Raw genomic sequence first — 115,343 nt, 5'->3', positions numbered from 1 at the left:
GGTTAAAGGAGCGGACCGCCGCAACGCGGTCGTCGAAAACAGGAACAGACATACACCCTCCGGATGACACATAGGCCGATTCTGCAACATATTGTTGACTGAGTCAACAATAAATCCCGCGGGTGCCGTAACGGTGCTAGAGTCACAACAACCCCACTCCCAGCCACCGACGCCCATGCAAGCAGCCCCGATCCCCGACAACGACGCGGAGCGCCTGGCGGCGCTACGCGAACTGCTGATACTGGACACGCCGCCGGAAGAGCGCTACGACAAGGTGGTGCGATTCGCCGCCGAAGAATTCGACGTGCCGATCGCGCTGCTGTCGCTGACCGACGAGAACCGCCAGTGGATCAAGGCCAAAGTGGGCATGGCCGTATGCGAAACCGCGCGCGACACGTCCTTCTGCGGCCATGCGATCCTGCAGCCGGATATCTTCGTCATCGCCGACGCCCGCGCCGACGCGCGCTTTGCCGACAATCCCATCGTCACCGGCGAACCGCATGTGATCTTTTACGCCGGCGCGCCGCTGGCCATGCCGTCCGGCTTCACCATCGGAACGCTATGCCTGATCGACCACAAGCCGCGCACGCTGGACGCGACCGAGCTGGCGATCCTGGCGACGCTGCGCGACCTGCTGCGGGAAGAGCTCTGCCAACATCCGGAGGCGACGCATGTCTGAGAAAGGGATCAAGGAACTGAACATGCTGCTGGTGGAGGAGCAAACGCTGTTGCGCCGAACCGTTGCACTGACGGCGCGCACCCTGGGACTGGGGACCATCCATGAAGCAGCCACCATGGAAGCGGCTGAGCGCTTGCTGCGCGAGCACAGCTTCCAGGGCGCGGTGATTTCAATCGACTGCGGCTCGCTGCCGGGGTGCGACTACAATCTGACCCTGCTGGACCGGATGCGCAACGGCATGTACGTCAGCGAGAGCAGCATCCCGATCGCGGTGATGGCGGAACACGCCACCGCCAAATTGCTCGACGATCTGCGCCAGCGCCACATCAGCCGCGTGATCCTCAAGCCATTCCGCGCCAAGGTGCTGCTGGACGCCTTCGCCAGTTTCGAGCAGCCGGCGTCGCACAAGCCTTAATACATCTCCTTGGCCACTTCGCGCACGGTCTTCAGCAGCAGGCTGGCGCCCGGCGACATGATGTGGCCGTCCACCGTGATGATGCCGTAGCCGTCCATGCGGCATGGCAGTTCGATCGGCAGGATGCTGAGCACATTCTGCGACTCGTAGTATTTGGCGACCGCGATCGGCATGACGTTGAGCGCGTCCGTCTGCTGCAACAGCGGCTTAATCAGCAGCATGGCGGTGGTATCGACCACGTTGACCGGCACTTCGAGGCCGGCGCGGCGGAACATCAACTCGCAGCGAGCGCGCAGGATGCTGCCTTGCGGCGGCAATATCCACGGCTGGTTGGCGATGTCGCGCAGCGACAGGCTGCGTGCCTTCAGCAGCGGATGGCCGGGACGCACCACCGCGCACGCCGGCTCGTCGCCCAGTTCCTCGTAGCTCAAGCCCTCCGCGCTCTGGCGCTCAGGGATACGGCCGATCATGAAGTCCAGCCGGCCGCGCTGCAACTGCTCCAGCAGGATGTTGGACTGTTCCATCTCCACACCGATGCGCAGCTTGGGCGCCAGCACCTTGGTGCGCGTGATCGCCTGCGGCAGCAGCGCGATCCCAGGCGTCATGATAGTGCCGATGTCCACCTGCCCCGACAGGCCGGCCTTGATGGCGACGATGTCCTCGTGCGCCAGCGAGAGGCTGGTCAGCGCCATGCGGGCGTGGCGTATCATGGTCTCGCCGTAGATGGTCGGCTCCATGCCGCGCGGCAGGCGGTCAAACAGCTGCACGCCCAGCATCTCCTCCAGGTCCTTGAGCTGCTTGGAGGCGGCCGGCTGCGTCATGTGCAGCTCTTCGGAGGCACGGTGGATATTGCGTTGTTCGTCGAGCGCGATCAGCAGCAGCAGCTGGCGCGTTTTCAGGCGCGCGCGCAAGAACCAGTTCGGGTTAGTTTCCATGGGAAAATGATATCACAATCGGTATAGATGTTGATGACATACCGACTGTTGCGGTATCACTTGCATGCGCCAGACGGATTGGCGGCCGGGCCTTCCCTGGTCTGCTTGATGAATGGGATGGTGCCGTCGGCGTTGTATTGGAACTCTTCGACCGCGACCGAGCGGCGGTACTCGCCACCGCCCGGCAGCTTGGCGTTGTGGTAGAAGATGTAGGACTTGCCGTTGAAGTCGACGATGGCCTGGTGGATGGTCTTGACCTTGGCGTTCTTCGACATGATCACGCCGCGATACTGCCATGGCCCGGTCGCGCTTGGACCGGTCATGTAGGCCGTCTCCTCCGGGAAGTTGCGGGAATAGGATAAATAGTATGTGCCGTTATGCTTGTGCAGGTAGGACGCTTCGGTGAACATGTCCATGCCGACGGTCTGGATCGGGCCGTCGAATTCGATCATGTTCGGTTTCAGCTTCGCATACTTCAGCACCGTGTTGCCCCAGTAGAGATAGGCCTGGCCGTCGTCGTCCTGGAAGATGGCCGGGTCGATGTCGTCCCAGGCGATCGGCGTTTGCAGCGTCATGTCGTTGCTGACCAGCGCCGAACCGCGCGCATCGACGAACGGGCCGGTCGGGCTGTCGGAGACGGCGACGCCGATGGCGTGGCCGGGTATGGTCGCGTGGTCGACGGTCGAGTAGAAGTAGTACTTGCCATCGCGCTTGGTGATGTCGGCGGCCCAGGCGTGGCCCTTGGCCCATTTAAAGGTGGATGCCTGCACAGGCGAACCACGGTCGGTCCAGTTCTTCATGTCGCAGCTGGTGTAGACGCGCCATTCGTTCATCACATAGTCCGGGCTTTTCGGCGTTGCCTCGTCGTGGCCGACGTAGAGGTAGACGGTGCCGTTTTCCACATAAGCCGAAGGATCGGCCGTGAACAGCTTGGGGAACAGCGGGTTGGCCGCCTGCGCGGCACTCATCGCCACGCCCGCCATCGCAATGGCAGCGAGTCGAATCAGCTTGGTCTTCAAAGGTCTCTCCGTTTATTTTTTATGTTTTGCGCCCAGCGCCATCAAGCGTTGCACCACGCAGAAGATGAACAGCAGGCCGCCGATCACGATCTTGGTCCACCACGAGCTGAGGGTGCCGTCGAAGGCGATCAGCGTCTGGATGGTGCCCAACACCAGCACGCCCGACAGCGAACCGGCCACGTAGCCGTAGCCGCCGCTGAGCAGCGTGCCGCCGATGACCACCGCCGCGATGGCGTCCAGCTCCGTGCCCTGCGCGTGCAGGCCGTAACCGGACAACATGTAGAACGAGAACAGCACGCCGGCCAGTGCCGCGCAGAAGCCGCTGAAGGCATAGATCAGCACCTTGGTGCGCCCTACCCTCAGGCCCATCATCAGCGCCGACTGCTCGTTGCCGCCGACCGCATAGATGGCGCGGCCGAACGGCGTGCAGTGCGCGACGTAGATCGCGGCGGCCAGGGTCAGCATCGCGATCAGCGCGCCGGGCGAAATGAAGCCGCCCAGCACCGGCAACTGCGTCTGCGACATGGCGACGTACAGCGGATCGTCAATGGTGATCGAGTTAATGCTGATCAGGTAGCACAGGCCGCGCGCCAGGAACATACCGGCCAGCGTGACGATGAACGGCTGCAGCTTGAAGTAATGGATCATCGCGCCCATGGCCGCGCCGAAGCCCGCGCCCAGCGCCAGCGCGATGGCGATCACCAGCAGCGGCGGCAGGTGCCAGGTTTGAAGCAGCCACGCGGAGATCATCGTGGTCAGCGCCAGCACCGAGCCCACCGACAGGTCGATGCCGCCGGAGAGGATGACGAAGCTCATGCCGACCGCGATCACCAGCAGGAAGGCGTTGTCGATCAGGAGATTGAACAGCACCTGCATGGACAGGAAACCGGGATAGGCCACGCCGCCCACCACCAGCAGGACGATCAGCAGCAGCACCGTGACCAGCGACGTGAAATACGGCGACGCCATCCAGGCGCGCCCGCGAAGAATCATGGTGCTCATGCTGCGCCACCTTTGCTCTTGGCGCGGAAGGCGCGCCACATGTTCTTGAATTCCGCCGACTGCGACAGGCATACCAGGAATACCACGACCGACTTGACGACCATGTTGATTTCCGGCGGCAGGCCGATGGAGTAGATAGTGTAGGTCAGCGTCTGGATGATCAGCGCACCGATCACGCTGCCGGCCAGGCTGAATTTACCGCCGGCCAGCGAAGTGCCGCCCAGCGTGACGGCCAGGATCGCGTCCAGCTCCAGCAGCAGGCCGGCGTTGTTGGCGTCCGCGCTCTTGATGTTCGCACTGATCATCAACCCGGCCAGGCCCGCGCAGGCGCTGCAAAACACGTAGACGAAGAAGATCAGTACCGCAGTCTTCAAGCCTGCCAGCCGCGCGGCGACCGGATTGATGCCTACCGCCTGAATGAACAGGCCCAGCGCTGTCTTGCGCATCAACAGCGCCGTGACCAGGAATACGGCGCCGACGATGTAGAGCGAGAACGGCAGGCCAAACAGGTAGCCGCTGCCGAGGAAGAAGAAGGGCTTGTAGTAGACCGTGACGATCTGCCCGTCCGTGAACAGCTGCGCCAGGCCGCGCCCCGCCACCATCAGGATCAGCGTGGCGACGATGGGTTGCAGGCCGAGGCCCGCCACCAGCAGGCCGTTCCAGGCGCCGCACAACAGCGCCGCGCCCATGGCCGCGCACAAGGCCCATGCCATCGGCGTGTTGGCGACGTATTCGGGCACGCCGTTCTGCATCACCATCGTGCCGCCGATGAGCATCGCGGCGACGGTGCCGCTGATCGCGACCACCGCACCGACCGAGATGTCGATGCCGCGCGTGGCGATCACCAGCGTCATGCCGAGGGCGGCCAGCACCAGCGGCGCGGCGCGGTTGGCGATGTCGATCAGGCTGCCGTACAGGTGGCCGTCCTTGATCTCAAGATGGAAGAAGCCGGGAACCAGCAGCAGGTCCACAAGCAGCAGCAGGAACAGCGCGGCCAGCGGACGGAATAAGGGATGGCGCACAAACATGGATACAGTCGATGGTGAGGTGGGCCCGGACGCGGCAGCAACAGCAGCGGCGCGCGGAGGGGCGATTTCGTTGAGCGGGCTATTCATGGACGTCTCCCGCGGCGATCACTTGCAGCACCGAGCTTTCGTCCAGCGCACCGCGCGGATACTCGTTTCCGGCCTTGCGGTCGCGCATGACGACGACGCGGTCGCTCACGCGCAGCACTTCCGGCAGCTCGGACGATATGAACAGGATGGCCATGCCCTTGCGGCACAGGGCCGTCACATAGTCCATGATCTCCTGCTTGGCGCGCACGTCGATGCCGCGCGTCGGCTCGTCCAGGATCAGCATCTTCGGCTCGGTGGCCAGCCAGCGTGCCAACAGCACCTTCTGCTGATTGCCGCCGGAGAGCGTGCCGATAGGCGTCTCGATGCTGGCCGTCTTGATGCCCAGCGCCTTGACGTATTCCTCCGCCAGCTGCTGCTGACGCTTGAGCGGAATCGCGCGCAGGATGCCGGTGCGGGCTTGCAGCGCCAGGATCAGGTTCTCGCGCACGGACAGCTCCAGCACCGCGCCTTCATGCTTGCGGTCTTCGGAGCAGAAGCCGATGCCGGCGGCGATGGCGTCTCGCGGCGAGGCGAAGCTGCATTCCTTGCCGTCGACGACGATGCTGCCGCTGTCCGCCTTGTCCGCGCCAAACAGCAAGCGTGCCGCCTCGGTGCGGCCGGAGCCCAGCAAGCCGGCCAGGCCTAGCAACTCGCCCTGTCGCAGTTCGATATCCATCGGCGACAGCGCGCCTTTGCGGCCCAAGCCGACCGCGCGCAGGAAGGTCGTCAGTTTCGATGGCGCCGAAGGGGCGGCCGGTGCGGCTGATGCAGCGGCACTCTCGCCAACCGAAGCCGCCGGAGCGCCGACCATCTTGTTGACCAGATCAAACCGCGACAGCTCGCTGCACGCGTACTCGCCTTCCCGCTCGCCGTTGCGCATCACGGTGATGCGATCCGAAATCGCATAGGTCTGGTCCAGGAAGTGCGTGACGAACAGGATCGCCATGCCCTGCTCGCGCAGGCCGCGCAATACGCTGAACAACAGCTCCACTTCCTTCTCATCGAGACTGGAAGTCGGCTCGTCGAGTATCAGCACTTTGGCCGATACCAGCAGGGCGCGCGAGATCGCCACCATCTGCTGGATCGCCAGCGGATAGCGCGCCAGCGGCAGCGAGACGTCGATCCGTATCTGCATCCGTTCCAGTAGCTCCACCGCCTGCCGCTGCATGCCGGCCCAGTCGATGCCGCCGCGTTTGCGCGGATAGCGGCCGATGAAGATATTCTCCGCCACCGACAAGTTCGGGCAAAGATTCACTTCCTGATAAACGGTGCTAATGCCCAGGTTCTGCGCCTCCAGCGTGGACGCGGGCTGTATCGCCCGGCCTTCCAGCAGGATCTGGCCCTGGTCCGGCGTGTACACGCCGGTCAGCACTTTGATCAAAGTTGATTTGCCGGCGCCGTTCTGGCCCATCAGCGTATGCACTTCGCCCGGATACAGGTTCAGCGCTACGCCGCTCAAGGCCTGCACACCAGGGAATGCCTTGCTGATGCCGCGCAGCTCCAGCACCGGAGCGGGCGCGGAAGTTAAGATGGTCATTGGATCAGTATTTACGGTTCGGGAATTCCTTGGCCGCGACTTCGGCCGGGAATACGCTCTCTTGAGTGACGACGCGCTTAGGCACCGGCTTGTTGGCGACGACATCGCGCGCCAGCTGCATCAGCTGTGGCCCCAGCAGCGGGCTGCATTCCACGGTCACGTTCAGCTTCCCGGCGATCATCGCCTCGAAAGCGCCTTTGACGCCGTCGATCGAAATCACGACGATGTCCTTGCCCGGTTTCAGGCCTGCTTCCTCGATGGCCTGGATCGCGCCGATCGCCATGTCGTCGTTATGCGCGTACAGCACATTGATCTTCTTGCCTTCGGCTTTAAGGAAAGCCTCCATCACTTCCTTGCCCTTGGCGCGGGTGAAGTCGCCAGTCTGCGAACGGATGATCTTCAGCTTCGGATTGCCGGCGACGACTTCCTCGAAGCCCTTCTTGCGGTCCAGCGCAGGTGCCGAGCCGACGGTGCCTTGGAGCTCAACGATATTGATAACGGTATCGGGCGTCTTCTTCGCGCGCTCCACCAGCCAGCGGCCGGCGCGGCGGCCTTCCTCGACGAAGTCCGAGCCGATGAAGGTGGCGTACAGCGAAGGATCGCTGACGTTGACGGCGCGGTCGGTCAGGATGACCGGGATCTTGGCCGCCTTGGCTTCGCGCAGCACGGTGTCCCAACCCGATTCCACCACCGGCGAGAACGCGATCAGGTCCACGCGCTGGGCGATGAAGGAGCGGATCGCCTTGACCTGGTTTTCCTGCTTCTGCTGGGCGTCGGCGAATTTGAGGGTGATGCCGTCCTTCTTGGCCGCTTCCTTGATCGACACGGTGTTAGCGGTGCGCCATTCGCTCTCGGCGCCGACCTGCGAAAAGCCGATCACCAACGGTTTGGCTGCGAAGGCCGAAGTATTGAGGGCAAAGGCGGCAACGAATGCGGCGGCCAGTACGGTTCTGCGATTACAAGTCATAGCAAGGTCTCCAGGTGGATTTTGTGTATTTTCTGGATCAGATACTATGAGAAACTCAAATATCTATCCAATGATATTTTGGCGCAGTTCGATACGATTTTTGATATTACCGTAGCAGCCGCAAGCCATACAAGCCGCCCGCCATCGAACCTTCGCGGGCGACGAACTTGACCACCAGCTTGCCGCCAGCCGCCGTGGCGGGCGGGATGACGTAGTCCCGGGTGTAGATCTCCTGCGGCGCCGTGGCATCCAGGGCCACCTCGGCCAGCAGCTGGCCATTGACAAAGATATCAAAGCGGCGGCCGGCATCCTGGGTCGAATAGGTCAGCCGCAGCGTACGCGCCTCGGCCTTTTTGTCGGTCAGGTCGTAGCTGAACCATCCGCTCGCGTGCCGCCAATGCCGGCCTTTGTTGACGCCTGCGTCGGCACCCTCGCCTTTGAAGAAGTGATCCGATTCAGGCTGCTGCTCGCCCGGCGCCACCTGGTCAATGGTCTGCGCGTCCAGCGCCAGACGGTCCGCCTCGTCCTGCGCGGCCTTGGACTGCATGGACGCCAGGTTGGCCGGCGTCGAATACGGCCAATAGACGACGTAGCGCGAATCGTGCAGGCGGAAGAACGGGATGAAGGTGACGTTGTCGACGTTCTTGCCCTGCACCAGCCCCGGCGCAGTGAACGTCAGCGGCTTGCCCGGCACCGGCTTGAAGCGGTCCATGAAGGCCTTGGTGTCGCTGACCAGCATGGGCGCGGACTCCAGCGGACAGACCTGGCCTTGCGCCACGTGGCCCATGCGCGAGTCGTCGGCGAAGAAGTTCAGCTTTTCACCGGCGAAGGGATTGGTTTTCGCCGCCAGCACAATCGGGCCATGCAGCACCGCGTAGTAGTTGGACTTGTCCGGCATCTGCTCCAGATGGGTTTTCATCGGCAGGCGGACCTCGACCTTGTCGCCGTCGCGCCATTCGCGGCGCAGGCCGACGTAACGGTCAGCGCCCGCGTCGGCCGCAACCGGCTTGCCGTTGACCGTGATGCGCAAGGCGCCACGCGCCACCCATTCGGGATAGCGGATCTTCATCGTGAAGGCCTTGTTGCCCTTGACCGTGATGGTGCTGTGGTCTTCGTCCGGGAAGTGGTTGGCCTGCGTAACGATCACGCCCTGCTCGCGCCAGTTCAGCGTCGAAGGGATGAACAGGTTCACGTACAGCTGGTCGCCGCGATGGGCATATATGAACTCGCCGTACTTGGCATGGCTCTCGATGCCCGAGCCTACGCAGCACCACATGGCCTTGTCCACCTGCGAATAGACGCGATAGTGATTGGGCCGCATCGGCGTGAAGTAGACGAAGCCGCCGCTGTCCGGCCGCTGCGAGGACAGGATATGGTTGTACAGCGCGCGCTCATAGTAGTCGGTGTAGCTGCCCTTGGCGTCGCCGAGGAACAGCAGCTCCGTGAGCTTGAGCATATTGTAGGTGTTGCAGGTCTCGGGACCTTCGACCTCCTCGACCATCGACGAATAATCCTTGTCGTCGTGGAAGTGCTCCTTGACGCTGTTGCCGCCGATGGCGACGGTACGGTGATCGTGCACGGTCTGCCAGAAGAATTGCGCGGCCTGCTGCCAGTCGCGGCGGCCGGTGATGTCGCCGATGCGCTTGAAGCCGATCACCTTGGGGATCTGCGTATTCGCGTGCAGGCCGGTAAGCTGGTCCTTGCCCTCCTCCAGCGGCCGCAGGATGGCCTGATGGGAGAAGCGGATCGCCAGGTCCATATACTTTTTCTGCCCCGTCATCTGGGCGACATCGGCCAGCACTTCATTCATGCCGCCATGCTCGCTGCGCAGCATGGACTGCATCTGCTCTTCGCTCAGGTGGGAGGTCAGTTCCAGCGCCCAGTTGGCCATGCCGATCAACATCGCGCGGGCATCCGCGTTGCCGGTATAGGTGTATGCATCGCGCAGGCCCGCGTACACCTTGTGCAGGTTGTACCACGGGACCCACTTGCCGTTGACGGAGAAATTGTCGGCATGGAGTTCGCCTTTGGCGATAGCCTGCCAGGCCGCGCTGCCGTCCGGGACGCCGCCGATGTAGCCATTGCCGTTGCGTTCCTGGCAGCGCTTGAGCTCCGCCACGAAGTAGTTCAGGCGACGTAGAATCTCCTGGTCGCCGGTGGACGCGTACATCAACGCCAGTGCGGACAGATAGTGACCGCCAAGGTGGCCATCCAGGCCGGAGGATTCCCAGTTGCCGTAACTGGGCTGCTTCAGCGGCAGGCCGGCTTCGCGCAGGAATGGCGCCAGCAGGCGGTCGGGTTCCATCTCAAGCAGGTAATGGAGATCCGTCCGCTGGGCTTCCAGGAAGGGGCTGTCGCCAAGGCGGACGTCGGCGAGCGGGAACAGCTGCAACGGTGCCGCCGCAGCCGATGCACACAGCATCGCAGCGGCGATCAGCGCCGCCGTGCGCAGCGCCGCCCTCATCGCGATGGCAGCTGGTTGCTGCGGTATCGGTTCAGGTCCGCCGGATCCACCTGCGGCCAGTTGTCGGCATCCCATTTCATTTCCATGATTTTCAGTTTTTGCAGGTAGTTGTCCGCGGTCTCATAGGCGTGCAGCACCATGTAATCCTTGCCGTCGAAGGTGTAGGCGCTGTTGTGGCCTAGGCCCTTCCAGTCCTTGTCGCCGGCGATGACGATGGAACCACCACCCTTCATCATGTCGACACCGTTCTTGTCCACGTAAGGACCGGTGACGTCCCTGGACCTGCCCACAACGACGTGGTAGGTGCTATCGCCCTTGCGACAGCAAAGACCGAACGACGCGAACAGATAGTAGTAGTCGCCCTTCTTGAACACAAACGGCGCCTCGATCTCGTCCGCCCCCGCCGACTTCCCGGCCACCGACGGTGCGTGCGACCGGCTGGCGATCGCATGCCATTCCTGCGGATCGGCGAGCCCGGTCCAATCCGCATTGAGCTTGACCAGCTTCAGGCCACTCCAGAAGGAACCGAACGCCATCCACGCGCCACCCTTGCCGTCTTCAACGATGTTCGGGTCGATGGCGTTCCAGTCGTCGCGCAGCGGCACGGATTGCAGCATCATGCCCTTGTCTTCCCAACGGTAGTCGGGCGAACGCGGGTTGAGCGTCTTGTTAACCGTAACGCCGATGCCCGACGTGTTCTTGCCGAAGCCGGAAACCGAATAATACAAATAGTATCGACCGTTATGGAAGTGCACGTCTGGCGCCCAGATATGGCCATCGAAGGTCGGTGCGGCACGCTTGGCCCACACCGGCTGGTCCTTGAAGATACGGCCTTCCGGCGTCCAGTCCTTCATGTTTTTGGAGCTGTAGAAGGTGATACCCGGCCCGGTACTGAATACGTACCAGGTATCGCCCTCCTTCGCCATCACCGGATCGTGGACGCTGACTTCCTTGGCTGCGCAAGGTAACAGCGCCAACAGGCCCAATGCAAATATCGCAGACCTCATCCTAACTCCCAGTACGCGCGCCCCAGATCGACACGCCATCCACCGACTGCGCCGTCCACGTCACCACGAAAGCGCTGGCGTTGGTATTCCACTGGCGCGACAGCACGCCGTTGAAAGTTCCGGTGGCGCCCAGCGAAATCGTGATCTTGTTGGCGCCATTATGCTTCCAGGTGCCGGTTGCGGCACCGGAAACCGTGCCGTCGGCGGCCAGCTTGATGTTCTGCGAAGCCTTGATCGCCGCCGTGATGTCCTTGCCGTGGTTGATCATCTTATACGTACCGGCGGCATCGGCGGCAGTCACCTCGGCCGACAGCGCCGTCGCGTTCTTGCTGAGCGGCGCGTAGCGGAACGGCGACACCACGATCCAGCCATCTTCGTTGATGAACATCTCGTGTACGCGGATCTGATGGAACTCACCGGTGCCGGGGAAGCGCGTGTGGAACACCAGGAAGTACTGGCCAGTCGCCGCCTCGTAGTAAGCGGAGTTGTGACCTGGCGATACGTAGCCCAGCGGCGTTCCGGTCTCGCCATCCGCCAGCGCGAACTGGTAGTTGCCCATGATCTTCTGGCCGAATGGAGCGATGCTGGCGTCGTCGAACAAGGGCAGCGCGGGATTGGCCTTGACGTTGGCCATGTCGTTGCCCTTGGCGTCGACGTACGGACCGTCCGGATTCAGCGAGCGTGCCACGCGCATATTGTAGGCGCCATTCGCATCCAGTCCGCCGAAGGACGTGAACAGGTAGTAGTACTTCGACTGTGGGCTGTACATCACATACGCGCCCTCGATGCGGCTGTGGTTCCCGCCCATCAGGTGCTTGCCGTAGCCCTGGCCCGGCTTCTGCAAACCAGTGACCGGGTCCATCGCCAGGATGAAGATGCCGCCGGAATAGGAGCCGTAGATCATCCACAGCTTGCCGTCCTTGTCGAAGAAGGTGTTCGGATCGACCACGTTCGGCATCGTCAGCGCATCGTAGACGTTGACGCCGTCCTCGCTGACCAGGCCCCACATGCCGGATTTGAGCATGATCTGCTTGTTGACGTACGGGCCTTCGATCTTGTCCGCCACGGCCACGCCCAGCGCGGAGCGGGGCGAATCGCCTTTGCAGGAGTTGTAGTAGAAGTAGAACTTGCCGTCGCCGAGCTTGACCACGTCCGGCGCCCACAGGTCCGTCACCTGCGCCCAGGCGAAAGTGTCCGCCAGGGCGGTGACGACGTTGTTGAACAGCGGATTGGCAGCGTTGACGCCGTCCGCGATCTTGGTCCAGTTCATCAGGTCCGTCGATTTTGCGGCGGCCAGGTGCGAGCCGAAGACGTAGTAGGTACCGTCCACCTTGATCAGCGCCGGATCGTGCACCGAAGCGTCGCCGAAGGTGATGGACGTTGGCGTTGGCGTCGGCGTTGGCGTTGGCGTCGGTGTCGGCGTTACCGTGCCGCCGCTGCTACCGCCGCCACCGCCGCCGCAACCGGCCAGCAGCAATGCTACGCCGCCGGCGATCGCTTTACGGCGCGATAGCGAAATATCGTGTTCGCTCATGGCGTCACTCCACCGCTACAACGACAACGGCCTTGGCCGGAATCTTCACCGTCAGCTTGCCGTCCACCGCGTTGGCGCTGTACGGCGCAGGCTTGATCGCCTGCGGGGCCTGGAAGGTGTTATGCGCGTCCATCGCGGCTGCGGTCAGCACGCGGCCCTTGACCGACTTGATCGCCTGCCCCGGAATGTTGATCGCCACATCCGCAGCCTGGCCCGGATTGGTATTGACCAGCGCCAGATACAGCTTGCCATCCGTGCCGCGTGCGGCCGATGCGCTGATCTCAGGGACGCTGGCGCCGTCCAGCGCATACTGCGGATTGTTCGACAACGTCAGCGGCAACGAGGTGGCGCCCTGGAACGGCACGTACATCTCGAAGGCATGATAGGTCGGCGTCAGCACCATCTTGTCCTTGTCGGTGATGATCATCGATTGCAGCACATTGACCATCTGCGCGATATTGGTCATGCGCACCCGGTCAGCATGGGCATGGAAGATGTTGAAGTTAAGCGCTGCAACAACCGCATCGCGCAGGGTGTTCTGCTGAAACAGGAAGCCGGCGTTGGTGCCCTTCTCCACGTCGTACCAGGTGCCCCATTCGTCGACGAACAGGCCCAGTTTTTTCTCAGGATCGTTCTTGTCCATCACGGCGGAGTTCTTGACGATGTGGTCCTCCATACGCAGCGTGTTGGTCAGCGTGGACATCCACTCCTTCTCGGGGAAGCCGGTGGCGGCGCCCTTCACATCCCACTGGCCGGTCGGGATGGTGTAGTAGTGGAGGCTGATGCCGTCGGTCTGGCGCTTCACCTGCTTGCTCAGCACATCGGACCAGGTCACGTCGCTGTCGTTGCCGCCGCTGGCGATCATCTTCGGACGGTATTGGGACGGCGCGCGCAGGAAGGTCTCGACGTTCTTGTACAGATCCGCATAGTGTTCCGGCGTCATATTGCCGCCGCAGCCCCAGGCCTCGTTACCGACAGCGAAATAGGCGACCTTGAACGGCTTCTCATGTCCATTCTTGCGGCGCAGGTTGGCCAGCGTGGACTGGCTGTCGGAGGTCATATACTCGACCCACTCCGACATCTCTTGCGCACTGCCGGTGCCCAGATTGCCGTTGACGTAGGCGTCCGCGCCCAGCAGGTCGATCAGGTCGAAGAACTCATGAGTGCCGACTGCGTTCGATTCCGCCACGCCGCCCCAGTTGGTGTTGACCTTGACCGGGCGCTTCTCGCGCGGGCCGATGCCGTCCTTCCAGTGGTATTCGTCAGCGAAGCAGCCGCCTGGCCAGCGCACCAGCGGCACATGCATGGCCTTCAAGGCACCGACGACGTCATTGCGCCAGCCCTTGGTGTTCGGGATCTTCGATTTCGGGCCGACCCACATACCTTCGTAAATGCCGGTACCCAGATGCTCGGCAAACTGGCCGTAGATGTCCTTGTTGATGACGGCGCCCGGTTTTCCGGCGTCGATGGTCAGGCCGATGGTATCGGCAGCGAATGCTGCGCCGGAGGCGAGCAGGCAAAAGGCGAGTACGCCTTGCTTGATGGTGTTCATAGCAATCTCCTTGGTTATAGTTTTATGACAAAGCCGCGCTGCGGCTTGATCGGTACAGCGACTTCTTTTCCTGCAGCGATACAAAATCCGGACTTATACCCAGCCGGCGTCGACGATGAATTCCTGGGCGGTGCACATCGCGCCGTCTTCGGCTGCGAGGAACAGCACCATCGAAGCCACGTGCTGCGGCAGCAACTTGGTCGGCATGCACTGGTTACGCTTGATGTCCTGCTCGCCCGCGTCGTCCAGCCACAGGTCGATCTGGCGCTGCGTCATCACCCAGCCTGGAGTGACGGTGTTGACGCGGATGCCGTGCGCGCCGAACTCGCGCGCCAGTCCTCGCGTCAAGCCGTGGACGGCCGCTTTGGACGTGGCATATACCGGATAGCCGGCGTTCTTGACGTGCCACGAAATCGAGCCGACGTTGATAATCGATCCGGCGCCCTTCTTCTTCATGCCTTCCAGGACCGCTTGGCAGGTGAAGAACATCGGGCGCTGGTTGATGGCGATGCGCTCGTTCCAGTAGTCCACCGTCACTTCGGCCGTCTCGTGACGCTGGTCGTTGGCGGCGTTGTTGACGAGGATGTCGAAATCGCCGATGGCGGCGGCCATCTCGGACATGGTGCTTTGCAGAGCTGGGATATCGGTGATGTCGCACTGGCGGAACAGCGGCTCAGGGTAGCCGGCTTCCTTCACCCGGCGGATCAGGGCCAGGCTGGCATCGCGGGCGATGTCGACGAACGCCACTTGCGCGCCCTGCTCGGCGAAGGAAATCACCATCGCTTCGCCGATGCCGGTTCCGCCGCCTGTGATGAATACGCGCTTGCCGCGCAGGCTGCCAAATTTGGCTAGTTGGGTCATGCTGTCTCCTGCTTTTTTATGTATTTTTTTGCTCAGCACGGATTCCGCGCCGGCGGACCGCCGCCGTCGCGGAACCGATGCTGACTTGAATCAGGCGCGCGTCAGTTCACCCTCGCGGCGGCGCCAGGTTGCGGTGCCGCTGTCGCGTAACACCTCGGGCAGCAGCGCCTGCGACAGGTTCTGGTACGACACCGGACGCAGGAAGCGCACGATGGCGCCCGTGCCCACGGAGGTGCTGCGACCATCGGAAGTCGACGGGAATGGACCACCGTGCACCATCGCGCTGCAGACTTCAACGCCGGTCGGGAAGCCATTGGCCAGGATGCGGCCTGCCTTACGCTCCAGCACCGGCAACAGCGCGTGAGCCAGATCCAGATCGCCATCGTCCAGTTCCAGCGTGGCGGTCAGCTGACCTTCCAGGCTCTCGGCGACTTGACGCAGTTCGGCGATATCCTTGCAGGCGACCAGCAACGAAGCCGGTCCGAATACTTCTTCCGACAGCGCATGCTGCGCCAGGAAGGCCGCACCGCTGGTGACGAACAGCGCGGGCGCGCCCTTGCCTTCGGACTGCGGCGCCAGCGCCAGCGTCTTCACATCCGCATGTCCCGCCAGTTGCGTGATCCCGCGCTGGAAGCTGCCGGCGATGCCCGGCGATAGCATGGCGCACGCGGCGCCGCCGGCCAGCGCTCGTGCGGCGGCGTTAGCGAAGCGGTCCAGATCGGCGCCAGCGATGCCGATCACCAGGCCGGGATTGGTGCACATCTGCCCCACGCCCAGCACCAGCGAGCCGGCGAAACCAGCGGCGATTTCCTCGGCGCGGGCAGCCAATGCACGCGGCATCAGGAACACAGGATTGATCGAGCTCATTTCCGCATACACGGGAATCGGCACCGGACGCGCAGCCGCCACGGCCATCAGCGCCGTACCGCCGCTGCGCGAGCCGGTGAAGCCGACCGCCTTGATCGCAGGATGACGCACCAGCTCCTGGCCGATGCCGTTGCCGCTACCGGTCAGCAGCGAGAACACGCCGGCAGGCAGGCCGCAAAGCTCAACCGCCTTGACCACGGCGCGGCCTACCAGCTCCGATGTGCCAGGATGCGCGGAGTGCGCCTTCAGCACCACCGGGCAGCCGGCAGCCAGCGCCGACGCGGTGTCGCCACCGGCCACAGAAAAAGCCAACGGGAAGTTACTGGCCGCGAAAACCGCTACCGGACCGAGACCGATCATGCGCATCCGCAGGTCCGGGCGCGGCGGCGCCCGATCCGGCAGCGCCTTGTCGATGCGGACGTCGTTCCACGAGCCTTCGCGCAGCAGGTTGGCAAACAGTTTCAGCTGGCCGACGGTGCGGCCACGCTCACCTTCGATGCGCGCGCGCGGCAGGCCGCTTTCGGCCATCACGCGCTCCACCAGCACGTCGCCCAGCGCCATGATCTGCTCCCCGATGGTCTCGAGGAAGACGGCGCGCTTCTCATCGCTCAGCGCGCGGAAGGTATCGAATGCGTCGTCGGCCAGGCGGCAGGCCTGATCGATCTGTTCGAAATCGACCGCATGAAATTCAGGCTCCATCGGCTGCTGCAGCGATGGGTTGTAGGCGCGGATGGCGCTGCCCGTGCCTTTGACGGCCACGCCGCCTATCAGTGCTTCACCAGTAATGATCATAATGCTTTCACTTTCGCGACTTCGGTTTTGTACACGGCCAGCTTGTTGCGCAGGGCTGGGCCAAATTGCGGCGCTTCGATTTCAAAGGTCTCGCCGGGCTTGACAACGATGTTGTCGGCCACGCTCAGCGTCGCCGTGCCGAAGAAGTGGATGTGCACATCGCCGGGACGCTTGAACAGCGGGTACTTGAAGTGGTGATGTTCCAGGTTGCCGATGGTGTGCGACATATTCTGCTCGCCGCTGAAGAACGCCTTCTCCCAACGCACTTTGCCTTCCACGTCGTAGATGCGCGAGGTGCCTTCGATATGGGCCGGCGCTTCGCCGACCAGCAGCGCCGGGCCCAGGCCGCAGGCGCGCAGCTTGGAGTGCGCGAGGTAGAGGTAGTTCTGGCGTTCGGTCACGTGGTCCGAGAACTCGTTGCCGATGGCGTAGCCGACGCGGTAAGGCTGGCCGTCGTCGCCGATCACGTACAGGCCGGCCACTTCAGGCTCTTCGCCGCCGTCCAGTGCGAAGTCGGGCATGTTCAGGGCCTGGCCGCTGGCGGCGACAACCGAGCCGTCGCCCTTGTAGAACCACTCCGGCTGTACGCCGGCCTCGCCCGCGGCAGGCTTACCGCCTTCAACGCCCATGCGGAACATCTTCATGGAGTCGCTCAGGGATTCGACGTCGCCGCCGATTTTCTTGTGCATGGCGTCGCGGGTATCGGCGCTGCCCAGATGGGTCAGGCCGGTGCCGGTGACGTAGCAGTGGGCGTCGTCGCTGTGGTCCAGCGGTGGCAGCAGGCGGCCGGCCGCTGCGACGGCGTCGAACGCCACCACGGCGGAGCCGGTGGCGTGCGCCGCCAGGTCGGCCAGCTTGATCGACCGGCGGATCGCGGCTTGCGCCAGCGCGTAGGTCGTGTCGTAGCCTTCGATGACGCGGATGGTGTTCTGTTCCAGCACGCCGATCTGGCGCGCGCCTTGTTCGTTCTTGAATTGTACGAGTAGCATATAGTCTCCTTTGCCCCCGTCATTCCCGCGCAGGCGGGAATCCATACTTCGCATGCCTTCAGGCGGTCTATGGATTCCCGCTTTCGCGGGAATGACGGCGGTGGTTATATTGATTAGTGCGAGTGGCGCGGTACGGCCGATCCGCGGTTCCCGACCAGGAAGTCGAAATCGCAGCCTTCGTCGGCTTGCAGCACGTGTTCGATGTAGAGTTTCTGGTAACCGGTCTTCGGTCCCGGCGCCGAGCCGATGACGCGCGCGGCCTGGCGCTCGGCCATCTCCGCATCCGAAATCTCCAGGTTCAACAGGCCGCCGGCGCAATCGAGCGTGATCCAGTCGCCGTCCTTGACGATGCCCAGCGGGCCGCCGGCCATCGCTTCCGGCGCCACGTGCAGCACCACGGTGCCGTAAGCGGTGCCGCTCATGCGCGCATCCGAGATGCGGACCATGTCCTTGACGCCGGCCGCCAGCAGTTTCGGCGGCAGGCCCATGTTCCCCACTTCAGCCATGCCCGGATAACCTTTCGGGCCGCAGTTCTTCATCACCAGCACCGAGTTGGCATCGACTTCCAGTTCAGGATCGACGATGCGGCTCTTGTAGTGTTCAAAGTCCTCGAACACCACGGCGCGGCCGCGATGCTGCATCAGCTCCGGCGTGGCGGCCGACGGTTTCAGCACGGCGCCGCGCGGCGCCAGGTTGCCGCGCAGGATGCAGATGCCGCCATCCTTCAACAGCGGCTTGTCCAGCGGGCGGATCACCTCATCGTCATAGATCGGCGCTTCCTTGCAGTTGTCCCACAGCGATTTGCCGTTGACGGTCAATGCGCCCGGATGCGGCACCAGGTCGCCCTCGCCCATGCGGCGGATGGCGCCCGGCAGGCCGCCGGCGTAGTAGAACTCTTCCATCAGGAAGCGGCCCGACGGCAGCAGGTCGACGATGGTCGGCGTGCCGCGGCCGACGCGGGTCCAGTCTTCCAGCTCCAGGTCGACGCCGATGCGGCCGGCGATGGCCTTCAGGTGGATCACGGCGTTGGTCGAACCGCCGATGGCGGCGTTGACACGGATCGCGTTCTCGAAGTTCTCGCGCTTGAGAATCTTCGACAACGTCAGGCCTTCCTTCACCATCTCGACGGCGCGGATGCCCGACATGTGCGCCAGGATGTAGCGGCGCGAATCGACGGCGGGAATGGCGGCATTGTGCGGCAGCGTGGTGCCCAGCGCTTCGGCCATGCAGGCCATGGTGGACGCGGTGCCCATGGTGTTGCAGGTGCCTGCGGAGCGGGAGTGGCCCGATTCCGCCGACATGAATTCATGCATGCTGATTTCGCCGGCCTTGACCTGCTCGTGCAGCTGCCATACGGCGGTGCCGGAGCCGATGTTCTTGCCGTTCAGCTTACCGTTCAGCATAGGACCGCCGCTGACGACGATGGTCGGAATGTCGACCGATGCTGCACCCATCAGCAGCGCCGGGGTGGTCTTGTCGCAGCCGACCAGCAGCACCACGCCGTCCATCGGATTGCCGCGGATCGATTCTTCGACGTCCATGCTGGCCAGGTTACGGGTCAGCATGGCGGTCGGACGCAGGTTCGATTCGCCGTTGGAGAAGACCGGGAATTCAACCGGGAAGCCGCCGGCCTCCAGGATGCCGCGCTTGACGTGCTCCGCCAGCTTGCGGAAGTGCGCATTGCAAGGAGTCAGCTCCGACCAGGTGTTGCAGATGCCGATGATAGGCTTGCCCTGGAATTCGTGATCGGGAATACCCTGATTCTTCATCCAGCTGCGATACATGAAACCGTTTTTGTCTTGGGTACCAAACCACTCGGCGGAGCGCAGCTTCACCTTTTTATCATTCTCGGACATGCATATCTCCTCAGTATGGGCTTGTACGGGGGCATGCTTGTCGTACCCCCGCATCGATAAGGCATACTAAGTTGTAGTGAGATATCTTTCCAATAAATTATTATTCGACTTCGATACCTGAATTGGTATCAGTCCTCGACGGTGAAGCGGTAGCTCATGACGGTGCTGTACTCCTCGCCCGGACGCAGTATCGTCGAGGGGAATTCAGGATGGTTCGGCGAGTCGGGATAGTGCTGAGGTTCGAGGCAAAAACCGCTGCGATGGCCGAAGATACGCCCTTTTCCGCTCATCCCGTCGTGCAGGAAGTTCCCGCTGTAGAACTGCACGCCCGGCTCCTGGGTCAGCACTTCCAGCACCCGGCCGGAGGACGGATCGCGCACGCGGGCCGCCAGTTCCAGCGCGCCGGGCGCGGATTTTTTCAGCACGAAGTTGTGGTCGTAACCGGCGCCGTGGCGCAGCTGCTCGTCGTCCTGGTCGATGCGCGCGCCGATCGCATGCGGCGCGCGGAAGTCGAATGGCGTGCCTTCCACCGCGGGCAGTTCGCCGGTGGGTATCAGGCCGCTGTCGACCGGCGTGTAGGCGTCGGCGACGATGGTCAGCTCGTGGGACAGGATGTCGCCCTTGCCGGCCAGGTTGAAATAGGCGTGGTTGGTCAGGTTGACCGGTGTCGCTTTGTCGGCGATGGCGTGGAAGGCGATACGCAATTCGTTATTGTTGCGCAGTTCGTAGATCACCGTCACCTCCAGCTTGCCCGGATAGCCTTGCTCGCCGTCGGCGCTCAGGTAGCTCAGGATCAGGCCTGCCGATTGCGGCGTGGCGAAAGTTTCGGCTTCCCACATGCGGCGGTGGAAGCCGTCCACGCCTCCGTGTAAATGGTTTATACCGTTATTCACGTCCAGCTGGTACGACTCGCCGTCCAGCGTGAAGCGGCCGTTGGCGATGCGGTTGCCGTAACGGCCGATCAATGCGCCGAGGTAGTGGGATTCGCCCAGATAGGCCGCCGCGTCGTCGAAGCCGAGGCAGACGTCGGCCAGCTGGCCGTTGCGGTCCGGCGTGTGGATTTCGGTGATGACGCCGCCAAGGTCGCTGATCTTGACGATCATGCCGTTGGCGTTGGTCAGGGTGTACAGGGTGGCTTCTGGGCCGAAGGCGGTTGTGGTGATGGTTGGCTGCATGGTTGTTTTCTACGGCAACGGCGGCCGACGGAATTGGTTCCGTGGCCGCCGCGAATGTTCTATAGATTCCCGCTTGCGCGGGAACGACGTGTGTTCAGGCTATTCAGGCCATCGAGGGCTTTCCGAATACCGGCATGCCCTGCTCGTCCCACTTCAATGGTTTGACGTAGGTGTGGCGGTCCGGATTCCACAGCGGATCGCCGATAATCTCGGTATAGGTGCGTGCATGATAAACCAACATGACGGTCTCGCCATCATCGCCGATGGTAAAACTGTTATGTCCCGGTCCGTACACACCGTGTTCGAAGCAGGTTTGCAGCACCGGCTGGCGCGACTTGGTCCACGAGGCCGGGTCCAGCAGGTCGCTCCTGTCATCCGCCCACAACAGGCCCATGGCGTAGTTCTCGTCGGTGGCGCTGGCCGAGTAGCTGATGAAGATCTTGCCGTTCTTCTTCAGCACCGACGGTCCTTCGTTGACCCAGAAGCCGCGGATCTCCCAGTCGAATTCCGGCTTGCTCAGCATGACCGGCGGCCCGCCCAGCTGCCACGGCGTTTTCATCGGCGCGATGTACAGGTTGGAATTGCCCTCGATGGCCACGTCCTTCTGCGCCCACAGGTAGTACAGCTGCCCCTTGTGGGTGAAGGTGGTGGCATCCAGGCAGAAGGTGTCGATGCCGGTGTCGATCTGGCCCATGAACTCCCACTCGCCGACCAAAGGATTCGGATTGGCGTTGCGGATCGCGTACATGCGGTGCTGGAACAGCTTGTCCTTGATCTCGCGGCTCGGCGCGGCCGCGAAGTAGACGTACCAGGCGCCGTCGTTGTAGTGCAGTTCCGGCGCCCAAACCAGTTCGCTATACGGGCCGCTATCCGGCTTGTGCCAGATGTCGACCTTGTCCGCGTCCGCCAGGCCGGCGATGGTTTTCGCGCGGCGCAGCTCGATGCGGTCGTACTGCGGCACCGAGGCGGTGAAGTAGTAATAACCGTCGCTGTGACGAATGATAAAAGGATCGGCGCGCTGCTCGATCAGCGGAGTCAGTACATCTTCCATTGCTTCGATTTCCCAATAATTAGACTGCCACATAGCCTTTGACTCCCAATTCCGCCTTAACCTCGGTGTAGTACTTGTCGTTGATACGATACTTGAACATCAAAACCCCCATTACGGTATGGAAGAAGCCTGGGATCAGCGTCATCATCAGGACGATGCCGTGCAGCGTGTAGGCGCTCTGCTCGACGTTGGGCACATACGCGAAAAGCGTCAGCAGCTTGCCGACCAGGATGCCGGCGATGCCCATGCCCGCCTTCTGGCAGACCGAAATGCCGCCGAAGGCGAAGCCCGATACGCGCTTGCCCGTCTTGACCATGCCGTAGTCGATGGTCTCGGCGATGGCCGACCAGAACACCGGCGCATGCAGGTCCACCACGAACGACAGCAGGAAGTACAGCACAAACGCCAGCACGGTGTCGCCCGGCCCGACGAAGAAGTACATCGCGGCGCTGATCAGGCCCACGCCGATCTGGGTCCAGCGGAACAGGTTGACCTTGCAATAGACCTTGGTGATCCAGGTCGAGGCGATCATCGACACGATGGCGGCCACCACGCCGGTGGACAGGAAGGCCGAGATGGTCGGGCCGTCCGCGCCGAGATAGTATTTTGCGTAGTAGATCGCCACCGAGCCGCGCACCACATAGCCGATGGTGCCGGTCACGCAGACGCCGCACAGGATCAGCCACTGGTCGTTCTTCACCAGCACCTTGACCTGCTCCCACAGCGACTGGCGCTGCACCACGTGTTGCACGCGCTCCCGGGTGGTGAAAAAGCAGAACAGGAACAGCAGCACGCCCATGCCGGCCATCACGGCCATGGCGAACTGGTAGCCGGCGGCCGCGTTGCCGGCGCCCCAGCGCTCCGACAGCAGCGGCACGATCACCGTCACCATGAAGGCGCCGATCTTGGCGAAGAACAGGCGGTAGCCGTTGGCGGACAAGGTCTCCTGCGGGTCCTTGGACAGCGCGCTGGGCAGCGAGATATACGGAATGCCGACGCCCGCCGTCATGATGGTCATGATGATGTAGGTCGAATAGGCCCAAACCAGCTTGGCGCTGTAGCCCCAGTCCGGCGTCGTGAAGACGAAGAACACGCTGAGGCCATACGGCACGGCCAGCAGCAGCAGCCACGGACGGTAACGCCCCCAGCGGCTGGTGACGCGGTCGGTGATCTGGCCCATCGTCAGGTCGGCCATCGCGCCGACAAACTTCACCACGCCGAACATCATCGCCAGGTCCATCGTCTTCAGGCCGTAGATATCGGTATAGAAGAAGGTAATGATCAACATCATCGATGAAATCACCACGTTCAGCGCCATGTCGCCGGCGCCAAAGCCTATTTTTTCCACCAACGATAATTTTTGATTCGACATCGGATACTCCACCAGGTTGTCGTTCCCGGCTGCGCGGGGACGACGTCAACACAACAAGACAGAAACGCTCTTAGATCTTCCAGTTCAGGGTCATGCCGACCGAACGGTCATAGCGGCGCGCAGCGCGTGGTTGCAGGGGCTTGTCGGTCCAGTGGTGTGACCGAGGTTGGGGACGCGACGATCCCGGGGGCAGGCTGTTTCATAGGTCTCCAGTATGTATTTATAGTTATGTGGTCCGGCTTAGGGCTAGTTGCGATACGACAGCTAACTTGAAACTCATCTTAGGGTCTGGATAGAAAACAAACCAATCAATTTTTTCGGATTTTCGATATCAAAAAAGATATCAACCACCACGCGGATGCAAAAATGTGGTTTCGCGCCAAGCCGTCGTCCGGCGCCCGGAAAAACAAGGGGCGCCGCCCGGAAAACCGGTGCGGCGCCCCTCTTCTTGACCGACAGGACTTACATCTGCCAGCGGAGGGCAGCCGAGACCGAGCGTCCGATCTGGAGCGTACCGAAATTGGTCAGCTGCGGGGTACCTGCAGTGCCGAAGTGGTAATACTGCTGCTGCATTTCGTTGGTCAAATTGACACCACTGATATCGACCGACATCCTGTCGTTGATTTTATAGGAGATCTGCATGTCCACACTCTTCTCCGGACTACGCCAGATACCAATCGGATTGGCAAACAAGGCGGCTTCGTTTTTGGCCAGGAAGGCGGAGCGCCAGACATAGGACAGGCGCGCGCTGATCGGACCCTTTTCGTAAGCCAGGGTGGCGTTGTAGGAGCTGTGCGACACGCCGAAGAACGGCGTCTCGAGCTGCGAGACGATGACGCCGGCATCATTGGCGTCAGGCACGTTCTGCGACGAGGTGAGCCGCGTATAGCTGCCCTGGATGCCCAGGCCGTCCAGCAGGCTCGGCAGCCCTTTCGGGAAATAGATCAAGCCGAGCTCGCCGCCTTTGATGTCGCCGTTGGAGGCGTTGACCGGCGAGTTGATGACATAGTCATAGCCGTTCGTATGGTCGCCGCCCGAGGTCGAGTTGCGGAACGGGTCGTTCGCCGGATCAACGTGTACCTTGTGACGCAAGCTCACGACCAAGCCGTCGATCTTGCGCTTGAACAGAGTGCCGTAGAGTGCGCTGTCCTTCTGGAAGTACCACTCAGCCGTCAGATCGAGGTTCTTGGAGTGCGTCGGTTTCAGGTCGGGATTGCCGCCGCTGCCCGAGCCATAGCCCACCTTGGAAACGTCGTCGCCGAGTTGCAGGACAGGATTCAGGTCACCGAAGCTCGGGCGGCGCAGGGTTTCGCCATAGTTGAAGCGCACCACGACGTCCTTGGATGGGTCGTAAATCAGGGTCATGCTGGGCAGGAACTTACTGGTCGACTTGCTGGCACCGGACGGCGTGACCGCCTTGGTGGTGGCATCGACCTTATAGAAGTTCATGTCGGTATCGACCTTAACGTAGCGCATGCCGAAATTGCCGCGCAGGCGATGGCCGAACAGCTCGTTCTGGGTATTCCCCATCACGAAGAGGTTCTTGGTCTTTTCATCGACGTCGAAGGTCTTCTGCAGGCTCAGTTTGTCCGTCGTCAGGAAGTTCGCATCGGCCGAGTTATACAGCTTGCGCCAGTCGTCGATATGGTCGCGGATGTAGTAGGCATTGGGTTCCACCCATGAGCGCGGAACGTCCGAGATGGCCGTGCCGAAGTTCGAGTTGGTGGAGGAATACGCCGGCCCCAGCGAGGCCAGGTTGCGGCCCAGGAAGGCCGATTGCGTGCGGTTGGCCTCCGACGCCTTGCGGTCGTCGAGGCGCATGCCGAACTGGACCGTCTGCAGCGGACCCCAGTCGGCATCGTAGACGCCCGCCAGACTGGCCGTCGCGGCGCTACCCTTGTTGCGGTTGGCGGTATCGTAGAACTGCGCAACATTCCACTTGGTCGGGTCGGTCAGATCGGCATTGTTATTGAAACGGAACGCCGTGTTGTTGCCGCCGGCATTGAAGTCGACGTCGATAGACGGTGCAACGCGATCAATCCGGGTGGCTGTGAATTCCGAGTGATAGGTGCTGGTCTGGTACGACAGATCACCTTCCAGCTTCAGCCTGTCGCCCAGGTCCCACTTGCCGTTCAGGGCATAAACATAGGAATCGGTCGCCGACGTGGTGTAGTCGCCGCTGTTGAAACCATAGACGCTACCGACGTTACGGCTCTTGATGATGTTCGTTCCCGGGAACGTCGTAATCGAGCCCGCAGGGTTGCTGCCGAGATCACCCCACCAGTCGACAAAGCTGAACAGCATCTGGTTGAAGGCCTTGTCACGATAACCGTTGTACATCGATTCGAAGGTGTAGACCGAATCACCGTTCGGTTTCCACTGCAAGGCGAGATTGGCGGCAGGACGCTCCCGCTCGCCCTTAAGGTCGCTCTGGAAAACGGCGTCACGGGCCAGGTAATACGGATAAGCCTTGCCGTTGAAATTCAGCGTTGAACCCGCTGCAGTCGGCAAGCCGGTATGGGTGCCAGGCGTCCAGATGTTGTTGTCGAAGATGCGCTGCAAGGGCGTGTAGCCTGCGGGATCTTCGGCGGCATTGGGGCTGGTGAACGGCACCATGGCACCCGGCGTCACGCTTTCATTGCGGTACTTCGTCTTGGCTTCCGACAGATTGACCAGGGCACCGACTTCGCCGATGCCGGTTTCCCAGCGGTTGCTGAACATGGCGCTGAGCTGAGGATTGGCCTTTTTGGCGGGTTCGAGATAGGTTTCACGCGCCGACAGCGAAATTTTCTGGCCCTTGAAATCGAACGGCCGCAGCGACTTCACGTCAACCTGGCCTGCAATGCCGGTTTCCAGCTGGCTGGCGTCGCGCGTCTTGTAGACGTCAATCTGGCGAACCAGGGTCGAGGGAATGTCCTGCAGCGCGACCTGGGTGCCGGACGCGGTAAAGATAGTGCGGCCGTTCCAGGTGGTCTGGACGTCGGGCAGGCCACGGATGGACAAGGTGCCGACTTCGCCGCCGGCGCGGTCGGTGACCTGGATCCCCGTCACGCGCTGCAGCGCTTCGACGACATTGTTATCGGGCAGCTTGCCGATGTCTTCGGCAACAATCGATTCCACCACCTGGTCGCTGGTGCGCTTGATTGCCAGGCTCTTGATCAGGGATGCTTTGACGCCCGTGACGACCACGGTCGGGGCGGCGTCAGTCGCGGTGTCATTCGGTGAGGTCTTTTCGGTGGCCGCTTGCGCCCATACCGAGGCGCTGCTGAGCAGGCCGGCTGCGGCCAGTACGGCGACGCCGGTTTTCAGGACAAGGCGATGCTTCGCCTGGGACTCGACAGTCCCGGTCATTTGCTTGTTCATATGTCTCCAGTGTTTTAGTTATGTTTTGCTGCTACGTCGGAATTCATCTTAGGGTCAGGCAAAAAAACAAACCAATCAATTTTTTCGGGTTTTTGATATCAAAAAAAGTATCGTCACGGGTAGTGGAAACGAAAAAAAAGCCCGCACCTGGCGGGCTTCATGCATTTTTTGCATGACCTTACTGGAACGCGACCTCCGTGAAGCTGCGTAACTTTCGACTATGAAGCTTGTCCACGCCAAGGGCGCGCAGCAGCTCCAGCGCGCGGATGCCGATCCGTAAATGTTGGTCGACACGCTCGCGGTAAAACTGGTTAGCCATGCCCGGCAATTTGATCTCGCCATGCATGGGCTTGTCGCTCACGCACAACAAAGTGCCGTATGGCACGCGGAAACGGAAACCGTTGGCGGCGATCGTGGCGCTTTCCATGTCCAGCGCAATCGCCCTGCTCTGGCTGAAACGGCGCTCCGGGGTGCGCTGCGGCAGCAGTTCCCAGTTGCGGTTGTCGGTGCTGGCGACGGTGCCGGTGCGCATCACGCGTTTCAAATCGTGGCCGGTGAGCTGCGTGACCTCGGCCACGGCGGCCTCGATCGCCACCTGCACCTCGGCCAGCGGCGGGATCGGCACCCACAGCGGCAGGTCCTCGTCGAGCACATGGTCCTCGCGCACATAGCCATGCGCCAGCACGTAGTCGCCCAGCTGCTGGGTGTTGCGCAGGCCGGCGCAATGGCCCAGCATCAGCCAGGCGTGCGGACGCAGCACGGCGATATGATCGGTGATGGTCTTGGCATTGGCCGGACCGACCCCAATATTGACCATGGAAATGCCGGTGCCGTCGGCGCGGATCAGGTGGTAGCCCGGCATCTGCGGCAGGCGCGGCAGCGGCGCGCCGTGGGCGTCGCTGGCCTGCACCGCCTGGCCGACGCGGCGCGTGACCAGGTTGCCCGGCTCGATGAAGGCGATGTAGTCGTCGCCGGGCGCGCTGCCCGCCTGCCCCATCAGCTCGTGGCCCAGCTTGACGAATTCGTCGATATAGAATTGGTAGTTGGTGAACAGCACAAACTTCTGGAAGTGCTCGCACGAGGTGCCGGTGTAATGGCGCAGCCGTTGCAGCGAGTAGTCCACGCGCGGCGCCGTGAACAGCGACAGCGGCTGCGCCTCGCCTGGCGGCGGCTCGTGGGTGCCGTTGGCGATGCCGTCGTCCATCGCGGCAAGGTTGGGCAGATCAAAAACGTCGCGCATCAGCAGGCGCCGTTCCGCGCTCATATTGCCTTCGATGTGCTCGTGCTCGGCAAACGAGAAGTGGATGGGGATCGGCTGCGAACTGGTGCCCACTTCGATGCGCAGATGGTGGCTGCCGTGGTTTTTCAGCAGCAGCTTGAACTGTTGCTGGTAGTAGCGTTCGAACAGATCGGGCCGGGTCAGCGTGGTCTCGTAGGTGCCAGGGCCGGCGACGAAACCGAACGCCAGCGTCGAATCGGCGCGGGCCACGGTGTCGGTATGGACCCGCACGAAGGGGTAGCAACCGCGCACGTGCTCGCCGACGTCCTCGCCGGCGACAAAGCGTTTCATGGCGTCGCGCAGGTGGGCGACGTTGGCCTCGTAGATGGCCAAAACCTGTTCATAAGCTGCAATCGGATCGTCAAATTGCATCGGGGCGATAAACGGACGGCTCGGTGACATGCGGCTCCTTGGCGACACAGGGGAAGATCCCTTATTTCTTATTGTAAAGGCTGACAGCGGAACTTGCATTCTTCCTCTATTGGAACGCACATCCGTACCGTACAATGACACCCGCCAACACAGAATAAAGTTTCAACATGAATGACCCAGTAACGCCGCACATCCCTCAATCGCATCCGGACATCCTTTACGGGAAACCGCAAAGCGAGTTGCTGCGCGAGGAAATCCTGGCGGATCTGCTGGAAGCAAGCGCCGCCCGCACCCCCGACCAGACCGCGCTGATCTTCGGCGCCCGCCGCCTCAGCTACCGCGAATTGAACGCCCAGGCCGACCTGGTCGCGGCCCGCCTGATCGACGCCGGCGTGCAGCCGGGCCAGATCGTCGGCCTGTGGCTGCCGCGCGGCATCGAGCTGCTGGTGCTGCAAGCTGGCATCGCCAAGGCCGGCGCGGCCTGGCTGCCGGTCGACGAGGACACCCCGGTCGAGCGTCTGCAAGTGTGCCTGGACGACGCCGACGGCGCCGGCGTGCTGACCTGCGCCGCCTTCGCGCCGCGTCTTGCGGACATCGGCCGTCCCGTGTGGACCGCCGAGGCGCTGCTGGCCGCCCCTGCCGCCGGCGCCACGCTGGTGCGCCGCGGTGCCGTCTCGCCGGACGTGCCGGCCTACGTCATCTACACCTCCGGCTCGACCGGCAAGCCGAAAGGCATCCTGATCACCCAGCGCAGCATCTGCCACTTCCTGCGCAGCGAAAACGCGGTGCTCGGCGTGACCGCGCAGGACAAGGTGTACCAGGGCTTCTCGGTGGCCTTCGACATGTCGTTCGAAGAGATCTGGATCGCCTACCTGGCCGGCGCCACGCTGTGGATAGGCCCCAAGGAAATCAGCGGCGATCCCGAAACGCTGCCGCGCATGCTGGACGAAAACCAGGTCACGGTGCTGCACGCCGTGCCCACCCTGCTGGCGTTGTTCAACCAGGAAGTGCCCAGCCTGCGCCTGATCAACCTGGGCGGCGAGATGTGCCCGGAATCGCTGGTGGAGCGCTGGTCGCGCCCCGGCCGGCAGATGTTCAACACCTACGGCCCGACCGAGGCGACAGTGTCGGCCAGCCTGGCGCGTTTGCAGCCCGGCCATCCGGTCACCATCGGCACGCCGCTGCCCAACTACGGCCTGCTGGTGATCGACACCAGCACCGAACCGGCCATCGCCGCCACCGCCGTCGCGCAGGGGCCGGATGCGCCGGCCGGCGTCGACGCCGACAACCCGCTGGCGCAAGCGGCCGTCGCGCCGCACGAACCGGCGCTGCGCCTGCTGCCGCGCGGCGAGATCGGTGAACTGTGCATCACCGGTCCGGGCCTGGCGGCCGGCTACCTGGGCCGCCCGGACCTGACGGCGGAAAAATTCCTGCTCAACCCGTGGTCCAGCGGCCTGCACGACGCCCGCCTGTACCGCACCGGCGACCTGGCCCGCATCGACGCCGACGGCGAGGTGCTGTGCCTGGGCCGCGCCGACGACCAGGTCAAGATACGCGGCTTCCGCGTGGAGCTGGGCGAGATCGAGGCCGTGCTGGCGCAGCAGGAAGGCGTGGGCACCGTGGCCGTCCTGCTGCGCAAGGACGATGGCATCGACCAGCTGGTGGCCTACATCGTGCCGGAAGCCGCCGCTGGAACTGCGCTTGATGTCAAAGCGCTGCGCGCCAGCCTGGCCGCCAAGCTGCCGCCGTACATGGTCCCCGGCCGCTACGAAATGCAGGAAGCCATGCCGCGCCTGACCTCCGGCAAGATCGACCGCAAGGCGCTCAAGGCCATGCCGCTGAGCGCACCACCGGCCGGCAGCAACGAAGAATCCGACCTGCCCGAGACCCCGGCCGAGGAAGCGCTGTTCGCCGCGCTGGCCACCCTGTTCCCAGGCCAGCCGGTGCTGCGCCAGGCCGACTTCTTCACCGACCTCGGTGGCCACTCCTTCTTTGCGGCGCGCCTGGCCTCGGCCCTGCGCGCCGATCCGCGCTTCGCCCACATCACCGTGCGCGACATCTACCAGCAGCGCCAGGTCGGCAAGATCGCGCTGGTGCTGGCCGATGCGCCCAAGGCCGCCGAAGCGGAAGCCGACTGGACGCCGCCCTCCACGCTCAAGCGCTGGACCTGCGGCATGGCGCAAGTGGCCGCGATGCCGGCGCTGGTGGCGCTGCGCATGGCGCAGTGGCTGGCGCCGTTCTTCACCTACCACTTCTTCACCGGCGATCCCGGCGACTCGGTGGCGCGCGCGATCACCGCCTCGGTCGGCGTGTTCCTGCTGGCGACCATCGGCGAATTCGCCATCGCCATCGCCGGCAAGTGGCTGATCGCCGGCCGCCTGAAAGCCGGCGACTATCCGCTGTGGGGCATCACCTACTACCGCTGGTGGCTGGCCGACCGGCTGGTGGAGGCGGCGCCGGCCTATCTGCTGAGCGGCTCCTCGCTCAGCGCCTGGTGGCTGCGCGCGCTGGGCGCCAAGGTGGGCAAGGACGTCATCATCGGCTCGATGACCCTGCGCTCGCCCGACCTGCTCGCCATCGGCGACAACGTCAGCATCGGCAACGCCGTCAATTTCGAGAACGCCCGCGTGCAGCGCGGCCGCCTGCTGCTCGGCCAGATCACGCTGGAAAACGACAGCTGCGTCAGTTCCTTCGCCGTCCTGGAGGGCAATACGCATATCGAAGCGCTGGGCCACCTGGAAGGCCAGTCGGCGCTGGGCGACGGCATGCGCGTGCCGGCCGGCCGCGTCTGGGCCGGTTCGCCGGCGCGCGACACCGGTGCCTTCGACACCCAGCGCCTGCCGCCGCGTCCCCAGGTCAGCGCCGCGCGCCGCATGGCCGAAGCCGCGTTCTTCGTCTTCGGCATCCTGCTGATCGTCACGCTGTTCTTCATGCCGGTGTTCCCCAGCTTTGTGCTGATCGACTGGTTCGACGAGCAGGGCTGGCTGCCGTGGATACAGGGCGACGACGTGCGCATCCAGCTGCTGCGCTACTTCCTGCTGGCCTTCCCCGCCAGCACGGTGCTGATCGTGCTGACGGCGCTGCTGTCGGCCGGCATCCGCTGGAGCGTGCTGCCACGCCTGCAGCCGGGCCGCTCGGCCATCCACAGCAATACCTACTGTGCCAAGTGGCTGGTGAGCCAGATCCAGGAATCGAGCCTCAACGTCCTGCACGGCATTTACGCCACCGTGTTCGCGCCCTACTGGTATCGCCTGCTGGGCGCCAAGGTCGGCAAGGACGCCGAGATCTCCACCGCGCTGGGCGTGGTGCCGGACATGCTGACCCTGGGCGACGAGACCTTCATCGCCGATGCCGTCATGCTGGGCGACGAGGAGATCGACGGCGGCTGGATGGTCATGAAGCCGACCGTGGTGTCGAACCGCAGCTTCGTCGGCAACGGCGCCTACATCCCGGACGGCACCATCCTGCCGGAGAATGTGCTGATCGGCGTGCACTCGTGCGCGCCGGCCAACGAGCAGATAAAGAACGGCGACACCTGGCTCGGCTCCCCGCCGATCAACCTGCCCGCGCGCGAGCAGACCAGCGGCTATCCGGAAAACCTGACCTTCCATCCGTCGCCGATGCGCCGCCTGGGCCGCGGCCTGATCGAAGCCTTCCGCATCGTCGCGCCGCACGCGCTGGTGATCGCGGTCGGCTACACGCTGGTGCTGGCGGTGATGCCGGCCGCCGGCGCCGGCCGCTGGGCCGAGGTGACCTGGGACCTGACGCTGGCTGGCCTGGGCTATGGCGTCGGCAATTACATCTTCGTGGTGCTGTTGAAATGGCTGCTGATCGGCCGCTATCGCAAACAGTCGGAGCCGATGTGGACGCCGTTCGTGTGGCTGTCCGAAGGCGTGACCAATCTGTACGAAGGCATCGCCGTGCCGAACTTCATGCGCTACCTGCGCGGCACGCCGTGGCTGCCGCTGGCGTTCAACATGCTGGGCTCCCGCATCGGCAAGGGCGTCTACCTGGACACCACCGACATCACGGAATTCGACTGCGTCCACATCGGCGACCACAGCGAGCTCAATGCGCTGACCTGCCCGCAGACCCACTTGTTCGAGGACCGCGTGATGAAGATCGACCGCGTCACCATCGGCCGGAACGTCTACATGGGACCGCGTAGTTCGGTGCTGTACAGCGCCGTGGTCGGCGACAACGCCCGCCTCGGCGCGCTGACGCTGGTGATGAAGGGCGAACAGATTCCCGCCAACGGTTACTGGGCCGGCTGTCCGGCCGCACCCGCAAGATGACGGCGCTGATCATCCACCCCTGGCCCGGCCCTGTGCCGGCGCCGCAGGACGGCCTGTTCGTGATTGGCGTCGCGACCAGCGTGGACCGGCTGGTCGCCCGCACGCAAATCCGCTCGGCGACGTGCGCCGCGCTGGCCGCGGTGCTGGGCATCGACGCCGGTGCTATCCTCATCGACAGCACGCCCGGCCAGGCGCCGCGCATCACGCTGGCCGGCGACGAACGCGCCATCGGCTGCTCATTCACCCACGAAGACGGTTATTCGCTGGCCGCCATCAACCTGCATGGCGCGGTCGGCGTCGATTTGATGCGTGCGCAGGAGGTCCACGACTGGCAGGCCGTGGCGCGCGACTATCTCGGACCTGAAGTCTGCGCCACGCTGGCGGCCACACCCACCGCCGAATGCACGCTCGCATTCACCTTCGCCTGGACCCGGCACGAGGCCGCGCTCAAATGCCTGGGCATGCAACTGGTCGAATGGTCGGAGGATGTGGCCACGCTGCAGACCAACACGCTATCCACCCTGCTGCCAGATAATCTGGTAGTCTCGTTGGCTTTCCAATCCGTGGACCCAAGCAAATGAAAATCGCAATGGCCGGCCTGCTGCTGGCGTTATCCGGGATAGCCCATGCCGCCGGCTGCGGCCCCGACAAGCTGGGCACCGCCCGCACCCTCACGCTCAAACGCGAGGGTGCGCTATACGGCGCCATGCAGCACGCGCCGCTGCCCCTGCAAAAAAACGAAATCGTACTGACCTTCGACGACGGCCCGGTGCCGGCAACCACGCCGATGGTCCTCAAGGCGCTGGCGGACCAATGCGCGCGAGCCACCTTCTTCATGGTCGGCACCAATATCGAGAAATCGCCTGAACTGGCGCGGCGTGTGGTGGCGGAAGGCCATTCGGCCGGAGTGCACGGCCAGACGCACACGAACCTGTCCACGCTGAGCGAGGCGGAGCAGCTGGCCGATCTCCATCAAGTGCAGGCGGCCTACCAGGCAGCCTTCGGCAAGCCCACGGCGGCCTATCGCTTCCCCTACCTGGGAGAGACGCCAACCATGCTGGCGGCGCTCAAGGAAGCCGGCATCACCGTGATGTCGATAGACCTCGGCATCAACGACTGGCTGCCGGAAGACACCACCGAGATCCTGGTCCAGCGCCTGGTCAAAAACCTGGGCGAAAGCGGCGGCGGCATCCTCCTCATGCACGACGCGAACCTGCCGACCGCGAAGGCGCTGCCGGAACTGCTCAAGCTACTCAAGCAGCGCGGCTACAGCATCGTGCATCTGGAGTGGAATTAAGCGGCAGCGTCGAGGAAGAAGATGGCGGTCATCCTGGCCGGCGTCTTCTCGGTGGGCTTGTCGATCTGGACCTGGGCACAGTCTTCGGCCACCAGGCTGCGCCAGTTGCCGATACCGGCGGCGGAAAACAGCGTATGCGCCTTGGAGCTCATGCTCATGTCGATCGCCAGGCGCGCATTGCGCTCGCCGGTCTTGGCGTAGTTCACGCCGCGCAGCTCGATACCGAAGGCCGCCAACCATGGCTCCCACAGGCCCGACTCCACGCCGCGCACGATGCGGTTCAACATCTCTTCCAGCGTCAGGCCCTTTTTCACGACCGCGCGCAGCAGCGCCAGCGACGGCGCATGGCGCGCATCGGTACTCTGCTTGCCGGCGCCGCTCTCGCCGATCGCCTTGGTTTCCTTGGAAAACGCCGCGTCGCGCTCGGTGTAGTCGCGCATGCGCGAGTAGAAATCGGCGTTCAGGAAAGGATTCGCTACCCGGCCCGCAGGCGCTTGTTGTTTTTGGTTCGTCATGATCAGGCCTTAATGTGTAAGGCCGTAGTTTAACCGACCCGGAACGCTTCGACGACTATCCTGGTCGCATCGGCGAGGATCTCGCTGCGCGCCTTGTCGTCCTTGCCGGGCTGGGTGAGGTAGACCACCAGCACCACCGGCGCCCGGCCCGGCTGCCAGATGACGCCGATAACGTTGGTGCTGCCATAGTCGCCGGTGCCGGTTTTATCGGCCACCAGCCAGCCGGACGGCACACCGGCGCGGATGCGGGTGTCGCCGGTGGTGTTCCCCAACATCCAGTCCTTGAGCTGCTTGCGCTGCGCCGCGCCCAGGCCGTCGCCCAGCACCAGCTTGTGCAACGACTCCGCCATGGCCGCCGGCGTCGTGGTGTCGCGCGGATCGCCGGGCAGCGCGGAGTTGAGCTCCGTCTCGATACGGTCCAAGCGGAACTCCATGTCGCCTATCGAGCGCGCGAACGCTGTCACCGCCGCCGGTCCGCCGATCTGCTTCATCAGCAGGTTGGCCGCTGTGTTGTCGCTGTACTGGATGGCCGCCTCGCACAGCGCCGCCACCGTCATGCCTTTGCCGACGTGTTTTCCGGTGATCGGCGAGTACGTCACGAGATCGCTTTTCGCATACCGCACGTGCTTCTTCAGCAGCGACGGCTCCCTGGCCAGCACGGCGGCGGACAGCATCATCTTGAACGTGCTGCAAAACGGGAAGCGCTCATCGGCGCGATGCAGCAGCCTGCGGCCGTCGGCCGTGTTCCACGCCGCCACGCCCAGCCGTCCACCCGATTCGGTCTCCAGCCTGGCCAGCAGCGCCGCCGCTGAAGGCGGCGTGGCGCCCGGCGCGCCATCGAGCAAATCCGCAGCGCGGGCGAAGGGAGCGGCGGCAAGCGCCAGCATCAGGACACGGCGTGTGGCGAAAACGGTCATGGTACACAGGTGTAAGGTTAGTAATGTTTTGCATATTACCAGCCGTTCCTTAAACCCGGATTCAATTGAACGCACCCCATTTGGCGCCGGATGTAGACTCTTCACATGGCCCCTCAAGTCCTCATCGTCGGCGCCGGTCCCACCGGCCTGGTACTCGCCGTTCGGCTGGCGCGGCATGGTGTTGCCGTGCGCATCATCGACAAAAACAGCGGTCCTGGCCAGGCCTCGCGCGCGATGGCGGTGCATGCCCGCACGCTGGAATTCTATCGGCAGCTGGGCTTTGCCGACGTCGTCGTCAACCTCGGCATCAGGATCGAAGCCATCCACTTGCGCGAAGGCGGCGAGGATGTCGTCGAACTGCCGCTCAAGGACATCGGCGCCGGCCTCAGTCCCTATCCCTTCGTGCTGGCCTTTCCGCAGGACGACCACGAGCGCTTCCTGGTCGAGCAGCTGAAGGCCCTGGGCGTGGAGGTCGAATGGAACACCGAACTCGAATCGTTCACGCAGGACGAATGGGGCGTGCGCACCGTATTGGAACGTGGCGGCGACCGCATCGCCTGCAGCAGCGCCTACCTGTGCGGCTGCGACGGCGCCCGCAGCCGCGTGCGCGATACGCTGAAGCTCGATTTCTCCGGCGGCACCTACGATCATCTGTACTACGTGGCCGACGTCAAGACCTCCGGGCCGGAGAACCGCGACCTGGTCGGCCACATCGGCGCCAACACCTTTGCGCTGATGCTGCCGGTGCGCTCGCGCGGCATGCAGCGGTTGATCGGCATCCTGCCGCCGCAGGCGGAAGCCCTGCCCGAGCCGGGCTTCGAAGACATCCGCCCGGTGCTGGAGCCGCTGCTCGGCATCCAGGTGGAACAGGTCAACTGGTTCTCCACCTATCGCGTGCACCACCGCGTGGCGACGCAATTCCACACCGGCCGCTGCTTCCTGGCAGGCGACGCGGCCCACATCCACAGCCCGGCCGGCGGCCAGGGCATGAACACCGGCATAGGCGACGCCGTCAACCTGTCGTGGAAACTGGCCCACGTGCTGCAAGCCCGCGCCGACCCCGCCCTGCTCGACACCTACCAGGCCGAACGCATCGTCTTCGCACGCAAGCTGGTGGCCACCACCGACCGCGCCTTCCAACTGATCGTCGCGCAGGGCGCCAGCGGCCAATTGCTGCGCAACTGGCTGGTGCCGCATGTGTTCCCAGTGCTGGCCGGCTTTGCGGCGGCGCGCCGCACGCTGTTCAAGACCTTGTCGCAGGTGCAGATCCACTATCCCGACAGCCATCTGAGCGGCGGCCGCGCCGGCGACGTCATCGGCGGCGACCGCCTGCCCTGGGTCCCACTGACCGACGGCGCGGACAATTTCAGCGCGCTGCAAACGCTGGACTGGCAACTGCATATCTACGGCCAGCCATCGGCCTTGCTGGGCGCCGCCGCGCACGAAGTATCGCTGCCGCTGCAGGTCTATCCATGGAGCGACGCCGCTGCGGAAGCCGGCCTGCTGCGCGACGCCGCCTACCTGATCCGTCCCGACATGCACGTGGCGCTGGCCCTGCCGCGCCAGGAGCTCGACTCCCTGCGCGCCCTGGTGGAACGCTATCGCCTGCGCTTCGCCCCTGCAGTAGCGACGGTCGCAGGGAGCCCGGTATAATTGTTTTTCCGTCACCATTGATACCAGCGCACATGACAGAGAAGACATTGAACGCCAAGGTGGATGCCTACGTCGGCAAGCCGGGCAAATGGCAGGACGCCTACCTCAAGCTGCGCGCCATCGCGCTCGGCTGCGAGCTGAACGAGGAGTTCAAATGGGGCCATCCCTGCTACACCCTCGACGGACAGAACATCGTGCTAATGCACGGCTTCAAGGAGTACTGTGCGCTGCTGTTTTTCAAAGGCGCCTTGATGCAGGATCCCAAGGGCATCCTGATCCAGCAAACGGAGAACGTGCAGGCCGGACGCCAGATCCGCTTCACCAGCGCCGAAGAAATCGCCAGGATGGCAGCGACCTTGAAGTCCTACATCCGCGAGGCCATCAAGGTGGAGCAGTCGGGCCAGCAGGTGGAATTCAAGAAGACGGCGGAATTCGCGATGCCGGAAGAATTCCTGAACAAGCTGGAGGAATCGCCCGCCCTGCAGGAAGCGTTCAACGCCCTGACGCCAGGCAGGCAACGCGGCTACCTGCTGCACTTCTCGTCAGCCAAGCAGGCCAAGACCCGCGAGTCGCGCGTGGAAAAATGCATCCCGCATATCCTCAAGGGCAAAGGGCTGGACGACTAGGACCTGTCGACCTCATCGAACCGCCAGTGCATAGCCGACGTTCTCCTTGGGGATGTTGTAGACGCCGAAGTCGCAGCTGAACACGCTCCATGCATCGCCGGGGCTGGCGGCGTTGGTGGTGGAAGTCCAATAATACTGAAACTGCGCAAATTTGGAAAAACTGGCGGGCTGCGAAGCGATGCCCGCCTGAGCGCTGTTGAACGACTCATTGAAATAGTCCGCCATATTGGCTTGCCCGCGATCCGCCAGGCTTTGCATTTCTTTCCGGTTCGGCATACGCCAGGCGCCCGCGACGGAACCGTCCGTCAGGCCGCACTGGCCGCTGGCGAGCATGCTGATGGCACCCAGCGCCGCCGTCCAGTTCTGCTGGATGCAATCGGCCTTCTTCAGCCAGATCAGGCCGGTGGCCGTGTCGGTGACCGTGCCGTTGCCATTGTCGCGCATCCGTGGCGCCGGCAGCGGTGCGCCTTTTTCCTGCGAGCCGTCGTCGCCGCTGGCGTAGAAAACATAGAAGCCCGTCGCCTGCAACTTGGCCGCGCCGGTGCTCGTGCCTTTGACCGCCCACACCGCATTCGTCGAGGTGGCCTTGATGTTGAGGTTGGAAGCAGAATTGTCGTTGATGTAGCGCCCATCCTGCATGCGGATCGCCCACGCGTTCGGCGAGCCGCCCTGTCCGCCATAGTAGCTGGTCGAGGTCCAGTAGATTCCGGACGAGACGGCGGTGAACGGGTGGCCGGCGGTGAGCGCGGGATTGCTGGCGGAGACGTCGACCAGGCTTTCGAGCTCCACCAGGTTGGGCAGGCGCCAGTCGCCGGGCCTGGAGCCGTCGGTCAATCCGCAGGCCCCGCTCGCCAACTGGTTGGCCTCGGTCAGCGCGTTCGCCCAGAGCGCCGGACTCAGGCACCCGGCATTTTTCAACCAGACCAGACCGGTCAGGTTGTCGGTGACTGTGCCGTCCTGGTTGTCGGTGTAACGCCTGCCCGGCCAGGCCACGCCTTTTTTCAGCGCGCCATCGTCGCCGGCGACGTAGCTGCCTGACTGTCCGGTCGAGGCGATGGTCGCCAGTGGATTGCTGCCGTCGTAGGCATTGAAGTTGGCGCCGGTGATGGAGTTATTAACTGCCGAAATCAAATTGACAACGTTGAACATGATGGGGGAACCGCCATCGGGATTTGAAAACGCCCCGTTGTATTCGGACCGCGTAACGGCGGCGCCGGTATTGACGTACCAATTCTTTGGCGACGGGTCCCACAGATAAGCGGAACGGTCGCCCGACACATTCGTCGCCATGAAAGGATTGAACGCGTAGCCAGCCTTGGAGGCAAAGAACTGGTAATTTTGCTTGCACGACAAGGTGCAGGAAGTCTGCAGGCCGCTTACGCTGTAATTCCCATTGGCGTCGGTGGTGGTGGTCGCGAAGACACGGTTGTTATTGGTGGAATAGACCGTCACGGTGGCGCCGGCCATCGGCGCGCCCTTGAACATAACCGTGCCGGAGGCGGTATTCGACGGCACAGGGACAAAGGGTTGGGTATTGCCATTGCCGCCCCCGTAGCCGCCGCCTCCGCCCCCACCGCAAGCGTTGATCAGGCTGACGCCAAGCACACCAAGCAGCAAACGGATGGGCCCCATGGTTTTCTCCCTAGTTTTTTGACAGTCTAGTCCCCTTCCCGGGCTGACGCTACTTAGATGTTAAACTCTCGCCTCTACGCGGGAAATTTTTACTACACACGGATGAAAACCATAGCCATCATCGGCGGCGGCGTCACCGGCGTCACCACTGCTTACGCGCTTGCCAGGCGTGGCTACGCCGTCACGCTGCTGGAGCGCCACCGCTACGCCGCGATGGAGACCTCGTTTGCCAACGGCGGCCAGCTGTCCGCCTCCAACGCCGAAGCATGGAACCACCGCGGCACCATCGTCAAAGGCCTGAAGTGGATGCTGAAGAACGATGCGCCGTTGCTGGTCAATCCGAAGCCGGGCTGGCATAAGCTGTCCTGGTTTGCCGAATTCATCGCCGCCATTCCCCGCTACCGCGACAACACCATCGCCACCACCAGGCTGGCCGTGGCCGCGCGCGAACACCTGTTCAGCTGGGCCGCGCAGGAAGGCATAGACTTCAACCACAAGCGCGCGGGCATCCTGCACATCCACCGCGACCGGGCCGACTTCGAACACGCAGCCGAGGTATCGAAACTGCTGGCGCAAGGCGGCCTGCCGCGCCGCGCCGTCACGCCCGAGGAAATGCGCGCCCTCGAGCCAACGCTGACGGGCCAGTTCTACGGCGGCCACTACACCGAAAGCGACAGCTCCGGCGACATTCACAAATTCACCACCGGCCTGGCGCAGGCGGCGCAGCGCCTGGGCGCGGACCTGCGCTTCGACCAGCAGGTGAGCCAGGTCCGCGCCGACGCCAGCGGCGCCTTCATCACCACCACGCACGGCGGCGCCGCCGATACCCGGCGCTACGATGCGGTAGTGGTCTGCGCCGGCACCGCCAGCCGCGAGCTGGCGGCCATGCTGGGCGACCGCGTCAACGTCTACCCGGTCAAGGGTTACTCGGTCACCGTCCACCTGCACGATGCGGCCAGCCAGGCCGCCGCGCCCAACGTCAGCCTGGTGGACGACGCCACCAAGCTGGTGGCCAGCCGCCTGGGCACGGACCGCCTGCGCGTGGCCGGCACGGCGGAATTCAACGGCTACAACCGCGACATCCGCGCCGACCGCATTGCGCCGCTGCTCGACTGGGTGCAACAATGCTTCCCCGCCATCTGCACGCGCGACGTCACGCCCTGGGCCGGCCTGCGTCCGATGATGCCGGACCTGATGCCGCGCGTGGGCCGCGGCAAGGCGCCAACCGTGTTCTACAACACCGGCCACGGCCACCTGGGCTGGACCTTGTCGGCCGCCACCGCCGACATCATCGCCGGTACGGTGATGGCCGCAGTGGGCGCGCCAACGGCATCCGTTAATCAGCGTACCGCGCAAGGCTTGAAAATGGCGTAAACTGCCACCATATTCAGCCTGTCCCTACAAGGAGATCTGACATGACGGCAAAATCTTTCGCACGTATGACCCTGCTGGCCAGCGCCCTGGCGCTGGCGGTGCCGGCGTTTGCGGCTGAACCCACGATACATGATGTTTACGTAGCCGCAGAAGCAGGCAAGTACAGCGACGCCCAGGCGCTGATGGACCAAGTCCTGAAAGCCCGCCCGAACAGCGCCACCGCGCACTTCGTGGAGGCCGAGCTGCTGGCCAAGCAAGGCCAGTTCGCCGCCGCACAGGGCGAGCTGTCCACGGCCGAACGGCTGTCGCCCGGCCTGCCGAAGGTGAATCCAAACGCGCTGGCCAAGCTGCGCACGCTGCTGGCCGACGGCCAGCGGCCTAAAGCCAACTATTCGCAGCAGCAGCCGGCCCGCAGCAATGGCGCTTACAGCAATGGCAATTACGGCGCACCGCAGAGCAGCGGCATCCCCTGGGGCACCATCCTGATCCTCGGCGGCGGCCTGCTGGGCTTTATCTGGCTGGCGACGCGCTTCATGTCGCGCCGTAACGCGCAGACCGACAGCTACAACAATCCGGCCGGCTTCAACCCCGGCGGCGCTCCGGCGCCCGGCTATGCACCAGGCGGCGCTTATCCGCAGCAGGGCTATCCGCAGCCAGGTTACGGCCAGCCGCAAGGTAGCGGCATGGGTTCGCGCATCATGGGCGGCCTGGCGACCGGCGCCGCGGTGGGCGCGGGCATCGTCGCGGGCGAGGCGCTGGCGCGCCAGTTCACCGGCGGCAACCACGATTCCGGCAACCACGACCAGCCGCGCAACGATATCGTCTATGACGACCCGTCACGCGACGAACTGCTGCGCCGCGACGACATGGGCGGCAACGACTTCGGCGTCAGCGGCGGCTGGGACAATTCCGGCGGCGGTGGTGGCGGTGGCGACAGCGGCGGCGGTGGTGGCGGCGGCGACTGGGACTAATCTCACCTCACGGGGCGCGGCGCTCACCCGCCCCGGCTGCCTCCATCGCAAGATCCCAATACGGCGGATCGCCGAAATACTCCTTCAAATGACGTATCAGCAGCTGGGCCTTGGCCTGGTTGGAACGCCCCGGCATGAGCACCGCATGGACGGCGGACTCCTGAGGGTCGTGCCGGCCTGGCGCCGCGCCGCGCTGCACCGGCGCCATCGGGAACACTGGCACCAGCTGGCCGGCGACGATGGCGTCGCTCACCAGCCAGTTCGCCAGATGCACCAGCCCGGCGCCGCCGATGGCCGCGTGCAGCAGCGAATCGGTGTCGTCGCAGCGCAGCTTGCCCCTGACGGCCAGGGGCTGGTTCTGGTTCACACCGTCGAAACGCCACCAGCCGCGCGGCGCCGCGCGCCCGGTCACGGTCAGGCATTGGTGGTTGAGCAGGTCGAGCGGGCTTTGCGGCCAGCCATGACGCTCCAGATAGGCCGGGCTGGCGCTGACCACGCGGTGCTGGACCGCCAGCCGCGTCGCCACCAGGTCGCTATTGGGCAGCACGCCGGCGCGCACGGCCACGTCGACCCGGCGCGCGGACAGGTCGACGATATCGTCGCTGACGTGCAGCTCCACCTCCAGCAGCGGACAGTGCCGCAAGAACTCGGCGATGGCCGGTGCCACGTGCAGCCGGCCGAAGGCGGCCGGCGCCGTCACCGTCAGCAGGCCGCGCGGTTCGGTGTCCAGCTCCTGCACGGCGGCCTTGGCTTCCTCCAGCTCGGCCAGGATGTTGCGTGCGCGCGGCAGGAAGCGTTCGCCGGCATCGGTCAATAACATCTGGCGCGAGCTGCGCAACAGCAGGCGCGCGCCCACATCCTCCTCCAGCGCGTCGAGCTTGCGCGACACCGAGGATACCGCCATCTTGAGCTCGGCCGCCGCGCGTGACAGGCTGCCGTACTCCACCACCGCCAACAGACACTTCAGGCAATCTATCATTTCATTCCATTTTTGCATTTAGCGCAAATCTCATTTGCATTATTGAGTATTGTGCCATTATTTGCAAAGATGCATACTATGTTTAGTAAATCCATTGATAAGGAAAACAATATGCAGCTCATCCGTACACTCAGCCCGCTTGCCGCCGCCCTCGCCTTCGCCATCAGCGCCCCTGCCATGGCCGCCGCGCCGCTGGCCGGCACCAACGCGCCCGGCTTCGCCCGCATCATGCTGGGGGATTTTGAAGTGACCGCGCTCAGCGACGGTACCGTCGACCTGCCGATCGACAAACTGCTGCTGCAGCCGGAGGCCAAGACCGACCAGGAACTGGCCCGCTCCTTCCTGGCCAACCCGATGGAAACCTCGGTCAACAGCTACCTGGTCAACACCGGCGCCAAGCTGGTGCTGATCGATACCGGCGCCGGCAACCTGTTCGGCCCGACGCTGGGCAAGCTGCTGGCCAACCTGAAGGCCTCGGGCTACCAGCCGGAACAGGTTGACGAAGTGCTGATCACCCATATGCACCCGGACCACGTGGGCGGCCTTGCGGCCAACGGCCAGGCGGCCTTCCCCAACGCCACCATCCGCGCGGACAAGCACGATACCGACTTCTGGCTCAGCCAGGCCAATATGGACAAGGCGCCGGCCGACAGCAAGGGATTCTTCCAGGGCGCGATGGCGTCGCTGGCGCCCTACGTCGCCAACCAGCACCTGCAACCATTCAACGGCAGCAGCGACATCACGCCCGGCATCCGCGCGGTAGCCAGCTACGGCCACACGCCGGGCCACATCAGCTACATGGTTGAAAGCAAAGGCAAAAAACTGCTGCTGGTGGGCGACCTGATCCACGCTGGCGCGGTGCAGTTCGACCATCCGGAAGTGACCATCCGCTTCGACACCGATCCGAAGGCCGCCGCCTACGCCCGCAAGCAAGCCTTCACGGAAGCCGCCAAGGACGGCACGCTGATCGGCGCAAGCCACCTGCCCTTCCCCGGCCTGGGCCATCTGCGCAGCAGCGGCAAGGCTTTCCAATGGGTGCCAGCGAATTACACCCAGTTGCGCTAAACTGAGCGCCATGGAAAAGCCTGACATCCCTCGCCCCATCAGCGTGCTGGTGGTTGATGACCACCCCTTGCTGCGCACGGGGCTGGGCGAAGCCATCGCCAGCCAGGACGACATGGTCGTGGCCGGCGAAGCCTGCAACGGCCGCGAAGCCATCGAGCGTTACGAGGCCTTGCGGCCGGACGTGACCATCATGGACATCGTCATGCCGGAGATGTGCGGCGTCACCGCGCTGCAGGCGATACGGCGCGCGCATCCCGGCGCGCGCATCGTCATGCTCACCACCTACAAGGGCGACGTGCAGATCCTGCGCGCCGTGCAGGGCGGCGCCGCGGGTTTTTTGTTGAAGAGTACCTTGCGCAGGGAATTGCTCGACACGATACGCGGCGTGCACCAGGGGCAGCGCCGCATCCCGCCGGAGATCGCCATGGAACTGGCCCAGCACATGGGCCAGGGACCGCTCAGCGCGCGTGAAACGGAAGTACTGAGTCACGCCGCCAACGGCCATTCCAACCGGAGCATCGCCGAGCAGCTGTCGATTTCCGAAGAGACGGTGAAGGCGCACATGAAGAACGTGCTGTCCAAGCTGGCCGCGAACGATCGCACCCATGCGGTGACGATCGCCCTCAAGCGCGGCATCATGTCGATCTAGTCGCTGGCCGCGCTGGCCAGCCACAACAGCAGCACGCATGGCAGCATCAAGCCGCTGAAGCCGATTTGAATGAACGCCAGTGCGCCGCTGATGCAGCCCACCGCAAACGCCAGCACCGGCCAGGCCAGCTTCTTCAGGCGTCCGCGCGCCTCGCTGTCGCCGCGCAGCGTGTCCACCAGGTCGATCACCAGCTGCGTCACGTTGCCGGTCATGACCGTGGTGGCGGCCACCTTCCCCAACAACAGCTTGCCGTAGGCGTTCTGCACCGCCATCGCGCCCGCGCACAGCATGCCGGTCAACAGCGTCAACGGTGCCTGGGGCAAGTCGATGGGCGCGCCCACCCAGGCGCTGACGACGCTGCCCGCCATCAGCAAGGCCTGGAGCAGAAAGCTGTTGCGCAGCTGACGGTCGCCGGCGCGTTCCCAATGCAGTATCAGCAGGCGCGCCAGCGCCACGAACAGCACAAACACCGGAAACACCAGCAGCTTGAGCAGGACGTCTGGCGACGGCCGCGACAACGCCCGGCCGATCAGCACGAAGTTGCCGGTGACGTGGGCCGTGAACAATCCGAACAGGCCGACAAAGCCCAGCGTATCGACGTAGCCGGCCAGGAAGCCCAGCGCCACGCTTTGTTTAATATCGCCGCGCTCCATCAGGCCTCCTTTTGTATGTCGTGCCACGCCACCAGCAGGAAGGCGCCGGCCAGGCCCAGGTGTTCAAAGAAGCCGTTGGCCGCCATGAAGCGTTCCGGCCCGGTGATTTCCCAGAAGCGGTTGGCGACGAAGGTGGCCATCAGCGTGAACGCCGCCAGGTAGCCCGCGCCCAGCCAGCGGTAGTAGCCGCTCAGGATCATCAGCGAGGCGCCCAATTCGCCGGCGATCACCAGCGCGGCCATCGGGCCGGCCGGCGACAGGCCGAAGTGCTGCATCTCGCCGATGGCCGACGGGAAGTCGAACAGCTTGTTGATGCCGCCTTGCAGATAGGCGGCGCAGATCAGCAGCAGGCAGATCCAGCGCAGCCAGGGGGCGCCCAGCGATGCCAAGCGGGTTTTGAATGAAGTCGCCATCATACCGCCCAGCAGGCGCAGCCCAGCGCGCCCCAAAAGCTCTTCAGATCCGACGTCGGCAGCTTGCTGGCCCACGCGCTGGCGTGCTGGTGGCCGTGGACGTTGCACTGGTTGGCGCAACCGCAGGCGGCCTGCTGCTGGCGCAGCTGCTGCTGTTGGCGCTTGCGCTGCTCCAGTTCCTTCAGGGCGGCGCGGTTGTTGCCGATCTGCTCGCCCCAGCCGGCATAGCCGCCGAAGCGCCGCACCGGCGACCAATCCGGCATGGCCGGCGGCGGCGCCTCGTCATAGCTGGCGAATTCGCCGGCCGCGTAGACGATCTTACCGCCGACGATGGTCAGGCGCGAGGTCATGTCGGCGATCTCGCTTTCGGCGCAGGCGTAGAAGTCCTTGTCCGGCACGATCAGGTCGGCCAGCTGGCCCGCTTCGATGCGGCCCTTCTTGCCCACTTCGTTGGAGAACCAGGTGGTGTTCTCGGTCCACATGCGCAGCGCGGTTTCGCGGTCCAGGCAATTGGCGCGCGGGTACAGCTGCATGCCGCCCACGGTCTTGCCGGTGATGAGCCACGCCAGCGACACCCACGGGTTGTACGAGGCCACGCGGGTGGCGTCGGTGCCGGCCGAGACCTTCACGCCGGCTTCCAGTATCTTCTTCACCGGCGGCGTGGCCTCGGCCGCGCCGTGGCCGTAGCGTTCGACGAAGTATTCGCCCTGGAAGGCCATGCGGTGCTGCACGGCGACGCCGCCGCCCAGCGCGGCGATGCGGTCGATCGACTGATCCGAGATGGTCTCGGCATGGTCGAAGAACCAGTTCAGTCCCGTCAGCGGGATATCCTGGTTGACGCGCTCGAACACGTCCAGCGCGCGGCTGATGGTTTCGTCGTAGGTGGCATGCATGCGCCATGGCCAGCGGTTCTGCGCCAGCACGCGCACCACGCCTTCCAGGTCGTCCTCCATCGTGTCCGGCATGTCCGGGCGCGGCTGGCGGAAGTCCTCAAAGTCGGCCGCCGAGAAGGTCAGCATTTCGCCGGCGCCGTTGTGGCGGAAGTAGTCGTCGCCCTGCTGGTACTTGACGCTCTGGGTCCAGTTGAGGAAGTCTTCCTTTTCCTGCTTGGGCTTTTGCGTGAACAGGTTGTAGGCCAGGCGTATCGTCAGCTGCTTGGCGTCCGACAGTTGCTGGATCACCTGGTAATCCTCTGGATAATTCTGGAAGCCGCCGCCGGCGTCGATGGCACCGGTCACGCCGAGGCGATTGAGCTCGCGCATGTAATGGCGGGTCGAGTTGACCTGGTATTCCAGCGGCAGCTTGGGGCCCTTGGACAGCGTCTGGTACAGGATGGCCGCATTCGGCTTGGCCAGCAGCAGGCCGGTGGGATTGCCGGCGCCGTCGCGCAGGATCTGGCCGCCGTGCGGTTCAGGCGTGTCCTTGGTGTAGCCGACGGCGCGCAAGGCGGCGCCGTTGAGCAGCGCGCGGTCGTACATGTGCAGGATGAACACCGGCGTATCCGGCGCCACCGCGTTCAGCTCCTCGATGGTCGGCAGGCGCTTCTCGGCGAATTGATGCTCGGTGAAGCCGCCCACCACGCGCACCCACTGCGGCGCCGGCGTGATCGCCACCTGCGCCTTCAGCATGCCCATCGCGTCGGCCAGGCTGCGTACGCCGTCCCAGCGCAGCTCCAGGTTGAAATTCAGGCCGCCGCGGATGATGTGGCAATGGTTGTCGATCAGGCCGGGCAGCACGCGCTTGCCTTGCAGGTCGATGACCTTGGTTTGCGGACCGGCCAGCGCCATGATCTCATTGGCGCGGCCCACGTGCGTGAAGCGGCCATCCTTGATGGCCACCGCCTCGGCGTGCGGATTGCTGCGGTCCAGCGTGGTGAACAGGCCGCGGTGCAGGATCAGGTCTGGGTTCATTATGCGTTCCCTTTGGTTTCGTCGTTCTTTTGCGCGGATGGCAGTTGGCCGAAGCAATGCGGCTTGACGTGGTCCTCGATCCACGAAACCTGCTTGGCCGCCGGTTCCCACAACTGGCGCAGCAGCGGCGGCAGCTGTTCGCCGAGCAGGATGCCCAGCAGGCCGACCAGTGCAATCACCGGCGGCGCCGGCGAGCGCACGTTCAGGAAGCCATAGATTAATCCAACCAGCAGGCCAACGGCCAGGGACACGATATACATTTTGGACATGGGAATTCCTCAGATCAGGGGTGAAACTTCATGGCCACAGTGTAGAAGGCCTGAACGCCTTTGCCATCACCGGTAATGACCCTCATTTACTCGTCCTTTTGGGATAGGCACCCCTCAATAACCCTTTCTAGGTAGGCTACACCCCCTGCATCGGGTCGTGGCAAAACCGTTCAACCAGTTTAATCTTCTGCCCCAGGACAGCAAACGAATTTAATGTGTATATTTTGGGAGAATTGAGATGCGACTGGATACCAGGAACTGGCCACACACCGCAATCGGCGGAAATGGCGCGGCGGCTGCCGGCCCCCTCGCCAACCACGATAGCAAGATACGCGTACTGATCGCACACAGCGACGCCATCGTAAACGCCGGCCTGGCCGCGCTGCTCGGCGCCGAGAGCGACATCCAGCTCACGCGCGACGGAGCATCGCCGGCGCCGGCGGACGTGATCATCCTAGACCACAAGGGCGCGCTGGAACACATGCGCCAACGGGCCAACGCGCCGCAGCACAGCGAGGCGCAAGCGCGCGTGCTGATCGTCACGCAGATGGACCGCGAATGGGAAGTGCGCACGGCGATGATGGCCGGCGTCCACGGCTACCTGCTGCAAAACTGCGCCGCCGACCAATTGCCGGCAGCGGTGCGCACGCTGAACCGCGGCCTGCGCTATCTGAGCGCGGACCTGAGCCGCTGCGTGGCCGACAGCTTCACGCGCATCGGCCTGACCAACCGCGAGACGGACGTGCTGCAGCTGCTGGCGCAAGGCCAGTGCAACAAGTCCATCGCGCGCGAACTGGGCATCGGCGTCGGCACCGTCAAGACGCACGTCAAGGGCCTGTTCGACAAACTGGGCGCCACCGCCCGCACCCACGCCGTGGTGCTGGCGACCCGGCGCGGCCTGGTAGGCGACGGCGCCATCGGCCAGCATTGACTCCGTTACGAGATTGTCATTGGCGAAGTTCGCAGAAGCCCTGTAAAATCGGGGCATGCACGCACATACACTCTCCGTAGGCACTTCACATCGCACGACGCGCATCCAGCGCGTCCTGATGTTGTTCGTGCTGGTGTTCCTGTCGCTGCAACTGATCGGGGCGAGCTCGCACAAGCACGCCTACACCGACACCAAAAACGATTGCGCAGCCTGCGTAGTCGCGCACATGCCGGCCGGTGTTCCGCCGCCGGCATTGGCGGTGGTGCCGGTGGCGATGCTGGTCAGCCTGCCCGCCCTCGTCCCGCAGCGTTTCATCCGGGCCCGCCGGATCGACTTCCTCACCCCGCCCTCGCACGCGCCGCCCGGCGTTGCCACGCTCTCCTTCTGATTCGCTTTTTCCGTCGCGATTTTTCGTCACGCCTTACACGGTCGCCATTTTGCGCCCCGTGCGCGTAGCCGCGCGCCTGCCCGACACGATCGCGCAGGCCGGAGGCTAGCCACGCCTGAACATTCAAGGATTTACTATGCAACGCACGCCACAACTCCGCACCCTTCCACTGCTGCTGGCCGCCGCCTTCTACGCCCACCACGCCAGCGCCGCCGACGATGCCGCCGCCAGCGCCGACGGCGCCCCGCTGCAGCAGGTGGAAGTGACAGCCGCCCACTTGAAGAGCGCACGCATCGACCTGTCGCCGAACGTCGGCACCACCATCTATTCCATCGACCGCCACATGATCGAGCAGCTGGGCCGCGGCGACAACACACCGTTCAACGAAGTGCTGCTGCGCCTTCCGGGCGTGAGCCAGGATTCGAAAGGCTCCGGCTCCATCCACGTGCGTGACGACCACGCCAACGTGCAGTACCGCGTCAACGGCGTGCAGCTGCCGGAGAGTATCACCGGCTTCGGCCAGTCGATCGACACCCGCTTCGTCCAGCAGACCGACTTCATCACCGGCGCGCTGCCGGCGCAATTCGGCCTGCGCACGTCGGGCATCGTCGACATCCAGACCAAGGAAGGCACGGTCAAATCGGGCGGCCGCGTCGGCGTTCTGGTGGGCGGTAACGACTACGTCGAGCCGAGCGCGGAATTCTTCGGAACGCAGGGCGCCTTTAACTACTACCTGTCCGGCAGCTACCTGTCGAACGCGCTGGGCATCGAGAACCCGCTGCCGACCCGCAGCGCGCTGCACAACCGCACCAGGCAAAGCAAATCCTTCGGCGCCCTCTCCTGGTTCCTGGACGAGCAAACCCGATTGGGCCTGATGTTCGGCACCTACAACGGCCGCTTCCAGATTCCGAACAATCCCGACCAGGCGCCGGGCTTCTCGCTCACCGGCCAGAGCGACGCCGGCGCAGGCACCAGCAAGCTGCCATCATCCCAGCTCGACGAACGCCAGCGCGAAGTGAACCGCTTCCTGGTGCTGTCGCTGCAAAAGAGCATGGGCGACCTGAATTACCAGGTGTCGGCCTTCCATCAATATTCGGAACTGCACTACACGCCGGACGCGCTGGGCGATTTGATCTACAACGGCGTGGCCTCCAACACGCTGCGTTCCAACTCCTCCAGCGGCGCGCAGTTCGACGCCAGCTATAAACTGAACGACAGCCACACCATGCGCGCCGGCCTGGCCTATTCGCGCCAGGCCACCCACAGCGACAACGCCGTCGCTGTGTTCGACACCGACGACAGCGGCGCGCAGGCCGGCACCGATCCGCGCACCATCATCGACAACAGCGGCAAGACCGGCAGGCTGTCCAGCTTCTACCTGCAGGACGAATGGCATATCGCCGCACCGCTGACGCTGAACTACGGCCTGCGCTTCGACAAGGTATCGGCCTTCATCGACGAGCAGCAATGGAGCCCGCGCGTCAACCTGGCCTACCAGGTCGCAAAGGGCACGGCGCTGCACGCCGGCTACTCGCGCTACTTCACGCCACCGCCGCAGGAGCTGGCGGCGCAATCGAGCATCGACAAATACGCCGGCACCACCAATGCGCCGCAAGTGGCGGTGTCGGACAACGTCAAGGCCGAACGCACCAACTACTACGACATCGGCGTGAGCCACCAAGTCAATGAACAGCTGACCGTGACGGCCGACGCCTACTACAAAAAAATCCGTAACATGCTGGATGAGGGCCAGTTCGGCCAGGCGCTGATACTGTCGCCGTTCAACTACGATCGCGGCTACGCCAAGGGCCTGGAGCTGTCGGCCGTCTACAACCACGCCAACTGGGGCGGCTTCCTCAACGTGACGACGCAGCAGGCCAAGGGCCAGAACATCGTCTCCGGCCAGTCGCTGTTCGGGCCGGACGAACTGGCCTACATCGCCAACCACTACATCTACGTCGACCATGACCAGACCTACACGGTATCGGGCGGCGCCCACTACCACTGGGGCGCGACGCAGCTGAGCGGCGATTTCCTGTATGGCAGCGGCCTGCGCATGACGCCGGACGGCGCCGCGCCGAACTCCGGCACGCTGCCGCACTACACCACCGTCAACCTGTCCCTGACGCACAACTGGAAGAATACAGCCGTCGGTAACGTCGAAGGCCGCCTGGCGCTGGTCAACGCCTTCGACAAGACCTATCTGCTGCGCGACGGTTCCGGCGTAGGCGTGGGCGCGCCGCAATACGGTGCTCGCCGCACGCTTTACGCAGGAATTTCGGTCGAGTTCTGATTTTAATGAGGAGTGCATTGCGACGATACCGCATGTAGCATCCGCTGCTACTCGGCCCGCCGCGCTTTCACACAGGAGATTCGGGAACGCATAATCCACAACCACCGGAGAATCCCTATGCGTATCCTGAATATCCTGATCATCGCGCTGCTGGCGGCCTTGCTGTCCAGCTGCGCCTCCATGAGCTACAGCCGCAGCGCCAAGCAGGCCGGCAGCGTCGTCGATTACCTGTACCCGGACGCCAGGGAAGCGCCGGCGATGACGCCCACGGTGACGCGATTGCGTCCGCCTGTGCGCGTCGGCATCGCCTTCGTCCCCGGCGCGGGATGGGGCAACGGTACCTCGGAAGCCATGCGCATGAAACTGCTGGAGCGCGTGCGCGACTCCTTCTCCAGGCATCCCTACATCGGCAAGATCGAGATCATTCCGAGTCAGTACATGCGCGCCAAGGGCGGCTTTACCAATCTTGAGCAAGTGGCGCGCATGTTCGACGTCGAGGTGGTGGCCCTGCTCTCCTACGACCAGGTACAATTCAACGACACCAATGCGCTGTCGCTGCTGTACTGGACCATCATCGGCGCCTACGTGATCCACGGCGACCAATACGACATACAGACCATGCTGGACGCTTCGGTGTTCGACGTCCACAGCCACAAGCTGCTGTTCCGCGCGCCGGGCACCAGCCAGGTCAAGGGCAGCGCCAGCTGGGCCGGTTTCAGCGAAAAATCGCGCGCCGCGCAGACCGAGGGTTATAACGCCGCTGTCGACCAGTTGATCCCCAACCTGCAGGCGGAACTGGACGGCTTCCGCGAACGCATCAAGCACGACGCCAACTACCAGGTCGAGAACAAAGCCGGCTACAAGGGCGGCGGCGCCATGGACTGGTTGGGCCTCGCGCTGGTCGCGCTGCTGGCGGTGCTGGCCTGGCGACTGCGGCGCCGTGCCTGAGATACTGGAGTACGACCGCCACGCCCTGCTGGCCGGCCAGCTGTGGCGCCTGTGGACCGGGCACCTGGTCCACTACTCGCCGCGGCACGCGCTGATCGACTTCGCCGTGGTGCTTGCCGCCGCCGTGATCGTGGTGCACCTGAGCGCATCGCCGGCCACCGGCGTGCGCCGCCTGCTTGTCGTGCTTGGGCTGGGCGCGCCGTTCATTTCATTGGGCTTGTTGATGGCCGCACCGGACTGCCTTTACTACCGCGGCGCATCCGGCATCGCCGCCATGCTGGTCGTGGTGGCCGGCGGCGCATTGTGGCCGCGCGCCACCCGCTCCGTGCGCGCCACGCTGCTGCTGATGGCCGCCACGCTGCTGGCCAAGATCTGCGCCGAAGCCGCCGGCACCGCGCATGGCTGGTCCAATCTGCCGGCAGACGTAGTGATCGCGTGGCAGGCGCACCTGCTGGGCGTCGTCGCCGGCGCCGTCGCGCTCACGGCCTGGAAGCCCCGGCTGCAACCGGATTAACTATCGATGTGAATCTGATGCGCTTGTGTTTCACATGCCTCAACATTGTCGTTAATTCTTGTGTATCTGGCATGGATGTAGGCATAATCCAGCCAGCACCCACGGAGGACGACATGAGCATCCCTGCCCGCACCGTAATTTCCGCCAGCCTTGCCGCAGCCTTTTCCTTTTTCGTGCCCCCCGCGTGGGCCGCCGACGACATCCCCTCGGTGGTGGTCACCGCGCAGTCCCGCAAGCAGTTCGTGCAGGATGTGCCGATGACCATCCAGGTGCTGACCGCCAAGGACCTCGACGCCATCGGAGCCAAGGACCTGGGCGACTTGAACGGCTACGTTCCCGGCCTGGTGGTGGACGCGAACGAGCCGACGCAGCCCGGCTTCGGCATACGCGGTGTGCAGACGGGCGACTTCGGCATCGCCACCGATTCGCCGGTCGGCATCTATGTCGACGGCGTCTACACCGGCAAGACCGGCGGCGCGCTGATGAACTTCATCGACGTCCAGCGCATCGAAGTGATCAAGGGCCCGCAAGGCACACTGTTCGGCCGTAACAGCGCGGCAGGCGCCATCGCCATCACCGCCAATGAACCGGGCAAGGAGCTCGACGCCGCCGGTCATGTCAAGCTGGGCAAATACGGCCGCGCCAATGCCGACGTGATGATGAACCTCCCGATCAGCGACAGCTTCGCCGCGCGCGTGGTGGCGGTACGCTCGGGCAGCGAGGGCTGGGTCGACAACACCGCCACCGGCAAGAAATCCGGCGACGACAAGGACTGGGCCACCCGCATCACGCTGCGCAAGGACTTCGACGCCGCCAAGCTGGTGTTCGCGTGGGAGCACGAGAACATGGAGCAGTACGGACGCCCGGCCTTCGGCGTCGTCAAGGATCCGCGCCTGCCGCTGGGCGGCTACACCGGCGTCTACGATGCGGCCTACACCGCCAACTTCATCAATCCTTTCAATGTGCCGCTGCAGAACGACGACCAGGGCAGCGAAGGTCGCAAGTTCGACGGCGCCACGCTGCGCTTCGAAACGCCGCTGGCCGGCATGACCTTCAGTTCCACCACCGCCTACCGCCGCTTCGCCACCCACAACGTGACCGACAATGACGGCAGCGCCCGTCCCGACCTGTACCTGACCACGCTGGACGCCAAGCGCGCCCACAGCTTCCAGCAGGAGTTCAAGCTGTCCGGCAAAATCGATAAGCTGGACTGGATCGCGGGCCTGAGCTTCTACCACAACAACGAGCATCAGGACGCCGGCGCCTTCGTCACCACCGGCACGCTGGACACCCTGAGCCAGTTCGCCGGCGGCCAGCCGAATTTCGCCATGCTGTTCGGCGGCCTGGGCGCGGCGGGCTTGCCGGGCGTCGGCGCGGACACGGTGTTCAGCTGGGACGAAACGCACTACAGCGACGTCAAGACCAGGTCGGCCTCGATCTACGGCGACGCCATCTGGCACCTGACGCCGTCCACCAACGTCACCGCCGGCCTGCGCTACACGCAGGACAAAAAGCAAATGACGTGGTACGTGCCGGGCCGGGTGTCGCCGCAGTTGGACGACTTCCTCAACAGCTATGGCCCGCTGGCGGGGCTGGATGCGTCGGCCTTCCCGTCCAATGTGATCTTCAGCACCGCGGCGCAGCTGGCGTCGTCGCCCGTCACGCGCGAGAAGGACTGGACCGACTGGAGCCCGCGCCTGGTGCTGGACCATAAGCTGAACAAGGACACGCTGCTGTTCACCTCCCTGGCGCGCGGCTACCAGGCGGGCGGCTTCAACATCTTCACGCCGCCCAATCCCGCCGCGCCGGCCAGCGCCGGCAAGGATCCCAGCTTCGCGCCGGAAAAGATGACCAACTTCGAAGCCGGCGTGAAGACGGCGCTGCCCGAACTGCGCGCCACCGTCAACGCCTCGCTGTTCGCCTACAAGTTCAAGAACCTGCAGGACATCCAGCTGTACAGCGTGGGCACGGTGCCGACCTATAACGTGGTGTCCAGCGACCAGAAGGCGTATGGCCTCGACCTGGATGGCCGCATGCGCATCACGCCGCGCGTGACGGTCTTCGGCGGCATGGAATATATCGACCAGACCTACACCCGCTACCAGCGCCTCGATGCCGCCGGCAATGTCACGCTGGACCTGGGCGGCCAGCCGGTGGGCACGCCGCGCCTGACGGCGATGGCCGGCGTGAACCTCAACTGGGAGACGCTGGGCGGCCGCGGCAACCTGAATTTCCAGGGCACGCATTCGACCGCGCAGCGCTGCAACAGCGACACCGCCAAGCTGCAGTGCCTGACCACCGCGCAGTTGAAGACCGGCAGCGCCACCAGCAAGTTCGACCTGCGCCTGGGCTGGGACAGCCCTACTTCGCGCTATGGCGTGGCCCTGCTGGTCAACAACGTGTTCGACCAGCGCTACATCACCAGCCTTGGCGGACAAACGGAGCAATACGGCGCGCCCTATGCCTACCTCACGCCGCCGCGCATGATCGCGGTGGAGTTCCGGGCCAGCTTGTAGATGGCGAGGATATTCAAGGTCGCCGCGGCGGCAGCCCTGGTACTGGGCGGCGCCGTGCTGGTGCTGATGCTGCATCCGCCGGAACTGCTGCGCGTGGGCGCCAGCTACGGCGCCAAGATGGTGTGCTCGAACGTGTTCATCGCCGGCCGCGACGCGCAGGCCGTACTGGCCGACGACGTGCAGGCGCCTGGCCATCCCCTCCTCAAGCTGCTGAAAGTGCGTGTCGACCAGGAGCGCAAACTGGTGCGCGCCGATTTGCTGGGCTTTATCGGCAAAGGCCTGGCCGTGTACCGTCCCGGCACCGGCTGCGCCGTGGTGCCGGATGGCGACGTCGCCCAAGCCGCACAGTACCAGTTCTCGCCGTTGAAGATCTGGGCGCCGTCCGCCAACGTGCCGTGGCCGACCGGCTCGCGGCCGGAAACCATAACGGCGGTACAGGCCTTGCTGGCGCAGGATGCGCTGGCCGGTCCGGGCATGCGCGGCATGGCGGTGATCCATCGGGGCCGGCTGGTGGCGCAGCGCTACGGCGCCGGCTTCAACGCTGGCACGCCGCTGCTGGGCTGGTCGATGACCAAGACCGTCAGCGCGGCGCTGGTCGGCATCCAGATCGCCGATGGCAAACTGACGCCGCAGCAAAGCGGCTTCTGGCCGCACGCCGGCGATCCGCGCGCGGCGATCACGCTGGCGCAGCTGATGGCGATGAGCAGCGGCCTGCAGTTCAACGAAGGTTATGGCGACGTCTCGGACGTCACGCGCATGCTGTACCTGGAGCCGGACATGGCGGCCTACGCCGCCGGCCAGCCGCTGGTCCAGAAGCCGGGCAGCGCATGGAACTACTCCAGCGGCACCACGCTGCTGCTGTCGCGGATCTGGCAGCGCGCGGTGGCGGGCGCCAACGCCGCGCCGACATCGGCGGCCGTGCTGTCGTTGCCGCATTCGCGCCTGTTCGAGCAGCTGGGCATGAGCAGCGCCGTGATGGAGGCGGACGCGCGCGGCAATCTGGTCGGCTCCAGCTATATGTATGCGAGCACGCAGGATTGGGCGCGCTTCGGCCAGTTCCTGCTGCAGGACGGTATCTGGCAAGGCAAGCGCCTGCTGCCGGAAGGCTTCGTGGCCGGCATGCAGCAGGTGGCGCCGGCGTCCGGCGGCCAGTATGGGCAGGGACAGGTATGGCGCTGGGGGCCAAACGGCGCCACACCGGAAAACCAGTATCCGGACCCGCCGTTCAAGCTCCCCGCCGACACCTACTGGCTGGAGGGCCATGACGGCCAGGCCATCGCCATCGTGCCGTCGAAGCAGCTGGTGCTGGTGCGGCTGGGCCTGACGCCGGATCGCTACAACTATCAACCGCAGGCGCTGCTGGGCGCCGTGCTCAAGGCGCTGGAATGATGATGGCCGGTGACGGCGACGTCATTCATCCCGAGGGCCGCCTGCGCTGACGTTGCATGCCACCGCCAGCCGGTGTATCGTCAGCGCAGTTCAACCAATTCCAAGGACCTGATGATGGCGCTACTGATACTGGGCTTGCTGATTTTCCTCGGACTGCATTCGGTCCGCATCTTCGCCGGCGACTGGCGCACCGCCATGCGCGCCCGCTTGGGCGAGAACGGCTGGAAGGGACTGTATTCGCTGGTGTCGCTGGCCGGCTTCGGCTTGCTGATATGGGGCTACAGCCTGGCGCGCCAGCAGCCGGTGGTGGTGTGGTCGCCGCCGCGGTTCATGGCGCATATCGCGGCGCCGCTGATGGTGCTGTCCTTTATCCTGCTGGCGGCGGCCTATGTGCCACGCAACGGCATCAAGGCGCGCCTGCATCATCCGATGACACTGGCCGTCAAGGTCTGGGCGCTGGCCCACCTGCTGGCCAACGGCACGCTACATGACATCATCCTGTTCGGCAGCTTCCTGGTGTGGTCGGTGCTGCTGTTCCGCACCGCCCGCCGGCGCGACGCCGCCGCCGGCACCGTCTACCCGCCCGGCAAGGGCGTAGCGACGGCCGTCACGGTGGTGGTGGGCTTTGGCGTTGCGGTGGTGTTCGCCCACTGGCTGCACCTGATGCTGATCGGCGTGAAGCCGTTCTGAATCCTCAATTGCATTTGCCCCGCATCACCGCAGCGATCACCCACGGCAGCGAGAACGGCCCTACCACGGCGATGGGGCCGATCTGGGCGGGTTGAAGCTTGAGCGCGTCGCCGTGCAGGCAGTCGGGCACCTTGGCCTGCTCGAAGGCGGCCGTCATCCTGTCATGCGCGGTGGGCGAGGTCGTGCCGAACACGCCGGCCGCGCGGTTCGCCGTGTCGGCCGGACGCGGATCTTCGGCGATGATCTCGCGCACCACCTTGTGTATCAATTCGTCGGACAGGACCGGCGGCTGGCTCAGGTCGCGCGCCAGCGGTTCGGGCGGTGCCCTGACCGGCGCCGGCGGCGCCACCTCCGGCATCGACCACGCGGCCACGGGCATCAGCGCCAGCCAGCCTGCGGCTAAAATTTTCCTCATCAAGTCTCCACTTTCCTGTATCCGCTACGCACCCTGGGCATGGTCCGACGGCGGCTCGCCGGCGGCCACGCGGACGGCGTTGCGGCCGCCCTGCTTGGCCGCATACAGCATTTTATCAGCCTGCATCAGCCAATCGGCCGGCGTGCGGCGCTTGTCCATAAACGCCACACCGATCGAGATCGTCAATGGATGGCCGTCGACCAGGCAGGCCGCGGCCACGGCGGCCCGCAGGGTTTCGGCCAGCCGGCTGGCCGCATCCAGCGCGGCGCCGTTGGCGATCACGGCGAACTCCTCGCCGCCGTAGCGGAAGATGCGGTCGCTCGAACGCGTGTGCAGGCGCATCACCTCGCACAGCCGTATCAGCGCCTGGTCGCCGGCCGCGTGGCCGTACAAATCGTTGACCTGCTTGAAGTGATCCAGGTCCAGCAACAGCAGGCTGGACGCCAGGTGCGGGCGGCGCTCGTCCGCATGGTCGGCCAGCTTGCGGTCCAGCGAGCGGCGGTTGCCGACGCCGGTCAGGAAGTCCAGCTCGTTCTCGGTGTGCAGCGCCTTGTTCTGCTCGCCCGTGCGCTGGGCAAAGATGTAGGCGAACAGATTGACCAGGCCGATGGTGACGACGATGGTCAGCAGGTTCAGCACCGCCAGCTGCGACAGCAGGATCACCACCAGCGCCGCCAGCGAGGCGCTGTTGATCGCCACAGCCACGCCGGGCCGCAGCAGGAAGTAGCAGGCGATCATGGTCGGGTACACCCAGTAGATCAGCGCCACGCCGCGCAGGTACACCGTCGCCAGCATGCCGGCCGAATAAAACAGCGTGACGCAGATGCTGGCCACGCGATGGCGGCCGGTGCGCCACACATGCACGATCACCGCCAGCATGGCCAGCACCAGCGCCATGTCGATGGTCGCCGAGATCCACTGGTGCTGCGTCAGGCGGTAGATCCCGAATGGCAGGATGCTGGGGACGGCCAGCGCGCACAGCCACATCAGAATCACTTCTTCCATGCTGCGCTTGCGCTGCCCGGACAGCCAGCCGAAGCGGCGCGCCGCCCCCTTGTCCGCCGCGCTCATGTTCGCCGGCTTCAGGTCGGCTGCCCGGCGGCGTGCGCCGGCGCGGCGCCGCCGTGCGCCGCGGCCTGCGGATCGGCCTTGTGCTGGCCGGACAGGAACATATACATGGCCGGCACCACGAACAGGGTGAACAGGGTGCCGATCGACAGGCCGGTGAAGATCACCAGCCCCATCGCGTGACGGCCGGCCGCGCCGGCGCCGGATGCGACCACCAGCGGCACCACGCCGAACACCATCGCCGCGGTCGTCATCAGGATGGGACGCAGGCGGGTGGCGGCGGCCTCCTCGATCGCCTCGCGCTTGCTCTTGCCGGCGGTGCGCAGGTGGTTGGCCACCTCCACGATCAGGATGCCGTGCTTGGAAATGAGCCCCATCAGCGTCACCAGCCCGACCTGGGTGTAGATGTTGATCGAGGCGAAGCCGAGGAAGATGAAGGTCATCGCGCCGAACAGCGCCATCGGCACCGAGAACAAAATCACGATCGGATCGCGGAAGCTCTCGAACTGCGCGGCCAGCGCCAGGAACACGATGATGACGGCGAACGCCATCGTCACCACGAAGCCGCCCGATTCGCTCATGTACTGGCGCGAGCCGCCGGAGTAGTCGACCGTGTAGCCCGACGGCGCCACTTCCTTGACGGTGTTGCGCAGGTATTCCAGGATCTCGCCCTGCGAGGCGCCGGTCACGCCGGCGATGGTCGCCGAGTTCAGCTGCTGGAAGCGGGTCACCGATTCCGGCTGCACGCTGTACTTGATGCTGGCCACGGTGCTGGCCGGGATCATGGCGCCGCTTGGGGTCTTGATGTAGAAGTCCAGCACGTCGGCCGGATTCAGGCGGTCGACCTGCTGCACCTGCGGGATCACCTTGTACGAGCGGCCGGAGATCGAGAAGTAGTTGACGTAGCCGCCGCCCAGCGCCGCGCCCATGGCGTTGCCGAAGTCCTGCTGCGTCAGGCCCAGCGTGGCCAGCTTGTCGCGGTCCACCTCGACGCGCGCCTGCGGCGCATCGATCTTCAGGTCGACGTCGGCGAAGTAGAACTTGTTGTCCTTGCGCGCCTTGTCCAGCACCGCCTGCGCCACCGTGTTGAGGTTCTCGAACGGCTCGGTGGTGGTGATGACGAACTGCACCGGCAAGCCGGAGCTGCCCGGCAGCGGCGGGAACTGGAACGCCGCCACGCGGCCACCGGCCACATGGCTCCACTTTTCCTGCAGGTCCTGCTGGATCTCGTGCGCCGAGCGCGAACGCTTGTCCCACGACTTGAACAGCACGCCGCCGATGCCGGAGTTGGTGGTCGGCACGCCGGTGATCTGGAACATCTGCTCGTACTCGGGCAGCGAGTGGGCGATGTCGAAGATCTGCTTGGCGTAGGCCTGCATCTGGTCCGAGGTGGCGGTCGGCGCGCCGACCACCTGCGACAGCACGATGCCCTGGTCCTCTTCCGGCGCCAGCTCGGACTGCGACATCTTGAACATCACGCCCAGCAGCAGGCTCAGGATCAGGCCCATGACGATCAGCACCGGCCAGGTGTTGAGCAGGCTGTGCAGCAAGCGCAGGTAGCCGCTGTGGACCTTCTCGAACACCTTGTCGATGGCCTTGACGAAACGCCCTTCATCCTGCTTGGGGTCGAAGAAGTGGCCGCACATCATCGGCGACAGGGTCAGCGCGACGATGCCCGACACCGCCACCGCGCCGGCCAGGGTGAAGGCGAACTCGGTAAACAGCGCGCCGGTCAGGCCGCCCTGGAAGCCGATCGGCACGTACACCGCGATCAGCACCACGGTCATCGCCAGGATCGGGCTGCCCAGCTCGCGCGCGGCGATGATGGCGGCGTCGAACGGCTTGATGCCCTCCTTCATGTGGCGGTCGACGTTCTCCACCACGATGATGGCGTCGTCCACCACCAGGCCGATGGCCAGCACGATGGCCAGCAGCGTCAGCAGGTTGATCGAGTAGCCCAGCATCAGCATCACGAAGAAGGTGCCGACCAGCGACAGCGGCATCGCGATCACCGGCACGATCACCGCGCGGAAGCTGCCCAGGAACAGGTAGATCACGATGGTGACGATGATCAGCGCTTCGACCAGGGTCTTGACCACCTCGTCGATGGAAGTGTTGATGAACTCGGTCGAGTCGTAGACGATCTCGCCGGTCAGGCCGTTCGGCAGCTGCTCCCTGATCGGCGGGAAGGCCTCGCGCACGCGCTTGGCCACATCCAGGATGTTGGCTTCCGGCGCCACCTTGATGCCGATGAACACCGAGCGCACGCCGCTGAAGGCGACGTTGAAGTCATAGTTCTCCGAACCCAGCGTGACGGTGGCGATGTCCTCCAGGTGGACGATGGCGCCGCCCACCTGCTTGACGGCCAGCGCCTTGAACTCGTCGACCGTGTGCAGGTCGGTGCCGGCGGTCAGCGGCACGGTCACCATCTGGCCCTTGGTGGCGCCCAGGCCGGTCAGGTAGTTGTTCTGCGCCAGCGCGGCGCTGACGTCGGTCGCGGTGACGCCGTGCGCCGCCATCTTGCCGGCGTCCAGCCAGGCGCGCAGCGCGAACTGGCGCGCACCCAGCAGCTCGGCGGTCTGCACGCCCTGGATCGAGTCCAGCTTGGGCTTGACCACGCGCGCCAGGAAGTCGGTGACGTTGTTGGTCGGCAGCGTGTCGCTGTAGAAGCCCATGTACATGGCGTCGGTGGTCTGGCCGGTCTGCACCGTCAGCACCGGCTGCTGCGCCTGCTGCGGCAGCTGGTTGCGCACCGAGTTGACCTGGGTGGTGATCTCGGTCAGCGCGCGGTTGGAATCGTAGTTCAGCCGCAGGGTGGCGGTGATCACCGACACGCCGCTGTTGGACGAGGACGACAGATAGTCGATGCCCTGCGCCTGCGCGATGGCCGATTCCAGCGGCTGCGTGATGAAGCCGGCCACGGTGGCGGCGTCGGCGCCGTAGTAGGTGGTGGAAATGGTGACCACCGCGTTCTGCGTCTTCGGATACTGGTTGATCGGCAGGCTGAACAGCGAGCGCAGGCCCAGCACGACGATCAGCAGGCTGACCACGCTGGCCAGCACCGGCCGCTTGATGAAGATGTCGGTGAAATTCATGGCGCGGCCTTCCTTAGTGTTCCTGCGGCGTCGGATTCGGGCTGTTGGCCGGCTGCACCTTGTTGTCGATCACGGCCGGCGTGCCGTTCTTGAGCTTGAGCTGGCCGCTGGTGACCACGGTCTGGCCTTCCTTGAGGCCGGTCAGGATGGCGACCTGGTCGCCGCGCGTGGGCCCGGTGGTGACGAACACCTGCTGCGCCACCAGGTGGGCGTTGCCCTTTTCATCCTTGAGCGGCTCCCTGGCGTCGGCCGGCGGCGGCGCCAGCACGAACACGGTCGAGCCGTAGGGGTTGTAGGTGATGGCGGTCTGCGGCAGGGTCAGGTATTTCTTCTGCTCGCCCTGGTCCAGGCTGACGTTGGCGAACATGCCCGGCAGCAGCTGGCGCTTGGCGTTCGGCACGGTGGCCTCGACCTGCACGTTGCGCGTGGCGGCGTCGACCTTCGGGCTGATCGAGGTGACCTTGCCGGGGAAGCCCACGCCCGGCCAGGCGTCGCTGCTCAGGCTGAGCTTCTGGCCGACGGACAGGCCGGCCAGCTGTTTCTGCGGCACGTAGAAATCGATATAAACGGTATCGATGGTTTGCAGCGTGACCAGCTTGTCGCCGGGGTTGAGGTACTGGCCGGGATTGACGGCGGTGATGCCCAGCTTGCCGGCGAACGGCGCGCGGATGGTCTTCTTGTCGACCACGGCCTGCTGCTGCGCGGCCAGCGCCTTGCGGCTCTTCAGGTCGGCCTCGTCGTTGTCCAGCTGGGCCTGGCTGATGGCCTGGGCGGCGAACTGCAGCTTGTCGCGCTTGAGCACGGTGGCCGACAGGTCGGCCGCCGCCTGCAGCGCGCGCAGTTGCGCGATGTCCGCATCGGCGTTCATCTCGAACAGCACCTGGCCGGCCTTGACCTCGTCGCCCGACTTGAAGTGCACCTGGCGCACCAGGCCGGCGATCTCGGAGGTGACGTCAACGCCGCGCACCGGCACCAGCGTGCCAACCGAGGTCAGCTGCGGCTGCCATTCCGAAACGGTGGCCTTGATCGCGGTGACGACCTGCGCGGTCGGCTTGGGCGAGCTGGCGATCAGCTTCTTAATCTGCAAATATTTGCCGAACGCCAGCACGACGATCAGTAAAAGGACGCCGCCTATCATGATGAACATACGCTTGGTCATGAATCGTTCTCCCGCTTATTGGTGTTGTTTGATATGTGCTTACTTCGCGCTGCCGTAGGGCGCGGCGGCCGACACCGCCGTGGCGGCCGGCACCCCGCCGTTGCGGTTCCACCAGCCGCCGCCCAGCGCCTGGAACAGCGCCGCCGTGTCGGCATAGCGCGCCGCCTGCGCCTGCACCAGCGCCACGTGGGCCTGCTGGTAGCTGCGCTGCGCGTCCAGCAGCGTCAGGTAGCTGATGCCGCCCAGCTTGTACTGCTGCGTGGCCAGCGCCAGCGATTCGGCCGCCAGCGATTCGGCTTCGGCCTGGGCCTTGAGGGCGGCCGCGTCGGAGTCCAGCGCGCGCAGGCTGTCGGCGACGTTCTGGAACGCGTTCAGCACGGTGGCGCGGTATTGCGCGGCCGCCGCGTCGTAGGCCGCCTCGGCCGCGCGCCGCTTGGCGCTCAGGGCGCCGCCGTTGAAGATGGGCGCGGTCAGGCCGGCGGCCAGGTTCCAGGCCGTGGTCTCGGCGTCGAACAGCTTGCTGAAGGTCTGCGCCGACGAGCCGTAGCTGCCGCTCAGCGTGAACTGCGGATACTGGGCCGCCGTCGCCACGCCGATCGCCGCGCTGGCCGCGTGCAGCTGCTCTTCGCTGGCGCGGATGTCGGGCCGCTGGCGCACCAGCGCCGACGGCAGCGACACCGGCAGCGTGTCCGGCAAGGTCAGCGACTCCAGCGCGAACTCCGGCATGCCAGCCTCGCTCGGCAGCTTGCCGGCCAGGACGGACAGTTGATGGCGGCTTTGCGCCAGCGCCTTTTCCAGCGGCGGCAAGGTGGCGGCGATCTGCGCCACCTGGTTGCGCTGGCTCAGCAAGGTGTTGCGCGGCACGGCGCCAAGCTGGAATTGCTTGTCGATCACGCCCAGCTGCTGGTTCAGGGCGTCCAGCACTTCATGGGTCGCCTTGAGCTGCGCGCGCAGCGAGGCTTCGCGGATGGCGGTGGTCACCACGTTGGCGCTCAGCGCCAGGTAGGTCGCCTCGACCTGGAAGCGCTGGTAATCGACCTGGGCGCGCGCGCCTTCCAGCGTGCGCCGGTTGGCGCCGAACACGTCCGGCGTGTAGGCGACGTTGACCGAGGCGTTGTACAGGTTGAAGACGCCGGCGCCGTTGCCGGCGGTGGCGGCGGAAACCTTCTCGCGCGCCACGCCCAGCTGGCCGTTCACGGTGGGATAGACCAGGCTGCCGGCCTGGGCGTTATAGCTTTCCTGCGCCTGGCGCAGCGACGCTTCGGCCGCCGCCATGGTCGGGTTCTGCTCCAGCGCGCCGCGTATCAGCTGATCGAGCGCGGGCGAGCGGAACACCGTCCACCACTGGGCCGGAATATCCTGCCCCGGCGCGAACTGCTGGGCGCCGCCGCCGACGCCGGCCGATGCCGCCGTCCGGGCCGCCAGCGGCGTCGGGGTGTAACTGTCGCCCGCCGAAGCCGGAGCGGCCGGCGTCTTGAATTCGGGGCCGAGGGCGCAGCCCGCCAATCCCGCCGCGACCAGTGCCGCCACGCCGGCGCGCAGTGCTTGCCGCTGGAACCGTCTGAAGTTCTGATTTCTCACAAAAAACCCCCGCTGAAGGTTCATGCCACGTCAAAAGGTTAACTCAACCATACTTTTTGCTGACATATTCGCATTTTTTACGTGATGGGTGTATTTTTTGTATGACGTTGGCGCCGCGAAAAATTGCTGGACGAAAAAAAAACGGGCTTCGCCGTCAAGGCGAAGCCCGTTTAATGAGTAAGCTGCGTGGCAGATCAGGCGGCTTCGGCAGTGGCCACCACGCCGTAGGCGCGGTTGGCTTCGGTCAGCGAAAACGCCGACGGGCCGTTGACCACGGAGTCCTCTGCGCGCTCGCTGCTGCGATAGGTGATCGGCATCTGGTAGCGGCGCAGCTCTTCGGGACTGATCTTGCCGTCCTTGTTGGTGTCGGCGGCCATGTCGACCTTGCCGCTGCCCAGCACGCCATTTTCATCGACGCCAGGCAAGGGCTCGGGCAATACCAGCTTGTTGTCGTCGTCGCTGCCGTTGCTGCCGTCAACGCCGAACTTGAAGTGGAAGAACTGGGTTTCAGGACGCTGCACCAGGCGCTTCAAGCCATCGTCGAATTGCTTCAGCGCCAGCTTCATGCCATCGTCGTCCGATTCCGCCACGGCCTTGACGACCGCGCTGGCCTTGTCGGCCGCGTTGACGGTCAGGAAGGCATCGTTTTGCACCGGGGAGTTGAAGCCCGGCAGCGACAGATAGGCGGCCACCGATGCGCTCAAATCCGCATTGGTTTCGGCTACAGGACTGGCGTTTTTCTTCGGCTCAAGCGCCTTCTCGGCGACAACCGCCGCAGGAAGGGTAGCACCACCAATATTGTTCACCATGATCATAATCGACTCCTGTTTGACGACGCCTGGAACTGTCGAACAAAAAAATTTCTACCCCGTCATTCTATCAAGAATTTGGCAACAATCACCATTTTTAGCGGCCTGTAGAGCGAAAAAGTGTCTTTTTCCCATGCGAAACTTGCATCAAAGCATTGTTTCGATTTGTCGAATTAATCACTCAAAGCCTGCAATAGTTTTTCTCCATCAGGACAGCCCCAACCGGTGCACGCGTCCCATCCCGGCACCGCCTGTTGCGCACCGTTATTGCCGGCCGTGACGTCCCTGGTCACGCCCCTGCCCTGCAAGGAACCGTACAGCAGCGGATGCAGGAAACCGACCGGATGGCCCAGCCGCTGGTTGATCAGCGCCAGCAGTCCGGCCCACAGCGGCGCCACCGCGCTGGTGCCGCCGAACACCAGGTTCTGGCCGTCGACCCTGACCTTGTAGCCGCTGGCCGGATCGGCATCGCCGGCCACATCCGGCACGCCGCGCGCGGCCTGGCCGTCGGCCACGCCCTGCTGGTAGTCGGGCCGGCTGAAGAAATTGCTGTAGCCGCCGCCGGTGGCACTGTTGGGGCCGCTGTTCCATACGGTCTCGACGGCGGGGCCGCCGTCCTGCAGCATCACGCGGGTGCCGCCGCAGGCCAGCGCGTGCGGCGCCGACGCCGGGAAGTCCACGTGCTGGGCGCCGTCGCTGACGCCGTCGGTGGAGCCGTTGTCGCCGGCCGCGCACAAGATCGTCACACCCATCGCGGCGGCGTCGGCAAAGGCTTGCTCGAAGGCGGTCATGGCCTGGCCGGTCCAGGCCGATTCGGGCGCGCCCCAGCTGATCGAGATCACCGACGGCTGGTTGACGGCGTCATGCACGGCGGCGGTGATGGCGTCGAGGAAGCCCCGTTCGGTATTGGGCGCGTAGTAGACCGCGATCAGCGCGCCCGGCGCCACCGCGCCCGCCACCTCGATGTCGAGCATCACCTCGCCGTCGGCGCTGTTGGCGGTGGTGGGACGGTTCTTGGCGTGGTCGATGCTGATCGATTTGACGCGCGGCACCGGCAAGCCCAGCTCGCCGAAATAGACCTTCAGGTCGCGCGGCCGGCTGCCGCCGCCCAGCTCGATGATGCCGATGCACTGGCCGCTGCCATCCAGGCCCTGCGGAAAGTTGTACAGCTGCGCCAGCTGCGGCGGCGTGAACGCGATATTGGCGGCCGCCGCCGAGGCGAAGCCGTCGGCCTGCAGGCGCTGGAACTTGGGCGTGGCCACCGGCCTGTCGTCCAGCCCGAACACACCCTCGACCACGCCGGCCAGCGCATCGGGCACGCTCAGTTCGCCGGTCCGGCCGCGATAGCTGCCATCCGGATATTCGTATTCCTCCAGCTGGACGCCGAAGGCGCTGCTCATCTGCGCCGCCGTGCCGGCCAGCACCACGCGCCGCTGGGCCGCGTTGCTGCTGATGACCACCATGCCGCGCTGGGCCGCGAAGGCCTCGACCTTGGCGATGTCGGCGTCACTGGCGCCATGCGCCTGGGCGAACTGCTCGCGGCTCAGGTACTGGCGCGCAACCGGCTGGGTGTCGGCCGTGGCCGCCTGCAGGTCCAGCTGCGCGCGGTCGGGCGCGGCGCGCAGCCGCACGGTGATTTCTATGGTCTGCTCGTCCGCAACCGGACCCAGCGGGATAGCGCCCTGCAACGCCAACTGGCCGCTGCCGGGAATGATATTGGGGTGGGAAGTCGTGGCCATCGTGAAGCTCCTTTTCGATTGAGTTGCTCTCAAAAGATACTGGCCGCGATGGCCGCGCGATTGACGCAGCACAGAGGAATCACTGATAAAAATGCCCAGGTTCATCTTGCCATGATCTCACAATGGAGATATATTCCCGAATATGAGAAACGATATCGAAACCCGCCTGGCCCTGCGCCTGGCCGCCCTGCGCGAGGAGCGCGGCCTGTCGCTGGACGAGCTGGCCGCCGCCAGCGGCATCAGCCGCGCCACGCTGTCGCGCCTGGAACGCGGCGAGAACAGCCCCACCGCCGCCCTGCTGGGCAAGCTGTGCGCGGTCTTCGGCCTGCCCATGTCGCGCCTGATCGCCGAGGCCGAGGCCCAGCCGGGCGAGCTGCTGCGCGCCGCCGACCAGGTGCTGTGGCAAGATCCCGCCACCGGATTCAGGCGCCGCATGGTGTCGCCGCCGGCGCGCGGCTACGGCGTCGAACTGGTGGAGGGCTGGCTGCCGCCCGGCGCCCGCATCGACTACGACAGCGCCTCGGTGCCCGGCATGGAACAGCACCTGTGGCTGCTCGAAGGCGCGCTGGACTACACGCTGGACGGCGCCACCCATCACCTGCAGGCGGGCGACTGCCTGCGCTTCCACCTGTTCGGCGCGACGCGCTTTTTCTGTCCAGGGCCGTCGCCGGCCCGCTACCTGATCGCCCTATGCCCACCATAAAACAACTCGACGCCGCCGGCCTGCGCCGGCATGCCACCGACCTGGCGCAGGTGCTGCGCGACTGCGTGCTGCACGGCGCCAGCGTCGGGTTCCTGCTGCCTTGCCCGCTGGAGGAAGCGCGGGCCTTCTGGCTGGCGCTGGCGCCGCAGATCGACAGCGGCGAGCGCCTGCTGTTCGTCGCGCTCGACGACCACGGCGCGCCGTGCGGCACCGTGCAGCTGGTGTTGTGCAGCCTGCCCAACGGCCGCCACCGGGCGGAAATTTCCAAGATGCTGGTCCATTCCGGCGCGCGCCGGCAAGGCATCGCGCTGGCGCTGATGCGGCACGCGCTGGAGCGGGCCCGCGCGCTTGGCTGCAAGCTGCTGGTGCTCGACACCTGCACCGGCTTTCCGGCGCAGGCCATGTACGAAAAACTGGGCTTCGCCGTGACCGGCGTGGTGCCCGACTACGCCGCCCTGCCCGACGGCACGCTGGGTTCGACCACCTTCATGCACATGCTGTTGTAACCGCCACATCCCCCCCATTGACGCGGCGTTTGCCCCTCATTTTGTGTGATATCATAATTACATCAAATGCCGGGCAGCTTCTCACTTCGTGTTCAGACTCTAAGGCTTCTCTCTGCTGGATGATGACCGCCACCCCAAACGTACATCCAACCATAACAATGAAGAGAAGACAGGAAATTGAATTACTGCGTGTGCTGAGCGCCTTCGGTATCGTCTGGTATCACACGGCGACCGTCGGCCGCGATGTCGCCTATTCCGGCCTGATCGCCTTCTTGATCATTTCAATGTACTTCTCCGCTCGCGCCGGCGGCGACTCCAAGACCATATCGGAGCGCGCCCGTACGCTACTGGTCCCCTGGGGCATCTGGTTCGTCTTCTACGGCTTCCTGAATGTCGTGAGCAACCACCCCTATCTGGCGCTCGACCACGGCATCATCGCCGGCTTTTTGGCCGGCACCAGTATCCACCTATGGTATTTGCCATTTATTTTTCTTGCCATCGTCTTCTTCGACCTTATCAAGGAGCATATAGATGAGCGAACCCTGTCCTATATCTGTTTCTTCCTGGCCGCCGCCATCCTGGCCCTGAACCGGTTCTGGCGCGACCAGTCGCTGGCGTTTAATTATCCCTATGCCCAGTATGCGCATGCGCTCGACGGCGTACTGATGGGCGTGTTCTTTGCCAATTGCGGCGCCTTGCCACGCGCTTTGCGCGCCGTGTTTATCGCCGTCGTGCTCGCGGCCTGCCTTATTTTCGCACTACCGATTCCAGGCGTCGGCATTCCATACTTGATCGGTATCGCGGTGGCGGCCGTCATCGTGCTGCCCAAGTGGGATCTGGAGTTCGACTTCGACATAAAATGGCTTACCGAGTGCACGCTGGGTATTTACCTGTCTCATATCTTCTGGCTCAAGGCGATCAGGAAGGTGGCCAATATCGACGACCTGGTGCTGCCTTTCCTGGTGTTTGCGATATCGGCGCTGACCGTATGGGCCTTTAAAAAGACTGCGCCCAAGCTGGCGAAATACGCGGTATAAACCGCAGCCACAGCTTGTCATCGAGCAGTCACAAGGATGGAGTAGCATATCGCGGGCGCATGGTAGGCTGTGCGCCCACCATCCTTTCCAACCTGACGACGACCCAACATGACAAAGACACTGTCCCTGCCTGCACTCGTAATCGCGACCGCCTGCCTTGCGCTGAACGCCGCGCATGCCGCCGCTCCCGCCGCCACCCCGGACCAGCCCAAGCTGGTGGTGGTGCTGGTGGTGGACGGCCTGCCGAACGAACAGGTGCAGCGCTATCGCGACCAGTTCGGCCAGGGCGGCCTGCGCCGCATGCTGGACCAGGGCGCGTCGTTCAGCAACGCGCACCAGGCGCACGGCATCACCGTCACCGCGATCGGCCACAGCGCCGTGCTGACCGGCGCCTACCCGTATGTGCACGGCATAATCGGCAATAACTGGATCGACCCGATCACGAAAAAATCGGTGTACTGCACCGAGGACACCAACTACACCTACATCAACGAAGAGACCAAGCCAAGCGACGGCACCGCGCCGACCCGCCTGAAAGTCGACACGCTGGGCGACCAGCTGCGCTACGCCACCGGCAACCGCAGCAAGGTCGTCACCGTCTCCGGCAAAGACCGCGGCGCGATTCTGCTGGCCGGTAAAACCGGCACCGCCTATATGTACATGGACAAGAGCGGCAACTTCGCCAGCAGCACCTACTACATGAAGGAGCATCCGGCCTGGGTGCTGCAATACCAGGCCACCAAGCCGCAGGACCGCTACTACGGCAAGTCGTGGACGCCGCTGCTGGCCGAATCGGCCTACGCCGGCGACGCCAGCGAAGACCTGAACCAGGTCAAGCCGGGCACCCACAACCGCCTGCCCTACGCCTACTACAGCGAGAGCGGCGAGATCGATGCCGGCTACTACAACAGACTGAAGACCGGCCCCTTCCTCGACCAGCTGACGCTGGACTTCGCGCGCGCCGCGGTGGAAGGCGAGAACCTGGGCCGCAATCCTGCCGGCGTGCCGGACCTGCTGGGCGTGAGCCTGTCGGCGCACGACTACGTCAACCACGCCTTCGGCCCGGAAAGCAAAATGTCGCACGACCACCTGCAGCGCGTGGACCGCATGCTGGCCGATTTCTTCAACTATCTCGACAAGCGCATCGGCATGGACAACGTGCTGGTGGTGCTGACCGCCGACCACGGCTTCCCGAACACGCCGGAGTTCTCGCGGACGCAGCACATCGACGCCCAGCGCATCGACGGCAACAAGCTGATGGCCGCGCTGGACAAGCACCTGTCGGAAAAATTCGGCGGCGCCAAGCTGCTGAGCGCCTGGTCGCTGCCCAACATCCACCTGGACTACGCGCAGATCGACAAGAGCGGCCTGAAACGCGAAGACGTGGAAAACGCCGCCGCCCGCTACCTGCTGGCGCAGAACGGCATCGTCGAAGCCTACACCCGCACCCAGCTCGAAAGCGGCGCCGCCAACACCACCCGCATCGACACGCTGATGCGCCGCGCCTGGAACCGCGAAGCGTCGGGCGACCTGATGGTGGTCACCAAGCCTTACTGGTACTTCGGCACCGGCAGCAGCGGCACCTCGCACGGCTCGCCGTACGCCTACGACACCAACGTGCCGCTGATGATCATGGGTAAACGCTGGATCAAGCCGGGCGCCTATGGCCAGTATGCGGAAGTGGTCGACATCGCGCCGACCCTGGCCACCCTGCTGCACGTGCGTCCGCCGGCCGGCGCCGAGGGCCGCGTGCTGACCGAGACGCTGCGCTGAGTAAATAGCATATTGCCACTCTTAAATAATATATTGGCAATATTGTTAAATAGTGATAATTTGTCATTTCCTACAACAGAGATGGGGGAATGATGAATAAATTTGCATTCGCGGTACTCGCCTTGGTCGCCGGCTTCGCCAACGCCGGCACCTTGTACAACAATGGCCCGGCGGTCGACGGCGACGGCAAATCCATCCTCGCGCCGGACGCCGACACCATAGGCTTCGGCGATCAAAGCGCAGCGGGCAATTTCGTCGCTGACGATTTCCACGTCACGGCGGGCCAGAGCTGGAATGTCTCCAGCCTGAGTTTCTACGGCTATCAGACCAACGCGGGCAAATTCAGCTTTACCTCCGCCACCTGGAGCATCGTCTCCGGCGACGACGTCAACACGGGCGCGGTGGTCGCTTCGGGCACCAGCGCGGTCACCAATGGCGGCCTCGCCGGCTACCGCGTCACCGGCGCAACCCTGGACAACAAGCAGCGCGGCATCTATCAGATCGACGCCGATATCACCGACGTCAAGCTGGGCTCCGGCCACTACTGGCTGACCTGGGGTCTGGCCGGCAGCGCCGCCGCTACCGGCCCATGGCAGCCGCCGACATCCGATGCGCGCGAAGGCAACGCGGCGCAAACCAGCGGCGGCGATCCTTTCGCGTCGCTGATCGATGCGCGCAACAATCTGACGGTCGAACTGCCGTTCGCCGTCAACGGCACCATCGCCGCCGTGCCGGAGCCGGAAACCTACGCCATGATGCTCGGTGGCCTGGGCCTGATCGCGCTGGCACGCCGCCGCGCGCGCCGCGGCTGACATCCAGCCCCGCTCCGTCGGTCATGCGGGCGCCCCCCCCGGCGCCCGCAGTCATATCAGCGCCTGGGGCGGCGACGACGGCCGGCGCGCCAGCAGCTGCGACAGTTTGCGCAAGGCCGCAGCCAGGCGGTGACTGTCGCGGATCGAACCCAGCGAAATGCGGATCGCGTTCGGCGGCCGCGCGCCGGCGTAGAACGCCTCCGATGACGTCACCGCCAGGCCCTCCGCCTGTGCCGCCAGCGCCAGCGCGTGCGCGCTCCAATAGCCCGGCAACGGCAGCCAGATATGGATGCCGTCGCCGCCCACCTCCGCCTTGCCGGCCAGGAGCTGGTGCGCCAGTTGCTGGCGGTTGCGCGCCTCGTCCCTCACCCCGGCCAGCAGCCGCTGCGCCGATCCATCGTGTATCCATTGCGTGGTCAGCGCCGTTGTCAACGGCGTGGGCATCAGCACGAAGGAACGCAACGCCGCCATGAAGCCCTCGCGCTGCAACGGATCGGACAACAGCACGAACGCCGTGCGCAGGCCCGGGGCCAGGCACTTGGACAGCGTCGAGATGTAGTTGACCTGGCGCGGCGCGTAGTGCGCCAGCGGTGGCGGCGGCGCGTCGGCCAGCAGCCAGTAGGGATCGTCCTCGATGATCTGCACGCCGCAGCGCGCGGCCACGCGCACGATCTCGCGCCGGCGCGCGGCCGGCATGGTGTGCGTGGTCGGATTCTGCAGCGTCGGGTTCAGGTAGATCAATGCCACGCGCTGCTTGCCGCAGGCTTTTTCCAGCGCCTCCGGCAGCATGCCCGCCGCGTCCACCTCGACCGCCTGCACGCGCCGGCCCAGCTGCGCGGCCGCCGTGCGCAGGCCGGGATACACGGCCGGTTCGGCCAGGATGGTATCGCCGGGGCGGCTCAGGGTCAGGATCAGCGCCGCCAGCGCGGACTGCGCGCCGGGACACACCACCACCTGCTCCTCGTCCACCCGGCCCAGCATCGGCGCCAGCCACGCCGCGCCGGCCGCACGGTCCGCGGGGCTGCCGCCGCCCAGGTGGTAGTTCATCAGCAGGCCGCTGTCGGTGCGCAGCAGTACCTGCGCCAGCCCCTGTTTCAGCAGGTCGTCGAAGTCGACGCCGGCCGGCGGCGGCGGGATGTTCATGCCCAGGTCCAGCAACTGCGCCAGTTCCACCTTGGGCGCGGCCGCGTAGGTGCCGCGCGCGCCGTGCCCCTCCAACAGATTGCGGCGCTTGGCCTCGTCGTAGGCGCGCGTGACCGTGGTCAGGTCGATGTTGAGCAGCTGCGCCAGGCGGCGTTGCGGCGGCAGGCGGTCGCCCGGCTTCAGGCGGCCGTCCGCCAGCGCCTGCTCGACGAAATCGGCGATCTGCATGTAGCGCGGCCCCGCGTGCTGGGCGAACCGGCCTACCCAGGCAATCGCCTGGCTTTCATCTTGTACGGATTTCGATTGCGACATTTCACCCAGATGTATGGATTTTACTTCCCGCAAGTATGCATGAAAACCCGACATTTATCGCAAATCGAAAATAAAGTATCGCGGCTGGAAGTGCTTCCAGCTATAGTAGCGTCGATATTTAACCACTGTGACGACGACATGAATAAATACGGTTTGCTGCTGGCTGCCTTCGGCGTGATCGCCTCCCCCTCCTTCGCGGCGGCGCCGCATGCGACCACCGCCACCGGCGTGGTCGAGGGCACATTGGAGGCTTCCGGCGTCAAGTCGTATAAAGGGATACCGTTCGCGGCGCCGCCGGTCGGCGATCTGCGATGGAAGGCGCCGCAGCCGGCGCAGAAGTGGCGCGGCGTGCGCAAGGCCGACCACTTCGGCCCGCGCGCGATGCAGCTGCCGCTGTTCGGCGACATGGTGTTCCGCTCCGACGGCATCAGCGAAGACTGCCTGTACCTGAACGTCTGGACGCCCGCCAAATCACCCAAGGACAAGCTGCCGGTGCTGGTCTACTTCTACGGCGGCGGCTTTGCCGCGGGCGACGGCTCCGAACCGCGCTATGACGGCGAAAGCATGGCCGCCAAGGGCATCGTCACGCTGACCGTCAACTACCGGCTCAACATCTTCGGCTTCCTGGCCCATCCGGAGCTGACTGCCGAATCGCCGCACAAGGCGTCCGGCAACTACGGCCTGATGGACCAGGCGGCGGCGCTGCAATGGGTGGCGAAGAATATCGCTGCTTTCGGCGGCGATCCAAAGCGCGTGACCATCGCCGGCGAATCGGCCGGATCGTGGTCGGTCAGCGCGCAGATGATGTCGCCGCTGGCCAAGGACTTGATCGCCGGCGCCATCGGCGAGAGCGGCGCCCTGCTCGGCCTGGACGGCCCCCCGCCGCTGGCGGTCGAGGAAAAGAAAGGCGCCGACTTCGCCCGGAAAATCGGCGCGCCCACGCTGGCCGCACTGCGCGCCATGCCTGCCCAGCAGCTGCTGGACACCCTGAAGCAGCCGGGCGCGCCGTGGTTCGTCAGCATCCAGGACGGCTATGTGCTGCCACGCAGCCCGGTCGAGATGTACGCGGCGGGCGAGCAGGCCAAGGTGCCGCTGCTGGCCGGATGGAATTCGCAGGAGGGCTACTACAAGCAGATGCTGGGCGAAGCTGAGCCGACGCCAGAGAACTTCAATAAGATACTGCAAGCGATCTACCGCGACCGCGCCCCGGCCGCGCAACAAGCCTATGGCGGAGACGTCATGCAGGCCGCCACCGATCTTTCCGGCGACCTGTTCATCGCCCACGGCGCCTGGAAATGGATCGATACGCACGCGCGCACCAGCGGCCAGCCGGTCTACCGCTACTACTATTCCCACCCGCGTCCGGGCGAGACCGGCGCCGGCCATGCGGTCGAAATCGAATACGCGCTTGGTAACCTGCCGGCGAATAAAGTCTATGCATGGACCGCCGACGACCACACGCTGTCGGCGCAGATGCAGGACTACTTCGCCAACTTCATCAAGACCGGCAATCCCAACGGCGCCGGCCTGCCGGAATGGCCGCGCGCCAGCAGCGGCAAGGGTTCCCGCCTGATGCGGCTGGACCTGCCATCGGCCGCGATGACCGCCACCGACGACGCCCACCACGCCTTCCAGGAGCAGCAGCGGGAAACCAGATAAACAAAAACGAAAACTGCCACTTAGTTTGTATTTTATTGTATCGACCGGTAATTCTTTGAAAAGTTGCTATACACTAGCTTCCTTTATTCGGGAAATCATCGGGAATACAAACTATGCGCAAGACTATCGGCTTCATGGCCCTTTGCTTGACGGCGTCCGCGTTCGCGGCGGAACCTTTCGACGACAAGTTCCGCCAGCTGGACGAAATTCTCCCCACCGCCAATTCCTACCGCACCGCTTCCGGCGCGCCCGGCGCCGCCTACTGGCAGCAGCGCGCGGACTACACGATCCGCGCCTCGCTCGATGAAGCCAAACGCGCCATCACCGGCAGCGAGCAAATCAACTACCACAACAACTCGCCCGATACGCTGAGCTACCTGTGGGTGCAGCTCGACCAGAACATCTACAAGAAGAACTCCGACGCCCGCATGATGCTCACGCAGCCCTCGCGCGAAGCCTGGGCCAAGGCGCGCACGCCGGAAGACGGCTACAAGTTCGAAGGCATGCGCGGCATCCTGGCCGGCCGCGAATTCGACGGCGGCTACAACATCAAGACCGTGGCCGCCGGCGGCCAGCCGCTGAAGTACACCATCAACCGCACCATGATGCGCATCGACCTGCCGTCGCCGTTGAAGCCGGGCCAGAGCTTCGCCTTCAATATCGACTGGTCCTACAATATCAACGAGCAGCAGGTGCTGGGCGGCCGTTCCGGCTACGAGCACTTCGACGACGACAAGAACGACCTGTTCGAAATCGCCCAATGGTATCCGCGCATGGCGGCCTACTACGACGTGATGGGCTGGCAGCACAAGCAGTTCCTGGGCTCCGGCGAGTTCACGCTGGAATTCGGCGACTACGACGTGCAGCTGACCGTGCCGGCCGACCACGTGGTGGCCTCCACCGGCGAACTGCAAAACCCCAACGACGTGCTGTCCGCCGCGCAGCGCGACCGTCTGGCCAAGGCGAAGACCGCGACCGCGCCGGTCGTTATCGTGACGCAGGAAGAGGCGGAGAAGGCCGAGAAGTCCGTCAGCACCGCATCCAAGACCTGGCACTTCAAGGCCGCCAACGTGCGCGACTTCGCCTGGGCCTCCAGCCGCAAGTTCATCTGGGATGCGCAGGGCTTCAAGAAGGATTCCACCAACGTGATGGCGATGTCCTACTATCCGAAGGAAGGCAATCCGCTGTGGGGCAAGTACAGCACCCAGGCCATCATCCACACCATCGACCAGTACAACAAGTACAGCTTCGACTATCCTTACCCGACCGCGATCTCGGTCAACGGTCCGGTCGGCGGCATGGAATACCCGATGATCTCCTTCAACGGCCCGCGCCCCAACAAGGACAAGAAGACCGGCGCCCTCACCTGGTCGCAGCAGACCAAGTATGGCCTGATCGGCGTGATCATCCACGAGGTGGGCCACAACTACTACCCGATGATCATCAACTCGGATGAGCGCCAGTGGACCTGGATGGACGAAGGCCTGAACACCTTCGTGCAGTACCTGGCCGAGCAGGCGTGGGAAGAAAACTACCCGTCGCACCGCGGCGAGCCGCGCAACATCGTCGACTACATGCGCAGCCAGAACCAGGTGCCCATCATGACCAACTCGGAGTCGCTGCTGCAGTTCGGGAACAACGCCTACGCCAAGCCGGCCACCGGCTTGAACATCCTGCGCGAGACCATCCTGGGCCGCGAGCTGTTCGACTACGCCTTCAAGGAATACGCGCGCCGCTGGAAGTTCAAGCGCCCTACCCCGGCCGACTTCTTCCGCACCATGGAAGACGCTTCCGGCACCGACCTTGACTGGTTCTGGCGCGGCTGGTTCTACACCACCGACGCGGTGGACATTAGCATCGACGGCATCAGCGAATATGGCGTGAGCACCAAGGATCCGGAAAAGGAGAAGGCCTGGAAAAAAGCGCAGAAGGACGCGCAGCCGGTGTCGATCTCCGATCAGCTCAACAAGTTGCTGCCCAAGCGCCTGGACGCGCATCCGGAGTTGAAGGACTTCTACAACGAGCACGACGAATTCACTGTCACCAACAAGGACCGCAACACCTACGCCGAAGCGATCGAGAAGCTGGAGCCGTGGGAGAAGAAACTGCTGGACCAGGGCAAGCACCTGTACCTGGTGGACTTCTCCAACCTGGGCGGCATGGTGATGCCGCTGATCCTGCAGATAGAACTCAAGAGCGGCAAGAAGTACATCGAGCGCATTCCGGCTGAAGTGTGGCGCTACTCGCCGAAGAAGATCACCAAGTTGATCGTCACCGACGAGCCGATGGTGGGCCTGACCCAGGATCCGTTCTGGGAGACCGCCGACATCGATACCACCAACAACAGCTGGCCGCGCAAGGTGACGCAGTCGCGCATGGAACTGTTCAAGACCGAGCGTGACCGCAACAACCTGATGCGCGACTTCAATACGCCGCTCAAGGGCAAGGGCGACAAGTCGTCCAAGGACGCGTCGGACGAATGATGCTGCGTGCCTTGCGCCTGACCGTGGCGACCGTGCTGGCATTGGCCGGCACGGCGGCCGCCGCCCATAATTTTCACATGGGCATAGCCGACATCAGCTACAACGACCGCACCGGCAACACCGAGATCGTGCATACCTACGCGGCGCACGACCTGGCCACGCTGCTGGCCAATCTCTACGGCCGCAATTTCGACCTCGGCCAGGCGGACAGCGAAGCCCCGCTGCGCCGCTACGTCGAGCAGCAGTTCTACATCGAAGGCCCGGACCGCAAGCGCCTGCCGCTGCACTGGGTGGGCGTGAAGGCGGACGCCGACAGCGTCGTCATCTTCCAGGAGATCGAGGGCAGAAAGCTGGCGCGCGCGGCGCGCATCCACAACGCCTTGCTGATAGACTTCCTGCCATCTCAAAAGAACACAGTCAATCTGCAAGCCGATGGCCCTGTCCAGACTCTCATCTTCGATCAAGGCAGCGTCGATCAGACCACTCGCTAAGTGCCTGCTGCTCGTATTGGGCTCGGCCCAGGCCGACGACCAGATCCTGCAACGGGTGCTGGTGGAAGGCTCGCGCGGCAACCAGCTGGGCGTGGCCGACGCCGCCAGCGCAGGTAGCATATCGCAGCAGGAACTGGCAGCGCGCACCGTCTACCGGCCCGGCGAAATCCTCGAAGCGGCGCCCGGCCTGATCGTCAGCCAGCATAGCGGCGAGGGCAAGGCCAACCAGTTCTACCTGCGCGGCTTCAACCTCGATCACGGCACCGACCTGCGCACCACCGTCGACGACATGCCCGTCAACCAGCGCAGCCATGCGCACGGCCAGGGCTGGACCGACTTGAATTTCCTGATCCCGGAACTGGCGGTGCGCCTCGATTACAAAAAAGGCCCCTACTCCGCCGGCGAAGGCGATTTCGCCTCGGCCGGCGCGGCGTCGGTGGTGTACGCCAACCGCCTGCTGCAAGGCGTGGCCACGGCGACGGCCGGCCAGAACGGCTACGGCCGCGCGCTGCTGGCCGATTCGCTGGACGCAGGCAAAGGCAGCCTGCTGTACGCTATCGAAATGCTGCACAACGACGGCCCCTACACGCACCCGGACGACTACCAGAAACTGAACGCGGTGCTGCGCTACAGCCAGGGCTATGCCAACAACGGCTTCAATGTCAGCCTGATGGCCTACCGCGCCGACTGGAACGCCACCGACCAGATCCCGCTGCGCGCCGTGCTGGATGGCCGCATGGGCCGCAACGACGCCATCGATCCGACCGACGGCGGCAAATCGCACCGCTACAGCCTCTCCGGCGGCTGGCGCCGCACCAGCGAGGACAGCGCCTCCAAAGTCAACGCCTACCTCGTCGCCAACCAACTGGACCTGTACTCCAACTTCACCTACTTCATGGACGATCCGGTGCACGGCGACCAGTTCGCGCAGCCGGACAAGCGCGTCACCGGCGGCGTCAACGCGAGCCATAGCTGGCACCAGCACGCGGACAGCGGCGACAGCGTCACCACCATCGGCATCCAGCTGCAAAACGATAATATCTTTAACGGCTTGCTGAACACGCAGGCGCGCAGGACGCTGTCGGCGACGCGGCAGGATCACATCGTCGAATCCAGCGCCGGCCTGTATGTCGAGAACAGCATGCGCTGGAACAGCGCCTTGCGCAGCGTGGCGGGTGCGCGCCTGGACAGCTATCGTTTCGACGTCCGCAGCGACCTGGCGGCAAACTCCGGCAGGGCCAGCGACCATCTGGCGAGTCCGAGCCTGAGCCTGATCTACGGCCCATGGCAAACGGCGGAACTGTACGCCAACATCGGCAACGGCTTCCACAGCAACGACGCGCGCGGCGCCACCATCCACGTCGATGCCAAGACCGGCGCCGCCGTCGACAAGGTATCGCCGCTGGTGCGCTCGCGCGGCATGGAGCTGGGTGCGCGCAGCAGCTGGCTGCCCGGCTTGCAGTCGGCGCTGTCGGTGTACCGGCTGGATTTCGATTCGGAGCTGACCTTCCTGGGGGACGCCGGCACCACCGAGGCGGGACGGCCAAGCCGCCGCTACGGCGTGGAATTCTCGAACTACTACAAGCCGCTGAAATGGCTGTCGGTCGACCTGGACCTGGCCTACGCGCGCGCCCGTTCGCGCGACACGGCGCCGGAAGGCGACTACATCGCCGGCGCCATCGAAGGCACCGGCCAGCTGGCGCTGACGGTGGACGGCGGCGGCCCGTACTCAGGCTCGCTGAAGCTGCGCTACTTCGGACCGCGCCCGCTCATCGAGGACAACAGCGTGCGATCGAAGCCCAGCCTGACGCTGAACGGCCGCCTCGGATGGAGGATCCGCAAGGGCCTGACACTGGAACTGGAAGCCTTCAACCTGACCAACCGCCGCGACTCCGCCATCGACTACTACTACCCGTCGCAACTGAAGGGCGAAGCGGCGCCGGTCAACGACATCCACTTCCACCCCATCGAATCGCGCTCGCTGCGGGCGACGCTGATCAGGAATTTCTGATCAGCGCCGGTCAGAACTCTTCCCACTCGTCCTTGCTGGCGGCGGCGCTGGCCTTCAGCTTCTTGGGCGCGGCCGCAGGCTGCGGCGCGGCCTTGGGACGCGCGGCCTTGGGCAGCGTCGCCACCACCGGCGCGGCCGCGCGCACCGGACGCGCCGGCGGCGCATACGCCGCGGTCGAGGCGTTGATCTTGAACGCGCTGACGACTTGTTCCAGCTTGTCGGCCTGGTCGCGCAGGGTCTGCGCGGTGGCGGCGGTTTCTTCCACCAGCGCCGAATTCTGCTGCGTCGACTGATCCATCTGCGTCACCGCCTGGTGCACCTGCGCGATGCCGTCGTTCTGCTCCTGCGTGGCCGCGCTGATCTCGCCGACGATGTCGGTCACCTGCTTGATGCTGGCGACCACTTCCTGCATCGTGGTACCGGCCTGCTCCACCAGCTTGGTGCCCGAGCCGACCTTCTCCACCGAGTCATCGATCAGCGCCTTGATCTCCTTGGCCGCAGCGGCCGAGCGCTGCGCCAGGTTGCGCACCTCGGTCGCCACCACCGCGAAGCCGCGGCCCTGCTCGCCGGCGCGCGCCGCCTCCACCGCAGCGTTCAGCGCCAGGATGTTGGTCTGGAAGGCGATGCCGTCGATGACCGAAATAATGTCGACGATCTTGCGCGACGATTCATTGATCGAACCCATGGTCACCACCACCTGCTCCACCACGGTGCCGCCCTGCGCCGCCACGTCCGAGGCCGAACGCGCCAGCTGGTTGGCCTGGCGGGCGTTGTCGGCGTTCTGGCCGACGGTGGACGTGAGCTGCTCCATGCTGGCCGCGGTCTGCTCCAGCGCCGCCGCCTGCGACGAGGTGCGCTGCGACAGGTCGCCGGTGCCGCTGGCGATTTCCTGCGACGCCGTGCCAACCTCGATGGTCGAAGTGCGCACCGTATCGATCACGCCGGCGATCTGCTCCAGCAGCTTGTTGAAGGCCACGGCGGTGTGGCCGACTTCGTCCATGCGCTCAACGCTGATCTGCTTCGTCAGGTCCAGCGAATGGCTCACGTCTTCCAGCGTGTCGCGGATCGACGCCAGGCTGCCCTTGATGATGACGTACAGCTGCCACGCCAGCGCGCCGGTCACCAGCAGGCCAAGCAGCACCACGCTCACCATCAGGCGGAAGGCGAATTTATAGGCGGCGTCGCTCTCTTCGCGCACATCGCTGATCAGCTTATTGTTGTAGGCGATATGGTCGTCGAAGCCTTTCTTGACGGCGGCGGCCGACAGCGCCAGCGGCGTGCCGGCCAGCAGCGTGGCGCGCACCGCGTCCATGTCGCCGGCGTGGGCGCCGGCCACGAACGGGATCAGCGCCTGGCGGTAGGCCGCCATGTTGGCCTTGTCCGCCTCCAGCATCTTGCGGTCGGTATCGTCGAAGATGCGTTCCTTTTCATAGGTCGCGATGACTTCGTCGAACTTGGCGTGGGCTTCGTTGTAGGCTTTGTCCAGCGCCGTCTTGTCGGCCAGGTTGGAGAACACCGACAGGCGATAACCGGCCAGGCGGCTATCGGCAAGATAGCCTTTGGCCATGTTCAGGCCGGCGATGCTGGGAATCAGGCGGGTTTGCACCATATCGAGGCGCTGCTGTGCTCGTGACAGTTGGGTCAGGCCGGTAATGCCGACGAAAATCAGCGCGAGTAACGCCAATGACAAAGTCAAGATCAAGCGCTTTGTAATAGTCATGGTGACTGTCCATAGAAGTGGGGGAATGATGTAGAAGCCAGCCGTCTGTGCGGCCATAGGCCAGTATAGCGGAACAGTGTTACCGCAGAATAACTAAACGAGAATATACGCCGCACTGCTACTAAAACACAACGCATGCAAATCGCAATCCCCCAGCCGCACGCCGACTCAGGCGGCGACCAGCATTACCTCGCCGCGCCGTTGTGTCAAGTAGGGATAACCACAGGTGGCGGCACGGTGTGGCAGCGCACAGCGGCGCCGACCGCGCAAGGGCAGAATGCCAGCATGGATATCTCGCTGACACGCCCCAAGCCGCCACCCGCCGCCTATGCCCTGCATCGCCAGATGAGGGCGGTGCAGCGCTGCATGTCGGCGTCAACAGTGGAGGAATCGGTCAGGGCGACCAGATGGGCGAGTGCCTGGTATCGGCTGGTGCAACGCAAGCTGGATCAACTCCAGTATGCGCCCAGGTACCGGCATTAGGTGTTAGCCGTTAGGCATCAGGCGGGGACGTAGCAGCTGCCGGCGTGGCGTTCCATGGCGTGGCGGTCGAGTACGACGATGGTGCCGCGGCGGCATTCGATCATGCCTTTCTCTTGCAGCTTGCCGGCGCAGCAGGTGATGCTTTCGCGCCGCACGCCCAGCAGGTTGGCGATCATTTCCTGGGTGACCTTCAGCTCCTGCGACAGCGAGCGGTCCAATCGCTCCAGCAGCCAGCGGCACAGGCGCTGCTCGATGCTGCCGTGGCGCGCGCCCGCCACCGTCTGCGCCAGCTGCGCAAACAACGCGCTGGTGTGGCGCATCAGCTGCTGGGCCAGCGCGCCGCCGTCGAAGAAGGCCGAGCGCAGCACGGCGGCCCGGATGCGGTAGCCGTAGCCGGCGCTTTGCACGACGGCCGAGCAGTTGGCGCGTTCGGTGTCGTACATCGACACGCCGACCACGCCGTCGCGTCCCACCACGGCGATCTCGGAGGCGCCGCCCTCTTCCGTCACATATTGCAGCGAGACGATGGCGTTGGTGGGGAAGTAGGCGTATTCCATCTTCTCGCCGAAGTCGAACAGGTGTTTGCCTGCGTCCAACGGCACCAGCTCCAGATGTTCGAACAAGCTGATCAGCTCTTCGCGCGACAGTGCGCGCAGCAAATCGTTCTGCTGGGCACCGGTGACGCTGACGACCGGTGCGGCTGCTTCTGCCTGCGTAGTGCGCGCTGCCTTCTGCGATACGGCGGAATGGGTAGCATGGTACATGGCGTGCCTCTTGGGGTGTTGTCGATCATTGCGACCTGATGAACAACACTATATCCGCGCCATGTGCGCTCGATTATAGGAGCACGTACGAGGCATATGTAGGTTGGGAACATAGGGCCATGTGGTCCCTGTCCTACGGCGGGCCTTGCACGCCAGTAACGGCCAGCCCCTTCAGACCTTGAATTTGTAGCGTGACGCCTCTTCCAGCAGGCGCTCGTCGCGGCTGCGCAAACGCCCGGGATTGCGGCGATGTTCCGGCTCGGCAACCACGCGGTGGATCACCGTTTCAGCCACGCCGCGCTGGCTGAGATAGGCGGCGGCACTGTCCGGACCTTTACGGTCAGCAACTTCGATACCGGCTTCGACGACTTCGGCGCCGACATAGTCGGGACGGAACGTATGGGTGGTCGACATGGCAGCCTCCGGGGTGGAAAATGGTTGATGAACACCATGAACCCATTGTATAGCACCCTGAGCCGAACGCTACCTTCCAGGGCAGGCGCCGCCTGCCCCGCTTGCTGCTTACTTTGCCGGCACGGCCGCCAGCGTCTCGTGGCTGCTGGTGGTGCGTTGCGGTGCCTTGTGCACCATGGTGTAGGCGTAGTCGACGCCCATGCCGTAGGCGCCCGAGTGCTCGCGCACGATGGCCATCACGGCATCGTAGGTTTCGCGGTGGGCCCAGTCGCGCTGCCATTCCAGCAACACTTGTTGCCAGGTCACCGGCACCACGCCGGCCTGGATCATGCGCTGCATGGCGTAGTCGTGGGCTTCCTTCGAGGTGCCGCCGGAGGCGTCGGCCACCATGTAGATTTCGTAGTCGCCCTCGGCCATCGCGCACAGGGCGAAGCTGTTGTTGCACACCTCGGTCCACAGGCCCGAGACGATCACCTTCTTCTTGCCGTTGGCCTTGAGCGCGTCGCGCACCTTCTGGTCGTCCCACGAGTTCATCGACGAGCGTTCCAGCAGCGGCTTGCCTGGGAAGACATCCAGCAGCTCAGGGTAGGTGTGGCCGGAGAACGCTTCGGTCTCGACGGTGGTGATGGTGGTTGGAATATTGAACACCTTGGCGGCCTTGGCCAGCGCCACGGTGTTGTTCTTCAGCGCCTGGCGGTCCATCGATTGCACGCCGAAGGCCATTTGCGGCTGCTGGTCGATGAAGATCAGCTGGCAGTTCGTCGGTGTCAATACTTCAAGTTTAGGGTTGGTCATGGTGGCTTCCATTTTGATGAGGGGTGGATACGGCGCCCGCTGCGTTCTGCGCGGCTGCGATCATCTTAGGCCCGGCGCCGCGCCGGCACCACTGGCTAAATGGAGAGACTGGACTACCCTTTTACAGGCCGCGCGGTCAGCGCCGCGGCATTTGCTGGTCGAGGAAGGCCACGGTGGCGTCGACGGTCGCTTGCAGCCAGGGATCGAACAGCCAGAAGGAATGGGGCGTGTCCGGCAGCACCAGCGTGCGGCTGGCCACGCCGGCCTGCGCCATGCCGGCCGCCATGGCCTCGCGGCCGGCGGAAAAGCGCGGCTGCGCGCTGGCGATGAACAGGATGGGCGGCATGCCCGGCCGCACGTAGCGGATCGGCGACGCCTCGGCCCACAGCGCGCTCTTCTGCGCATAACGCCCGCCGAACCAGGCGCCGGCCGCCGACGGCTGCTTGGCCGGATCGTCCTCGTGCTTCAGCGCGAGTTCCGTCGTGAAGTCGGACAGGCCGTCGATGTTGACGATGGCCTGCACCGCGCTCGACACGGCCCCCTCGCCCGCGCCGGGGTCGAACTGGCCGAGGTGGCCGGTGACGCCGGCCAGGCTGGCGATCTGGCCGCCGGCCGAGCCGCCCGCCAGCGCGATGCGTTGCGGATCCAGATGGTACTGGCCGGCGTGGGCGCGCACCCAGCGCACGGCGGCGCGCGCATCGTGGACGGCAGCCGGATACGGTGCCTCGCCGGACAGGCGGTAGCTGATCGCGGCCGCCGCGTAGCCGTGCTGCGCCAGCCGCACCGCCATCGGCGCGAACTCCGAGCGGAAGCCGGATCGCCAGCCGCCGCCGTGCACCAGCACCACCACCGGCATGCCGACATCGGCGCGCGCGGCCAGCGGCAGGTAGAGGTCGAGCTTGAGGCAACGCTCGCCGTACTGCGCGTAGGTCAGGCCTTCAATACGGTTCACGTCCACCGGCAGCGCCGCGCTGGCGATGCGGATCGACGGATAGTCGCGCGCCAGCTTGGCGTAGGTGTGCGGCGCGTCGTAGGTGTTGGCGGGGTCGGGCGGCGGCTCCACGCAGGACGCGGCGGACGCCGCCGCGTGCAGGCACAGCGCGGCGAGCGTGGACAGGCAACGGGCGGCCGAAGCGGGCGTCATAGTTAAAGGTGCGGCAGCCACGCGGGCTTGGTGTCGGTGTACAGTTCGCGCCGCACCGGGCCGTCGTACTCAGGCTCCAGCGTGCCCAGCGTGACGGCGATGCGGTCCGGCGCCTGCGTGCTGCGCCAGAACAGCGTCGAGCCACAGACCCGGCAAAAGCCACGCCGGCCATGCGAGGACGAGGCGTATTCGGTGATCAGGTCGGCGCCGCGCTCGACCACGTAGCCGGCGGCGGCCACGTTCGCATACGAGCCGGCGGCGGCGCCGTGCTGCTTCTGGCACATGGTGCAGTAACAATGGCTGGCATGGCTGACCGGCTGGTCCGCCCGGTACGCCACGCCTCCGCACAGGCAACTGCCGTGCAACTGGCCGGTTTCATTCATAGTCTTCGCTCCGTCATCGTGGCACCAGCCGCCATGATGCGCGCGGCGCGCGAGGCGCGTCAATCCCGGCATGCCGCATCGGCATGTTACATTCACGGCAGTCCCTCCACCAAAGGAACCCGGCTTCGAAGTTCACCACCGAGATCGTCGCCGAATTCGATAAGAAAATCTACGCCGCCGACGCCAATGTGCGCCTCGGCCAGAAGACCCATTGGTGGCAGACGGAAAGCTCCATGCGTCCGCTGTATGTGAAGTTGAAGGAGCTGGCCAGCAAGCCACCGCAGCAGACGCCTGACCTGACGCCGGAAGATCCGACAGTCAGAAATCGGAATTGGAACACGAGTTTTGACGGCATCGCCGGCGTATTTGCCACCGATCCGGCTGTCAATGCGGTCCTGATCACCTTTATCGCGGCGGGCCTGTACTCGCACTCGATCGCCATCGTACGCGAGCGTGCCGGCAGCTTCCAGTTCTATGACTGCAATGCCGGTTCCTATCGCATCCTGCCCGATAAGCTGCGAGACTTTTTAAAGGCCTACAATACCCATTGCCTCCCCAGAAAATGGGCGGGATACCACGAGCCGGACGACAAGCCGTTCAACGATATTTACAAGGTCGCTTTGCTTGGCCCTAGCGGACCGGCCGCCACACGCAGCTGACGCCGGCGTTATGCGTGTCCGGCTTGTCCGCCGCGCTGCCGGCCAGCGGTTCGCGCGGGCGGCGCCGGCGTTCGGGAAAAAGAAAACCCACCGTCTCGCCCACCGCCGAACAGGCCGCGATCAGCTTGAGCGCCTGCATCGGCTCGGCAAACGCCACAGCCGAGGCCTGCTCCAGTGTTTTTCCCGTGGTCGGCAATTCGGTGGTGAACGCGCCGTCTATCGTCAGGAAGCGCACCGACCGGATCTGCAGTTCGCGCCCGATGGTTTCCTGGCTGGCGCTTTCGAGGACCACGCTGCCGCCGACGCTCAACGTTATGCTCACCACGCCGTGCTGCCGCGAAAACGCGACCTCTGCGGTCTGCATAAATCATCCTTCCAAAAAAAGACTGCCTCCGATCAGAGGCAGTAAGGGTAGGCCACATCGAGTGACTTCAGCAAGCTATCTTGCCAGCCAGGAATTACCGGCGTGTGACATTGGCTTGCATTTGAGGATGTTTTTTCACGATGTCGGCCGCCTGGCGCCGGATGCGGGCGATTTTTTCCTCGACCTTGGCCAACTGCTCGGCCAGCAGGCGCGGCAATCAGCCCGCGCCGCACGGCAAATGCACGGTGAACGCGGCGCCGCCCCCCCGCCTGCAGCTCCTCCACCAGCAGGGTCAGGCGCTCCACCTCCTCCATGCAGGAGCGCAGCGTGTCGACGTGCGGCCGCGACCTGGCCGCCTTCCTGGACCCGCTGAGCGCGTTCGGCGGCCCGGTCGCCCTGCACCTGCGCGGCATGACGCTCAACGTGTCGAGCGCGGTCGGCTTCATCGCAGTGTTCGGGATGGCGGTGATGGACGGGATCCTGATGGTGTCCAACCTGAACCAGCTGCGCGCCGCGGACGGCCTGTCGCTGAGGGACGCCGTGTTGAAAGGCGCCTACAGCCGCTTCCGTCCGGTGCTGATGACGGCCAGCGTCGCCGCGCTGGGCCTGCTGCCGGCCGCGCTCGCGCACGGCCTTGGCAGCGACGTGCAGCGGCCGCTGGCGACCGTGGTGGTCGGCGGCCTGATCACGGCCACCGGCCCGACCCTGGTGTGGCTGCAGGCGCTGTACTACCTGGTCGAGCGCTATTTCGAGAACCAACCCAAGCCGGCCGACGCCGTGGCCAGGTACAGCCTGGACTTGCAGATGCGGCGCGAGAACGTGAGCAGCGCCCAGGCCGGCGTGTCGCGGCGTGTCGATTGCCGGCGTGCGGCCCGATCCGGTGCTGACAGCCTCGGCGGACCTGGCGACGGCCACGGTGCAGCTGCAGCTGGCAGTCGGCGCCAACTAATGAGGTGGGGGTCAGATACCGTCTTGAATGGCAAGCCCTTTCGATAAGTAATTAGGATCGAAAGGCTTGTCATTGCGTATCACCCCATAAATCAAGTGAGCCAGCTTGTGCATGACTGCCCCGATCACGGCTTTCTTTGCCATTCCGGTCGCGGCAAGCCGTTCGGCGAATTGCCGCAGGATGGGGTTATGTCGGCGCGCCACCAAGCTCGGCATGTACAGGGCAGCGCGCATTGAGGTGCTGCCGGTTCGACTGATCGTCGTTCGTGCCCTCAGCGAGCTTCCAGAGCTGCGTTGTTTGGGCGTTACCCCAAGAAAGGCAGCGAAGGTTTTCGCGCTGTCAAAGCGGCGAATATCCCCCAAATGCCCCAGTATTTTTGCCACGGTCGTCGTTCCGACGCCAGGTATGGTGGCGAGCAGATCGGCATCGTGCTTGAGGCCAGGATGGCGATCTATGTGATCGTCGATGTCGCCTTCGAGCTTCTCTATTTCTACGCTGAGCCAAGCGACATGCTGTCGCACATGCTGCGCGACGTCCTCCATCCCGCTGATGATCAATGCCTCCAACCGATTTTCTTCCTGCTGGCGAATGTCCTTCAAGGCTTGGACGCGCAGCGACCAAGCCCGCAACTGGCGCTGCTCCAGCGGCGGCGGACTCCAGGGCGCGGGCTTCATCGCGACGCAGTAGCGTGCAATCAGCCCGGCGTCGATCGTATCGTTCTTGTTGCGAATATTTTCGCTGTGGCCGAAGCCCTTGATGCAGACTGGATTGACCACGCTCACCACCAGCCCGGCCTGGTGGAGCGCCAATGCCAACGGCTCGGAATAGACCCCGGTCGCCTCCATGCAAGCATGCATTGCCGACAGGGGAACTTTGGATTTGGTGAGCCAGTCGACCATTGCCCGATGGCCTTCGGCGGAATTTTCCAGCACTTTGGTCTTGGTTTTTCCGTTGACCAGCAGTGCAATATCTAACTTCTTCTTGCTGACATCAATACCTACCGCTGCGCATATCGTATCCATTTTTGACCTTCCTCGTATGCGGGCTTACGCGCTGGCGCGATGGCCCCAGATACCGTTCGGACTTATCAAATGAAACAGGCAGAGGCACCTATCTGACCCACGTGCTCCACGGCACTAAGTCTGATCAGCGTCACTCCGCCTGGCCGCACCTACCTCCTTATTATCCGATGGAGATGCGGTATGCTCAATATACGAAGTCTGACATTCGGACACGACCTCTGCCGTAGCGGCCGCTACGGCAGAGGCCGTGTCCGAATGTCAGACTTGACCCCCAGTTGTTAGGCGGCGACTACTTGCACCACGACCTTGCCCTTGGCGCGGCCTTTTTCCAGATACGCCAGGCCATCCTTGGCCTGCGTGAACGGGACGACAGTATCGATTACCGGACGGATGTGCGAAGCCTCGATCAGCTTGGCGATCTCCATGAGCTGCTGTCCGTCCGGGCGCATGAACAGGAATGAGTACGTGGATAGCCGCTTGCCGGCCAGGCGCATGATCTTGCGGCTCAACAGGCCGAACACCAACGTCATCAGGAAGTTCATGCCGCGCCGGCGCGCGAAGGCGGCGTCCGGCGGACCGATCAGCGAGACTACGGCACTCGCCGGCTTCAGGATGCCGATCGCCTTCTCAAGCCCGTCGCCCCTGGTCGTGCCCAGCACGGCGTCGTAGCCTTTCAGCACTTGCTCGAATTCCTGTTTCGTATAGTCGATCACCTCGTCGGCACCGAGGCTGCGCACCAGTTCGACATTGCCGGTGCTGGTGGTCGTCCCCACCGTGGCGCCGAGGTGCCTGGCCAGCTGGATCGCGAACGTGCCTATGCCGCCGGAGCCGGCCGGAATGAACACCTTCTGCCCAGGCTTGAGCTGCAGACGTTCCTTGAGCGCCTGCCATGACGTCAGCCCGACCATCGGAATCGAGGCGGCCTCCACGAAACTGAGGTTGACCGGCTTCAGCGCCGCAGCCGATTCCGGAACGGCGGCAAATTCCGCCAGCGTGCCGGTGCCCAGATCGAAGACGCTGGCGTACACCGCGTCGCCCACCTTGAAACGGCTCACGCGGCTGCCGGTCTCCACCACGATGCCCGCCAGGTCGCTGCCCACCGTGGCGGGCAACTGAAACTTCAGGATAGGCTTGAAGCTGCCTTTCGGGATCATGTAATCGATGGGGTTGAGGCCGACCGCGTGCACCTGCACGAGGATTTCGTCCGGCTTGATGGCGGGACGGGGAATGTCGGCGAATTCAAGCTGGCCGGTCTTGCCATACCGTTTCAGGATCAGTGCTTTCATGATTGCCTTTTCATATGTGATTATGCCAGCCGCAGATCCTTGCGCATGCCAGCGTCCATGACGCCGGCCGGCGCAAAGGTGCGCAGCAGACGCAGGCGCCCGGCCAGGCCGCCGGCGGTGTAGCGCAGTTTCGGCTTGCGGGCCAGGGCCGCTTTCAGCACCGTCGCCGCCACCACCTCCGGTCCTTCGGCGCCGGCCATCACTTCCTGCACACGCTGGGTCACGGCGGTCCGCACTTCGCGGTAGCTATCCAGCTTGGCGTCCGCCGCCAGCATATTGGCGTCGAACGGCGTGTTGGTGTAGGCCGGCTCGATGACGACGGCCCGGATATCCCAATTGCGCAGTTCGTGGTCCAGCGATTCGGTATAGCCTTCGACCGCGTGTTTGGTGGCCGCGTACAGCGCGCCATACGGCATCGGCAGGAAGCCGAGCACCGAGCCGATGTTGATGATGCGGCCCGCGCCCTGCGCCCGCATATGCGGCAGCACGGCGCGGGTCATGCGCACCATGCCGAAGAAGTTGGTGTCGAAGATGGACTGGGCCTGCCCGATCGAACTCTCCTCCGCGCCGGCCGGCGCGACGCCGACGCCGGCGTTATTCACCAGCAGATCGATGCGCCCTTCGCGCCGCATCACTTCGGCGACGGCCGCCGACACCGAGGCGTCGCTGGTCACATCCAGCGCCAGCATCGCGTAGGGCTGCGCGCCCGCCTGGGCGCCGCGGCGGCTGGTGCCGTACACCTTGAAACCCGCCTCGACCAGTTGCTTTGCCGTGGCGGCCCCTATGCCGGACGAGGCGCCGGTGACCAATGCAATCTTGCTGCTCATGGTGTTTCCTTTCTAGTGACTGCCAGCACAAAATATGACGATCATCATATTTTTATGCAAAAAAACGCCCGCCCGGTAATTCAGGCGGTCGTCGGGGTAAGTAGCTTCAGGGTCGCCGCACGCAGCGCCGCCGACAGCTTGGGATCGTCCACCGCACGCGCGACCATGGTGGTGCCGATCAGGGCGCAGACCATCGCCATCGCCTGCTCATGGGCCTGCGGCTGGCCCCAGTCGGGCAGCTGGCGGGCGAACAGGTCGATCATTTCCTTGATGTGGATGGTCGCGGCGCGCCGCACCTCCGGCGCCTGGCGCGGCATCTCCGAACCCAGCGCGGAGACCGGGCAGCCAGTCTCGATGGCGTCGATATGCTCTTGCGACAGGTAGGCCTGCATCATGGACTGCAAGGCCTGCCCCGGCGGCGCGGACGCCGCCACCCGCGCCGCCAGCGCGACCGACTCCGCGCCCGCGCGGTCGCCGGCCTCGGCCAGCAAGGCGTCGCGGGATTCGAAGTGGGCGTAGAAGCCGCCGTGCGTCAGGCCCGCCTCCTTCATGATGTCGGCCACGCCGGTGCCGTCATAGCCGCTGCGGCGGATGGCGCGCGCCGCCACTTCCACGATGCGTTCGTGGGTGGCTTCCTTGCGGCTGGGCGTCGCGCGTTTGGCGGGTTTCGAGTTCATGATGAGCATCATATCTTATTTTTCTCCATGGTGCACGCGGCGTTCCAAAACTCGCTTGACAAGGCCGCGGCCTTCGCCAATACTATACCTTATGGTTAACTATAAAGATCCCCAGCTGGACCTGATCTTCGCCGCGCTGGCCGATGCCACGCGGCGCGGGGTGCTGGCGCAACTGGGCGACGGCAGTTGCACCGTCACGGAACTGGCGCAGCAGTACGAGATGTCGCTGCCCGGCTTCATGAAGCACCTGGCGGTGCTGGAGACGGCCGGGCTGATCGCCCGCTCGAAGGAAGGACGCGTGGTGCGCTGCGAGCTGCATGCCGCGCCCATGCAGGATGCCGCCATGTGGATCGCCCATTACCAGCGTTTCTGGACCGACCAGCTCGATTCGCTGGGACGCTATCTCTACCACCAGGAGGAAATCGCATCATGCCAACCACCGAACAACCCGCCCAAGTCAGCCTCCGACGCGTCTACCCCGTCGGCCCCGAAAAAGTCTGGCGCGCGTGGACCGACCCGCAAGCGCTGAGCCAGTGGTTCGGCCCCGGCGCGGCCTCGCTGACCAGGGCGGAGATCGACCTGCGCGTGGGCGGCCAATATCACCTGGCCTTCGCCGGTCCCGACGGCGGCCTGAATCAATTGACCGGTGTTTATCAGGAGGTGGCGCCTTTTACGCGGCTGGTCTTTACCTGGGCCTGGCACAGCACGCCGGAACGGCAGTCGCGCATCAGCATCGATTTAACCCCAGTGGCGCAAGGCACGGAACTGCGCTTCGTGCACGACCGCTTCTTCGACGAGCAGGCCCGCATCAACCACGAGCGCGGCTGGGCTCTTTTCTTCAGCAGTCTTGATCGTTACTTTTCAGGAGGTTCGCTATGAAATACCAGGGAAGCTGCCATTGCGGCAGAGTGAAATTCGAAGCCGAAGGCGAGATCGCGTCGGCGCTGTCCTGCAACTGCTCGATGTGCCAGCGCAAGGGCACCTTGATGTGGTTCGTGCCGCGCCCGGCCATGCATCTGCTGACGCCGGACGAGAACGCCAGCACCTATCTGTTCAACAAGCATCTGATCAAGCACCGCTTCTGCCCCACCTGCGGCATCTCGCCCTACAGCGAGGGCACGGCGCCCAACGGCGACGCCATGGCGGCCATCAATATCCGCTGCATTGAGGGAATAGACCTGGACGCCATCCCCGTCAACCACTACGACGGACGGTCGCTGTAATGCGCTCGACCGCCTGGAGATTTGCTTTTAAAATAAGACGCAGCAAAACTACAGGAGGCTGAGGCATGAAGCGCTGGTCGATTCCATTTGCTGTACTGGCCGGGGGCGCCGTGGCGGGCGCGCTCGACATCACGTTCGCGATTTCCTTTGCCGTCTACAACGGCCTGACGCCGGAGCGGCTGCTGCAGATCGTGGCCAGCGGCCTGCTGGGCAAGGCGGCCTTCGACGGCGGCGCGTTGACGGCGGCGCTAGGATTGCTGAGTCACTTCGCGCTCAGCTTCCTGTGGATGGCGCTGTTCCTGCTGGCGGCCCGGCGCGCGCCGGCGTTGCTGTCCAGGCCGCTGCTGTCGGCGGTCCTGTTCGGCATCGTGGTGTTCCTGGCGATGCGGCTGGTGGTGCTGCCGCTGTCGGCCTTCCCCCGCCCCGTCACCTTCCAGCCGCTGTCGACGGTGCTGGACCTGGCTTCCCATATGTTTTTGTTCGGCCTGCCGATTGTGTGGGCCACCCGCAAGGCAACGCTCTGAACCCACAAGGAAACCCAGATGGAACCACGCTCCACCGATGCCACTGAAATGCTGTTCTCCTACGGCACGCTGCAACAACCGGAAGTGCAGATGGCGACGTTTGGCCGCCTGCTGTCCGGCCGCCAGGACAGCCTGCCGGGCTATCGCCTGTCGGCGGTGGCCATCGACGACCCGGCCGTGGTCGCAACCAGCGGCAAGACCCATCATCCCATCGTCTCCCGCACCGGCTCGCAGGACGACCAGGTCGCCGGCTCAGTGCTGGCGGTGACGGCCGATGAGCTGCGGGATTCGGACCGCTACGAGGTGGCAGCCTATCGCCGCCAGAGCGTCGCGCTGGCCTCGGGCACGGTCGCCTGGGCTTATGTGGACGCGCGGGACGCGCCGGTCCTGGCATAAAAAAAGGGCAGCCCCGGCTGCCCTTCTTCCTGCCAAACTACGCTAGATTCAGATCGCTGCCAGGGCCGCGTTGAAGGTCGCGCTTGGACGCATGACCGCTTCGGTCTTGGCTGGATCCGGATAGTAGTAGCCGCCGATATCCATGGCCTTGCCCTGCACCGAGTTCAGCTCTTCGACGATCTTGGCTTCGTTGGCCGCCAGCGATTTGGCCAGTGGCGCGAAGTAGGCCTGCAGTTCAGCGTCCTCGGTCTGGGCCGCCAGCGCCTGCGACCAGTACAGCGACAGGTAGAAGTGGCTGCCACGGTTGTCCAGCTCGCCCGTGCGGGTCGATGGCGACTTGTTATTGTCCAGCAGCTTGCCGGTGGCTTCGTCCAGCGTCCTGGCCAGCAGCTTGGCCTTGGCGTTGCCGGTCTTGATGCCCAGGTCTTCCAGCGACACCGCCAGCGCCAGGAACTCGCCCAGCGAATCCCAGCGCAGGTGGTTTTCTTCCACCAGCTGCTTGACGTGCTTGGGCGCCGAGCCGCCGGCGCCGGTTTCGTACATGCCGCCGCCGGCCATCAGCGGCACGATGGACAGCATCTTGGCGCTGGTGCCCAGTTCCAGGATCGGGAACAGGTCGGTCAGGTAGTCGCGCAGGATGTTGCCGGTCACCGAGATGGTGTCCAGGCCGCGGAAGGCGCGCTCCAGCGTGTAGCGCATGGCGCGGGTCTGCGACATGATCTGGATGTCCAGGCCCTTGGTGTCGTGGTCCTTCAGGTAGACCTGCACCTTCTTGATCACTTCGTTCTCGTGCGGACGGTAGCTGTCCAGCCAGAACACGGCAGGCATGCCGGAGTTGCGGGCACGCGTCACGGCCAGCTTGACCCAGTCGCGGATCGGCGCGTCCTTGACCTGGCACATGCGCCAGATATCGCCCGCTTCCACGGTCTGGGTCAGCAGCACTTCGCCGGTGGCCAGGTCGGTGATGTTGGCGGTGCCGCCTTCCGACACTTCGAAGGTCTTGTCGTGCGAGCCGTATTCCTCGGCCTGCTGGGCCATCAGGCCGACGTTGGGCACGGTGCCCATGGTCTTCGGATCGAAGTTGCCATGCCATTTGCAGAAGCCGATCATCTCCTGGTAGATGCGGGCGAAGGTCGATTCCGGCATCACGGCCTTGACGTCCTTCGGACGGCCGTCGGCGCCCCACATCTTGCCGCCGATGCGGATCATGGCCGGCATCGAGGCGTCGACGATGATGTCGTTCGGCGAATGGAAGTTGGTGATGCCCTTGGCCGAGTCGACCATGGCCAGTTCCGGACGGTTGGCGTGGCAGGCGTGCAGGTCCTTGAGGATCTCTTCCTTCTGCGAGGCCGGCAGCTTCTCGATCTTCTCGTACAGGTTGGCCATGCCGTTGTTGACGTTCACGCCCAGCTCATCGAACAGCGCCTGGTGCTTGGCGAAGGCGTCCTTGTAGAAGATGCGCACGCAGTGGCCGAACACGATCGGGTGCGAGACCTTCATCATGGTGGCCTTGACGTGCAGCGAGAACATCACGCCGGTCTTGAAGGCGTCGTCGATTTCCTTCTCGTAGAACTCCAGCAGCGCCTTTTTGCTCATGAACATGCTGTCGATGATTTCGCCGGCCTGCAGCGAAACCTTCGGTTTCAGCACGATGGTCTTGCCGGAGGCGGTGATCAGTTCCATCTTGACGTCGCGCGCCTGGGTCAGCGTCAGCGATTTTTCGCCGTGGTAGAAGTCGCCGTGGTGCATATGCGAGACGTGGGTGCGCGACGCCTGGCTCCACTCGCCCATCGAATGCGGGTGCTTGCGGGCGTATTCCTTGACGGCCTTGGGCGCGCGGCGGTCGGAGTTACCTTCGCGCAGCACCGGGTTGACCGAGCTGCCGATGCACTTGCCGTAGCGGGCTTTCAGTGCTTTTTCCGCATCGGTCTTGGCGTCTTCCGGGTAGTCCGGCAGCTTGAAGCCGCGCGCCTGCAGCTCGCGGATGCAGGTGGTCAGCTGGCCGACCGAGGCGCTGACGTTCGGCAGCTTGATGATGTTGGTGTCGGCCAGCTGGGTCAGTGCGCCCAGTTCGGCCAGGGTATTGGGGACCTTCTGCTCGTCGGTCAGGAACTCGGGGAATTCGGCCAACACCCGCGCCGCCACCGAGATATCGCTGGAGGTCACGTCCACGCCAGCCGATGCAGCGAACTTCTTAATAATAGGCAGCAGCGAATAGGTCGCCAGCATGGGCGCCTCATCGGTCAGCGTGTAGATGATTTTAGTTTTCTGTGTTGCCATGTTCATTCCATGTCATGCGGGCGAGACCCGCCGATTGAATTCCTCCGTTCCAGATTGCAAGATGATGTGTCGTAATCCGGCAACGGCCCCAAGACTGCATTTTAGCCCTGTTGGCCGCTGATGCCCAGTGGCGGATTCTGCGTATGGGGTCTTTGCCTCCAATAAATGTAAAAAGAACATCCACTTAAGTTGCTGTAACGCACAACTTTAGCAACTAAAAGTTTCAATAAGCTGCACCAATACATATTTCATTGTTGCACCAGTGTTGAAAGTGATTATGTGAGAGTTTCCTAGCCTCATCAGCCCTCTAAGATCGTCCCGACGTTCTGCCAAATTCTCATTTGAATATTTGGAATGCAAATAAGGCCTTAAGGAGGCAGTATGAAATTTCAGAATTGGACTGTAGCGAACCGGCTGGGACTGGGTTTCGGCCTGAGCGCCGCGTTTCTGTTGATAATCATCGCGCTGGCCCTGACCAGCATGCGGCAGATCCAGGGGCGGCTGGACGAAATCACCAAAATCAACGACGTCGAGACCAAACTGGCCCAGGTAATGGACCTGACAGTTACAGAACGCGCGCTGGCCACACGCAACCTGATCCTGCTCAAGGAAGACAAGGAAATCCAGATCGAGGTCAACCGTATCGCCGAGCAGCAGAAGAAATACGCCACCGCCCAGGACAAACTGGGACAGATGTTCGCCACGCTGGGCGGCACCTCGGCCGAGGAAAAGGACTTGCTGGAGCAAATCCGCAAGCAATCCGAGCAGGCCGTCCCCTTCATCCAGCGCGCCGCCGCGCTGGCGCTGGAGCAAAAACAGGACGATGCCTATAAGCTGCTGCGCTATGAGTTCCGGCCGGTGCAGAAGCGCTGGTGGGAATTGCTGCGCAAGCTGATCGCGGTCGAGGAAAAGCAGAACACCGAGGCGGCGGAAGCGGCCGAGGTGGCCTATGCCCAGGCCCGCACGGTGATGCTGATCATCGGCTCGCTGGCCTTGCTGACCAGCGTGGCGGCGGCCTGGCTGATCACCCGCGGCGTCACCCGCGAGCTGGGCTGCGAACCGGGCGAAGCGGCCGAGATCGCCGGCCAGATCGCCGCCGGCAACCTGACCGTGCGCGTCGAGCCCAAGCCGGGCGACCAGCGCAGCCTGCTGTTCGCGATGCGCTCCATGCGCGACAGCCTGGCCCGCATCGTCAACCAGGTGCACGCCAGCACCGAGACCATCGCCTCGGCCGCCGGCCAGATCGCCTCCGGCAACCTGGACCTGTCCTCGCGCACCGAGCAGCAGGCCAGCACGCTGGAGGAAACCGCCTCCTCGATGGAGGAACTGACCAGCACCGTGCGCATGAACACCGACCACGCGCGCCAGGCCAACGGCCTGGCCGAATCGGCCTCCGACGTCGCCGCCACGGGGGGCGCGGTGGTGGCCCAGGTAGTCGACACCATGGCCGCCATCGATGTCTCGGCGCGCAAGATCGTCGACATCATCGCCGTCATCGACGGCATCGCCTTCCAGACCAACATCCTGGCGCTGAACGCCGCCGTGGAAGCGGCGCGCGCCGGCGAACAGGGGCGCGGCTTCGCGGTGGTGGCCACCGAGGTGCGCAACCTGGCCCAGCGCTCGGCCGCGGCGGCCAAGGAAATCAAGGACCTGATCGGCGACTCGGTCGACAAGGTCCAGGCCGGCAACCGCCTGGTCGAGCAGGCCGGATCGACCATGCACGACGTGGTCTCCAGCGTGAAACGGGTGACCGACATCATGTCCGAGATCATGCTGGCCAGCCAGGAGCAATCCTCGGGCATCGAGCAGATCAACACGGCGGTCACGCAGATGGACGACGTGACCCAGCAAAACGCCGCCCTGGTGGAGGAAGCGGCCGCCGCCGCGCACGCCATGCAGGACCAGGTCAACAGCCTGAACGACCTGGTCAGCGTATTCCGCACCGAGGCCAAGGCCGGCGCCGTGCAGCCGCTGCAGCGGGTCGCGGTGGCCGTGCCGGGCACGTCGCGCCGCGCCCCGGCCCTGACCGCCGCCGCGCGCCCGCGCGGCGTGCCCAAGGTCGATGCGCAGGAATGGGAACAGTTCTGATACGGAGGAAGCGGAATGGGTAAGCTCGATAGAATCGAAGAGGTGGGCCTGCCGGGCGCGCCGCATATTTTCTGGCACGGCAGCCAGGTCACGGCCGAGGTGCGCAGCCGCCAGGCCGGACAACGGGCGGCCACCGTCTGGCTCACCGGCCTCAGCGGCGCAGGCAAGTCGACCCTGGCGTCCGCGCTGGAAGGCCGGCTGGTCGGCACCGGCCACATGGCCTATGTGCTGGACGGCGACAACCTGCGCCACCACCTGAACCGCGACCTCGGCTTCTCGCCCGCCGACCGCCAGGAAAACATCCGCCGCAGCGCCGAAGTGGCCAGGATCATGAACGACGCCGGCCTGTTCGTGATTTGCGCCTTCATCTCGCCGCTGCGCCAGGACCGCGAGATGGCGCGCCAGATCATCGGCGCCGACAACTTCCTCGAAACCCATATCAGCGCCTCGGTCGACGTGTGCGAGGCGCGCGATCCCAAGGGCCTGTACCTGAAGGCCAGGGCCGGGCTGATCCCGGAGTTCACCGGCGTCTCGGCGCCGTACGAGGAGCCGCTGGAGCCCGCGATCAAGCTCGACACCGGCGCGCTGCCGCTGGACGCCTGCTGCGAGCGCCTGTATCGGCAGCTGGCGCGGCGCTTCCTCTGAGGCCGCCGTGAGCGCCGCGCACAACCACGATGTCTTCAACGGCGACGCCGACGGCATCTTCGCGCTGCACCAGATGCGCCTGCACACGCCGCTGCAGGCCGAGCTGGTGACCGGCGTCAAGCGCGAGACCGAGCTGCTGCGGCGCGTGCCGGACGGCTGCACCGGCCAGGTGCTGGTGCTCGACATCGCGCTCGACAGCAACACGGCGGCGCTGCGCCGCCTGCTCGACGGCGGCGCCGAGGTCGCGTATTTCGACCACCACTCGGCCGAGCGCGCCTTCGGGCACCCGCGGCTGCGGCTGCATTGCGACAGCGCGCCCGACGTCTGCACCAGCATCCTGGTGGACCGCCACCTGCACGGCCGCCACCGGCCGTGGGCGGTGGCGGCAGCCTTCGGCGACAACCTGGCCGAGGTCGCCTGCCGGCTGGCCCACGGCATCGGCCTGGACGCCGCCGCCGTCGAGGCCCTGGCGCAGCTGGGCAAGGTGTTCAACTACAACGCCTACGGCGAATGCGAGCAGGACCTGCACATCGCCCCGGCCGCGCTGTACCGCGCGCTGGCCGGCCACGAGCATCCCTTCGACTTCATCGCCTGCAGCGAGATCTACCGCGAGCTGTGCGCCGGCTACCACGACGACTGCGCGCGCCTGCAGGACCTGCGGCCGCACGCGCGGCTGAGCGGCGGCGCGGTCTACATCCTGCCCGCCAGCGCCTGGGCGCGGCGCATCAGCGGCGTGCTGGCCAACCAGCTGGCGGCCCAGCACCACGGCGCCTCGTTCGCCGTGCTCAACGAGCGCGACGACGGCTCCTACCTGGTCAGCGTGCGCTCGGGCGCGCCGCTGACGCACAGCGCCAACGGCTTTTGCCAGCAATTCGACACCGGCGGCGGGCGCAAGGCCGCCGCCGGCATCAACCGCCTGCCAGCGGCGGAACTGGACCGTTTCATGGACAGTTTCCACCGCTACTACACCACGTCGCCAGCCGGCGCGTTTACCAAGGAAGAACCAGCATGAACGATAGCTCAAGCAAGGGCGGCACCCAGCGTCCGCGTCCCGTGATGATGATCCCGCTGCGCCGCTGCGGCAGCCACGCGCTGCGGCTGCGCCTGAATATGTCGCCGCAGTTTTACTCGCCCTACCCGCTGCACATCGTCGACCTGATGCCGCTGCTGCCGCTGTACGGCGACCTGCACGACGACCGCGCCTACTTCAACCTGGTGGTCGATGTGGTCGGCCTGCAGGCGGTCAGCATGGTCAAGTGGCCGGAGGTGGTGTTCGATCCGGTGGAGATCTTTGAAACGCTGCGCAACCAGCCGCGCAGCGTGCACCGCGTGGTCTGGGAGCTGCTGCTGCGCTCCGGCGAGCAGCGCGGCGCCCGGGTGGTGATGGACAAGTCGCTCGACAGCGTGCACTACGCGCAGGAGCTGATGACGCTGTATCCCGACATGCTGTTCGTGAACGTGGCGCGCGACCCGCGCGCCCAGGTGGCGTCGATGAACCGCGCCATCATCCACGACTTCGACACCCGCCTCAACGCCCGCACCTGGCTGGCCGCGCACCAGGCGGCCGACCGCGTCATGCAGCAATGGCCCGAGCGCGTGCTGACCATCCGCTACGAGGACTTCCTGTCGCAGCAGCAGGCCACGCTGGAGACGGTGTGCGGCTTCCTGGACATCGACTTCCTGCCGCAGATGCTGGACGGCGCCGCCTCGCGCGAGGCGCGCCAGCTGTCGCAGATGTCGGCGCTGTGGTCGTCCAACTGCTATCCGCCGATCGCCGCCAACATCGACAAGTTCAAGCAGCAGCTCACGCTCGACGAGATCAACGTCATCGAAACCCTGACCGGCGACTATATGGACCGCTACGGCTACACCCGCCTGGCGGCCGGCGACGCGCCGATGCAGCCGGCGCAGTTCGACCAGGCGCTGGGCCGCTCCACCAGCGGGCGCGAACTGGCCTGGCGCGATCTGGAGCACAGCAACTTCCGCGACTATGCGCTGCGCCGCAGCCGCGCCGACTACCTGGAACGGCTGCGCGCGCGCCTGCTGGCGCAGCCTTCGCTGCCCGGCAACGGCCAGCGGGTCACGCTCGACCAGCTGGACCCGGCCGCGTTCGCGCCGGCCGACTAAGGGAACCTCGAACAACGTCATTCCCGCGCAGGCGGGAATCCATGCTGAGGCTATGGGCATGCGGGGTATGGACCGCGACGGCGGACCGTCCCACCTGCGCGGGAATGACGTTAAGTCTGGGCCAGCAGCTCGGCGCACCTGGCCAGCGCCAGCCGCAGTTCGCGCATCTTGGGCGGCTTGCTCAGCACCTGGTCGACGTGCACCGGCGCCTCGCCGCTGTCGGGGATCAGGCGCTGGCCCCAGCCGGTCAGCAGCACCACCGGCGTGGCCGGCGCCACCCGCTTGACCGTCTCGGCCACCTTGCGGCCGTCGACATAGGGCATGCCGAGGTCGGTGATCACCACCGCGTAGCCGTGCCCCGCCTGCTCGGCCGCGCAGAACAGGTCGATGCCGGCCTGGCCGCCGTCGGCCTTGGTGACCTGGTGGCCGTCCAGGCTCAGGATGTTCTCCAGCGACGCCAGCACCGTCGGGTCGTCGTCCACCACCAGGATGCGCAGGCCCGGCCCGGCCTCCTGCGCCGGCGCCGCGAGCGAGCCGCCGGCCGACGCCGACGCCACCGGGAAATACATCCTGACCGCCGTGCCGTGCTCCAGCCGCGACTCGATGGCGATGCTGGCGGAGTGGCGCTCGATCATGCCGTACACCGTGGCCAGGCCGAGGCCGGTGCCGCGCTCGCCCTTGGTGGTGAAGAAGGGCTCCAGGCAGCGCCGCTGGGTGGCCTCGTCCATGCCGGTGCCGTTGTCGGCCACCTCCACCAGCACATACGGCCCGGAGCCGTCGTCCAGGCGCTCGACGTGGCTGGTGCGCAGGGTCACGGCGCCGCCTTCCGGCAGGGCGTCGACGGCGTTGAAGATCAGGTTGGTCAAGGCTTCGCGGATCTCGCCCTCGACGCCGAGGATGGGCGGCAGCTCCGCTCCCAGCTCCTGGCGCATCTCGATCACGATGCCGCGCTGCTGCGGCATGTCCGACCAGCGCGCGCGGGTCAGGTCGACCACGTGCTGCACCATCAGGTTGACGTTGACGGTGCTGTGGGTCAGCTGCGGTTCGCGCTGGCGGTAGAACTCGCGCATGCGCGCCACGGTGGCGGCCACGTCGTCGATGGCGCGCTCGATCACCTGCAGGCAGGCGCGGCCGTTCTCGCTCAGGCCGCGCTCGGTCTCCAGCAGCGACTCGGCGTACAGGCCGATCGGCGAGATGGCGTTGTTGATGTCGTGCGCGATGCCGCTGGCCATCTGGCCCAGCGCGCGCAGGCGTTCCTGCTTGGTCACCTGCACCTGGCTCTGGTGCAGGTCGTCGTAGGCCTGCTGCAGCGCGCCGTACAGCCTGGCCTGGTTGGCGGCCAGCGCCACGTGCTCGCTGAGCTGGCGCAGGAATTCGCAGTCGGTGCTGGAGAAGGCGTCGGTGCGGGCGCGCGCCACGATCAGCACGCCGAACACCGTGCTTTCGGCCAGCAGCGGCGCCAGCACCAGCGAGCACATGCCCACCTTGGCCAGCCGCCGCGGGAAGGGGAAGTCGACCGCGCGGATGTCGGGCTCGTACACCAGCTGCCCGCGCACGCAGCGCGACAGGCCGTTCTGGTCGATCTCGATGCGGGCCGCCTCCCCCATCGCCATCGCCTCGGACAGCTGGTAGCTCTGCATACCGACGCAGCTGACCGACAGCTGGGCGCCGTCGTACAGGCAGATGGCGCCGAAGTCGATGGGCAGCTGGTCCTCCAGGCAGCGCAGCACCACCTGGAAGATGCTGGGCAGGTCCTGCCGCTCGCCGATCGAGCGGGTGATCTGGTGCAGCAGACTCATGCGCGCCAGCTGGGCCACCACCCTGCGCTCGGCCGCCAGCCGCTCCGACACCTCGGTCTGCAGCGCCACGTTGGCGTGGATCAGCTCGTCGCGCGAGACGGTGGTCTGGCGCAGCCGCTGCACCATGCCGTCGAAGGAGCGCGCCAGGTTGCCGATCTCGTCGTCGGAGCGCACGTCCAGCACCACGTCCAGGCTGCCCGTGCCGACCACCTTGGTGGCCTGGTGCAGGCGCGACAGCGGCTTGCTCACGCTGCGGATGGTCAGGCCCATGGCGCCGATCACCACCAGCAGCACCAGCCCGCCCAGCACGGCGCCGGCCGTCACCAGGTCGGACTGGGCCGACAGCATGTTGGCGCGGCTGATGCGGGCCAGGTCCTCGGCGTCGGACATCATGGCCTGGGCCCGGTTCATCATCAGGCCCGACAGCCTGGCCTCCAGCTCCAGCAGGATCAGGCGCCGCTCCGGCGTGCGCTGGAATTCCGCCTGCAGCCCCTGCAGCTCGTTGAACAGGCCCAGCAGCGACTGCTGGCGCTCGCGCACGTCGCGCAGCAGCGCCAGCTCGGCCTCGTCCGCGAAGCTGCCGTCGTCGGCGATCATGCGCTGCAGCGACTGGTGCCGGTGCAGCCATTGCGCCCGGGTGCGGCTCTGGTGCTGCTGCACGTATTCCAGCGACAGGTAGCGCAGCGCCGCCGCGCCGCGCAGCACGTCGCCGGTCACCTCCGCCTTGGCGATCTCGTGCCGCATCTGCTGGGTGGTGCGGGCGAACACCGCCGCCATGATCGCCAGCAGCACGATGCAAATGATTTGCGCCAGCTTGAGGCGGGTGGAAATTTTCACGCGGGGGCCCCTAGTAGATGATCGTCACCTCGTTCGGGCTCACCGACTTGAGCCCGTCGAGGTAGATGTAGTCGAGGAAGTTGGGCACTTCGCGGGCCGTCGTCAGCCCGCCCTTGATGGCCCAGCGCGACTGGTCCTCCAGCACCAGCAGCAGGCTCTGGTCCAGCTCCAGGCCGAAATGGTGGGCCGGCCAGGCTGCCAGCATGGCGCTGGCGCCGCTGGCCGAGAGCTTGGGGAAGAAGGCCACGCCGGCGGCCGGATGCTCGCGGCAGAAGCGCTCGCCCTGCTCCAGCGCCTGCAGCAGCCGCAGCACGGTCTGCGGGTGCTGCCCGATGTAGCGCGACAGCGTCACCATGTTGTAGATGCTCTCGTAGACGTCGGCCCCGGCGAAGCGGATGGCGTTGGCGCCCAGGCTTTCCTCGGCCGCGCCCAGGAAGGGATCCCAGCCGCTGACGGCGTCCACCTTGCCGTCGGTGATGGCCTGCTGCAGGCCGTCGGGCGGATAGTTCACCAGCTGCACGTCGTGGGTGTCGAGCCGCTGGCGGTTGAGGAACACCTCCAGCGTGAAGTGACCCGAGGTGCCCAGCGTGACGCCGATGCGTTTGCCCTTGAGGTCGGCCGGGCGGGCGATGCCGCGATCGCGCCGCGCCACCAGTCCATGGTCGCGCCCGGTGCGGAAGATGGTGCTGATCACCTGGATGGGCGTGCCCTCCATGGCGAAAAACATGATGGGGATGTCGGCCACCGTGGCCAGGTCGGCGCGGTTGGAGGTGACCGCCTCCAGCGCCTGGCGGCCGTTGGTGTAGGGTTGCAGCGTGACCGCCAGCCGGTGCGCGGCGAAATAGCCCTCGGCCTGGGCCGCCATCACCGGGCAGGCCCCCACGTAGTCGGTGTTGGTGGCGATCACCAGCGCGCTCGGCGGCGGCGCCGGCGCGGCCACCGGCCGCCATGCCAGCCACGTGACAACGCCGGCCAGCACCACCGTCACGACCAGGACCGGCAGCCAGCGGGCGGCGAGGTGCAAACGCTTCATACGGTCTCCCGGCTAAGCCTGCTTTTTTCTGTGGAGGGCGCGGCCACGGCGTTCAATTGGCCTGCTGGCTCGGCACGCGCGCGCCCGGCATCGCGGCCGCCGCGCCCTGCAGCGGCAGCTCGATGCGGAAGGTGCTGCCCTCGCCGGGCGTGCTTTCCACGCTGATGGTGCCGCGCATGGCCTCGACCAGGCGCTTGCTGATGGTCAGGCCCAGGCCCGTGCCCTCCTCGTTGCTCTCGTCGCGTCCGGCGCGGCCGAAGGGCACGAAGATCGCCTGCAGCTGCTCGGGGCTGAGGCCGATGCCGCTGTCGCTGACCGCGACCCAGCCGTAGCCGCTGCGCGAGAGCCCGCAGCTGACCGTGACGCTGCCGTGCACATGGTTGTACTTGATCGCGTTGGACAGCAGGTTCACCAGGATCTGCTTGAGCCGCATGCGGTCCACGCACAGCTCGAGCGTGCAGTCGGCCGGCATGACCAGGGCGATCAGGCGCTTCTCGGCCAGCGGCGCGACGATGGCCTGCACCTCGCGCAGCACCTCGTCAAGCAACACCGCGCCCAGCATCAGCGACACCTTGCCGGCCTCGATCTTGGACAGGTCCAGCATCTCGTTGACCAGCTGCAGCAGGTGGCGCCCGGACGAGACGATGTTGTGGCAGAAGCGCTGGCGTTCGCCCTCGGCCTTGGGGAATTTGTCGCTGGCCAGGATCTGCGCGAAGCCCAGGATGCTGTTGAGCGGCGTGCGCAGCTCGTGGCTCATGTTCGACAGGAAGGCCGACTTCTCGCGGTTGGTGCGCTCGGCCTCCTTGCGGGCGGTCTCGAGGAACAGGTTGACCCGGCCCAGCTCCTCGACGCGGTCGCGCAGGGCCGCCTCCAGCCGCAGGTTCTGGGTGCGCAGCCGGCGCGAGTCCAGCGCGCGCGCCAGCACCGGCAGCAGGGTCGCGGCCTTGAACGGCTTGATGATGTAGTCCACCGCGCCGATCTTCATGGCCTTGACGGCGGTATCGACCGTGCCCTCGCCGGTCATGATGATGCAGGCGATGCCGGGGTCGAGCGCCCTGGCCGCCTCGATCAGGACCAGGCCGTTCATGCCGGGCATGATCATGTCGGTCAGCAGCAGGTCGAAGGCGTGGTCGCGCAGGTGGGCCAGCGCCAGTTCGCCGGTGGCGAAGCCGACGGCGTCGAAGTCGTGTTGCCCCAGGATGTCGCACAGCGCCTTCAGATGGGCAGCCTGATCGTCCACGACCATGATACGCGAACGCGGGACAAGCTCAGACATGGTGCCTCCTGGAACCGTTGATGGCTGAGGCAATTATGCCTACTTTACCGCGCGGAAATCTCACCAATTCTATCTCCTAGCTGTCGACCTCCGTCCCGTCCGCCCGCGGCGGCCGGCCGAACATCATCTTCTGGTAGCGGAAGGCGTCGCGGATGTTTTCACGCATCGCCAGGTCGTCCCATGGCTTGGTGTAGAAGCGGTAGATCTCACCGCGGTTGATGGCGTTGAGCACCGCGTCGAGCTCGGTGTAGCCCGACAGGATGATGCGTATCGTCGACGGGTACATCTGCTTCACACGGCTGAGGAACTCGGTGCCGTTCATGCCGGGCATGCGCTGGTCGCTGATCACCACCTGCACCTGGCGGCTGGCAAGCAGATCGAAAGCCTCCTCGGCGGTGTTGGCGCTCAGGATGCGGTAGCCGTCCGGACGCAGCAGGCGCGCCAGCGCGGAGCGGATGCTGGGTTCGTCGTCCAGCAGCAACAGCGTGGGTTGCTGGCCGGGCGTTTCCTCGACCGGCAGGGCCAGCGCGCGCTCGGTGCGCAACAGCTCGCCGAAGTCCGGCGCCGGCAGGGGCTTGCTGAACAGATAGCCCTGCATTTCGTCGCACTGGTGGCGCCGCAGATAGGCCAGCTGGGCCTCGGTCTCGACGCCCTCGGCGATGACCTTGAAGCCCAGGCTCTGGCCCAGCGCGATGACCGAGCGCACGATGGCCGCCACCTTGGGCTCGGTCAGCATCTCGCGCACGAAGGACTGGTCGATCTTCAGGAAGTCGACCGGGAACAGCTTCAGGTAGGCCAGGCTGGAGTAGCCGGTGCCGAAGTCGTCGATCGACAGCGCGATGCCCATCTGCTTGAGGCCGCGCACCACCGCCACCGCGCCCTCGACGTTGTGCATCACCAGGCTCTCGGTCAGCTCCAGCTCCAGGTAACGCGCGTCGAGCCCGCTGTCGGACAGCGCGGCCTGCACCTCGCGGCTCAGCGCCGGATCGCGGAACTGGCGCGCCGACACATTGACCGCCACCCGCAGCGGCGTCAGGCCGGCCTGCTGCCACTGCATGTTCTGGAAACAGGCGGTGCGCATCACCCAGCGCCCGATCGCCACGATCAGGCCGGTCTCCTCGGCCACGCCGATGAAGCGCGCCGGCGACACCATGCCCAGGGTCGGATGGCGCCAGCGCAGCAGCGCCTCCATGCCGACCACGGCGCCGCTGCGCAGGTCGACCTTGGGCTGGTAGTGCAGGCTGAGCTCGTCGCGCGCCAGCGCGTGCCGCAGCTCGGCCTCGATCATGGCGCGCTCGGTGATGCGGCTGTGCATGGCCGCCTCGTAGAACTGCAGCTGGTTGCGGCCGCCCTCCTTGGCGCGGTACATGGCGATGTCGGCGTGCTTGAGCAGCTGCTGCGGCTCGCCGCCGTCCAGCGGGTAGACGCTGGCGCCGATGCTGCAGGTGACGGTCAGGACCTGGCCGGCGATGGTGAGCGGCGCGGCCACCGTCTCCTGCACCTGCTGCAACACGGCCGAGGCCGGGGACTCCGGCGAGTCCGACAGCAGCAGCAGGAACTCGTCGCCGCCCAGGCGGGCCACGGTGTCGCTGTCGGCCAGGCAGGCGCGCAGGCGGATGCCGACCGCGCACAGCAGCTCGTCGCCGGCCTGGTGGCCCATGCAGTCGTTGACCAGCTTGAAATTGTCCAGGTCGATGAACACCACCCACAGGTGATGGCCGTAGCGCTCGGCGTAGCTGATGGCCTGCGCCAGGCGGTCGCCGAACAGCGCCCGGTTCGGCAGGCCGGTGAGCGGATCGTGGTTGGCCTGGTGCTCCAGCTGCACCTGGTAGTTGATCGACTCGGTCATGTCGGTCAGCACGCACACGTGGTGGCTGGGCGGGCCGGCCGGCGCCGGCACCGGCGCCACATGCAGCCGCACCCACAGCAGGTGGCCGTCGCGATGGACGATGTGCAGCATCATCGTCACCTCGTGCACGCCGCTCAGGGCCTCGCGCAGGGCCTCGCGCTCGCCGCTTTCCTGCTCCAGCAGGCGGTCCAGCCGGCGCCCCGCCGCCTCGGCCTCGGCATAGCCGAACAGCCGCGTGAAGGCCGGATTGGTGTAGTCGACCAGGTCGCCGCCGGGGCCGTGGGCGGTGATCACCACCGCGTTGTCGCTGGCCTCGAGCGCGCGGCCGCGCAGCTGCAGGGTCTGCTCGGCCTGCTTGCGGTCGGTGATGTCCTCGATCGTGCCCAGCACGCCGATGATGTTGCCGTGCTGGTCGTGGAACGGCAGCTTGTTGATCAGGTACCAGTGCAGGCGGCCGTCCTGGCGCACCAGCTGGTCCTCGTCGTTGAAGCGGGCCCGCCCGGTGGCAACGATGGCGCGGTCGTCGGCGCGGATGGCGTCGGCGTTGTGGCGCCAGGGGAAATCGTCGTCGGTCTTGCCCACCACCTCCTCGATCGCGCGCAGGCCGGCGGCGGCCGCAAACACGGTGTTGCAGCCGCAGTAGCGGCCGTCCAGGTCCTTCCAGAAGATCTGGTGCGGGATGTGGTCGATCACCAGCTGCTTGAGCTCGCGCGAGGCGTACAGCTCGGCCTCCATGCGCAACTGCTCGGTGACGTCGTGCGCCATCACGAAGCGCGCCTGGTGGCCGGCGATGATCAGCGAATGCGAGGAAATCCTCACCTCGATGCGGCTGCCGTCCGCCCTGACGTGGGTCCAGCCGCCGGCCAGCTCGGCGCCCCGCAGCGGCGCCGCGGCCAGGTTGCGCTCCAGCGCCGCCAGCTGGTCGGGCGGGCGGATGTCCTTGATCGTCATCTGCAGGAACTGCGCCTCCGTGTAGCCGTAGTGCGTCACGGCGGCGGCGTTGACCATCAGGAAGCGCAGCGTCTGCAGATCGTAGATCCACATCGGCTGCGGATGGTGCTCGAACAGGCGCTTGAAGCGCAGCAGCGATTCATACACGTCGTAATCGTTGAGGTCGTAGGCCATGCACAGGAAGCGCGCCGGCCGCTGCTCCGTTGCAGGTTGCAACTCGATCGTCTGGGTTACCGGATGGAAGCTGCCATCGGCGCCCAGCAATTCCAGTTCGCCATGCCAGTAGCCGCTCGCGCGCGCGGCCGCCAGCGCGGCGTCCTGCAACAGTGTGGCCGCCCAGCCGGTGTACAGGCGCGCCGCCGGCTCGCCCAGCTTGTAAGCACCCAGCTGCTGGCGGCAGTACAGATTCATGGCCGACACCCTGCCGTCCAGCCCGACCGTGAAGACAAAATACGGACAGTGGTCGAAGCAGGTTTGCGGATCGATGGCGTCACCGTTGACACGCTGTCGGACAACGACAGCCGGCGCTATCGGCTGTTCCGTGATGGCGGGTGAACGTGGATCAATTTGCATGGGCAGACAGGCGGCATGGCGCGGCAGTACATCGTGAGTTCATCTTAACAGATGCAAACGATGCGCAGCGCGCCATATTGACGCCGGGCCATGTTGCCGCGCGCGCAGATGGGAGGCGGCCGTTGGCGCCCACCCCGATTGCGAAAACCGTCAAGCGAGAGAATGAAATTGAGGCAGACGCGGCTTGCGCGCGCCGCCGCCGCGTTCCCGGATTGACATGCTGTATATTCCCCCACAAACTTGCATGATGCATAAGACCCCGATGAGCTCCGCCTTCCGTATCCATCGCTGGCTGGCGGCCGGCCTGCTATGTGCCGGCCTCGGCCTGTCGGCCGGGTGCGCCGCCGCCGAACACCTGGTGATCGACTACGTGGTGTCCAACAGTCCGCAGCGCAGCGCGCTGCTGGGCATCATCGACCAGTTTACCGCCGCCTATCCCGACATCCAGGTCGAAGCCCGCGGCTACCCGCAGGAGCAATACAAGCGGGATTTCACCGCGCGCCTGAGCACCAGCCGCGCCGACCTGGCCTTCTGGTACGCGGGCGAACGCCTGGGCGACGCCGCCCGGGGCAAGTTACTGTCCCCCCTCGGTGGCGAGCTGGTCGCGCTGCTGAAGAAAAAGAAATTCTCCGCCGCCGCCATCGATGGCACGCGCGTCGGTGGCGAGGTCTATGGCTTTCCGCTGTACCACTATGTCTGGGGCTTCTTGTACCGCAAGTCGCTGTTCGAGCGGCTCGGCCTGCGGCCGCCGCTCAACTGGAGCGAGTTCCTGCAGACCTGCGAACGCCTGCAGGCGGCGGGCGTGACGCCGCTGGCCGTGGGCGCCCGCAGCGGCTGGCCGGCCGCCGCCTGGTTCGACTATCTCAACCTGCGCATCAACGGCATCGACTTCCACCGCAAGCTGCTGCGCGGCGAGGTCAGCTTCGGCGACGCGCAGGTGCGCCAGGTGTTCGACGTCTGGGGCGATTTGCTGCGCAAGGGCTACTTCCTGGCGGCGACGATGGAGCAGGAAGCGGACCGCGTGCCGCCCTACCTGTACCACGATCAGGTGGGCATGGTGCTGATGGCGAGCTTTGCCGCCGCCAAGTTTCCGGCGGCGCTGGCGGCCGACATGGGCTTCTTCGCCTTCCCCAGCTACACGCCCGGCCTGCCCGCGTACGAGGAAGCGCCGCTCGATGTGCTGGTCCTGCCGGCGCGCGGCGTCAACCCGCGCGCCCGCGATCGCTTCCTGGCCTTCCTCGCGGAGAGCGGCGCGCTGCGCCGGATCGCCGACGCCGACCAGACCTTTTCGGCCCAGGCCGACCCCGACGCGCCGCCCACCCTGCTGGGCGACGCCACCAACGAGATCCTGGCGCGCGCCGCCGGCCTGACCTTCTTCTTCGACCGCGACGCCAGGGCGGAACTGGTCGCGCCCACCTATGACGGACTGCGCCGGTTCCTCAAGCCGCCCCATGACACCGAGCAGGTGGTGCGCTACATCGAGCGCTCGCGCCGGCAGCTCCGGGCGCCGGCGCGCCGCCCCTAGGCGCGGCAGCGGCCGCCCGGCTGGCTGGCCGGGCACGGCCCCAGGCAGCGCAGCTCAGTGCGCCGCCGTCCGCAGCTGCCGCAGCATCGCTTCCAGCTCGGACGCCGGCACCGGCCGGGAAAAATAATAGCCCTGCATCAGGTCGCAGTTGGCCTGGCGCAGGAACTCCACCTGCTGCGCGTTCTCCACGCCCTCCGCCACCACCGACAGGCCCAGGCTGTGCGCCAGCGCGATGATGGCGATGGCGATCGCCGCGCCGTCGCCCGGCACGTCGCTGACGAAGCTGCGGTCGATCTTGAGCTGGTCGATCGGGAAGCGCTTCAGGTAGGCCATCGACGAATAGCCGGTGCCGAAATCGTCGATCGACAGGTGGATGCCGGCCGCCTGGATGCGCTGCATCAGCGCCAGGTTGGCCTCGACGTTTTCCATCATCGCGCTCTCGGTCAGCTCCAGCTCCAGCAGGTGGGCCGGCAGCCCGGTCTCGGCCAGCAGGGCCTCGATCTCGTCCATCAGGTCCTTGTCGCGGGTCTGATGCGCCGACAGGTTGACGGCCATGTGGGCGATGCCCTCGAGCAGGCCCTCGCGCTGCCATTGCGCGGCCTGGCGGCAGGCGGTCTGCAGCACCCAGCGGCCCAGCGGCACGATCACGCCGCTGTCCTCGGCCACCGGGATGAACTCGGCCGGGCTGACCGGCCCCAGCTCCGGACAGGTCCAGCGCGCCAGCACCTCGAAGCCGATCATGCGGCCGCTGCGGGTGTCGATCTGCGGCTGGTAGTGCAGCGTCAGCTCGTCGTTGTCCAGCGCGCGCCGCAGCTGGGCCTCCAGCGTCAGGCGCTTGCGCGCGCGCAGCGTCATCTCGTGGTGGAACACCTGGCTGGCGTTCTTGCCCAGATGCTTGGCGTGGTACATCGCCGTGTCGGCGCCGCGCATCAGCGACTCGGCGTTATCGCCGTGCGCCGGATAGGTGGCCACGCCGATGCTGGTGCTCACGTGCAGCTGATGGCCCTCGAGGCAGAACGGCGGCGCCAGCGCGCGCAGGATCTTGTCGGCCACACCGGCCGTGACGCCGGCCGCGTCGTCGGCCTCGACGACGACCACGAACTCGTCGCCGCCGACGCGGCAGATCAGGTCCTGCGGGCGCAGGGTCTCGCGCAGGCGCTGGGCCACCAGCTGCAGCAGCAGGTCGCCGCAGGTGTGGCCCAGCGTGTCGTTGACCACCTTGAAGTTGTCCAGGTCAAGCAGCAGCAGGCCGACCGCCGTGTGCTGCCGGTCGGCCCGGCCCAGGCTGGCGTCCAGGCCCACGTTGAAGGCGTTACGGTTCGGCAGCGCCGTCACCGGATCGACGTGGGCCAGGTAGTGCAGATGGCGCTCGGCCGCCAGCACCGCGGCGCGCATGCGCGCCACCAGCAGCCAGGCCAGCGCCATCGACGCCAGCGCCACCGCCAGCGTGTAGGCGGCAAACACGGCCAGGCGGCGGTACAGCGGCATCAGCGTCGCCCGCAGCACCACGCTGCCGATCGCCGCGCCGTTGGCGCGCACCGGCTCGAGCACCTCGAGCGCGTCGGCGGAAAACACCTGGCGCCCGGTCTGCAGGGCGTCGTTGATGGTGGGCAGGGCGCCGCCGGCGCGCCGGTAGCTGGCCAGCGGCACGCTGCGCGGATCGAGGATGGCGGCGCTCTCGACCACCGGCGACAGGGCCAGCCCGGCCAGCGTTTCGGCGGCGGCGCGCTGGTCCTCGAACATCAGCGCGGCGCTGCTGTTGCTGCCGACGATGCGGGCCTGGACCTGGACGTCGTCGAGCAGCGCGGCGCGCAGCGCCACGTACTGGAACAGCACCAGCAGCAAGGCCGCCACGCCGAGCGCGGCGCCGGCCACCAGCAGGATGCTGCGCGCGACCGTGCTGCCGAGCGGCGCCGCTTCCGCGCCCGCTCCCGCCGCCACCGGCAGCGCGGGCGTCATTGCACGCTCCTGGCCAGGCGCAGCAGCTTGGAGCTCAGCACCATGCGCGCGGCGCGCAGGGCGCCGAGGTCGGCGTCGAAGACCACGCGCTTGTCGTCCATGAACAGCGCCAGCATCACGCCGGCGCGGGCGAGCTGGCGGTCGTCGGCCACGGTCAGCACGCTGGCGCCGCCGGCGGCCAGCTCGTGGCGCAGTTGCGGCCAGGCGTCGCGGTCCTGGCGGTCCAGCACCAGCACGTGGCAGTTGCGCGGCGCCGCGCCGGTGGCCAGCGCGCGCACCTCCAGCCGGTGGCCGTTGACGTTCTTGTCGCGCAGGTCCTGCAGCGCCGCCAGCAGCGCGTTGCCGCTGTACGCGCACAGCACCAGCGGGCTGGCCGCCGGCAGCGCCTCGGCCGGCCATTCGGCAAACACCGCGAAGTTGAACACGAAGGCCGCCTTGAGCTGGTATTCCGGCACCGCGCTTTGAGCGCACGCGGCACCGCTCCAGCCGCCCAGCAGCAAGGCCAGCGGCAAGGCGGAAAACCACACGGCGAGGGAGCGCACCGTCGGCATCTTAGTAGTCCAGTGTCAGTTTCAACTGCAGCCGCCGGCCGTCCTGCCGGATCGCGTCCTGCAGATGCTCCACCGAAGCGGGATCGGCATAGCGGCGGTCGAACAGGTTGTAGGCGGTCAGCGCCAGGTCGGCGTGGCGCGACAGGCGCTGCGAATACAGATTCAGGTTGGCCAGCAGGTAGGCGCCGGTGCTGCCGCCCTGGATCATGCTGCGCCGGCCGACGTACTGGGCCTCGGCGCCGGCGCGCCAGCTGCCGTACAGCGGCAGCGTCAGGTTCAGTTTGGCCAGCTGCCCGGGCGTGTTGACGTTGCCGCCGTCGCCGCCGGCGCCGTCCTGGCGCGTGTGCTGCCAGCTGTAGCTGGCCTTCAGGCGCGTCGCGTTGCTCCAGTTTTGCTCGTATTCGAGTTCCACGCCGCGCGCCACGGCGCGGCCGGAATTGACGAACATCGGCAAGCCGCCATTGTCGCGCTGCGTGATCAGCGCCGACACCACGTTGCGGAACACCGAGACCGTCGCGCGGCGGTTGCCGGGCAGCTGGCGCACCAGCGCCAGCTCGGCGCTGCCGATGCGCTCGCGGCCCAGCGCGGGATTGCCCAACTGGCCGCCGTCGCCGGGCACGCTGTAATACAGCTCGTAGCTGTTGGGTGCGCGGTAGGCGCTGCCGTACAGGGCCTTGACGGTGGTCTCGGCGTTCCACTGCTGCACCAGCGCCAGGCGCGGGCTGAGCACGCCGCCGGTGGACACGTGGCGGTCGTAGCGCAGGCCGGCGTTGAGCAGCAGCGCCGGCGTCAGCGCCACCTGGTCCTGCAGGTACAGGCCGTAGCGGTTGCCGTCGTGGTTTTCGTTCAGGTACTGCCAATAGGGCTCGACGTCGAAGTTGAGCATCCGCTGGCGATAGTCGTCCTCGAAGGACAGGCCGGCCAGCAGCTTGTGCTCGCCCACGTTGGCCAGCAGCGACAGCTCCGCGCCGCACCAGCGGCTGGCGAAGACGTCGCGGTTGAGGGTGGCGTTGTCGTTGTCCGTGGCGTAGTAGCCGAGCGAGCCGTATTCGCCCCAGTAGGCGCGCGCGTTCAACTCGAGCTGCGGCGACAGCGTCGCGCGGTACGCCAGGTCGACGTAGTTCTGCGTGTCGACCGTGCGCGAGCGCGGATCGTCGAAGCGCTGGCTGAACGAAGCGGTCGGCACGCCCTTGTCGCGCTCGGCATGGATCAGGGTGGCGGTGTAGTCGCCGTGGATGGCCTTGGCGAACAGGCGGTGGCCGCTTTCATAATCGAGGCCGCGCGCCCAGCCGTCGCTGACGCCGTCCTGCGCGTAGGCGGCGTAGAACTGGTCGCGGCCGTCGGTCTTGTAACGGCTGGCCGCCAGCAGCCAGTCGGTGCCGAAGCTGTCGGTCCAGGCCTGGCTGGCGTGGCCGCGGCGGGCGCCGTCCTGGCCGCCCGACAGCGTGGCGGTGCCGCCGTCCATGTCGCGCGGGCGGCGCGTGATGACGTTGATCACGCCAAAAAAGGCGTTGGCGCCGTACACCGACGAACCGGGACCGGGCACGTATTCGATGCGCTCGACCAGCTCCAGGTCGAGCGGGAATTCGCCGCCCATCGGCCCCGAATCGAACACCACGTCGTTGATGCGGTTGCCGTCGATCTGCAACAGGAAGCGGGTGTTGTAGTCGCCCGGCCGCAGGAAGCCGCGCGCGCCCATGTAGGAATAGTTGCGGTCGTAGCTGGCGTAGACGCCGCGCACGCTGCGCAGCGCGTCGGCCAGCGTGCGCCAGCCATAGGCGCGGATGTCGGCAGCCGTGATCACGGTGACGCTGGACGGCGCCTCGCTGGCGCGCTGGACGAACTTCGACGCGCTGTACACCTCCAGCGACATCAGCTGCTCCAGCGGCAGCGCGGTCAGGTCCTGCGCGCCGTCGTCGGCCAGTGCGGCGCCCGCTTGGAGCGCGAGGATGCCGCAGAGGATGGGAATGCGAAGCGGGACAGGTCGCCGTTGCTTAATCTTTGCCATATACCGCTCGATAATTGCTCTAATAAAACATGTTCGCAGGTTGAGGCCCGCTTGTACAGTCGCTAGGGACGACGGCGATGATGCGTTGGCGTTTCCGCAACAATACAGCGCTGCCCTGCGGCCGATAGATGTTTCTCTTGACATGTGCCCCGACACCCCTACCCCTACCTAAAACAATATAGCTGAGTGCAAAAGTCTTATTGGAAGTCATAGGTGCAAATCGCCTAAGATGAAACTTGGCAGTTTCATCAGAAAAATGGCCCCGGCCGCAGCTTGGCCGCCAGCCCGGAGACAACCTCTTAATCGTGAGCACAGCATGAGCACTT

Annotated in this window: 96 protein-coding genes and 1 pseudogene (2 of these 97 running past the window's edge); 41 read left to right on the top strand and 56 right to left on the bottom strand. The window is 65.2% G+C overall.

The window, feature by feature from the left end; all coding sequences use genetic code 11:
* Positions 1-52 carry the beginning of a bifunctional helix-turn-helix transcriptional regulator/GNAT family N-acetyltransferase gene (locus ACEN9O_RS20450; RefSeq protein WP_495613649.1) on the bottom strand. 887 nt of this gene lie to the left of the window's left edge, so only the first 52 of its 939 coding nucleotides appear in the window; its start codon is at positions 50-52; its stop codon lies beyond the left edge, outside the window.
* Between the two features lie 123 nt (positions 53-175).
* Here ACEN9O_RS20450 and ACEN9O_RS20445 point away from each other — a divergent pair, with 123 nt between their 5' ends.
* Together ACEN9O_RS20445 and ACEN9O_RS20440 are read left to right on the top strand one after the other, a co-directional pair.
* On the top strand, positions 176-679 hold the full coding sequence (locus tag ACEN9O_RS20445; RefSeq protein ID WP_495613648.1) for a GAF domain-containing protein: 504 nt from the start codon (positions 176-178) through the stop codon (positions 677-679).
* The gene (locus ACEN9O_RS20440; protein WP_495613647.1) at positions 672-1,094 is read left to right on the top strand and encodes a response regulator; all 423 of its coding nucleotides are present in this window, start codon (positions 672-674) and stop codon (positions 1,092-1,094) included. The genes ACEN9O_RS20445 and ACEN9O_RS20440 overlap by 8 nt, the downstream gene beginning before the upstream one ends.
* Here ACEN9O_RS20440 and ACEN9O_RS20435 read toward each other — a convergent pair.
* The 19 genes from ACEN9O_RS20435 to ACEN9O_RS20345 form a co-directional block, all read right to left on the bottom strand.
* A complete protein-coding gene (locus ACEN9O_RS20435; protein ID WP_495613646.1) occupies positions 1,091-2,029 on the bottom strand; it encodes a LysR family transcriptional regulator in 939 nt (312 codons plus the stop codon). The two genes, ACEN9O_RS20440 and ACEN9O_RS20435, sit on opposite strands and share 4 nt — an antisense overlap.
* A gap of 56 nt (positions 2,030-2,085) precedes the next feature.
* A complete protein-coding gene (locus ACEN9O_RS20430) occupies positions 2,086-3,048 on the bottom strand; it encodes a glycoside hydrolase family 43 protein (protein ID WP_495613645.1) in 963 nt (320 codons plus the stop codon).
* A gap of 12 nt (positions 3,049-3,060) precedes the next feature.
* Positions 3,061-4,050 (bottom strand): galactofuranose ABC transporter, permease protein YjfF, encoded by a 990-nt coding sequence (gene yjfF / locus ACEN9O_RS20425; RefSeq protein ID WP_495613644.1) that lies wholly within the window; start codon positions 4,048-4,050, stop codon positions 3,061-3,063.
* Positions 4,047-5,078 carry an ABC transporter permease gene (locus ACEN9O_RS20420; RefSeq protein ID WP_495618509.1) on the bottom strand — a complete coding sequence of 344 codons (1,032 nt, stop codon included), beginning with the start codon at positions 5,076-5,078 and terminating at the stop codon, positions 4,047-4,049. The genes yjfF and ACEN9O_RS20420 overlap by 4 nt, the downstream gene beginning before the upstream one ends.
* A gap of 79 nt (positions 5,079-5,157) precedes the next feature.
* The gene (locus ACEN9O_RS20415) at positions 5,158-6,702 is read right to left on the bottom strand and encodes a sugar ABC transporter ATP-binding protein (RefSeq protein WP_495613643.1); all 1,545 of its coding nucleotides are present in this window, start codon (positions 6,700-6,702) and stop codon (positions 5,158-5,160) included.
* A gap of 4 nt (positions 6,703-6,706) precedes the next feature.
* The gene (locus tag ACEN9O_RS20410) at positions 6,707-7,669 is read right to left on the bottom strand and encodes an ABC transporter substrate-binding protein (RefSeq protein ID WP_495613642.1); all 963 of its coding nucleotides are present in this window, start codon (positions 7,667-7,669) and stop codon (positions 6,707-6,709) included.
* A gap of 106 nt (positions 7,670-7,775) precedes the next feature.
* Positions 7,776-10,133: a beta-L-arabinofuranosidase domain-containing protein gene (locus ACEN9O_RS20405; RefSeq protein WP_495618508.1), complete on the bottom strand. Its 2,358-nt coding sequence runs from the start codon at positions 10,131-10,133 to the stop codon at positions 7,776-7,778.
* Positions 10,130-11,140: an arabinan endo-1,5-alpha-L-arabinosidase gene (locus ACEN9O_RS20400; RefSeq protein WP_495613641.1), complete on the bottom strand. Its 1,011-nt coding sequence runs from the start codon at positions 11,138-11,140 to the stop codon at positions 10,130-10,132. The genes ACEN9O_RS20405 and ACEN9O_RS20400 overlap by 4 nt, the downstream gene beginning before the upstream one ends.
* Before the next feature lies 1 nt (position 11,141).
* Complete coding sequence (locus ACEN9O_RS20395) at positions 11,142-12,674, bottom strand: glycoside hydrolase family 43 protein (RefSeq protein WP_495613640.1); 1,533 nt, start codon at positions 12,672-12,674, stop codon at positions 11,142-11,144.
* Positions 12,675-12,678: 4 nt separating this feature from the next.
* Entirely contained in the window at positions 12,679-14,226 is a 1,548-nt protein-coding gene (locus ACEN9O_RS20390) for an alpha-N-arabinofuranosidase (protein ID WP_495613639.1), read from the bottom strand.
* A 93-nt stretch (positions 14,227-14,319) separates the two neighbouring features.
* On the bottom strand, positions 14,320-15,087 hold the full coding sequence (locus ACEN9O_RS20385) for an SDR family NAD(P)-dependent oxidoreductase (protein WP_495613638.1): 768 nt from the start codon (positions 15,085-15,087) through the stop codon (positions 14,320-14,322).
* A 90-nt stretch (positions 15,088-15,177) separates the two neighbouring features.
* Positions 15,178-16,746: an aldehyde dehydrogenase (NADP(+)) gene (locus ACEN9O_RS20380; RefSeq protein WP_495613637.1), complete on the bottom strand. Its 1,569-nt coding sequence runs from the start codon at positions 16,744-16,746 to the stop codon at positions 15,178-15,180.
* The gene (gene araD1 / locus ACEN9O_RS20375; protein WP_495613636.1) at positions 16,743-17,735 is read right to left on the bottom strand and encodes an AraD1 family protein; all 993 of its coding nucleotides are present in this window, start codon (positions 17,733-17,735) and stop codon (positions 16,743-16,745) included. The genes ACEN9O_RS20380 and araD1 overlap by 4 nt, the downstream gene beginning before the upstream one ends.
* A gap of 113 nt (positions 17,736-17,848) precedes the next feature.
* Positions 17,849-19,591, bottom strand: a complete 1,743-nt coding sequence (locus ACEN9O_RS20370; RefSeq protein WP_495613635.1) for an IlvD/Edd family dehydratase — start codon at positions 19,589-19,591, stop codon at positions 17,849-17,851.
* Between the two features lie 128 nt (positions 19,592-19,719).
* Entirely contained in the window at positions 19,720-20,766 is a 1,047-nt protein-coding gene (locus ACEN9O_RS20365; RefSeq protein ID WP_495613634.1) for an aldose epimerase family protein, read from the bottom strand.
* 103 nt (positions 20,767-20,869) lie between these two features.
* Positions 20,870-21,817: a glycoside hydrolase family 43 protein gene (locus ACEN9O_RS20360; RefSeq protein ID WP_495613633.1), complete on the bottom strand. Its 948-nt coding sequence runs from the start codon at positions 21,815-21,817 to the stop codon at positions 20,870-20,872.
* 19 nt (positions 21,818-21,836) lie between these two features.
* Positions 21,837-23,189, bottom strand: coding sequence for an MFS transporter (locus ACEN9O_RS20355; RefSeq protein WP_495613632.1), 1,353 nt, complete (start codon positions 23,187-23,189; stop codon positions 21,837-21,839).
* 462 nt (positions 23,190-23,651) lie between these two features.
* On the bottom strand, positions 23,652-26,552 hold the full coding sequence (locus ACEN9O_RS20350; protein WP_495613631.1) for a TonB-dependent receptor: 2,901 nt from the start codon (positions 26,550-26,552) through the stop codon (positions 23,652-23,654).
* Between the two features lie 178 nt (positions 26,553-26,730).
* Positions 26,731-28,233: an AMP nucleosidase gene (locus tag ACEN9O_RS20345; protein ID WP_495613630.1), complete on the bottom strand. Its 1,503-nt coding sequence runs from the start codon at positions 28,231-28,233 to the stop codon at positions 26,731-26,733.
* 137 nt (positions 28,234-28,370) lie between these two features.
* Here ACEN9O_RS20345 and ACEN9O_RS20340 point away from each other — a divergent pair, with 137 nt between their 5' ends.
* The 3 genes from ACEN9O_RS20340 to ACEN9O_RS20330 are packed head-to-tail and all read left to right on the top strand — an operon-like array spanning position 28,371 to position 33,795.
* Positions 28,371-32,498 (top strand): Pls/PosA family non-ribosomal peptide synthetase, encoded by a 4,128-nt coding sequence (locus ACEN9O_RS20340; RefSeq protein WP_495613629.1) that lies wholly within the window; start codon positions 28,371-28,373, stop codon positions 32,496-32,498.
* Positions 32,499-32,557: 59 nt separating this feature from the next.
* Complete coding sequence (locus tag ACEN9O_RS20335; protein WP_495613628.1) at positions 32,558-33,079, top strand: 4'-phosphopantetheinyl transferase family protein; 522 nt, start codon at positions 32,558-32,560, stop codon at positions 33,077-33,079.
* The gene (locus ACEN9O_RS20330) at positions 33,076-33,795 is read left to right on the top strand and encodes a polysaccharide deacetylase family protein (RefSeq protein WP_495613627.1); all 720 of its coding nucleotides are present in this window, start codon (positions 33,076-33,078) and stop codon (positions 33,793-33,795) included. The genes ACEN9O_RS20335 and ACEN9O_RS20330 overlap by 4 nt, the downstream gene beginning before the upstream one ends.
* Here ACEN9O_RS20330 and ACEN9O_RS20325 read toward each other — a convergent pair.
* Complete coding sequence (locus ACEN9O_RS20325) at positions 33,792-34,310, bottom strand: hypothetical protein (RefSeq protein ID WP_495613626.1); 519 nt, start codon at positions 34,308-34,310, stop codon at positions 33,792-33,794. The genes ACEN9O_RS20330 and ACEN9O_RS20325 overlap by 4 nt on opposite strands.
* A gap of 29 nt (positions 34,311-34,339) precedes the next feature.
* Entirely contained in the window at positions 34,340-35,227 is an 888-nt protein-coding gene (bla, locus tag ACEN9O_RS20320; protein WP_495613625.1) for a class A beta-lactamase, read from the bottom strand.
* Between the two features lie 105 nt (positions 35,228-35,332).
* On the opposite strand from bla, the gene ACEN9O_RS20315 reads away from it, so the two are divergent.
* On the top strand, positions 35,333-36,880 hold the full coding sequence (locus ACEN9O_RS20315) for an FAD-dependent monooxygenase (RefSeq protein WP_495613624.1): 1,548 nt from the start codon (positions 35,333-35,335) through the stop codon (positions 36,878-36,880).
* 32 nt (positions 36,881-36,912) lie between these two features.
* Entirely contained in the window at positions 36,913-37,506 is a 594-nt protein-coding gene (locus ACEN9O_RS20310; protein WP_495613623.1) for a YdeI/OmpD-associated family protein, read from the top strand.
* 12 nt (positions 37,507-37,518) lie between these two features.
* Here the strand turns inward: ACEN9O_RS20310 and ACEN9O_RS20305 are convergent, their stop codons facing one another.
* Complete coding sequence (locus ACEN9O_RS20305; protein ID WP_495613622.1) at positions 37,519-39,138, bottom strand: Lcl domain-containing protein; 1,620 nt, start codon at positions 39,136-39,138, stop codon at positions 37,519-37,521.
* 102 nt (positions 39,139-39,240) lie between these two features.
* On the opposite strand from ACEN9O_RS20305, the gene ACEN9O_RS20300 reads away from it, so the two are divergent.
* Complete coding sequence (locus ACEN9O_RS20300; RefSeq protein WP_495613621.1) at positions 39,241-40,512, top strand: D-amino acid dehydrogenase; 1,272 nt, start codon at positions 39,241-39,243, stop codon at positions 40,510-40,512.
* Between the two features lie 41 nt (positions 40,513-40,553).
* A complete protein-coding gene (locus ACEN9O_RS20295; RefSeq protein ID WP_495613620.1) occupies positions 40,554-41,483 on the top strand; it encodes a tetratricopeptide repeat protein in 930 nt (309 codons plus the stop codon).
* Between the two features lie 7 nt (positions 41,484-41,490).
* On the opposite strand, the gene ACEN9O_RS20290 is transcribed toward ACEN9O_RS20295, so the two are convergent.
* A complete protein-coding gene (locus ACEN9O_RS20290; protein WP_495613619.1) occupies positions 41,491-42,480 on the bottom strand; it encodes a LysR family transcriptional regulator in 990 nt (329 codons plus the stop codon).
* 93 nt (positions 42,481-42,573) lie between these two features.
* Here ACEN9O_RS20290 and ACEN9O_RS20285 point away from each other — a divergent pair, with 93 nt between their 5' ends.
* Both ACEN9O_RS20285 and ACEN9O_RS20280 read left to right on the top strand, forming a co-directional pair.
* Positions 42,574-43,527: an MBL fold metallo-hydrolase gene (locus ACEN9O_RS20285; RefSeq protein WP_495613618.1), complete on the top strand. Its 954-nt coding sequence runs from the start codon at positions 42,574-42,576 to the stop codon at positions 43,525-43,527.
* A gap of 10 nt (positions 43,528-43,537) precedes the next feature.
* Positions 43,538-44,176, top strand: a complete 639-nt coding sequence (locus ACEN9O_RS20280; RefSeq protein WP_495613617.1) for a response regulator — start codon at positions 43,538-43,540, stop codon at positions 44,174-44,176.
* Here the strand turns inward: ACEN9O_RS20280 and ACEN9O_RS20275 are convergent.
* Genes ACEN9O_RS20275 through ACEN9O_RS20260 form a run of 4 tightly spaced genes read right to left on the bottom strand, consistent with a single transcriptional unit; the run spans position 44,173 to position 47,421 of the window.
* Complete coding sequence (locus ACEN9O_RS20275) at positions 44,173-44,829, bottom strand: YoaK family protein (protein ID WP_495613616.1); 657 nt, start codon at positions 44,827-44,829, stop codon at positions 44,173-44,175. The genes ACEN9O_RS20280 and ACEN9O_RS20275 overlap by 4 nt on opposite strands.
* Positions 44,829-45,245 (bottom strand): DoxX family protein, encoded by a 417-nt coding sequence (locus tag ACEN9O_RS20270; RefSeq protein WP_495613615.1) that lies wholly within the window; start codon positions 45,243-45,245, stop codon positions 44,829-44,831. The genes ACEN9O_RS20275 and ACEN9O_RS20270 overlap by 1 nt, the downstream gene beginning before the upstream one ends.
* Entirely contained in the window at positions 45,242-47,152 is a 1,911-nt protein-coding gene (locus ACEN9O_RS20265) for an amidohydrolase (protein ID WP_495613614.1), read from the bottom strand. Before ACEN9O_RS20265 ends, ACEN9O_RS20270 begins: the two co-directional genes overlap by 4 nt.
* Complete coding sequence (locus ACEN9O_RS20260; RefSeq protein WP_495613613.1) at positions 47,152-47,421, bottom strand: DUF1427 family protein; 270 nt, start codon at positions 47,419-47,421, stop codon at positions 47,152-47,154. The genes ACEN9O_RS20265 and ACEN9O_RS20260 overlap by 1 nt, the downstream gene beginning before the upstream one ends.
* Before the next feature lie 238 nt (positions 47,422-47,659).
* On the opposite strand from ACEN9O_RS20260, the gene ACEN9O_RS20255 reads away from it, so the two are divergent.
* From ACEN9O_RS20255 to ACEN9O_RS20220, 8 genes are all read left to right on the top strand, one after another.
* Complete coding sequence (locus ACEN9O_RS20255; protein ID WP_495613612.1) at positions 47,660-48,352, top strand: response regulator transcription factor; 693 nt, start codon at positions 47,660-47,662, stop codon at positions 48,350-48,352.
* Between the two features lie 118 nt (positions 48,353-48,470).
* Positions 48,471-48,740, top strand: a complete 270-nt coding sequence (locus ACEN9O_RS20250) for a hypothetical protein (protein WP_495613611.1) — start codon at positions 48,471-48,473, stop codon at positions 48,738-48,740.
* Between the two features lie 136 nt (positions 48,741-48,876).
* Positions 48,877-51,033 carry a TonB-dependent receptor gene (locus ACEN9O_RS20245; RefSeq protein ID WP_495613610.1) on the top strand — a complete coding sequence of 719 codons (2,157 nt, stop codon included), beginning with the start codon at positions 48,877-48,879 and terminating at the stop codon, positions 51,031-51,033.
* Between the two features lie 117 nt (positions 51,034-51,150).
* Positions 51,151-51,981 carry a rhombotarget lipoprotein gene (gene rhlP, locus ACEN9O_RS20240; protein WP_495613609.1) on the top strand — a complete coding sequence of 277 codons (831 nt, stop codon included), beginning with the start codon at positions 51,151-51,153 and terminating at the stop codon, positions 51,979-51,981.
* A complete protein-coding gene (rrtA, locus tag ACEN9O_RS20235; protein WP_495613608.1) occupies positions 51,974-52,495 on the top strand; it encodes a rhombosortase in 522 nt (173 codons plus the stop codon). Before rhlP ends, rrtA begins: the two co-directional genes overlap by 8 nt.
* A gap of 113 nt (positions 52,496-52,608) precedes the next feature.
* Positions 52,609-55,011: a TonB-dependent receptor gene (locus tag ACEN9O_RS20230; RefSeq protein WP_495613607.1), complete on the top strand. Its 2,403-nt coding sequence runs from the start codon at positions 52,609-52,611 to the stop codon at positions 55,009-55,011.
* Positions 55,012-56,400 carry a serine hydrolase domain-containing protein gene (locus tag ACEN9O_RS20225; protein ID WP_495613606.1) on the top strand — a complete coding sequence of 463 codons (1,389 nt, stop codon included), beginning with the start codon at positions 55,012-55,014 and terminating at the stop codon, positions 56,398-56,400.
* 114 nt (positions 56,401-56,514) lie between these two features.
* Positions 56,515-57,090 carry an NnrU family protein gene (locus tag ACEN9O_RS20220; protein ID WP_495618507.1) on the top strand — a complete coding sequence of 192 codons (576 nt, stop codon included), beginning with the start codon at positions 56,515-56,517 and terminating at the stop codon, positions 57,088-57,090.
* Positions 57,091-57,094: 4 nt separating this feature from the next.
* Here ACEN9O_RS20220 and ACEN9O_RS20215 read toward each other — a convergent pair whose 3' ends face one another.
* The 7 genes from ACEN9O_RS20215 to ACEN9O_RS20185 all read right to left on the bottom strand — a co-directional run bounded on the left by ACEN9O_RS20215 (position 57,095) and on the right by ACEN9O_RS20185 (position 66,956).
* Entirely contained in the window at positions 57,095-57,505 is a 411-nt protein-coding gene (locus ACEN9O_RS20215) for a hypothetical protein (protein WP_495613605.1), read from the bottom strand.
* Positions 57,506-57,529: 24 nt separating this feature from the next.
* The gene (locus tag ACEN9O_RS20210) at positions 57,530-58,576 is read right to left on the bottom strand and encodes a GGDEF domain-containing protein (protein WP_495613604.1); all 1,047 of its coding nucleotides are present in this window, start codon (positions 58,574-58,576) and stop codon (positions 57,530-57,532) included.
* A gap of 11 nt (positions 58,577-58,587) precedes the next feature.
* The gene (locus ACEN9O_RS20205; RefSeq protein ID WP_495613603.1) at positions 58,588-61,668 is read right to left on the bottom strand and encodes an efflux RND transporter permease subunit; all 3,081 of its coding nucleotides are present in this window, start codon (positions 61,666-61,668) and stop codon (positions 58,588-58,590) included.
* Between the two features lie 13 nt (positions 61,669-61,681).
* A complete protein-coding gene (locus ACEN9O_RS20200) occupies positions 61,682-62,827 on the bottom strand; it encodes an efflux RND transporter periplasmic adaptor subunit (RefSeq protein WP_495613602.1) in 1,146 nt (381 codons plus the stop codon).
* A gap of 39 nt (positions 62,828-62,866) precedes the next feature.
* The gene (locus ACEN9O_RS20195; RefSeq protein ID WP_495613601.1) at positions 62,867-64,432 is read right to left on the bottom strand and encodes an efflux transporter outer membrane subunit; all 1,566 of its coding nucleotides are present in this window, start codon (positions 64,430-64,432) and stop codon (positions 62,867-62,869) included.
* A gap of 170 nt (positions 64,433-64,602) precedes the next feature.
* A complete protein-coding gene (locus ACEN9O_RS20190; RefSeq protein WP_495613600.1) occupies positions 64,603-65,223 on the bottom strand; it encodes an EF-hand domain-containing protein in 621 nt (206 codons plus the stop codon).
* Between the two features lie 167 nt (positions 65,224-65,390).
* The gene (locus ACEN9O_RS20185) at positions 65,391-66,956 is read right to left on the bottom strand and encodes a S53 family peptidase (protein WP_495613599.1); all 1,566 of its coding nucleotides are present in this window, start codon (positions 66,954-66,956) and stop codon (positions 65,391-65,393) included.
* A 142-nt stretch (positions 66,957-67,098) separates the two neighbouring features.
* Here ACEN9O_RS20185 and ACEN9O_RS20180 point away from each other — a divergent pair, with 142 nt between their 5' ends.
* The 5 genes from ACEN9O_RS20180 to ACEN9O_RS20160 all read left to right on the top strand — a co-directional run bounded on the left by ACEN9O_RS20180 (position 67,099) and on the right by ACEN9O_RS20160 (position 71,787).
* On the top strand, positions 67,099-67,659 hold the full coding sequence (locus ACEN9O_RS20180) for a helix-turn-helix domain-containing protein (RefSeq protein WP_495613598.1): 561 nt from the start codon (positions 67,099-67,101) through the stop codon (positions 67,657-67,659).
* Entirely contained in the window at positions 67,647-68,165 is a 519-nt protein-coding gene (locus ACEN9O_RS20175; RefSeq protein ID WP_495613597.1) for a GNAT family N-acetyltransferase, read from the top strand. Before ACEN9O_RS20180 ends, ACEN9O_RS20175 begins: the two co-directional genes overlap by 13 nt.
* 119 nt (positions 68,166-68,284) lie before the next feature.
* Entirely contained in the window at positions 68,285-69,202 is a 918-nt protein-coding gene (locus ACEN9O_RS20170; protein ID WP_495613596.1) for an acyltransferase family protein, read from the top strand.
* 108 nt (positions 69,203-69,310) lie between these two features.
* A complete protein-coding gene (locus ACEN9O_RS20165; protein WP_495613595.1) occupies positions 69,311-70,975 on the top strand; it encodes an alkaline phosphatase family protein in 1,665 nt (554 codons plus the stop codon).
* An 89-nt stretch (positions 70,976-71,064) separates the two neighbouring features.
* Positions 71,065-71,787: a PEP-CTERM sorting domain-containing protein gene (locus ACEN9O_RS20160; protein ID WP_495613594.1), complete on the top strand. Its 723-nt coding sequence runs from the start codon at positions 71,065-71,067 to the stop codon at positions 71,785-71,787.
* Positions 71,788-71,838: 51 nt separating this feature from the next.
* On the opposite strand, the gene ACEN9O_RS20155 is transcribed toward ACEN9O_RS20160, so the two are convergent.
* Positions 71,839-73,242 carry an aminotransferase-like domain-containing protein gene (locus tag ACEN9O_RS20155; protein WP_495613593.1) on the bottom strand — a complete coding sequence of 468 codons (1,404 nt, stop codon included), beginning with the start codon at positions 73,240-73,242 and terminating at the stop codon, positions 71,839-71,841.
* A 138-nt stretch (positions 73,243-73,380) separates the two neighbouring features.
* On the opposite strand from ACEN9O_RS20155, the gene ACEN9O_RS20150 reads away from it, so the two are divergent.
* The 4 genes from ACEN9O_RS20150 to ACEN9O_RS20135 all read left to right on the top strand — a co-directional run bounded on the left by ACEN9O_RS20150 (position 73,381) and on the right by ACEN9O_RS20135 (position 79,886).
* Positions 73,381-74,901: a carboxylesterase/lipase family protein gene (locus ACEN9O_RS20150; protein WP_495613592.1), complete on the top strand. Its 1,521-nt coding sequence runs from the start codon at positions 73,381-73,383 to the stop codon at positions 74,899-74,901.
* 113 nt (positions 74,902-75,014) lie between these two features.
* On the top strand, positions 75,015-77,384 hold the full coding sequence (locus ACEN9O_RS20145) for a M1 family metallopeptidase (RefSeq protein ID WP_495613591.1): 2,370 nt from the start codon (positions 75,015-75,017) through the stop codon (positions 77,382-77,384).
* A complete protein-coding gene (locus tag ACEN9O_RS20140) occupies positions 77,381-77,875 on the top strand; it encodes a DUF6702 family protein (protein ID WP_495613590.1) in 495 nt (164 codons plus the stop codon). Before ACEN9O_RS20145 ends, ACEN9O_RS20140 begins: the two co-directional genes overlap by 4 nt.
* Positions 77,817-79,886 (top strand): TonB-dependent receptor, encoded by a 2,070-nt coding sequence (locus tag ACEN9O_RS20135; RefSeq protein ID WP_495613589.1) that lies wholly within the window; start codon positions 77,817-77,819, stop codon positions 79,884-79,886. The genes ACEN9O_RS20140 and ACEN9O_RS20135 overlap by 59 nt, the downstream gene beginning before the upstream one ends.
* A 10-nt stretch (positions 79,887-79,896) precedes the next feature.
* Here the strand turns inward: ACEN9O_RS20135 and ACEN9O_RS20130 are convergent, their stop codons facing one another.
* The 6 genes from ACEN9O_RS20130 to ACEN9O_RS20105 form a co-directional block, all read right to left on the bottom strand.
* The gene (locus tag ACEN9O_RS20130; protein WP_495613588.1) at positions 79,897-81,606 is read right to left on the bottom strand and encodes a methyl-accepting chemotaxis protein; all 1,710 of its coding nucleotides are present in this window, start codon (positions 81,604-81,606) and stop codon (positions 79,897-79,899) included.
* Positions 81,607-82,106: 500 nt separating this feature from the next.
* Complete coding sequence (locus ACEN9O_RS20125; protein WP_495613587.1) at positions 82,107-82,853, bottom strand: Crp/Fnr family transcriptional regulator; 747 nt, start codon at positions 82,851-82,853, stop codon at positions 82,107-82,109.
* 171 nt (positions 82,854-83,024) lie between these two features.
* A complete protein-coding gene (locus tag ACEN9O_RS20120; RefSeq protein ID WP_495613586.1) occupies positions 83,025-83,267 on the bottom strand; it encodes a hypothetical protein in 243 nt (80 codons plus the stop codon).
* Positions 83,268-83,375: 108 nt separating this feature from the next.
* Entirely contained in the window at positions 83,376-84,062 is a 687-nt protein-coding gene (locus ACEN9O_RS20115; protein ID WP_495613585.1) for a hydrolase, read from the bottom strand.
* Between the two features lie 136 nt (positions 84,063-84,198).
* Positions 84,199-85,206: an alpha/beta fold hydrolase gene (locus ACEN9O_RS20110; protein ID WP_495613584.1), complete on the bottom strand. Its 1,008-nt coding sequence runs from the start codon at positions 85,204-85,206 to the stop codon at positions 84,199-84,201.
* Positions 85,207-85,208: 2 nt separating this feature from the next.
* Positions 85,209-85,589 carry a GFA family protein gene (locus tag ACEN9O_RS20105; RefSeq protein ID WP_495613583.1) on the bottom strand — a complete coding sequence of 127 codons (381 nt, stop codon included), beginning with the start codon at positions 85,587-85,589 and terminating at the stop codon, positions 85,209-85,211.
* Positions 85,590-85,672: 83 nt separating this feature from the next.
* Between ACEN9O_RS20105 and ACEN9O_RS20100 the strand changes: the two genes are divergently transcribed.
* Positions 85,673-86,248 carry a hypothetical protein gene (locus tag ACEN9O_RS20100; protein ID WP_495613582.1) on the top strand — a complete coding sequence of 192 codons (576 nt, stop codon included), beginning with the start codon at positions 85,673-85,675 and terminating at the stop codon, positions 86,246-86,248.
* Here the strand turns inward: ACEN9O_RS20100 and ACEN9O_RS20095 are convergent.
* Positions 86,220-86,612 (bottom strand): hypothetical protein, encoded by a 393-nt coding sequence (locus tag ACEN9O_RS20095; RefSeq protein ID WP_495613581.1) that lies wholly within the window; start codon positions 86,610-86,612, stop codon positions 86,220-86,222. The two genes, ACEN9O_RS20100 and ACEN9O_RS20095, sit on opposite strands and share 29 nt — an antisense overlap.
* Before the next feature lie 94 nt (positions 86,613-86,706).
* Entirely contained in the window at positions 86,707-86,829 is a 123-nt protein-coding gene (locus ACEN9O_RS20090) for a hypothetical protein (protein ID WP_495613580.1), read from the bottom strand.
* Between the two features lie 149 nt (positions 86,830-86,978).
* Between ACEN9O_RS20090 and ACEN9O_RS20085 the strand changes: the two are divergent.
* Positions 86,979-87,353 (top strand): annotated as a pseudogene (locus ACEN9O_RS20085) (efflux RND transporter permease subunit); the annotation flags it as partial.
* Between the two features lie 219 nt (positions 87,354-87,572).
* Here the strand turns inward: ACEN9O_RS20085 and ACEN9O_RS20080 are convergent.
* From ACEN9O_RS20080 to ACEN9O_RS20065, 4 genes are all read right to left on the bottom strand, one after another.
* Complete coding sequence (locus ACEN9O_RS20080) at positions 87,573-88,583, bottom strand: IS110 family RNA-guided transposase (protein WP_495612799.1); 1,011 nt, start codon at positions 88,581-88,583, stop codon at positions 87,573-87,575.
* A 278-nt stretch (positions 88,584-88,861) separates the two neighbouring features.
* A complete protein-coding gene (locus ACEN9O_RS20075; protein ID WP_495613579.1) occupies positions 88,862-89,869 on the bottom strand; it encodes an NADP-dependent oxidoreductase in 1,008 nt (335 codons plus the stop codon).
* Between the two features lie 20 nt (positions 89,870-89,889).
* Positions 89,890-90,696, bottom strand: coding sequence for an oxidoreductase (locus tag ACEN9O_RS20070; RefSeq protein ID WP_495613578.1), 807 nt, complete (start codon positions 90,694-90,696; stop codon positions 89,890-89,892).
* Between the two features lie 80 nt (positions 90,697-90,776).
* Entirely contained in the window at positions 90,777-91,385 is a 609-nt protein-coding gene (locus ACEN9O_RS20065; protein WP_495613577.1) for a TetR/AcrR family transcriptional regulator, read from the bottom strand.
* Positions 91,386-91,464: 79 nt separating this feature from the next.
* Between ACEN9O_RS20065 and ACEN9O_RS20060 the strand changes: the two genes are divergently transcribed.
* From ACEN9O_RS20060 to ACEN9O_RS20040, 5 genes are all read left to right on the top strand, one after another.
* Complete coding sequence (locus ACEN9O_RS20060) at positions 91,465-91,902, top strand: ArsR/SmtB family transcription factor (RefSeq protein WP_495613576.1); 438 nt, start codon at positions 91,465-91,467, stop codon at positions 91,900-91,902.
* Positions 91,803-92,252: an SRPBCC family protein gene (locus ACEN9O_RS20055; RefSeq protein ID WP_495613575.1), complete on the top strand. Its 450-nt coding sequence runs from the start codon at positions 91,803-91,805 to the stop codon at positions 92,250-92,252. Before ACEN9O_RS20060 ends, ACEN9O_RS20055 begins: the two co-directional genes overlap by 100 nt.
* Entirely contained in the window at positions 92,249-92,596 is a 348-nt protein-coding gene (locus tag ACEN9O_RS20050; protein ID WP_495613574.1) for a GFA family protein, read from the top strand. Before ACEN9O_RS20055 ends, ACEN9O_RS20050 begins: the two co-directional genes overlap by 4 nt.
* 65 nt (positions 92,597-92,661) lie before the next feature.
* Positions 92,662-93,120, top strand: a complete 459-nt coding sequence (locus tag ACEN9O_RS20045; RefSeq protein ID WP_495613573.1) for a hypothetical protein — start codon at positions 92,662-92,664, stop codon at positions 93,118-93,120.
* Positions 93,121-93,138: 18 nt separating this feature from the next.
* A complete protein-coding gene (locus ACEN9O_RS20040) occupies positions 93,139-93,516 on the top strand; it encodes a gamma-glutamylcyclotransferase family protein (RefSeq protein ID WP_495613572.1) in 378 nt (125 codons plus the stop codon).
* A gap of 48 nt (positions 93,517-93,564) precedes the next feature.
* Here ACEN9O_RS20040 and ACEN9O_RS20035 read toward each other — a convergent pair whose 3' ends face one another.
* Entirely contained in the window at positions 93,565-95,796 is a 2,232-nt protein-coding gene (locus ACEN9O_RS20035; RefSeq protein ID WP_495613571.1) for an NADP-dependent isocitrate dehydrogenase, read from the bottom strand.
* A gap of 381 nt (positions 95,797-96,177) precedes the next feature.
* Here ACEN9O_RS20035 and ACEN9O_RS20030 point away from each other — a divergent pair, with 381 nt between their 5' ends.
* From ACEN9O_RS20030 to ACEN9O_RS20015, 4 genes are read left to right on the top strand one after another with little or no spacing between them, the layout of a single operon-like run.
* Positions 96,178-97,884, top strand: coding sequence for a methyl-accepting chemotaxis protein (locus ACEN9O_RS20030; protein ID WP_495613570.1), 1,707 nt, complete (start codon positions 96,178-96,180; stop codon positions 97,882-97,884).
* Between the two features lie 15 nt (positions 97,885-97,899).
* Positions 97,900-98,529, top strand: coding sequence for an adenylyl-sulfate kinase (gene cysC / locus ACEN9O_RS20025; RefSeq protein ID WP_495613569.1), 630 nt, complete (start codon positions 97,900-97,902; stop codon positions 98,527-98,529).
* Positions 98,530-98,536: 7 nt separating this feature from the next.
* A complete protein-coding gene (locus ACEN9O_RS20020; RefSeq protein WP_495613568.1) occupies positions 98,537-99,541 on the top strand; it encodes a hypothetical protein in 1,005 nt (334 codons plus the stop codon).
* Complete coding sequence (locus tag ACEN9O_RS20015; RefSeq protein WP_495613567.1) at positions 99,538-100,656, top strand: sulfotransferase family protein; 1,119 nt, start codon at positions 99,538-99,540, stop codon at positions 100,654-100,656. Before ACEN9O_RS20020 ends, ACEN9O_RS20015 begins: the two co-directional genes overlap by 4 nt.
* A gap of 110 nt (positions 100,657-100,766) precedes the next feature.
* Here the strand turns inward: ACEN9O_RS20015 and ACEN9O_RS20010 are convergent, their stop codons facing one another.
* From ACEN9O_RS20010 to ACEN9O_RS19995, 4 genes are all read right to left on the bottom strand, one after another.
* Complete coding sequence (locus tag ACEN9O_RS20010) at positions 100,767-103,292, bottom strand: ATP-binding protein (protein WP_495613566.1); 2,526 nt, start codon at positions 103,290-103,292, stop codon at positions 100,767-100,769.
* A 10-nt stretch (positions 103,293-103,302) separates the two neighbouring features.
* Positions 103,303-104,325: an ABC transporter substrate-binding protein gene (locus ACEN9O_RS20005; RefSeq protein ID WP_495613565.1), complete on the bottom strand. Its 1,023-nt coding sequence runs from the start codon at positions 104,323-104,325 to the stop codon at positions 103,303-103,305.
* Positions 104,326-104,377: 52 nt separating this feature from the next.
* On the bottom strand, positions 104,378-105,601 hold the full coding sequence (locus tag ACEN9O_RS20000; protein WP_495613564.1) for a sensor histidine kinase: 1,224 nt from the start codon (positions 105,599-105,601) through the stop codon (positions 104,378-104,380).
* Between the two features lie 76 nt (positions 105,602-105,677).
* Entirely contained in the window at positions 105,678-108,974 is a 3,297-nt protein-coding gene (locus ACEN9O_RS19995) for an EAL domain-containing protein (protein WP_495613563.1), read from the bottom strand.
* Between the two features lie 244 nt (positions 108,975-109,218).
* On the opposite strand from ACEN9O_RS19995, the gene ACEN9O_RS19990 reads away from it, so the two are divergent.
* Positions 109,219-110,499, top strand: a complete 1,281-nt coding sequence (locus ACEN9O_RS19990) for an ABC transporter substrate-binding protein (RefSeq protein ID WP_495613562.1) — start codon at positions 109,219-109,221, stop codon at positions 110,497-110,499.
* Positions 110,500-110,553: 54 nt separating this feature from the next.
* Here the strand turns inward: ACEN9O_RS19990 and ACEN9O_RS19985 are convergent, their stop codons facing one another.
* The 3 genes from ACEN9O_RS19985 to ACEN9O_RS19975 are packed head-to-tail and all read right to left on the bottom strand — an operon-like array spanning position 110,554 to position 115,017.
* The gene (locus ACEN9O_RS19985) at positions 110,554-112,458 is read right to left on the bottom strand and encodes a putative bifunctional diguanylate cyclase/phosphodiesterase (protein ID WP_495613561.1); all 1,905 of its coding nucleotides are present in this window, start codon (positions 112,456-112,458) and stop codon (positions 110,554-110,556) included.
* Positions 112,455-113,009 (bottom strand): YfiR family protein, encoded by a 555-nt coding sequence (locus ACEN9O_RS19980; RefSeq protein WP_495613560.1) that lies wholly within the window; start codon positions 113,007-113,009, stop codon positions 112,455-112,457. Before ACEN9O_RS19980 ends, ACEN9O_RS19985 begins: the two co-directional genes overlap by 4 nt.
* 1 nt (position 113,010) lies before the next feature.
* Entirely contained in the window at positions 113,011-115,017 is a 2,007-nt protein-coding gene (locus ACEN9O_RS19975; RefSeq protein ID WP_495613559.1) for a TonB-dependent receptor plug domain-containing protein, read from the bottom strand.
* 316 nt (positions 115,018-115,333) lie between these two features.
* On the opposite strand from ACEN9O_RS19975, the gene ACEN9O_RS19970 reads away from it, so the two are divergent.
* On the top strand, positions 115,334-115,343 hold the start of the coding sequence (locus ACEN9O_RS19970) for a sodium:solute symporter family transporter (protein ID WP_495613558.1). 1,664 nt of this gene lie beyond the right edge of the window; only the first 10 of its 1,674 coding nucleotides appear in the window; the start codon lies at positions 115,334-115,336; its stop codon lies off the right edge, out of view.

The sequence above is a fragment of the Duganella sp. Dugasp78 genome (genome assembly GCF_059491455.1).
The sequence above is the reverse complement of the archived record's forward strand: the minus strand, read 5'-3'. Positions and strand labels throughout refer to the sequence as shown.

Bases quoted from the DNA above. Each gene is read 5' to 3' on its own strand.
- ACEN9O_RS20445 (WP_495613648.1), top strand. From the start codon at position 176: ATGCAAGCAGCCCCGATCCCCGACAACGACGCGGAGCGCCTGGCGGCG.
- ACEN9O_RS20440 (WP_495613647.1), top strand. From the start codon at position 672: ATGTCTGAGAAAGGGATCAAGGAACTGAACATGCTGCTGGTGGAGGAG.
- ACEN9O_RS20435 (WP_495613646.1), bottom strand. From the start codon at position 2,029: ATGGAAACTAACCCGAACTGGTTCTTGCGCGCGCGCCTGAAAACGCGC.
- yjfF (WP_495613644.1), bottom strand. From the start codon at position 4,050: ATGAGCACCATGATTCTTCGCGGGCGCGCCTGGATGGCGTCGCCGTAT.
- ACEN9O_RS20420 (WP_495618509.1), bottom strand. From the start codon at position 5,078: ATGTTTGTGCGCCATCCCTTATTCCGTCCGCTGGCCGCGCTGTTCCTG.
- ACEN9O_RS20415 (WP_495613643.1), bottom strand. From the start codon at position 6,702: ATGACCATCTTAACTTCCGCGCCCGCTCCGGTGCTGGAGCTGCGCGGC.
- ACEN9O_RS20410 (WP_495613642.1), bottom strand. From the start codon at position 7,669: ATGACTTGTAATCGCAGAACCGTACTGGCCGCCGCATTCGTTGCCGCC.
- ACEN9O_RS20405 (WP_495618508.1), bottom strand. From the start codon at position 10,133: ATGAGGGCGGCGCTGCGCACGGCGGCGCTGATCGCCGCTGCGATGCTG.
- ACEN9O_RS20400 (WP_495613641.1), bottom strand. From the start codon at position 11,140: ATGAGGTCTGCGATATTTGCATTGGGCCTGTTGGCGCTGTTACCTTGC.
- ACEN9O_RS20395 (WP_495613640.1), bottom strand. From the start codon at position 12,674: ATGAGCGAACACGATATTTCGCTATCGCGCCGTAAAGCGATCGCCGGC.
- ACEN9O_RS20390 (WP_495613639.1), bottom strand. From the start codon at position 14,226: ATGAACACCATCAAGCAAGGCGTACTCGCCTTTTGCCTGCTCGCCTCC.
- ACEN9O_RS20385 (WP_495613638.1), bottom strand. From the start codon at position 15,087: ATGACCCAACTAGCCAAATTTGGCAGCCTGCGCGGCAAGCGCGTATTC.
- ACEN9O_RS20380 (WP_495613637.1), bottom strand. From the start codon at position 16,746: ATGATCATTACTGGTGAAGCACTGATAGGCGGCGTGGCCGTCAAAGGC.
- araD1 (WP_495613636.1), bottom strand. From the start codon at position 17,735: ATGCTACTCGTACAATTCAAGAACGAACAAGGCGCGCGCCAGATCGGC.
- ACEN9O_RS20370 (WP_495613635.1), bottom strand. From the start codon at position 19,591: ATGTCCGAGAATGATAAAAAGGTGAAGCTGCGCTCCGCCGAGTGGTTT.
- ACEN9O_RS20365 (WP_495613634.1), bottom strand. From the start codon at position 20,766: ATGCAGCCAACCATCACCACAACCGCCTTCGGCCCAGAAGCCACCCTG.
- ACEN9O_RS20360 (WP_495613633.1), bottom strand. From the start codon at position 21,817: ATGGAAGATGTACTGACTCCGCTGATCGAGCAGCGCGCCGATCCTTTT.
- ACEN9O_RS20355 (WP_495613632.1), bottom strand. From the start codon at position 23,189: ATGTCGAATCAAAAATTATCGTTGGTGGAAAAAATAGGCTTTGGCGCC.
- ACEN9O_RS20350 (WP_495613631.1), bottom strand. From the start codon at position 26,552: ATGAACAAGCAAATGACCGGGACTGTCGAGTCCCAGGCGAAGCATCGC.
- ACEN9O_RS20345 (WP_495613630.1), bottom strand. From the start codon at position 28,233: ATGTCACCGAGCCGTCCGTTTATCGCCCCGATGCAATTTGACGATCCG.
- ACEN9O_RS20340 (WP_495613629.1), top strand. From the start codon at position 28,371: ATGAATGACCCAGTAACGCCGCACATCCCTCAATCGCATCCGGACATC.
- ACEN9O_RS20330 (WP_495613627.1), top strand. From the start codon at position 33,076: ATGAAAATCGCAATGGCCGGCCTGCTGCTGGCGTTATCCGGGATAGCC.
- ACEN9O_RS20325 (WP_495613626.1), bottom strand. From the start codon at position 34,310: ATGACGAACCAAAAACAACAAGCGCCTGCGGGCCGGGTAGCGAATCCT.
- bla (WP_495613625.1), bottom strand. From the start codon at position 35,227: ATGACCGTTTTCGCCACACGCCGTGTCCTGATGCTGGCGCTTGCCGCC.
- ACEN9O_RS20315 (WP_495613624.1), top strand. From the start codon at position 35,333: ATGGCCCCTCAAGTCCTCATCGTCGGCGCCGGTCCCACCGGCCTGGTA.
- ACEN9O_RS20310 (WP_495613623.1), top strand. From the start codon at position 36,913: ATGACAGAGAAGACATTGAACGCCAAGGTGGATGCCTACGTCGGCAAG.
- ACEN9O_RS20305 (WP_495613622.1), bottom strand. From the start codon at position 39,138: ATGGGGCCCATCCGTTTGCTGCTTGGTGTGCTTGGCGTCAGCCTGATC.
- ACEN9O_RS20300 (WP_495613621.1), top strand. From the start codon at position 39,241: ATGAAAACCATAGCCATCATCGGCGGCGGCGTCACCGGCGTCACCACT.
- ACEN9O_RS20295 (WP_495613620.1), top strand. From the start codon at position 40,554: ATGACGGCAAAATCTTTCGCACGTATGACCCTGCTGGCCAGCGCCCTG.
- ACEN9O_RS20290 (WP_495613619.1), bottom strand. From the start codon at position 42,480: ATGCAAAAATGGAATGAAATGATAGATTGCCTGAAGTGTCTGTTGGCG.
- ACEN9O_RS20285 (WP_495613618.1), top strand. From the start codon at position 42,574: ATGCAGCTCATCCGTACACTCAGCCCGCTTGCCGCCGCCCTCGCCTTC.
- ACEN9O_RS20280 (WP_495613617.1), top strand. From the start codon at position 43,538: ATGGAAAAGCCTGACATCCCTCGCCCCATCAGCGTGCTGGTGGTTGAT.
- ACEN9O_RS20275 (WP_495613616.1), bottom strand. From the start codon at position 44,829: ATGGAGCGCGGCGATATTAAACAAAGCGTGGCGCTGGGCTTCCTGGCC.
- ACEN9O_RS20270 (WP_495613615.1), bottom strand. From the start codon at position 45,245: ATGATGGCGACTTCATTCAAAACCCGCTTGGCATCGCTGGGCGCCCCC.
- ACEN9O_RS20265 (WP_495613614.1), bottom strand. From the start codon at position 47,152: ATGAACCCAGACCTGATCCTGCACCGCGGCCTGTTCACCACGCTGGAC.
- ACEN9O_RS20260 (WP_495613613.1), bottom strand. From the start codon at position 47,421: ATGTCCAAAATGTATATCGTGTCCCTGGCCGTTGGCCTGCTGGTTGGA.
- ACEN9O_RS20255 (WP_495613612.1), top strand. From the start codon at position 47,660: ATGCGACTGGATACCAGGAACTGGCCACACACCGCAATCGGCGGAAAT.
- ACEN9O_RS20250 (WP_495613611.1), top strand. From the start codon at position 48,471: ATGTTGTTCGTGCTGGTGTTCCTGTCGCTGCAACTGATCGGGGCGAGC.
- ACEN9O_RS20245 (WP_495613610.1), top strand. From the start codon at position 48,877: ATGCAACGCACGCCACAACTCCGCACCCTTCCACTGCTGCTGGCCGCC.
- rhlP (WP_495613609.1), top strand. From the start codon at position 51,151: ATGCGTATCCTGAATATCCTGATCATCGCGCTGCTGGCGGCCTTGCTG.
- ACEN9O_RS20230 (WP_495613607.1), top strand. From the start codon at position 52,609: ATGAGCATCCCTGCCCGCACCGTAATTTCCGCCAGCCTTGCCGCAGCC.
- ACEN9O_RS20225 (WP_495613606.1), top strand. From the start codon at position 55,012: ATGGCGAGGATATTCAAGGTCGCCGCGGCGGCAGCCCTGGTACTGGGC.
- ACEN9O_RS20220 (WP_495618507.1), top strand. From the start codon at position 56,515: ATGGCGCTACTGATACTGGGCTTGCTGATTTTCCTCGGACTGCATTCG.
- ACEN9O_RS20215 (WP_495613605.1), bottom strand. From the start codon at position 57,505: ATGAGGAAAATTTTAGCCGCAGGCTGGCTGGCGCTGATGCCCGTGGCC.
- ACEN9O_RS20210 (WP_495613604.1), bottom strand. From the start codon at position 58,576: ATGAGCGCGGCGGACAAGGGGGCGGCGCGCCGCTTCGGCTGGCTGTCC.
- ACEN9O_RS20205 (WP_495613603.1), bottom strand. From the start codon at position 61,668: ATGAATTTCACCGACATCTTCATCAAGCGGCCGGTGCTGGCCAGCGTG.
- ACEN9O_RS20200 (WP_495613602.1), bottom strand. From the start codon at position 62,827: ATGACCAAGCGTATGTTCATCATGATAGGCGGCGTCCTTTTACTGATC.
- ACEN9O_RS20195 (WP_495613601.1), bottom strand. From the start codon at position 64,432: ATGAACCTTCAGCGGGGGTTTTTTGTGAGAAATCAGAACTTCAGACGG.
- ACEN9O_RS20190 (WP_495613600.1), bottom strand. From the start codon at position 65,223: ATGATCATGGTGAACAATATTGGTGGTGCTACCCTTCCTGCGGCGGTT.
- ACEN9O_RS20185 (WP_495613599.1), bottom strand. From the start codon at position 66,956: ATGGCCACGACTTCCCACCCCAATATCATTCCCGGCAGCGGCCAGTTG.
- ACEN9O_RS20180 (WP_495613598.1), top strand. From the start codon at position 67,099: ATGAGAAACGATATCGAAACCCGCCTGGCCCTGCGCCTGGCCGCCCTG.
- ACEN9O_RS20175 (WP_495613597.1), top strand. From the start codon at position 67,647: ATGCCCACCATAAAACAACTCGACGCCGCCGGCCTGCGCCGGCATGCC.
- ACEN9O_RS20170 (WP_495613596.1), top strand. From the start codon at position 68,285: ATGATGACCGCCACCCCAAACGTACATCCAACCATAACAATGAAGAGA.
- ACEN9O_RS20165 (WP_495613595.1), top strand. From the start codon at position 69,311: ATGACAAAGACACTGTCCCTGCCTGCACTCGTAATCGCGACCGCCTGC.
- ACEN9O_RS20160 (WP_495613594.1), top strand. From the start codon at position 71,065: ATGATGAATAAATTTGCATTCGCGGTACTCGCCTTGGTCGCCGGCTTC.
- ACEN9O_RS20155 (WP_495613593.1), bottom strand. From the start codon at position 73,242: ATGTCGCAATCGAAATCCGTACAAGATGAAAGCCAGGCGATTGCCTGG.
- ACEN9O_RS20150 (WP_495613592.1), top strand. From the start codon at position 73,381: ATGAATAAATACGGTTTGCTGCTGGCTGCCTTCGGCGTGATCGCCTCC.
- ACEN9O_RS20145 (WP_495613591.1), top strand. From the start codon at position 75,015: ATGCGCAAGACTATCGGCTTCATGGCCCTTTGCTTGACGGCGTCCGCG.
- ACEN9O_RS20140 (WP_495613590.1), top strand. From the start codon at position 77,381: ATGATGCTGCGTGCCTTGCGCCTGACCGTGGCGACCGTGCTGGCATTG.
- ACEN9O_RS20135 (WP_495613589.1), top strand. From the start codon at position 77,817: ATGGCCCTGTCCAGACTCTCATCTTCGATCAAGGCAGCGTCGATCAGA.
- ACEN9O_RS20130 (WP_495613588.1), bottom strand. From the start codon at position 81,606: ATGACTATTACAAAGCGCTTGATCTTGACTTTGTCATTGGCGTTACTC.
- ACEN9O_RS20125 (WP_495613587.1), bottom strand. From the start codon at position 82,853: ATGTACCATGCTACCCATTCCGCCGTATCGCAGAAGGCAGCGCGCACT.
- ACEN9O_RS20120 (WP_495613586.1), bottom strand. From the start codon at position 83,267: ATGTCGACCACCCATACGTTCCGTCCCGACTATGTCGGCGCCGAAGTC.
- ACEN9O_RS20115 (WP_495613585.1), bottom strand. From the start codon at position 84,062: ATGACCAACCCTAAACTTGAAGTATTGACACCGACGAACTGCCAGCTG.
- ACEN9O_RS20110 (WP_495613584.1), bottom strand. From the start codon at position 85,206: ATGACGCCCGCTTCGGCCGCCCGTTGCCTGTCCACGCTCGCCGCGCTG.
- ACEN9O_RS20105 (WP_495613583.1), bottom strand. From the start codon at position 85,589: ATGAATGAAACCGGCCAGTTGCACGGCAGTTGCCTGTGCGGAGGCGTG.
- ACEN9O_RS20100 (WP_495613582.1), top strand. From the start codon at position 85,673: ATGTTACATTCACGGCAGTCCCTCCACCAAAGGAACCCGGCTTCGAAG.
- ACEN9O_RS20095 (WP_495613581.1), bottom strand. From the start codon at position 86,612: ATGCAGACCGCAGAGGTCGCGTTTTCGCGGCAGCACGGCGTGGTGAGC.
- ACEN9O_RS20080 (WP_495612799.1), bottom strand. From the start codon at position 88,583: ATGGATACGATATGCGCAGCGGTAGGTATTGATGTCAGCAAGAAGAAG.
- ACEN9O_RS20075 (WP_495613579.1), bottom strand. From the start codon at position 89,869: ATGAAAGCACTGATCCTGAAACGGTATGGCAAGACCGGCCAGCTTGAA.
- ACEN9O_RS20070 (WP_495613578.1), bottom strand. From the start codon at position 90,696: ATGAGCAGCAAGATTGCATTGGTCACCGGCGCCTCGTCCGGCATAGGG.
- ACEN9O_RS20065 (WP_495613577.1), bottom strand. From the start codon at position 91,385: ATGATGCTCATCATGAACTCGAAACCCGCCAAACGCGCGACGCCCAGC.
- ACEN9O_RS20060 (WP_495613576.1), top strand. From the start codon at position 91,465: ATGGTTAACTATAAAGATCCCCAGCTGGACCTGATCTTCGCCGCGCTG.
- ACEN9O_RS20055 (WP_495613575.1), top strand. From the start codon at position 91,803: ATGCCAACCACCGAACAACCCGCCCAAGTCAGCCTCCGACGCGTCTAC.
- ACEN9O_RS20050 (WP_495613574.1), top strand. From the start codon at position 92,249: ATGAAATACCAGGGAAGCTGCCATTGCGGCAGAGTGAAATTCGAAGCC.
- ACEN9O_RS20045 (WP_495613573.1), top strand. From the start codon at position 92,662: ATGAAGCGCTGGTCGATTCCATTTGCTGTACTGGCCGGGGGCGCCGTG.
- ACEN9O_RS20040 (WP_495613572.1), top strand. From the start codon at position 93,139: ATGGAACCACGCTCCACCGATGCCACTGAAATGCTGTTCTCCTACGGC.
- ACEN9O_RS20035 (WP_495613571.1), bottom strand. From the start codon at position 95,796: ATGGCAACACAGAAAACTAAAATCATCTACACGCTGACCGATGAGGCG.
- ACEN9O_RS20030 (WP_495613570.1), top strand. From the start codon at position 96,178: ATGAAATTTCAGAATTGGACTGTAGCGAACCGGCTGGGACTGGGTTTC.
- cysC (WP_495613569.1), top strand. From the start codon at position 97,900: ATGGGTAAGCTCGATAGAATCGAAGAGGTGGGCCTGCCGGGCGCGCCG.
- ACEN9O_RS20015 (WP_495613567.1), top strand. From the start codon at position 99,538: ATGAACGATAGCTCAAGCAAGGGCGGCACCCAGCGTCCGCGTCCCGTG.
- ACEN9O_RS20005 (WP_495613565.1), bottom strand. From the start codon at position 104,325: ATGAAGCGTTTGCACCTCGCCGCCCGCTGGCTGCCGGTCCTGGTCGTG.
- ACEN9O_RS20000 (WP_495613564.1), bottom strand. From the start codon at position 105,601: ATGTCTGAGCTTGTCCCGCGTTCGCGTATCATGGTCGTGGACGATCAG.
- ACEN9O_RS19995 (WP_495613563.1), bottom strand. From the start codon at position 108,974: ATGCAAATTGATCCACGTTCACCCGCCATCACGGAACAGCCGATAGCG.
- ACEN9O_RS19990 (WP_495613562.1), top strand. From the start codon at position 109,219: ATGATGCATAAGACCCCGATGAGCTCCGCCTTCCGTATCCATCGCTGG.
- ACEN9O_RS19985 (WP_495613561.1), bottom strand. From the start codon at position 112,458: ATGACGCCCGCGCTGCCGGTGGCGGCGGGAGCGGGCGCGGAAGCGGCG.
- ACEN9O_RS19980 (WP_495613560.1), bottom strand. From the start codon at position 113,009: ATGCCGACGGTGCGCTCCCTCGCCGTGTGGTTTTCCGCCTTGCCGCTG.
- ACEN9O_RS19975 (WP_495613559.1), bottom strand. From the start codon at position 115,017: ATGGCAAAGATTAAGCAACGGCGACCTGTCCCGCTTCGCATTCCCATC.